Source organism: Pseudomonas sp., assembly GCF_050739775.1.
Taxonomy (GTDB): Bacteria; Pseudomonadota; Gammaproteobacteria; order Pseudomonadales; family Pseudomonadaceae; genus Aquipseudomonas.
In genome coordinates this window covers 57,672-172,052 of sequence record NZ_JBOICA010000002.1, presented here as the reverse complement: position 1 = coordinate 172,052, position 114,381 = coordinate 57,672, and the positions used below count along the sequence as shown (strand labels likewise).

Annotated in this window: 101 protein-coding genes, 2 tRNA genes, 5 pseudogenes and 1 riboswitch (2 of these 109 running past the window's edge); of the genes and pseudogenes, 49 read left to right on the top strand and 59 right to left on the bottom strand. The window is 61.3% G+C overall.

The window, feature by feature from the left end; translation table 11 throughout:
- The 5 genes and pseudogenes from ACRESH_RS02330 to ACRESH_RS02310 all read left to right on the top strand — a co-directional run.
- Positions 1–37, top strand: a pseudogene (locus tag ACRESH_RS02330) (cobalt-precorrin-5B (C(1))-methyltransferase) (its annotated part extends 1,046 nt beyond the left edge of the window); the annotation flags it as partial.
- 98 nt (positions 38–135) lie between these two features.
- A complete protein-coding gene (locus ACRESH_RS02325) occupies positions 136–852 on the top strand; it encodes a cobalt-precorrin-6A reductase (RefSeq protein ID WP_431740411.1) in 717 nt (238 codons plus the stop codon).
- 73 nt (positions 853–925) lie between these two features.
- Positions 926–1,157 (top strand): annotated as a pseudogene (gene vapB, locus ACRESH_RS02320) (type II toxin-antitoxin system VapB family antitoxin).
- Positions 1,158–1,436: 279 nt separating this feature from the next.
- On the top strand, positions 1,437–2,864 hold the full coding sequence (locus tag ACRESH_RS02315; protein WP_431740410.1) for a PAAR domain-containing protein: 1,428 nt from the start codon (positions 1,437–1,439) through the stop codon (positions 2,862–2,864).
- Positions 2,861–3,265, top strand: a complete 405-nt coding sequence (locus tag ACRESH_RS02310; protein ID WP_431740409.1) for a hypothetical protein — start codon at positions 2,861–2,863, stop codon at positions 3,263–3,265. Before ACRESH_RS02315 ends, ACRESH_RS02310 begins: the two co-directional genes overlap by 4 nt.
- 98 nt (positions 3,266–3,363) lie before the next feature.
- On the opposite strand, the gene ACRESH_RS02305 is transcribed toward ACRESH_RS02310, so the two are convergent.
- Both ACRESH_RS02305 and ACRESH_RS02300 read right to left on the bottom strand, forming a co-directional pair.
- Positions 3,364–3,651 carry a DUF3077 domain-containing protein gene (locus ACRESH_RS02305; protein ID WP_431740408.1) on the bottom strand — a complete coding sequence of 96 codons (288 nt, stop codon included), beginning with the start codon at positions 3,649–3,651 and terminating at the stop codon, positions 3,364–3,366.
- Positions 3,648–3,926: a hypothetical protein gene (locus tag ACRESH_RS02300; protein WP_431740407.1), complete on the bottom strand. Its 279-nt coding sequence runs from the start codon at positions 3,924–3,926 to the stop codon at positions 3,648–3,650. The genes ACRESH_RS02305 and ACRESH_RS02300 overlap by 4 nt, the downstream gene beginning before the upstream one ends.
- A 384-nt stretch (positions 3,927–4,310) precedes the next feature.
- On the opposite strand from ACRESH_RS02300, the gene ACRESH_RS02295 reads away from it, so the two are divergent.
- The 18 genes and pseudogenes from ACRESH_RS02295 to ACRESH_RS02210 all read left to right on the top strand — a co-directional run bounded on the left by ACRESH_RS02295 (position 4,311) and on the right by ACRESH_RS02210 (position 21,456).
- Complete coding sequence (locus ACRESH_RS02295) at positions 4,311–4,748, top strand: NfeD family protein (RefSeq protein ID WP_431740406.1); 438 nt, start codon at positions 4,311–4,313, stop codon at positions 4,746–4,748.
- Between the two features lie 23 nt (positions 4,749–4,771).
- Positions 4,772–5,629: an SPFH domain-containing protein gene (locus tag ACRESH_RS02290; protein WP_431740405.1), complete on the top strand. Its 858-nt coding sequence runs from the start codon at positions 4,772–4,774 to the stop codon at positions 5,627–5,629.
- 118 nt (positions 5,630–5,747) lie between these two features.
- Complete coding sequence (locus ACRESH_RS02285; RefSeq protein WP_431740404.1) at positions 5,748–6,134, top strand: DUF2946 domain-containing protein; 387 nt, start codon at positions 5,748–5,750, stop codon at positions 6,132–6,134.
- A gap of 47 nt (positions 6,135–6,181) precedes the next feature.
- Entirely contained in the window at positions 6,182–6,652 is a 471-nt protein-coding gene (locus ACRESH_RS02280; RefSeq protein WP_431740403.1) for a copper chaperone PCu(A)C, read from the top strand.
- Between the two features lie 19 nt (positions 6,653–6,671).
- Positions 6,672–7,088: a DUF2946 domain-containing protein gene (locus ACRESH_RS02275; RefSeq protein WP_431740402.1), complete on the top strand. Its 417-nt coding sequence runs from the start codon at positions 6,672–6,674 to the stop codon at positions 7,086–7,088.
- Between the two features lie 80 nt (positions 7,089–7,168).
- Positions 7,169–9,235, top strand: coding sequence for a TonB-dependent copper receptor (locus ACRESH_RS02270; RefSeq protein WP_431740401.1), 2,067 nt, complete (start codon positions 7,169–7,171; stop codon positions 9,233–9,235).
- A gap of 58 nt (positions 9,236–9,293) precedes the next feature.
- Positions 9,294–10,322 (top strand): annotated as a pseudogene (locus ACRESH_RS02265) (PepSY-associated TM helix domain-containing protein).
- Between the two features lie 24 nt (positions 10,323–10,346).
- Positions 10,347–11,135 carry an ABC transporter ATP-binding protein gene (locus ACRESH_RS02260; RefSeq protein WP_431740400.1) on the top strand — a complete coding sequence of 263 codons (789 nt, stop codon included), beginning with the start codon at positions 10,347–10,349 and terminating at the stop codon, positions 11,133–11,135.
- Positions 11,132–12,079: an ABC transporter substrate-binding protein gene (locus ACRESH_RS02255; protein WP_431740399.1), complete on the top strand. Its 948-nt coding sequence runs from the start codon at positions 11,132–11,134 to the stop codon at positions 12,077–12,079. Before ACRESH_RS02260 ends, ACRESH_RS02255 begins: the two co-directional genes overlap by 4 nt.
- Positions 12,076–13,086, top strand: coding sequence for a FecCD family ABC transporter permease (locus tag ACRESH_RS02250; protein ID WP_431740398.1), 1,011 nt, complete (start codon positions 12,076–12,078; stop codon positions 13,084–13,086). Before ACRESH_RS02255 ends, ACRESH_RS02250 begins: the two co-directional genes overlap by 4 nt.
- A 110-nt stretch (positions 13,087–13,196) precedes the next feature.
- Complete coding sequence (gene cycA / locus ACRESH_RS02245) at positions 13,197–14,612, top strand: D-serine/D-alanine/glycine transporter (protein ID WP_431740397.1); 1,416 nt, start codon at positions 13,197–13,199, stop codon at positions 14,610–14,612.
- 204 nt (positions 14,613–14,816) lie between these two features.
- Entirely contained in the window at positions 14,817–16,082 is a 1,266-nt protein-coding gene (urtA, locus tag ACRESH_RS02240) for an urea ABC transporter substrate-binding protein (RefSeq protein ID WP_431740396.1), read from the top strand.
- A gap of 110 nt (positions 16,083–16,192) precedes the next feature.
- Complete coding sequence (gene urtB / locus ACRESH_RS02235) at positions 16,193–17,692, top strand: urea ABC transporter permease subunit UrtB (protein ID WP_431740395.1); 1,500 nt, start codon at positions 16,193–16,195, stop codon at positions 17,690–17,692.
- The gene (gene urtC / locus ACRESH_RS02230; RefSeq protein ID WP_400172215.1) at positions 17,692–18,771 is read left to right on the top strand and encodes an urea ABC transporter permease subunit UrtC; all 1,080 of its coding nucleotides are present in this window, start codon (positions 17,692–17,694) and stop codon (positions 18,769–18,771) included. The genes urtB and urtC overlap by 1 nt, the downstream gene beginning before the upstream one ends.
- Positions 18,768–19,628 carry an urea ABC transporter ATP-binding protein UrtD gene (urtD, locus tag ACRESH_RS02225; protein WP_431740394.1) on the top strand — a complete coding sequence of 287 codons (861 nt, stop codon included), beginning with the start codon at positions 18,768–18,770 and terminating at the stop codon, positions 19,626–19,628. The genes urtC and urtD overlap by 4 nt, the downstream gene beginning before the upstream one ends.
- A 31-nt stretch (positions 19,629–19,659) precedes the next feature.
- Positions 19,660–20,358 (top strand): urea ABC transporter ATP-binding subunit UrtE, encoded by a 699-nt coding sequence (gene urtE / locus ACRESH_RS02220; protein ID WP_431740393.1) that lies wholly within the window; start codon positions 19,660–19,662, stop codon positions 20,356–20,358.
- A 36-nt stretch (positions 20,359–20,394) separates the two neighbouring features.
- Positions 20,395–20,928 carry an N-acetyltransferase family protein gene (locus tag ACRESH_RS02215; RefSeq protein WP_431740392.1) on the top strand — a complete coding sequence of 178 codons (534 nt, stop codon included), beginning with the start codon at positions 20,395–20,397 and terminating at the stop codon, positions 20,926–20,928.
- Between the two features lie 6 nt (positions 20,929–20,934).
- Positions 20,935–21,456 (top strand): N-acetyltransferase family protein, encoded by a 522-nt coding sequence (locus ACRESH_RS02210; protein ID WP_431740391.1) that lies wholly within the window; start codon positions 20,935–20,937, stop codon positions 21,454–21,456.
- A 31-nt stretch (positions 21,457–21,487) separates the two neighbouring features.
- On the opposite strand, the gene ACRESH_RS02205 is transcribed toward ACRESH_RS02210, so the two are convergent.
- Together ACRESH_RS02205 and cbpA are read right to left on the bottom strand one after the other, a co-directional pair.
- Positions 21,488–21,793 carry a chaperone modulator CbpM gene (locus tag ACRESH_RS02205; RefSeq protein ID WP_431740481.1) on the bottom strand — a complete coding sequence of 102 codons (306 nt, stop codon included), beginning with the start codon at positions 21,791–21,793 and terminating at the stop codon, positions 21,488–21,490.
- A complete protein-coding gene (gene cbpA, locus ACRESH_RS02200; RefSeq protein WP_431740390.1) occupies positions 21,793–22,740 on the bottom strand; it encodes a curved DNA-binding protein in 948 nt (315 codons plus the stop codon). Before cbpA ends, ACRESH_RS02205 begins: the two co-directional genes overlap by 1 nt.
- A 159-nt stretch (positions 22,741–22,899) precedes the next feature.
- Here cbpA and ACRESH_RS02195 point away from each other — a divergent pair, with 159 nt between their 5' ends.
- Positions 22,900–24,165, top strand: a complete 1,266-nt coding sequence (locus ACRESH_RS02195; RefSeq protein ID WP_431740389.1) for an Hsp70 family protein — start codon at positions 22,900–22,902, stop codon at positions 24,163–24,165.
- 102 nt (positions 24,166–24,267) lie between these two features.
- On the opposite strand, the gene ACRESH_RS02190 is transcribed toward ACRESH_RS02195, so the two are convergent.
- The 4 genes and pseudogenes from ACRESH_RS02190 to ACRESH_RS02175 form a co-directional block, all read right to left on the bottom strand.
- Complete coding sequence (locus tag ACRESH_RS02190; RefSeq protein ID WP_431740388.1) at positions 24,268–25,275, bottom strand: AI-2E family transporter; 1,008 nt, start codon at positions 25,273–25,275, stop codon at positions 24,268–24,270.
- 100 nt (positions 25,276–25,375) lie between these two features.
- On the bottom strand, positions 25,376–25,657 hold the full coding sequence (locus ACRESH_RS02185; RefSeq protein WP_431740387.1) for a PsiF family protein: 282 nt from the start codon (positions 25,655–25,657) through the stop codon (positions 25,376–25,378).
- A gap of 92 nt (positions 25,658–25,749) precedes the next feature.
- Positions 25,750–26,640: a lipase family alpha/beta hydrolase gene (locus tag ACRESH_RS02180; protein ID WP_431740386.1), complete on the bottom strand. Its 891-nt coding sequence runs from the start codon at positions 26,638–26,640 to the stop codon at positions 25,750–25,752.
- 107 nt (positions 26,641–26,747) lie between these two features.
- Positions 26,748–28,792, bottom strand: a pseudogene (locus ACRESH_RS02175) (AsmA family protein).
- Positions 28,793–29,119: 327 nt separating this feature from the next.
- Between ACRESH_RS02175 and ACRESH_RS02170 the strand changes: the two are divergent.
- From ACRESH_RS02170 to ACRESH_RS02160, 3 genes and pseudogenes are all read left to right on the top strand, one after another.
- A pseudogene (locus ACRESH_RS02170) lies at positions 29,120–29,431 on the top strand (hypothetical protein); the annotation flags it as partial.
- A 137-nt stretch (positions 29,432–29,568) separates the two neighbouring features.
- On the top strand, positions 29,569–30,198 hold the full coding sequence (locus ACRESH_RS02165; protein WP_431740385.1) for a TetR family transcriptional regulator: 630 nt from the start codon (positions 29,569–29,571) through the stop codon (positions 30,196–30,198).
- 57 nt (positions 30,199–30,255) lie between these two features.
- Positions 30,256–31,365, top strand: a complete 1,110-nt coding sequence (locus tag ACRESH_RS02160; RefSeq protein ID WP_431740384.1) for an AGE family epimerase/isomerase — start codon at positions 30,256–30,258, stop codon at positions 31,363–31,365.
- 33 nt (positions 31,366–31,398) lie between these two features.
- Here the strand turns inward: ACRESH_RS02160 and ACRESH_RS02155 are convergent, their stop codons facing one another.
- Positions 31,399–32,166: an SDR family oxidoreductase gene (locus ACRESH_RS02155; RefSeq protein ID WP_431740383.1), complete on the bottom strand. Its 768-nt coding sequence runs from the start codon at positions 32,164–32,166 to the stop codon at positions 31,399–31,401.
- Positions 32,167–32,205: 39 nt separating this feature from the next.
- Between ACRESH_RS02155 and ACRESH_RS02150 the strand changes: the two genes are divergently transcribed.
- Positions 32,206–32,475 carry a hypothetical protein gene (locus ACRESH_RS02150; RefSeq protein ID WP_431740382.1) on the top strand — a complete coding sequence of 90 codons (270 nt, stop codon included), beginning with the start codon at positions 32,206–32,208 and terminating at the stop codon, positions 32,473–32,475.
- Between the two features lie 365 nt (positions 32,476–32,840).
- Here the strand turns inward: ACRESH_RS02150 and ACRESH_RS02145 are convergent, their stop codons facing one another.
- From ACRESH_RS02145 to ACRESH_RS02125, 5 genes are all read right to left on the bottom strand, one after another.
- Positions 32,841–33,557 (bottom strand): ABC transporter ATP-binding protein, encoded by a 717-nt coding sequence (locus ACRESH_RS02145; RefSeq protein WP_431740381.1) that lies wholly within the window; start codon positions 33,555–33,557, stop codon positions 32,841–32,843.
- The gene (locus ACRESH_RS02140; protein WP_431740380.1) at positions 33,554–34,429 is read right to left on the bottom strand and encodes an ABC transporter ATP-binding protein; all 876 of its coding nucleotides are present in this window, start codon (positions 34,427–34,429) and stop codon (positions 33,554–33,556) included. The genes ACRESH_RS02145 and ACRESH_RS02140 overlap by 4 nt, the downstream gene beginning before the upstream one ends.
- A complete protein-coding gene (gene livM, locus ACRESH_RS02135) occupies positions 34,426–35,709 on the bottom strand; it encodes a high-affinity branched-chain amino acid ABC transporter permease LivM (RefSeq protein ID WP_431740379.1) in 1,284 nt (427 codons plus the stop codon). Before livM ends, ACRESH_RS02140 begins: the two co-directional genes overlap by 4 nt.
- Positions 35,710–35,711: 2 nt before the next feature.
- Positions 35,712–36,626, bottom strand: coding sequence for an ABC transporter permease subunit (locus tag ACRESH_RS02130; protein WP_043863513.1), 915 nt, complete (start codon positions 36,624–36,626; stop codon positions 35,712–35,714).
- Between the two features lie 159 nt (positions 36,627–36,785).
- Positions 36,786–37,922 carry an ABC transporter substrate-binding protein gene (locus ACRESH_RS02125; protein ID WP_431740378.1) on the bottom strand — a complete coding sequence of 379 codons (1,137 nt, stop codon included), beginning with the start codon at positions 37,920–37,922 and terminating at the stop codon, positions 36,786–36,788.
- Positions 37,923–38,391: 469 nt separating this feature from the next.
- Between ACRESH_RS02125 and pncB the strand changes: the two genes are divergently transcribed.
- Together pncB and nadE are read left to right on the top strand one after the other, a co-directional pair.
- Complete coding sequence (gene pncB, locus ACRESH_RS02120) at positions 38,392–39,594, top strand: nicotinate phosphoribosyltransferase (RefSeq protein ID WP_431740377.1); 1,203 nt, start codon at positions 38,392–38,394, stop codon at positions 39,592–39,594.
- 3 nt (positions 39,595–39,597) lie between these two features.
- On the top strand, positions 39,598–40,425 hold the full coding sequence (gene nadE / locus ACRESH_RS02115) for an ammonia-dependent NAD(+) synthetase (protein WP_431740376.1): 828 nt from the start codon (positions 39,598–39,600) through the stop codon (positions 40,423–40,425).
- Positions 40,426–40,500: 75 nt separating this feature from the next.
- Here the strand turns inward: nadE and azu are convergent, their stop codons facing one another.
- The gene (gene azu, locus ACRESH_RS02110) at positions 40,501–40,947 is read right to left on the bottom strand and encodes an azurin (protein ID WP_431740375.1); all 447 of its coding nucleotides are present in this window, start codon (positions 40,945–40,947) and stop codon (positions 40,501–40,503) included.
- A gap of 349 nt (positions 40,948–41,296) precedes the next feature.
- Between azu and ACRESH_RS02105 the strand changes: the two genes are divergently transcribed.
- Positions 41,297–41,884 carry a TIGR00730 family Rossman fold protein gene (locus tag ACRESH_RS02105; protein ID WP_431740374.1) on the top strand — a complete coding sequence of 196 codons (588 nt, stop codon included), beginning with the start codon at positions 41,297–41,299 and terminating at the stop codon, positions 41,882–41,884.
- Here ACRESH_RS02105 and ACRESH_RS02100 read toward each other — a convergent pair.
- The 11 genes from ACRESH_RS02100 to rnr all read right to left on the bottom strand — a co-directional run bounded on the left by ACRESH_RS02100 (position 41,881) and on the right by rnr (position 58,398).
- Positions 41,881–42,783 (bottom strand): transglutaminase family protein, encoded by a 903-nt coding sequence (locus tag ACRESH_RS02100; RefSeq protein WP_431740373.1) that lies wholly within the window; start codon positions 42,781–42,783, stop codon positions 41,881–41,883. The two genes, ACRESH_RS02105 and ACRESH_RS02100, sit on opposite strands and share 4 nt — an antisense overlap.
- Entirely contained in the window at positions 42,783–45,269 is a 2,487-nt protein-coding gene (locus ACRESH_RS02095) for a circularly permuted type 2 ATP-grasp protein (protein WP_431740372.1), read from the bottom strand. Before ACRESH_RS02095 ends, ACRESH_RS02100 begins: the two co-directional genes overlap by 1 nt.
- Positions 45,270–45,308: 39 nt before the next feature.
- Entirely contained in the window at positions 45,309–48,593 is a 3,285-nt protein-coding gene (locus ACRESH_RS02090) for a DUF2126 domain-containing protein (RefSeq protein WP_431740371.1), read from the bottom strand.
- Positions 48,594–48,815: 222 nt separating this feature from the next.
- Positions 48,816–51,119 carry a YgiQ family radical SAM protein gene (locus tag ACRESH_RS02085; protein WP_431740370.1) on the bottom strand — a complete coding sequence of 768 codons (2,304 nt, stop codon included), beginning with the start codon at positions 51,117–51,119 and terminating at the stop codon, positions 48,816–48,818.
- 100 nt (positions 51,120–51,219) lie between these two features.
- Positions 51,220–52,617, bottom strand: coding sequence for a replicative DNA helicase (gene dnaB / locus ACRESH_RS02080; protein WP_038615183.1), 1,398 nt, complete (start codon positions 52,615–52,617; stop codon positions 51,220–51,222).
- Positions 52,618–52,727: 110 nt separating this feature from the next.
- Positions 52,728–53,174, bottom strand: a complete 447-nt coding sequence (gene rplI / locus ACRESH_RS02075) for a 50S ribosomal protein L9 (RefSeq protein ID WP_028945689.1) — start codon at positions 53,172–53,174, stop codon at positions 52,728–52,730.
- 18 nt (positions 53,175–53,192) lie between these two features.
- The gene (locus tag ACRESH_RS02070; protein ID WP_431740369.1) at positions 53,193–54,092 is read right to left on the bottom strand and encodes a hypothetical protein; all 900 of its coding nucleotides are present in this window, start codon (positions 54,090–54,092) and stop codon (positions 53,193–53,195) included.
- A 36-nt stretch (positions 54,093–54,128) separates the two neighbouring features.
- Complete coding sequence (gene rpsR, locus ACRESH_RS02065; RefSeq protein WP_009403887.1) at positions 54,129–54,359, bottom strand: 30S ribosomal protein S18; 231 nt, start codon at positions 54,357–54,359, stop codon at positions 54,129–54,131.
- Between the two features lie 28 nt (positions 54,360–54,387).
- Positions 54,388–54,813, bottom strand: a complete 426-nt coding sequence (rpsF, locus tag ACRESH_RS02060) for a 30S ribosomal protein S6 (RefSeq protein ID WP_010221605.1) — start codon at positions 54,811–54,813, stop codon at positions 54,388–54,390.
- 247 nt (positions 54,814–55,060) lie between these two features.
- Complete coding sequence (rlmB, locus tag ACRESH_RS02055) at positions 55,061–55,810, bottom strand: 23S rRNA (guanosine(2251)-2'-O)-methyltransferase RlmB (protein WP_431740368.1); 750 nt, start codon at positions 55,808–55,810, stop codon at positions 55,061–55,063.
- The gene (gene rnr / locus ACRESH_RS02050) at positions 55,807–58,398 is read right to left on the bottom strand and encodes a ribonuclease R (protein ID WP_431740367.1); all 2,592 of its coding nucleotides are present in this window, start codon (positions 58,396–58,398) and stop codon (positions 55,807–55,809) included. The genes rlmB and rnr overlap by 4 nt, the downstream gene beginning before the upstream one ends.
- A gap of 267 nt (positions 58,399–58,665) precedes the next feature.
- Between rnr and ACRESH_RS02045 the strand changes: the two genes are divergently transcribed.
- The 4 genes from ACRESH_RS02045 to ACRESH_RS02030 all read left to right on the top strand — a co-directional run bounded on the left by ACRESH_RS02045 (position 58,666) and on the right by ACRESH_RS02030 (position 61,683).
- Positions 58,666–58,752: transfer RNA gene (locus ACRESH_RS02045), tRNA-Leu, on the top strand.
- A gap of 87 nt (positions 58,753–58,839) precedes the next feature.
- Positions 58,840–58,926 (top strand) — tRNA-Leu (locus ACRESH_RS02040).
- Between the two features lie 175 nt (positions 58,927–59,101).
- Positions 59,102–60,115 (top strand): extracellular solute-binding protein, encoded by a 1,014-nt coding sequence (locus ACRESH_RS02035; protein ID WP_431740366.1) that lies wholly within the window; start codon positions 59,102–59,104, stop codon positions 60,113–60,115.
- Positions 60,115–61,683, top strand: a complete 1,569-nt coding sequence (locus ACRESH_RS02030) for an ABC transporter permease (RefSeq protein ID WP_431740365.1) — start codon at positions 60,115–60,117, stop codon at positions 61,681–61,683. The genes ACRESH_RS02035 and ACRESH_RS02030 overlap by 1 nt, the downstream gene beginning before the upstream one ends.
- Position 61,684: 1 nt before the next feature.
- Here the strand turns inward: ACRESH_RS02030 and ACRESH_RS02025 are convergent, their stop codons facing one another.
- The 12 genes from ACRESH_RS02025 to ACRESH_RS01970 form a co-directional block, all read right to left on the bottom strand.
- Positions 61,685–63,619 (bottom strand): methyl-accepting chemotaxis protein, encoded by a 1,935-nt coding sequence (locus tag ACRESH_RS02025; protein WP_431740364.1) that lies wholly within the window; start codon positions 63,617–63,619, stop codon positions 61,685–61,687.
- 138 nt (positions 63,620–63,757) lie between these two features.
- Positions 63,758–65,050 (bottom strand): adenylosuccinate synthase, encoded by a 1,293-nt coding sequence (locus ACRESH_RS02020; protein ID WP_431740363.1) that lies wholly within the window; start codon positions 65,048–65,050, stop codon positions 63,758–63,760.
- Between the two features lie 54 nt (positions 65,051–65,104).
- On the bottom strand, positions 65,105–66,292 hold the full coding sequence (locus tag ACRESH_RS02015) for an ATP phosphoribosyltransferase regulatory subunit (RefSeq protein WP_431740362.1): 1,188 nt from the start codon (positions 66,290–66,292) through the stop codon (positions 65,105–65,107).
- Between the two features lie 275 nt (positions 66,293–66,567).
- Entirely contained in the window at positions 66,568–67,437 is an 870-nt protein-coding gene (hflC, locus tag ACRESH_RS02010) for a protease modulator HflC (RefSeq protein WP_431740361.1), read from the bottom strand.
- Entirely contained in the window at positions 67,437–68,597 is a 1,161-nt protein-coding gene (hflK, locus tag ACRESH_RS02005) for an FtsH protease activity modulator HflK (protein ID WP_431740360.1), read from the bottom strand. The genes hflC and hflK overlap by 1 nt, the downstream gene beginning before the upstream one ends.
- A 96-nt stretch (positions 68,598–68,693) precedes the next feature.
- Positions 68,694–69,995: a ribosome rescue GTPase HflX gene (gene hflX / locus ACRESH_RS02000; RefSeq protein ID WP_431740359.1), complete on the bottom strand. Its 1,302-nt coding sequence runs from the start codon at positions 69,993–69,995 to the stop codon at positions 68,694–68,696.
- Positions 69,996–70,007: 12 nt separating this feature from the next.
- Positions 70,008–70,268 carry an RNA chaperone Hfq gene (hfq, locus tag ACRESH_RS01995; protein ID WP_010221594.1) on the bottom strand — a complete coding sequence of 87 codons (261 nt, stop codon included), beginning with the start codon at positions 70,266–70,268 and terminating at the stop codon, positions 70,008–70,010.
- A gap of 96 nt (positions 70,269–70,364) precedes the next feature.
- Positions 70,365–71,336 carry a tRNA (adenosine(37)-N6)-dimethylallyltransferase MiaA gene (miaA, locus tag ACRESH_RS01990; RefSeq protein ID WP_431740480.1) on the bottom strand — a complete coding sequence of 324 codons (972 nt, stop codon included), beginning with the start codon at positions 71,334–71,336 and terminating at the stop codon, positions 70,365–70,367.
- A gap of 1 nt (position 71,337) precedes the next feature.
- A complete protein-coding gene (gene mutL, locus ACRESH_RS01985; protein WP_431740358.1) occupies positions 71,338–73,245 on the bottom strand; it encodes a DNA mismatch repair endonuclease MutL in 1,908 nt (635 codons plus the stop codon).
- Positions 73,242–74,666 (bottom strand): N-acetylmuramoyl-L-alanine amidase, encoded by a 1,425-nt coding sequence (locus ACRESH_RS01980; RefSeq protein WP_431740357.1) that lies wholly within the window; start codon positions 74,664–74,666, stop codon positions 73,242–73,244. Before ACRESH_RS01980 ends, mutL begins: the two co-directional genes overlap by 4 nt.
- 3 nt (positions 74,667–74,669) lie before the next feature.
- Positions 74,670–75,140 carry a tRNA (adenosine(37)-N6)-threonylcarbamoyltransferase complex ATPase subunit type 1 TsaE gene (tsaE, locus tag ACRESH_RS01975; protein ID WP_431740356.1) on the bottom strand — a complete coding sequence of 157 codons (471 nt, stop codon included), beginning with the start codon at positions 75,138–75,140 and terminating at the stop codon, positions 74,670–74,672.
- Positions 75,128–75,988 (bottom strand): NAD(P)H-hydrate dehydratase, encoded by an 861-nt coding sequence (locus ACRESH_RS01970; protein ID WP_431740355.1) that lies wholly within the window; start codon positions 75,986–75,988, stop codon positions 75,128–75,130. Before ACRESH_RS01970 ends, tsaE begins: the two co-directional genes overlap by 13 nt.
- 63 nt (positions 75,989–76,051) lie before the next feature.
- Here ACRESH_RS01970 and queG point away from each other — a divergent pair, with 63 nt between their 5' ends.
- On the top strand, positions 76,052–77,146 hold the full coding sequence (queG, locus tag ACRESH_RS01965) for a tRNA epoxyqueuosine(34) reductase QueG (RefSeq protein WP_431740354.1): 1,095 nt from the start codon (positions 76,052–76,054) through the stop codon (positions 77,144–77,146).
- Here the strand turns inward: queG and ACRESH_RS01960 are convergent.
- Together ACRESH_RS01960 and orn are read right to left on the bottom strand one after the other, a co-directional pair.
- Positions 77,128–77,739, bottom strand: coding sequence for a trimeric intracellular cation channel family protein (locus tag ACRESH_RS01960; RefSeq protein WP_038997454.1), 612 nt, complete (start codon positions 77,737–77,739; stop codon positions 77,128–77,130). The two genes, queG and ACRESH_RS01960, sit on opposite strands and share 19 nt — an antisense overlap.
- A gap of 100 nt (positions 77,740–77,839) precedes the next feature.
- Positions 77,840–78,382 carry an oligoribonuclease gene (gene orn, locus ACRESH_RS01955; protein ID WP_431740353.1) on the bottom strand — a complete coding sequence of 181 codons (543 nt, stop codon included), beginning with the start codon at positions 78,380–78,382 and terminating at the stop codon, positions 77,840–77,842.
- A 91-nt stretch (positions 78,383–78,473) separates the two neighbouring features.
- On the opposite strand from orn, the gene rsgA reads away from it, so the two are divergent.
- Together rsgA and ACRESH_RS01945 are read left to right on the top strand one after the other, a co-directional pair.
- Positions 78,474–79,505 (top strand): small ribosomal subunit biogenesis GTPase RsgA, encoded by a 1,032-nt coding sequence (gene rsgA / locus ACRESH_RS01950; protein WP_431740352.1) that lies wholly within the window; start codon positions 78,474–78,476, stop codon positions 79,503–79,505.
- Between the two features lie 260 nt (positions 79,506–79,765).
- Positions 79,766–80,248, top strand: coding sequence for a molecular chaperone Tir (locus ACRESH_RS01945; RefSeq protein WP_431740351.1), 483 nt, complete (start codon positions 79,766–79,768; stop codon positions 80,246–80,248).
- Between the two features lie 66 nt (positions 80,249–80,314).
- On the opposite strand, the gene motB is transcribed toward ACRESH_RS01945, so the two are convergent.
- Complete coding sequence (motB, locus tag ACRESH_RS01940; protein ID WP_431740350.1) at positions 80,315–81,328, bottom strand: flagellar motor protein MotB; 1,014 nt, start codon at positions 81,326–81,328, stop codon at positions 80,315–80,317.
- A 3-nt stretch (positions 81,329–81,331) separates the two neighbouring features.
- Positions 81,332–82,183, bottom strand: coding sequence for a flagellar motor stator protein MotA (motA, locus tag ACRESH_RS01935; protein WP_431740349.1), 852 nt, complete (start codon positions 82,181–82,183; stop codon positions 81,332–81,334).
- Positions 82,184–82,313: 130 nt separating this feature from the next.
- Between motA and ACRESH_RS01930 the strand changes: the two genes are divergently transcribed.
- The 3 genes from ACRESH_RS01930 to asd are packed head-to-tail and all read left to right on the top strand — an operon-like array spanning position 82,314 to position 85,578.
- Entirely contained in the window at positions 82,314–83,849 is a 1,536-nt protein-coding gene (locus tag ACRESH_RS01930; RefSeq protein WP_431740348.1) for an HDOD domain-containing protein, read from the top strand.
- 46 nt (positions 83,850–83,895) lie between these two features.
- Positions 83,896–84,705 carry a rhodanese-like domain-containing protein gene (locus tag ACRESH_RS01925; RefSeq protein WP_431740347.1) on the top strand — a complete coding sequence of 270 codons (810 nt, stop codon included), beginning with the start codon at positions 83,896–83,898 and terminating at the stop codon, positions 84,703–84,705.
- 9 nt (positions 84,706–84,714) lie between these two features.
- Positions 84,715–85,578, top strand: a complete 864-nt coding sequence (asd, locus tag ACRESH_RS01920) for an archaetidylserine decarboxylase (protein WP_431740346.1) — start codon at positions 84,715–84,717, stop codon at positions 85,576–85,578.
- 53 nt (positions 85,579–85,631) lie between these two features.
- Here the strand turns inward: asd and serB are convergent, their stop codons facing one another.
- Positions 85,632–86,846 (bottom strand): phosphoserine phosphatase SerB, encoded by a 1,215-nt coding sequence (serB, locus tag ACRESH_RS01915; RefSeq protein ID WP_431740345.1) that lies wholly within the window; start codon positions 86,844–86,846, stop codon positions 85,632–85,634.
- A gap of 135 nt (positions 86,847–86,981) precedes the next feature.
- On the opposite strand from serB, the gene ACRESH_RS01910 reads away from it, so the two are divergent.
- Entirely contained in the window at positions 86,982–88,472 is a 1,491-nt protein-coding gene (locus ACRESH_RS01910; protein WP_431740344.1) for a histidine kinase, read from the top strand.
- 63 nt (positions 88,473–88,535) lie between these two features.
- Here the strand turns inward: ACRESH_RS01910 and ACRESH_RS01905 are convergent, their stop codons facing one another.
- The 9 genes from ACRESH_RS01905 to ACRESH_RS01865 all read right to left on the bottom strand — a co-directional run bounded on the left by ACRESH_RS01905 (position 88,536) and on the right by ACRESH_RS01865 (position 97,800).
- Positions 88,536–89,243, bottom strand: a complete 708-nt coding sequence (locus ACRESH_RS01905) for a PqiC family protein (RefSeq protein ID WP_431740343.1) — start codon at positions 89,241–89,243, stop codon at positions 88,536–88,538.
- A 176-nt stretch (positions 89,244–89,419) separates the two neighbouring features.
- The gene (gene parC / locus ACRESH_RS01900; protein ID WP_431740342.1) at positions 89,420–91,678 is read right to left on the bottom strand and encodes a DNA topoisomerase IV subunit A; all 2,259 of its coding nucleotides are present in this window, start codon (positions 91,676–91,678) and stop codon (positions 89,420–89,422) included.
- 10 nt (positions 91,679–91,688) lie between these two features.
- A complete protein-coding gene (locus ACRESH_RS01895; RefSeq protein ID WP_431740341.1) occupies positions 91,689–92,207 on the bottom strand; it encodes a retropepsin-like aspartic protease family protein in 519 nt (172 codons plus the stop codon).
- Complete coding sequence (locus ACRESH_RS01890; protein WP_431740340.1) at positions 92,204–93,190, bottom strand: esterase-like activity of phytase family protein; 987 nt, start codon at positions 93,188–93,190, stop codon at positions 92,204–92,206. Before ACRESH_RS01890 ends, ACRESH_RS01895 begins: the two co-directional genes overlap by 4 nt.
- Positions 93,187–95,091 carry a DNA topoisomerase IV subunit B gene (gene parE, locus ACRESH_RS01885; RefSeq protein ID WP_431740339.1) on the bottom strand — a complete coding sequence of 635 codons (1,905 nt, stop codon included), beginning with the start codon at positions 95,089–95,091 and terminating at the stop codon, positions 93,187–93,189. Before parE ends, ACRESH_RS01890 begins: the two co-directional genes overlap by 4 nt.
- Before the next feature lie 36 nt (positions 95,092–95,127).
- Entirely contained in the window at positions 95,128–95,736 is a 609-nt protein-coding gene (locus ACRESH_RS01880; RefSeq protein WP_431740338.1) for a YqiA/YcfP family alpha/beta fold hydrolase, read from the bottom strand.
- A 103-nt stretch (positions 95,737–95,839) separates the two neighbouring features.
- Positions 95,840–96,655, bottom strand: a complete 816-nt coding sequence (cpdA, locus tag ACRESH_RS01875; RefSeq protein ID WP_431740337.1) for a 3',5'-cyclic-AMP phosphodiesterase — start codon at positions 96,653–96,655, stop codon at positions 95,840–95,842.
- 84 nt (positions 96,656–96,739) lie between these two features.
- On the bottom strand, positions 96,740–97,192 hold the full coding sequence (locus ACRESH_RS01870) for a DUF1249 domain-containing protein (RefSeq protein ID WP_431740336.1): 453 nt from the start codon (positions 97,190–97,192) through the stop codon (positions 96,740–96,742).
- Entirely contained in the window at positions 97,183–97,800 is a 618-nt protein-coding gene (locus tag ACRESH_RS01865; RefSeq protein ID WP_431740335.1) for an NUDIX domain-containing protein, read from the bottom strand. Before ACRESH_RS01865 ends, ACRESH_RS01870 begins: the two co-directional genes overlap by 10 nt.
- A 184-nt stretch (positions 97,801–97,984) precedes the next feature.
- Between ACRESH_RS01865 and ACRESH_RS01860 the strand changes: the two genes are divergently transcribed.
- Entirely contained in the window at positions 97,985–98,731 is a 747-nt protein-coding gene (locus ACRESH_RS01860; RefSeq protein ID WP_431740334.1) for an RsiV family protein, read from the top strand.
- On the opposite strand, the gene cytX is transcribed toward ACRESH_RS01860, so the two are convergent.
- Positions 98,700–99,992 (bottom strand): putative hydroxymethylpyrimidine transporter CytX, encoded by a 1,293-nt coding sequence (gene cytX, locus ACRESH_RS01855; RefSeq protein WP_431740333.1) that lies wholly within the window; start codon positions 99,990–99,992, stop codon positions 98,700–98,702. The genes ACRESH_RS01860 and cytX overlap by 32 nt on opposite strands.
- A 94-nt stretch (positions 99,993–100,086) precedes the next feature.
- A complete protein-coding gene (gene thiC / locus ACRESH_RS01850) occupies positions 100,087–101,976 on the bottom strand; it encodes a phosphomethylpyrimidine synthase ThiC (RefSeq protein ID WP_431740332.1) in 1,890 nt (629 codons plus the stop codon).
- A gap of 156 nt (positions 101,977–102,132) precedes the next feature.
- Positions 102,133–102,237, bottom strand: a riboswitch (TPP riboswitch).
- A gap of 142 nt (positions 102,238–102,379) precedes the next feature.
- Here thiC and ACRESH_RS01845 point away from each other — a divergent pair.
- Positions 102,380–103,813, top strand: coding sequence for a TolC family outer membrane protein (locus tag ACRESH_RS01845; protein WP_431740331.1), 1,434 nt, complete (start codon positions 102,380–102,382; stop codon positions 103,811–103,813).
- A gap of 56 nt (positions 103,814–103,869) precedes the next feature.
- Here ACRESH_RS01845 and waaA read toward each other — a convergent pair whose 3' ends face one another.
- Together waaA and ACRESH_RS01835 are read right to left on the bottom strand one after the other, a co-directional pair.
- Positions 103,870–105,138, bottom strand: coding sequence for a lipid IV(A) 3-deoxy-D-manno-octulosonic acid transferase (waaA, locus tag ACRESH_RS01840; protein ID WP_431740330.1), 1,269 nt, complete (start codon positions 105,136–105,138; stop codon positions 103,870–103,872).
- Positions 105,139–105,152: 14 nt separating this feature from the next.
- Positions 105,153–106,043, bottom strand: a complete 891-nt coding sequence (locus tag ACRESH_RS01835) for a LysR family transcriptional regulator (RefSeq protein WP_431740329.1) — start codon at positions 106,041–106,043, stop codon at positions 105,153–105,155.
- Positions 106,044–106,130: 87 nt separating this feature from the next.
- Between ACRESH_RS01835 and ACRESH_RS01830 the strand changes: the two genes are divergently transcribed.
- Genes ACRESH_RS01830 through ACRESH_RS01815 form a run of 4 tightly spaced genes read left to right on the top strand, consistent with a single transcriptional unit; the run spans position 106,131 to position 109,508 of the window.
- Positions 106,131–106,463 (top strand): DMT family transporter, encoded by a 333-nt coding sequence (locus ACRESH_RS01830; protein WP_431740328.1) that lies wholly within the window; start codon positions 106,131–106,133, stop codon positions 106,461–106,463.
- Positions 106,464–106,516: 53 nt separating this feature from the next.
- On the top strand, positions 106,517–107,692 hold the full coding sequence (locus tag ACRESH_RS01825) for an NAD(P)/FAD-dependent oxidoreductase (RefSeq protein ID WP_431740327.1): 1,176 nt from the start codon (positions 106,517–106,519) through the stop codon (positions 107,690–107,692).
- On the top strand, positions 107,689–108,498 hold the full coding sequence (locus ACRESH_RS01820; protein ID WP_431740326.1) for an aldo/keto reductase: 810 nt from the start codon (positions 107,689–107,691) through the stop codon (positions 108,496–108,498). Before ACRESH_RS01825 ends, ACRESH_RS01820 begins: the two co-directional genes overlap by 4 nt.
- Before the next feature lie 47 nt (positions 108,499–108,545).
- Positions 108,546–109,508: a metal ABC transporter ATPase gene (locus ACRESH_RS01815; protein WP_431740325.1), complete on the top strand. Its 963-nt coding sequence runs from the start codon at positions 108,546–108,548 to the stop codon at positions 109,506–109,508.
- A gap of 39 nt (positions 109,509–109,547) precedes the next feature.
- Here ACRESH_RS01815 and hldE read toward each other — a convergent pair whose 3' ends face one another.
- The 3 genes from hldE to ACRESH_RS01800 all read right to left on the bottom strand — a co-directional run bounded on the left by hldE (position 109,548) and on the right by ACRESH_RS01800 (position 114,106).
- A complete protein-coding gene (hldE, locus tag ACRESH_RS01810; RefSeq protein WP_431740324.1) occupies positions 109,548–110,969 on the bottom strand; it encodes a bifunctional D-glycero-beta-D-manno-heptose-7-phosphate kinase/D-glycero-beta-D-manno-heptose 1-phosphate adenylyltransferase HldE in 1,422 nt (473 codons plus the stop codon).
- A gap of 131 nt (positions 110,970–111,100) precedes the next feature.
- Complete coding sequence (gene msbA / locus ACRESH_RS01805; protein WP_431740323.1) at positions 111,101–112,915, bottom strand: lipid A export permease/ATP-binding protein MsbA; 1,815 nt, start codon at positions 112,913–112,915, stop codon at positions 111,101–111,103.
- 15 nt (positions 112,916–112,930) lie between these two features.
- Positions 112,931–114,106 (bottom strand): O-antigen ligase family protein, encoded by a 1,176-nt coding sequence (locus ACRESH_RS01800; protein ID WP_431740479.1) that lies wholly within the window; start codon positions 114,104–114,106, stop codon positions 112,931–112,933.
- A gap of 100 nt (positions 114,107–114,206) precedes the next feature.
- On the opposite strand from ACRESH_RS01800, the gene ACRESH_RS01795 reads away from it, so the two are divergent.
- Positions 114,207–114,381 carry the start of a toluene tolerance protein gene (locus tag ACRESH_RS01795; protein WP_431740322.1) on the top strand. The gene runs 428 nt beyond the window's last position, so the window shows 175 of its 603 coding nt (coding positions 1–175); it begins with the start codon at positions 114,207–114,209; its stop codon lies off the right edge, out of view.

Genomic DNA, 114,381 nt, shown 5'->3' with positions numbered 1-114,381 from the left:
TGCCATCGATCGGCAAGGTGGCATCGTCGGCCATGCCGATCACTCTGGTGGGAGCGAGCTTGCCTCGCGATACTATGTGACTGGAAACACGCAATCGCGGGGCAAGCCCGCTCCCACCGAGAGGTAAGCGACCGTATGAGACGTATCTTGCTGCTCGGCGGCGTCACCGAGGCATTGGCCATTGCCCGTACCCTGGGCCCTGCGCATGTCTACAGCCTGGCCGGGATTGGCCGGGTGCCCAGTGACTTGAGTTGCCAGGTGCGGGTTGGCGGTTTTGGTGGGGGCGAGGGCTTGGCCGCCTATCTGCTCACCGAAAACATCGACCTGTTGATCGACGCCACCCACCCCTATGCCGCACAGATCAGCGCCAACGCAGCCCGCGCCGCACGGCTCACCGGCATCCCCTGCTGGGCCCTGCGACGGCCGGCCTGGCAGGCGCAAGCCGCAGATGACTGGCGCGAAGTGGCTGACTGGGCTGAATTGATCGAAGCGCTGCGGCCGTTTCGGCGCCCGCTGTTCACCCTTGGTCGCGAGCCCTTGCAGCATCTCCACGAAATCCCGGCGCAGCAGTTCTGGACCTTGCGTGCTCTGGAAGCCTGTCCGGGCAATGAGCGTTGCGAAGTCATCGGTGCACGCGGGCCGTTTCACCTCGAAGACGAACGTGCGTTGTTCGAGCGTCGGCAGATAGATGTGTTGATCAGCAAGAACAGTGGCAGCGGTGCTACTGAACCCAAGCTCGAAGTTGCGCGGGAGCGTGGTCTGCCAGTGCTGGTTTTGAAGCGGCCTGAGTTGCCGGTGGTGGATAGGGAGTTCTTTGCTGTTGGTGAGATAGTCACAGCACTCAACCTGTAACGTTTATACCTTTGACATATATCTCGCTCGGCATAGCCTCAGACGTACATTTACGCTTCCAAGGAGGCCATGCATGGATCAAGGTTCAGTCTTCAAAAGCAACCGCGGCCAGCTCATCCGCTTGCCACAATCTGTCGCATTACCCAAGGACTGTCACGCGTGTGGATGTTGTCGCCATCGGTCGCACTCGAATCATTTCACCCGCGGGTGAAGAGTGGGGCAGCTGGTTCGAGGGTGAGTGCGTAAGCCCGGATTTCATGGCCTCGCCGGAGCAGTCATCTGATCAGGAGCCTGAAGGGTTCTGACTCTCAAATTCATGCTCGACAGCAACAGCAGTGAATTCAGCCGCGCCTAAACGCAATGAATCCGTATTCGGGTCCGCTCCTGCCCATCACGATTGGGGGGCAAGAAGACATCAGCAGACACAAGCCTGTCTTTTCTCAGGGGATTTTCTTGCATCAATCCGTCAGGACTGACAATTAATTCCGAGAGTGGCGTAGGACATTTCCGTATCGTTTTCTACTGAGTTTTGCCTGTAAATGCCGTGCTAGGTTCCGGGCTCCACTTGCTCAAGGAATCAGTGCATGGCCAAGCGTATGAACATGAATGGCCGTGGCGCCGGGTTGCATGGCGACCAGACCACCACCGGAGCCACCTGCCTCAGCAGTCAGGCCGCTCACACCCAGAACGGGGTCGGCCACCTGCGTCTGGGAGACGCCACCACGCCCTGTCCGCAGTGCGGTCGGGCTGGGGTTATTGCCGAAGGCTATCCGGCCTGGAAGGTTAACGGAGTACCGATTGCCGTTGATGGTGCGCAGATCAACTGCGGCTGTCCGCCCGGCAGAAACCGGCTGTTAGCGCCCTTGGGCGGCAGGGGGTCTCCGGGTACGCGCACCTCCGGCGGCTATTCCGAGCCAAGCCCTCAGGCCCGCAATGCGTCTTCGTCGACGACCACATCCAGCTTCGCTTCCTCGGCCCGCCCGATGCCGGCCACGTCCGCCGCGCCGGGAACACTGGAGCCTGGCTTTTATGTGGTGCCGCGCAGCATGTCCGGCCAGCAGGTGCTGGCCCAGTTAGGCAGTGACAGCCGCTACTTGTCGGCTCGGCTACACCGGCTCAATCCCACCTTTGCTCAGGGCTTCAAGGCGGGCGAGTTGTTCGTCATGGGCGATCTGAACAACGACACGGCCTGCACGCGAGAAGAGGCTCAATTGATGGCTGCTGCCGCTCAGGTCCGTGAGGCTTTGGCGCCACTCAACGAGGAAGAGGCCAATTTCATGGTCCGCTACCAAGGTGAGATTGCCGGGTTGCTCAGTGGTGCGAGCCTGTCGATGGGGGTTGGTAAAGATATGCTCGACCAGGGGTTACGGCAGGTCCAAGGCAGCTTGCGTGCGCTTGAGCAACTGCACCAACGCATGTTCAGCACTTATGGGCACCTGAATAGCCCGGAGTTCTTCGCCTCACGTCAGCAGTTGTACCGCCAGCTAGATGCTCAGTTGAAGAGCGCGTTTCTCAGCAAACAATTGAATCTGGGCGGCTACGACAGCTTGCGTCGTGATCTCGGAATCTCAACTAAAAGCCTGGTGCACCACTGGAGCCGCGCCGGTGCGCCGGGTGAGATTCCGGGTTATGCCACGCATCTGGACCAGGTGGCCAAGACAGCGAAATACCTTAAGTACGGGGGATATGTCGGGATTGCGCTAGGTGGCAGTGCTTCAGTGCTCAAGGTGCAGGAGGTATGTCGGGCTGGGGAAACTGAGGCGTGCAAGAGAATCCGCTTTACCGAAGCTGGGAGTTTTTCCGGGGGCTTGGCTGGCGGAGCGGCTGGCGCCTTCGCCGGAACCCATGCTGCTGTTTTCGCCTGTGGTGCTGTAGCAGCGGCCACAGCCCTAGTGGGGGGAGCTGTATGCGGAATTGTTCTAGTAGGCGGGGGATCAATTGCAGGTGGTGTCGGAGGGGGCAAGACAGGGGAGCTCATGGGAGAGGAACTTTACAACTGGACTGAGAAATGACACCTGACTTCTATCTTTCGTGGCATCCGGGATTACGCTTGACTTTCCTGTTCGCCCCTTTTGTTTTCAGTTTGTTAGGCGTAGCAATGAGCACCTATATGGCTTGGAGCCGTGACTTTGAACTCATGATTGCGAGTCTTCAAAACAGTCTTTGGGTTAAACAACAGGTCCCTTTTTTTGGAGTGACCCGGTTGACGTCACGCTGCTACCTGCTCGGTACAATCTGCGGAGCGTTGCTCTATCCCAAAACCAGTGTTCGGTTGGGGATGTTCGATGCAGATGACTTACGTAACTTCCCTCCCGCGTTGCGCAGGCGATTACTGGTGGCTACCTGGCTGATAATTATTGGCATGGCCTGGATGTTCATCGGCCTTGGCTTGATTAAATTATCGCAAAGCTAAAAATTCACAGCGACGAAAAAGGCGAGCCCATGGACTCGCCTTTTTTCCGCCTGCGCCGGTAGCAAATTCCGGCAGATGCGTGGAAGCCACACATCCAATCAAGGCATTAGGGTAGGCCTCTGTCGGCCAAGTTCAACGTCATCGATAAGCGCCTTGGCAAACCCACTCAAGTAGTAAGCTGCCCAGAGACAGTCGCCGTCTTCTTCCAGAACACCTGACAAAATCAGCTTGTGCGCGCACTTCAACACTATCGGGGCCTGCTCCAGCGCATAGTCGCAGGGGATGTCAGGAGCTACCGTAAAAAGGTCCATAGGTGGTTTTTTGCTGCTGATGAACCCAGCGACACCCGGTGTCTTGCCCGCCTTGGCTTGCTCATCCTCGCTCATGCTTTCGCCCCCTGACCGTTGCCGGACTCCAGTTGCATTAGCGCATGCTCGACCAAGGCCCTGGCACATTCCGCCGAATGCAGCACATTCACCAGCATGCCCTGGCCGGGTTCGAGGGCACGGCCCCGACAGTATTCGTCGGTGGTCTCGGAAATGCCGCGCAGCAGTTCGCTGGCATAGGCCAGAGAGTCGGTGGGGATCAAGTTGCTGTGGATGCTGAAGTACGGGGTGGTGATGATCTGGTGGGGAGGTGGATCGGGGACGAGCTTTTTCATGGCGTTATCCTCACATCATTCTCAGGAACCGCCACCTGATCCTTCTCACGGGAAAAGGGTGGCAGCCATACGCGGGGTGAGAAACCGAGGATGTGAGGACTCGGCCAGACCGAAGCCTGCCCGCGCACAGCTGCCATAACATGACTACCACTCACACATCATCGGGTTCTCACGCCCGGTCGCCAATGGACGACCTGAGGAAACTAGCCCTGATGAATCTCTCCTACAACAGAGAAAAGGCGGCAGCGTCCGTAGGATAGTTCCTAAAGGCAGGAAATCTGAAGTTTTCAATGCAGCCCCACTACTGTTTCAGAACTTTCTGAATAGCCCACCAGCCACCCCTGTCTTACACTGCCCTCTTCTCTCCTGGAAGAATTCGCCCATATGGAAATGCAATGGTGGATCTGGCTGGTGTTCGGATTCGGCCTGATTGTGCTCGAACTCGTTCTGCCGACCTTCTTCATTCTCTGGTTCGGCATCGGCGCTGTGCTGGTGTCGTTCATCGCCTACCTGGCACCAAGCCTGCAGCTCGACATGCAGGTCCTGCTCTGGGTGGCGCTCTCGTCCATCACCACGCTGCTGTGGTTCAAGGTGTTTCGCAAGAAGAAACCGGACACCCGCTGGACCGCCGACAACGTGATCGGTGAGGTCGGCCTGCTCACCGCGGCGGTCTCGGAGTTCCAGAAGGGCCGTGTGCGATTCCAGAAGCCTATCCTCGGCAACGAGGAATGGGTCTGCGTTGCCGATGCCGAAATCCCCTCGGGCGAGCGTGTACGCATCACTGCCATCGAAGGCAATACTGCCCGGGTTACCCGGGCTTGATCAGCAGAAGGAAAGCTTGACTCATGACCAGTCTCATCATCGCCGGTACCCTCGCCGCCTTCGTCATCATCACCCTGTTCAAGGGGGTGCGCATTGTGCCCCAGGGCGAGGAGTGGATCGTCGAGCGTCTGGGTCGCTACCACGCCACCCTCAAACCCGGCCTGAACATCGTCATTCCCTACATGGACGTGGTCGCCTATCGCCTACCGACCAAGGACATGATCCTCGACGTGCAGCAACAGGAAATCATCACCCGCGACAACGCGGTCATCGTCGCCAACGCGCTGTGTTTCGCCAAGGTCGTCGATCCGCAGAAGGCCGCCTATGGGGTGCAGGATTTCGCCTATGCCGTCACCAGTCTGACCATGACTTCGCTGCGCGCCATTGTCGGCGCCATGGACTTGGACGAAGCACTCTCCAGCCGCGAGCAGATCAAGGCCCGTCTGCGCGAAGCGATGTCGGAACAGACCGAGGACTGGGGCGTGACTGTACGCTCGGTCGAGATCCAGGACATCAAGCCATCGGAAAACATGCAGGCCGCCATGGAACGCCAGGCCGCTGCCGAGCGTGAGCGCAAAGCCGACGTCACCCGCGCCGAAGGTGCCAAGCAGGCCGCCATTCTCGAAGCCGAAGCACGCCTGCAATCGGCCAAGCTCGATGCAGAGGCACAAATCAACCTGGCCGAAGCCTCGGCCCGCTCGATCACCCTGGTCAGGGACGCCGTAGGCAACGAGATCACACCAGCGATGTACCTGCTGGGCGAGCGCTACATCGGTGCAATGGAAAACCTGGCCGGCAGCGGCAACGCCAAGGTCGTGGTGCTCCCGGCCGACCTGCAGGAAACCGTTCGTGGATTGATGGGCCGTAACAAGGCCGTTTGACCCTCAGTTCCAGTCAAAAACCGGGCCTCTGCGACACTTCATCGCATGCCCGGCTTTTTTACATATACTTCCAACTCTGGCTAAATAGCCACCACTCGAATCCTGACCGGATCTCTCCATGCCTTCACATCGGCTTGCCCATGCTTGGATCGCCTGCTTTGCAGTGCTGTTCAATCTGCTGGCCATGCCGTTGTCTGCTGCCGCGCCGAAAAGCCAGAGCGAACAGTTGCTCTGGGGGGCGTTCTGCTCCACTGGCGGCACCAAGCTGATCGCCATTTCCCTGAGCCCGCCTGATGGCGGCCAGCAGAACGATGATCACTCGACCATGCAGCATTGCTGGTGCTGTTCCGGGGCCGCGCCCCTGTTGGCACTGCCAGGGCATCCACCGCGGTTGCTGCTGCCTGCCCAGGACTTTGCTCCTCCCAAAGTACTGCTCACTGCCAACCAGCCGACCCCGCGCCAGCTGTGGCCGGCGCTGAACCCGCGCGCCTCCCCTCTGGCCTGATTTCACTACGCTCACTATTGCGAACCTGAATCGACTGGAGAATCACCATGTTCAAGAACGCCCTGCTGCTGGCTGCCCTGTTGCTGCCGGCGACCTTGGCCACTGCCCACGAATACACCAAGGGTGACCTGCATATCTCCCATCCGTGGTCGCAGGAGCTGCCGCCCAACGCGCCTAACGTCGCCGCCTACTTCGTTGTACACAACAACGGCACGAGCGCCGATACGCTGCTCAGTGTCGACAGCCCGATCAGCGGCGATGCCCAGTTGCACGAGCATATGCACAAGGACGGCCTGATGAAGATGCAGCAGGTGCAGAGCGTCGAAGTGCCCGCTGGCGGGGAGCTGAAATTTGCCCCTGGCGCCTACCACGTGATGCTGATGCAGCCCAAGGACCGCAGCCTGCTCACTGACGGCAAACACTTCCCGTTGACCCTGCATTTCAAGAATGCCGGCGATATCACCGTCGAAGTCGCGGTCCAGAAGCAAGCTCCCGAAGGCGAAACACACAGCCACTGACCGCTGAACGCTGCTCACCATGAGCATCGCCCGCAGCAGCCTCACCCGCCCCGCGCGCCCTGACTCCAGAAGGGTTCGCGGCAGCTGGCTGAGCCTGTTCGCCATGTTGATGATCTTTATCGGCCCACTGGTTTCCCAGTCGATGCCGATGGATCACCGTGCCATGTCGACAGACATAAGCATGGACAGCAGTGCTGATTGCCATGCTGAAAACCACCACGGCAACAGTTCTTCACTGCAGGTGATCTGGGAGAAGTGCGGCTACTGCAGCCTGTTCTTCCACTGCCCGGCACTACCCCAGGCCTTGAGCCTGCTCAATACCGGGGCAGCACCTGCCAGCGGCACCTTGATCGTCCAGCCCCGCCATGCCCATGCCCGGCAGACCGTTTTCCCCGGCGCCCGAACCCGCGCCCCACCGTCCTTCATCGTCGTCTGAAAACACCTTCCGCGCTCAAGGCTCCGGCACCTCGCCGCTGACTTTGCGCGCCCTCATGACTGATCGATGTTGGAATCACTATGTCCAGCTGTACTGCTGTCTTTCGTTTGTCCCTGCGCGGGACCCTCGCCGTGATCTGCGGCACCCTGCTCAGCCCCTTCGCTCTGGCCGTCAGCCAGCCCGTTGACGAACACGCTCACGACAATTCCGAGCTGAGCCCGACGGTCATCACCGCCGTCGCCCCCAGCTCACCCCTGACCATCGTCACCAACCCCAAAGACCCGCGCCAACCGGTGCCGGCCAGCGATGGCGCCGACTACCTGAAAACCATCCCCGGCTTTTCCGCGATCCGCGCGGGCGGCACCAATGGCGACCCGGTGCTGCGCGGCATGTTCGGCTCACGCCTGAACATCCTCACTAACGGCGGTGTGATGCTCGGCGCCTGCCCTAACCGAATGGACGCCCCCACCTCCTACATCTCGCCGGAAACCTACGACCGCCTGACCGTGATCAAGGGCCCACAAAGCGTGATCTGGGGCCCAGGCGCATCCGCCGGGACCATCCTCTTTGACCGTGACCCGGAGAAATTCGGCGAGCTCGGCAGCCGGGTCAACGCCAGCTTGCTGGCCGGTTCCAATGGGCGCTTCGATAAAGTCCTCGACACGGCTGCGGGCAACGCGCTTGGCTATGTGCGCTTTGTCGGCAACCAGTCGCACTCGGACGACTACGAGGACGGCAATGACGATACTGTGCCGTCGCGCTGGGACAAATGGAACGGCGATGTGGCCCTGGGCTGGACACCCGATGCCGACACTCTGGTGGAACTCACTGCCGGCAAGGGCGATGGCGAAGCCCGTTACGCCGGACGCGGCATGGACGGTTCGCAGTTCAAGCGCGAGAGCCTGGGCCTGCGCTTCGAGAAATCCAACATTGGCGAGGTCTGGGACAAACTCGAAGCCCAGGTCTACTACAACTACGCCGACCATGTGATGGACAACTACAGCCTGCGCACGCCCTCGGGCATGGGCATGATGGGGATGCCCATGGTCAGCAACGTCGACCGCCGCACGATGGGTGGCCGGCTCAAGGGCACCTGGCGCTGGAGCGAGCTGCAATTGATCGCCGGCGTCGACGCACAGACCAACGAGCACCGCCAACGAGGCGGCATGGGCATTGATGTTCACAAGGCGATGCCCTGGACCAAAGACGCCGACTTCCACAACTACGGCATGTTCGGCGAACTGACCTGGTATGCGGCCGAGCAGGACCGCGTGATCACCGGTGCGCGCCTGGACCGCGCCTCGGCCAAGGACTATCGGGGAACCAGCGCCACCAGTGGCGATACCCGCGCTGACACCCTGCCCAGCGGCTTTGTCCGCTACGAGCATGACCTGGTCGAAATCCCGGCCACCACCTACATTGGCCTCGGCCACGCCCAGCGCTTCCCGGATTACTGGGAGCTGTTTTCGCCCAAATCGGGGCCAGCCGGTTCGGTCAATGCTTTCGACAGCATCAAACCTGAGAAAACCACTCAGCTGGACTTCGGCATCCAGTACCAGAGCGAAGACCTGCAAGCCTGGGCGTCAGGCTACGTCGGGCAGATCCGCGACTACATCCTGTTCGACTACCGCACCAACATGATGGGCATGAGCCGCTCGCGGGCGCAGAACATCGACGCCCGGATCATGGGCGGCGAACTGGGAGCAGCTTACCTGTTGACCTCAAACTGGAAAGCCGACGCAACCCTGGCCTACGCTTGGGGCAAGAACAGCAGTGATGGCACAGCGCTGCCGCAGATGCCACCGTTGGAGAGCCGCCTGGGCCTGACCTACAGCCGTGACGATTGGAGCGCCGGGGCTTTGTGGCGGGTAGTGGCAGCCCAGAACCGCATCGCCGAGAACTACGGCAACGTGGTCGGCAAGGACTATGAAAAAAGCGCGGGCTTCGGGGTGTTCTCGCTCAATGGCAGCTACAAGGTCAGCCAGCACCTGAAGCTCAGTGCCGGGGTCGACAACCTGTTCGACAAGGCCTATGCCGAACACCTGAACCTGGCAGGCAATGCCGGCTTTGGCTATCCCGCAACCGATCCACAGGCCATCAATGAGCCGGGGCGCACGCTCTGGACCAAAGTCGACCTGAGTTTCTGATCCAACCCCTGGGCGCGATCGTTGATCGCGCCTTACCTGGACAACATGGGAGCACACCATGAGCAAACCGCCGATCACCTTCTACAACCTGGCCTGGCGTTGGCACTTCTATGCCGGGCTGTTCGTCGCCCCGATCATGATCCTGCTGGCGATCACCGGGATCATCTACCTGTTCAAGCCGCAGCTTGATCCCTTGCTCTACCGCGATTTGATGGTGGTCGAGGCCGGGCACCACACGCAAAGCGCCGACAGTTTGCTGCAGCAGATGCACCAGGCTTACCCCAAGGGCCAGGTCAGCCAGTACCTACCGGCCGTAGCGCCCAGTTCGTGGTGACGGATGCAAGCGGGGGAACTGAATGTATTCATTAACCCTTACAACGGCAAGCTGCTGGGTGAGCAGGACGCAAAAAACAACCTGCAAGCGGTCGCCCGTGCCCCCTGCTATGGCGCGATCTGCATGCCGTTACCGGCTTTTGGGGTTCGGCACTGCTGCTGTTGATGCTGCTCAGCGGGATGACCTGGACCGGCTTCTGGGGCAAGCACTACGCCGATGTGTGGAACAGCTTCCCGGCAGCGATGTGGAACGACGTGCCCACGTCCGATCAGCAGGCCCGTGAATTAAACAGCGCAACCCGTCAGACCGTGCCCTGGGCCGTGGAAAACACGCCCATGCCGCAATCCGGCGCCCACGCCGAACATGCCGGGCACACTATGGGGGCAAGTGCACCGGCAAGGTCCTGGTGGATGTGCGCTGGCAGGATTACAACAACGTTGCTCGCGCAACTGAGCTTGGGGTGATGCTGCATGAGGGCAAGATGTTCGGCCCGCTCAATCAGATCATCATTTTGTTGGTGTGCCTGATGATTCTGCTTGGCTCGGTCAGCGGCCTGGTGATGTGGTGGAAGCGTCGTTCCGAGGGCGGTCTTGGCGTACCGCCACTGCGTCATGATCTGCCACGCTGGAAGACTGCGACTGTGATCATGCTGATGCTCGGCGCTGCTTTCCGCTGGTGGGCGGCTCGATGTTGCTGGTGTGGCTGGTGGATCGCTATGCACAACCGCTGGCCCGGACAAATCCGCTAACATAGGCACCCGCTTTCGACAGGACTGTCATGAGTACCCTGAGTATCAGCGACCTGCACTGGTCGCCCCTGGGCCACGGCCATTGTCATCACCAGTTCCAGCTGCGCGAGGTCGATCTGCAGGTCAAGACGGGGGAATTCGTCGGTCTGATCGGCCCCAACGGCAGTGGCAAGACCAGCCTGCTGCGCTGCGCTTATCGCTTCAATAAGCCCGAGCGTGGACGGGTGCGCCTGGATGAACACGACCTGTGGCGGCAATCGCCACGCTGGTGTGCCCAGCGTATCGCCGTGGTTCTGCAGGAGTTTCCCGATGCCTTCGGCTTGAACGTCGAGGAAGTTGTTGCCATGGGCCGTACCCCGCACAAAGGCCTGTTCGACGGCGACAACGACGAAGACCGCCGGTTGGTCAAAACGGCACTGCACGCAGTCGGCCTGGAGGGTTTCGACGACCACAGTTTTGCCAGTCTGTCGGGCGGTGAAAAGCAGCGGGTGATCCTCGCCCGGGGCCTGGTTCAGCAACCGCAGCTGTTGATTCTCGATGAGCCGACCAACCATCTCGATCCGCGCTATCAGCTGGAGCTTTTGCAGCAGGTCCGCCGTCTGGGCATCGGTACCCTGGCCAGTATTCATGACCTGAACCTGGCCGCGGCCTTCTGTGATCGCCTGTATGTCCTGGACCATGGGCGTATCGTCGCCAGCGGCAGCCCAAGCGAAGTGCTCACCAGCGAACTGTTACACGAGGTCTTTGGTGTACGGGCGCTGATCGACCGCCACCCCCTCGCCGACCACCCACGCCTTACCTGGATAACCCAGCGATGATTCGATCCACCCTGCTTCTGCTGTTGGGCCTGCTCGCCAGCACCAGCGTCTGCGCCCAGGCGACCCAGTACCCTTTGACCGTACAGAGCTGCAACCGCCAGGTGACCTTCAACAAGGCCCCCGAACATGCCCTGAGCCATGACATCAACATGACCCAGATGATGCTTGCTCTCGGCCTGCGTCAGCGCATGGTCGGCTACAGCGGCGTCAGCGGCTGGAAAGCCGTCACCCCTGAACTGCGCAAGGAACTTGAAGGCCTGCCGGAGCTGGCCAGCAAGTACCCCTCGGTGGAAACCCTGCTCAACGCCAACGTCGACTTCTTCTTCGCCGGCTGGGACTACGGCATGCGCGTCGGTGGCGACCTGACCCCGCAGACCCTGGCGCCTCTGGACATCCCGGTCTACGAACTGACTGAGTCCTGCGCCTTCGTCATGACGCGCCCGGCAGCCAGCCTCGACGACACTTACAACGACTTGCGTAACCTGGGCAGGATCTTCGATGTGCAGGCGCGCGCCGAACAGTTGATCAGCCAGATGCAACAGCGGATCAACGTCGTCCAGCAGCATCTGCCCGCGCAGCGCCCACGGGTGTTCCTGTATGACAGCGGTGAAGACCGGGCCATGACCTCCGGCCGCCTGGGCATGCCCCAGGCGCTGATCGACGCCGCCGGTGGCCGCAACGTACTGGACGATATCGACGCCAGCTGGACCCGGGTGAACTGGGAGAGTGTGGTCGAGCGCAACCCCGAGGTGATTGTCATCGTCGACTACGGCGAAGTCAGCGCCGCCCAGAAGCAGGCCTTTCTCGAACAGCACCCGGCCTTGCAGTCCGTATCGGCGATCCGTAACAAGCGCTTCGTGGTCATCCCCTACGTGGCCGCCACACCGAGCCTGGAAAACGTCGAAGCCATCGAAGCCATCGCCGCGGGCCTGCACGGCGCATGAGTCGCTATCGTCTGCTGCTGCTCGGCCTGATCGGCCTGCTGCTGGTGTCCTGCGTCGTGTCCCTGGGCTTTGGCGCTGCGCCGGTACCGGTCGAGGTGGTATGGCGTGTGCTGCTGTTCAAGGTCTTCGGCATTGCGCCGGAAACACCGGCCTGGAGCACCGGCCAGGAACATATCGTCTGGCTCATCCGCGTACCGCGCATGCTCCTGGCAGCACTGGTTGGCGGCGGCCTGGCAATGATCGGTGCGGTGTTGCAGGCGGTGACGCGCAACCCCTTGGCTGACCCGCACTTGCTCGGCGTAACCTCCGGCGCCACGCTCGGCGCGGTGCTGGTGGTGCTGCACATCGGTGAAGTGCTCGGCCTGCTGACCTTACCGCTGGCGGCCTTTGTCGGCGCCCTGTGCAGCATGCTGCTGGTGCTGGCAATTGCCAGCCGCCATGGCCGCCTGGACAGTGATCGCCTGCTGCTGTGTGGCGTGGCGGTGGCCTTTGTGATGATGGCAATCGCCAATCTGTTGCTGTTTCTCGGCGACCATCGCGCCAGCTCTGCAGTGATGTTCTGGATGCTCGGAGGCCTGGGCCTGGCACGCTGGGAGCTGCTGCCGATCCCGGCCATCAGTGTGCTGCTGGGCTTGACCCTGTTGCTGGGCATGGCCCGCGCGCTCAATGCCCTGATGGCCGGCGAACAGACGGCAGTGACCCTCGGCTTGAATGCCCGCTCGGTGCGCCTGGTGGCCTTCCTGATCTGCTCGCTGCTGACTGGGGTGCTGGTGGCGATCAGTGGCTCAATCGGCTTTGTCGGCCTGATGGTGCCGCACATTGCCCGGCGCCTGGTCGGCGCCGAACACACCCGCCTGCTACCGGTGTGCCTGTTGCTCGGCAGCCTGTTCCTGATCTGGGTCGATGTTGCCGCGCGCACGCTTATCTCGCCGGAAGACCTGCCCATCGGTATCGCCACGGCAGCCATCGGCGGCCTGTTTTTTATCGGCCTGATGCGCAAGCGTTGATCACCGTCAACCACGCTTTGGTCTTGAGACGTATTGTCGCGGTTGCGCCAGGAAGGCGCGTGTTAGCCTAACGCGCACAAGAGAACTGCACTGAACGGAATGCCTAGCCTATGACCGCGAACCTGTCCCCGCAACACCCCACGCCTGACCAACACGAACACCTCGAACGCAGCCTGTCCAACCGCCATATCCAGTTGATCGCCATCGGTGGTGCCATCGGTACCGGGCTGTTCATGGGTTCGGGCAAGACCATCAGCCTGGCCGGCCCGTCGATCATCTTCGTCTACATGATCATCGGCTTCATGCTGTTCTTCGTCATGCGTGCCATGGGCGAGCTGCTGCTGTCGAACCTGGAATACAAGTCGTTCATCGATTTCTCCGCCGACCTGCTCGGCCCCTGGGCCGGCTATTTCACTGGCTGGACCTACTGGTTCTGCTGGATCATCACCGGTATCGCCGACGTCATTGCCATCTCTGCCTACTCGCAATTCTGGTTTCCCGACCTGCCGCAATGGGCGCCAGCATTGGCCTGCGTCGGCCTGCTGCTGTCGCTGAACCTGATCACGGTGAAGATGTTCGGCGAGATCGAGTTCTGGTTCGCCATGATCAAGATCGTTGCCATCCTCGCTCTGGTCGGCACCGGCCTGTACATGGTGCTGGTAGGCTTCGAGTCACCGACCGGGCGTACCGCCAACCTGGCCAACCTGTGGAACGATGACGGCATGTTCCCCCATGGCCTGATGGGCTTCTTCGCCGGTTTCCAGATTGCCGTGTTTGCCTTCGTCGGTATCGAGTTGGTGGGTACGACTGCCGCCGAAGCCAAGAACCCCGAACGCACTCTGCCACGCGCGATCAATTCGATTCCGGTGCGGATCATCGTGTTCTACGTGCTGGCGCTGATCACCATCATGGTGGTAACTCCGTGGCGCGACGTGGTGCCGGGCAAGAGCCCGTTCGTCGAGCTGTTTGTGCTGGCCGGACTGCCAGCGGCGGCAAGCATCATCAACTTCGTGGTCCTGACCTCGGCGGCCTCCTCGGCCAACAGCGGCGTGTTCTCCACCAGCCGCATGCTGTTCGGCCTGGCCCAGCAAGGCGATGCACCGCGCAGCTTCGAGCACCTGTCCAACCGCAAGGTGCCGGCCAACGGCCTGTACTTCTCCTGCACCTGCCTGTTGCTGGGGGCGGCGCTGATGTACGTGATTCCCGACCTGATCGAAGCCTTCACCCTGGTGACCACGGTGTCGGCGATCCTGTTCATGTTCGTCTGGACCCTGATCCTGCTGTCGTACCTGAGCTACCGCAAAAACCGCACGGCCCTGCACCAGGCCTCGAAGTACAAGATGCCGGGTGGGCGCTTGATGTGCTACGCCTGTCTGCTCTTCTTCGCCTGCATCCTGGTACTGCTGAGCCTGGAAAGCGACACCCGTCAGGCATTGATCGTCACGCCGCTGTGGTTCCTGCTGCTGACCGTGACCTATCAGCTCGTGCGGCGCAATCGCCAGCAGCTGGCGATGCAGCAGAACTGATTCTCTGCCGGGTGCGCACCAGCGCGGCGCAACCGGCTGCACCGCCTCCCCCGTTCAGCCCCAGGCCGGTGCAAGCATTCGACTCCTCGCTCCTCAGCGCCCGTGCCAGAGCCCTTGGCGGTTCCGGCACAGCCCTTGCTAAAGCTCTCTCCCGAAGTCGCCATCTGCCTTACCCGCACATTCGAACTCAACGGAGAGAGCACTATGAAGCGTCGCAGTCTGATTAAGGCCTTCACCCTCAGCGCGTCCATCGCGGCGATGGGCCTTAGCTGGAGCATCCAGGCCGCCGAGACCATCAAGGTCGGCATCCTGCATTCGCTGTCCGGGACCATGGCGATTTCCGAGACCTCGCTCAAGGACATGGCCTTGATGACCATCGAGCAGATCAACGCCAAGGGTGGCGTCAACGGCAAGCTGCTGGAGCCAGTAGTGGTCGACCCGGCGTCGAACTGGCCGCTGTTCGCCGAGAAGGGCAGGCAGTTGCTGACCCAGGACAAGGTCGCAGTGGTCTTCGGATGCTGGACCTCGGTATCACGTAAATCGGTGCTGCCGGTGTTCGAGGAGCTCAATGGCCTGCTGTTTTACCCGGTGCAATATGAAGGCGAGGAAATGTCGCCGAACGTTTTCTACACTGGCGCCGCACCGAACCAGCAGGCGATCCCGGCAGTGGAGTACCTGATGAGCGAAGACGGCGGCGCGGCCAAGCGCTACTTCCTGCTCGGCACCGACTACGTCTACCCACGCACGACCAACAAGATCCTGCGCACTTTCCTGCACAGCAAGGGCGTGGCGGACAAGGACATCGAAGAGGTCTACACCCCGTTTGGCCACAGCGATTATCAAACCATCGTCGCCAACATCAAGAAATTCTCCGCTGGCGGCAAGACTGCGGTGATCTCCACGGTCAATGGCGACTCCAACGTGCCGTTCTATAAGGAACTGGCCAATCAGGGCCTGAAAGCTACCGACGTGCCGGTGGTGACCTTCTCCGTGGGTGAAGAAGAGCTGCGCGGGATCGATACCAAACCGTTGGTGGGGCACCTGGCGGCGTGGAACTACTTCGAATCGGTGCAGAACCCGGTCAACAGCCAGTTCGTCGCCGACTGGAAAGCCTACGCCAAGGCCAGGAACCTGCCGGGTGCCGACAAGGCCGTGACCAACGACCCGATGGAAGCCACCTACGTCGGTATCCACATGTGGGCCCAGGCGGTGGAGAAGGCCAAGTCCACTGACGTCGACAAGGTCCGCGAAGCCCTCGCCGGGCAGACCTTCAAGGCGCCGTCGGGCTTTACCCTGACCATGGACAAGACCAACCACCACCTGCACAAGCCGGTGATGATCGGCGAAATCCAGGACGATGGGCAGTTCAATGTGGTCTGGGAGACCGAGCAGCCGTTGCGGGCACAGCCGTGGAGCCCGTTCATTCCTGGTAATGACAAGCGGCCGGATTATGCGGTGAAAGGCAACTGAGAACCGGGGCCGCTGTGCGGCCCATCGCCGGCAAGGCCAGCTCCTACAAAACCTGTAGGAGCCGGCCTTGCTGGCGATGAGGCCAACGACAACACCACAAGGAAACCCTCATGCCCAAGGCTCTCCTGCGCCTTTTCCTCGGCCTCCTGCTATTGCTGCCCCTGGCTGCCCAGGCCAGCGACGCCGACTACTTCATCGCTGCCAAGGTCAACGAACAGGCCCGCCTGCTTCAGCACTGGGCGGCGCAACCGGACCCGGCCCGTCTTGAACTGCTGACCTCGCTGCAGCAAGGCCGCCTCAGCCCCACCGACAGCCGCAAGCTGCGCCTGAACAATCGCCTGCGCGGGCTTGTGGATAACGCCCTGGCCAGCCATCAACTGCTCAGCGACGACGCAAGGATGCGCCTGGCCGCTGCCCAGCAGCTGCAAAAAAGTGCCCAGCCGTCGCAAGTTGCCTTCCTTGACCGGCGCTTCGCCAGCGAAACCGATGCCGCTGTGCACGCGGCTCTCGGCCTGGCCCTGGCCAATCTGCAACTGGCTGCCACTGACCCGGCCATACGCCTGGCTGCCGTACGCTTGCTCGGCGAAACCGGCGATCCCATGGCCCGCACGCGTCTTGAGTCGTTGCTCGAACCGGGCGTGGAAAGCGACGCCAATGTGCGCACCGCCGCCGAAACCAGCCTGGCCCAGGTCAAGCGCAAGCTGTTGTTTGGTGAACTGCTCGGCCAGGCGTTCAGTGGCTTGTCACTGGGCTCGATCCTGTTATTGGCTGCCCTGGGACTGGCGATCACCTTCGGCCTGCTCGGGGTGATCAACATGGCCCACGGTGAGATGTTGATGCTCGGGGCCTACGCCACCTATGTCGTACAGATCCTGATCCAGCGTTACGCGCCGGGCGCCATCGAGTTCTATCCATTGATTGCCCTGCCGGTGGCCTTCGCCGTCAGCGCCGGGGTCGGTATGCTCTTGGAGCGCACGGTGATCCGTCACTTGTACGGCCGCCCACTGGAAACCCTGCTGGCCACCTGGGGCATCAGCCTGATCCTGATTCAGGCCATCCGTCTGCTGTTTGGCGCACAGAACGTCGAAGTGGCCAACCCGGGCTGGCTCTCCGGCGGCGTCCAGGTGCTGCCCAACCTGGTCCTGCCCTACAGCCGCCTGGTGATCATCGGCTTCGCCCTGTTCGTGATGGTGCTGACCTGGTTGCTGCTCAACCGTACGCGCCTGGGCCTGAACGTGCGTGCGGTCACCCAGAACCGTAACATGGCCGCCTGCAGCGGGGTGCCCACCGGGCGCGTGGACATGCTCGCCTTTGGCCTGGGATCGGGCATCGCCGGGCTCGGCGGCGTGGCCCTGAGCCAGATCGACAACGTCGGCCCGGACCTGGGCCAGAGTTACATCATCGATTCCTTCCTGGTGGTGGTGCTGGGCGGCGTCGGTCAACTGGCAGGCAGCCTCTGGGCAGCCTTTGGCCTGGGCATTGCCAACAAACTGCTGGAGCCGCAGATCGGTGCGGTGCTCGGCAAGATCCTCATCCTTGCGCTGATCATTCTGTTCATCCAGAAACGCCCGCAAGGCCTCTTCGCCCTCAAGGGACGGGTAATCGACTGATGAACCAGCCTCTGCTTGTTACCGCCAGCCAGAAGGCTGGCCCACGCTGGACCCTGGCCACCGCCGCTGTTGTCCTGCTGGTACTCCTGGCCCTGCCCTTGCTGTCATTACTGCCCGACGGCCACGGCCTGCAGGTCTCGGCCTACACCCTGACCCTGGTCGGCAAGATCCTCTGCTACGCCATTGTCGCCCTGGCGCTGGATCTGGTCTGGGGCTATGCCGGTTTGCTGTCGTTGGGCCACGGGCTGTTCTTCGCCCTCGGCGGCTACGCCATGGGCATGTACCTGATGCGCGAAGCGGCGGGTGACGGTCTGCCAGCGTTCATGACCTTCCTGTCCTGGACCGAGCTGCCGTGGTACTGGGCCGGCACCCAGCATTTTGCCTGGGCCCTGTGCCTGGTGGTGCTGGCGCCCGGATTGCTGGCCCTGGTGTTCGGCTTTTTCGCCTTCCGCTCGCGGATCAAGGGCGTGTACTTCTCGATCATGACCCAGGCCCTGACCTTTGCCGGCATGCTGCTGTTCTTTCGCAACGAGACCGGCTTTGGTGGCAACAACGGCTTCACCAACTTTCGCAGCATCCTTGGCTTTCCGATCACCGCGCAAAGTACGCGCGCGGTGCTGTTCCTGCTGACCGTTGCGCTGCTAGTGGTCAGCTTGTACCTGGGGTGGCGGCTGGCCCGGAGCAAGTTCGGCCGGGTCCTGACCGCGCTGCGCGACGCCGAGAACCGGCTGATGTTCTGTGGCTACGACCCGCGTGGTTTCAAGCTGTTTGTCTGGGTGCTCAGCGCCGTGCTCTGTGGTCTGGCTGGCGCGCTGTACGTACCGCAAGTGGGCATCATCAACCCCAGTGAAATGTCGCCGACCAACTCCATCGAAGCCGCCGTGTGGGTAGCCCTCGGTGGGCGCGGCACCCTCATCGGCCCGTTGCTCGGCGCAGGTCTGGTCAATGGCATGAAGAGCTGGTTCACCGTGGCGTTCCCCGAGTACTGGCTGTTCTGCCTGGGCGCGTTGTTCATTGTGGTCACCTTGTACCTGCCCAAAGGCGTGGTCGGGCTGTTGAAGAAAAAGGGGGAACAATGAGAGCCATACCTCTGCCACCGGTGCATCCGGAATTCATGCTCGAACCGATCCTCGACGCTGGCAGCAGTCGCGACGCCATCGGCCTTGGCCAACTGCGTGGCGAAGGCCTGGATGTACGTCACGGCACGGTGCTGACCCTGGAGGACATCAGCGTCAGCTTCGACGGTTTCAAAGCGCTTAATGCCCTGAACCTGTACATCGGCGTTGGCGAACTGCGCTGCATCATCGGCCCCAACGGCGCAGGCAAAACCACCCTGATGGATGTGATCACCGGCAAGACCCGGCCCACCACCGGCAAGGCCTGGTTTGGCGACACCCTGGACCTGACCCGCATGAGCGAAGTACAGATCGCCCAGGCCGGGATCGGCCGCAAGTTCCAGAAACCCACGGTATTCGAGGCCTTGAGTGTGTTCGAGAACCTCGAACTGGCGCAGAAAGCCGACAAGTCGGTGCTGGCCAGCCTGGTCGCGCGCTTGAGTGGCGAACAAAAGGACCGGATCGATGAAGTCCTGCACACCATTCGCCTGACCACCTCTGCCCAGCGTCCGGCGGGTTTGCTGTCGCACGGCCAGAAGCAGTTCCTGGAGATCGGCATGCTGTTGATGCAAGAACCGCAATTGTTGCTGCTCGATGAGCCGGTGGCGGGCATGACCGACGCCGAAACCGAGTTCACCGCTGAACTGTTCAAGGGCCTGGCCGGCAAGCATTCACTGATGGTGGTCGAGCACGACATGGGCTTTGTCGGCAGCATTGCCGACCATGTCACGGTGCTGCACCAGGGTAGCGTTCTTGCCGAGGGCTCGCTGGAGCAGGTGCAGGCTGATGATCGGGTGATCGAGGTTTACCTAGGGCGATAAGACCGGTACAGACAATCGACGGATATCAGACATGCTGAAAATCGACTCACTGCACCAATACTACGGCGGCAGCCACATCCTGCGTGGCCTGTCCTTCGAGGCCAAGGTCGGCGAAGTGACCTGCCTGCTCGGCCGCAACGGCGTCGGCAAGACCACTTTGCTGCGCTGCCTGATGGGCCTGTTACCCACCCGTGAAGGCAGCGTGCACTGGGAAGGCCAGGCAATCACTGCGCTCAAGCCACATCAACGGGTGCACGCCGGTATCGCCTACGTGCCCCAGGGCCGGGAGATCTTCCCGCGCCTGAGCGTCGAAGAGAACCTGCTGATGGGCCTGTCGCGCTTCAGCGCCAGCCAGGCCAAAAGCGTCCCGCCGTTCATCTACGAGCTCTTCCCGGTACTGCTGCAGATGAAACACCGCCGTGGCGGCGACCTCTCCGGTGGCCAGCAACAGCAATTGGCAATCGGTCGCGCCCTGGCCAGCCAGCCACGCCTGTTGATTCTCGACGAACCAACTGAAGGCATCCAGCCCTCGGTAATCAAGGAAATCGGCGCGGTCATCAGCACACTGGCCGCCCGTGGTGACATGGCCATCCTCCTGGTGGAGCAGTTCTACGACTTTGCCGCCGAGCTTGCCGATCAGTACCTGGTGATGTCCCGGGGCGAAATTGTCCAGGCCGGACGAGGTGAAAACATGGAAGCCGAAGGTGTGCGCGGCCTGGTAACCATTTAACCTGAACAACACTTCGTAGACGTTCGAGAAGCTGTCATGACTTACCTGATTCGTGATGCCGTATCTGCCGATCTGCCGGGCATTCGCGACATCTATAACGACGCTGTGCTCAACACCACGGCGATCTGGAATGAACAACCCGTTGACCTAGCCAATCGCCAGGCCTGGTTCGACGCGCGCCAGGCCCAGCACTATCCGATTCTGGTGGCCGTCGACGCCGCCGCAGGTGACGACGTGCTCGGCTATGCTTCTTTCGGTGACTGGCGGCCCTTCGAGGGCTTTCGCCATACCGTCGAACACTCGGTGTATATCCGCACCGACCAACGCGGTAACGGCCTGGGCCCGAAACTGATGCAGGCGTTGATCGAGCGCGCCCACATTTGTGGCAAGCACGTCATGGTCGCCGCTATCGAAAGCGGTAATGCGGCTTCCATCCGTTTGCACGAGCGTCTGGGCTTTACGCTCAATGGGCAGATGCCCCAGGTGGGCGTGAAGTTCGGTCGCTGGCTAGACCTGACTTTCATGCAGTTGATCCTCAACCCTGGCGCACCCCCACGCTCAATGGAGTGAAGCTTTATGAATGCTGCGCAACTCAATCGTGTGACCGCTGAAGGCTTTGCCTACTACCGCGACGGCCTGGTGGCATTGTTGCTTGATGCCGTAGCACACGGTGCCTCGCTGGACTTTCTGGCAGATATCGATACACAGCAGGCCAACAGCTACTTCGATGAAGTGAAGCAGCGCCTGGTCAATGGCGAACTGCTGCTATGGGTGGTCGGCAAGGACAAGGAGGTACTGGGCAGCGTGCAGTTGGGGCTTTGCCAGAAGCTCAATGGGCTGAATCGGGCCGAAGTGCAGAAATTGCTGGTGCACAGCGGGGCACGACGCCGAGGATTGGGCCAGCAGCTGATGCAGACGCTGGAAGCGACGGCGCGGCAGAAACAACGCGGTATGTTGTATCTGGATGTCGAGGCTGGGTCGGGGGCGGAGGCGTTCTATCAGTCGCTGGGGTACACCAAGGCTGGCGAGATTCCTGATTACGCCTGCGGGCCGGATGGCACATATCGGCCCACAGCCCTGTATTACAAACAGCTTTAGGTTCTCATCGCGGGCTTGCCCCGCGATGCTTTCAGCCCTGCAGAAATCTGCCCAAGCGCTGCTTGAGCATGCTGTTCTCACTGCGCAGCTGCTGAACCTCCTCCAGCAACTCCAGGGCCAGCGCCACGCCCTCCCACTCCAGCTCAAGCTCGCGCTGCAACTTGGCCGCGCGTTTGGCCAATAGCGCAGCCTGATCGTCAAACAGCCACTCTTCCGGCGTGCGTCCGGAGGGTTCGACAATGCCATGTTCGACGATCTCGATCACGTAGGCCGCCGGTAGATCGGCTTCCCGACAGAGGGTCTGCATGTCCAGTTGAACGACCAGGGTGCTCATAATCAGCTACTCCATTGAGTCCTCGGATTGAACGCCGCCTTCTGCGCCAGCTTGCTCCACAACTCGCGGGTCACGTCGTCGCTGTGGCTTGGCATCACCACCTTCAGCTGCGCGTAGAGATCACCGCGCTGGCCCTGCTTGTTGGCCAGGCCCATGCCCTTGACCCGCAGGCGCTGGCCGCTCTGGCTGTCGGCACGAATGGTCAGGTTGATCTTGCCGGTCAGGGTCGGCACCGCCACCTTGGTACCCAGCGCGGCTTCCCAGGGCGCCAGGGGCACCGTGATGATCAGGTCATGACCTTCGACATCGAACAGCGGATGCGGTGCCATGCGGATGGTCAGGAACAGGTCGCCATTGGCGCCACCGCCGATACCCGACGCGCCCTGGCCCTTGAGGCGGATCTTCTCGCCATCGCTAACCCCGGCCGGGATCTTCACGTTCAGGGTCTTGGTGGTGAAGCCGGTACGCTGGCCGCTGCCGTTATGTTGCGGAACCTGGAAGCTGATCTGCTTCGACTCGCCGGACAGGGTTTCCTCAAGGAAAATCGCCAGTTCCATTTCCACGTCTTGCCCTCGCCGACCGCTGCTGCGTTGCTGGCCGCGGCCAAAAGGATTGCCGTTGCCACCACGCGCACCGAAGATCGAGCTGAAGAAGTCGGAAAAGTCGCCGCCTTCGAAACCTCCGGAGCTACGGCTTTCCCAGCCTGGCGGCCCCTGGAAGGGCCGGCCGTGCTGGCCGTACTTGCGCAGTTCGTCGTATTCAGCGCGTTTTTCCGGGCTGCCCAAGGCCTCGTAGGCCTCGTTGGCCTCCTTGAATTTTTCCTCGGCGTCACGCTCTTTGCTGACGTCGGGGTGATACTTGCGCGCGAGCTTGCGGTAGGCGGTCTTGATCGCCTTGTCGTCCGCTGTGGGCTCTACGCCAAGTATCTTGTAGTAGTCTTTGAAGTCCATCTAAGGAATCACCATCAGTTGTTCAATGCTTCTGCAGATTGGGGTCAAGCATAGCCTTTCAAGGCACCCTTGGGTTTGCTGTAAAGCAGATAATCGGTCTTGATTCTGCTGACCACTGGCATAAACTGCGCGGCCGTTTTTCCCCCGGAAGTACAACCCATGAGTGACGCATCCCCGGCCCGTGCCTGCGGCATCGACTTTGGCACCTCCAACTCCACCGTCGGCTGGCATCGCCCAGGCGTGGAGTCGTTGATCGCCCTGGAAGACGGCAAGATCACCCTGCCGTCGGTGGTGTTCTTCAACATCGAGGAGCGCCGCCCGGTATACGGCCGGTTGGCCCTGCACGAATACCTCGAAGGTTACGAAGGCCGGCTGATGCGCTCGCTCAAGAGCCTGCTGGGTTCCAAACTGATCAAGCACGACACCAGCGTGCTGGGCACCGCCCTGCCGTTCAAGGACCTGCTGGGCATGTTCATCGGCGAGCTGAAGAAACGCGCCGAGGCCAACGCTGGCAGAGCGTTCGATGAGGTGGTGCTGGGCCGCCCGGTGTACTTTGTCGACGACGACCAAGCCGCCGACCAGGAAGCCGAAGACACTTTGGCCGAAGTGGCCAGGAAGATCGGTTTCAAGGAAGTCTCCTTCCAGTACGAGCCCATTGCCGCCGCCTTCGACTACGAGTCGAACATCCAGGGCGAAGAACTGGTGCTGATCGTCGACATCGGCGGCGGTACATCGGACTTCTCCCTGGTGCGCCTGGCCCCTGAACGGCACATGCTCGATGATCGCCACGACGACATCCTCGCCACCGGCGGCGTGCACATCGGCGGTACCGACTTCGACAAACAGCTGAGCCTGCAGGGCGTGATGCCACTGTTCGGCTATGGCAGCCGGATGAAAAGCGGCGCCTTCATGCCGACCGGCCATCACATGAACCTGGCCACCTGGCACACAATCAACTCGGTGTACTCGCAAAAGTCCCAGTTAGCCCTGGGCAGCATGCGCTACGACATCGAAGACACCGACGGCATCGACCGCCTGTTCAAACTGATCGAACAACGTGCCGGTCACTGGCTGGCCATGGAAGTGGAAGAAAGCAAGATCGAACTGACCCACAACGACCGCCGCCTGGTCGACCTCAAGCGGGTCGAATCGGGGCTCAGCGTCGAGCTGAGCCGGGCGCTGTTCGAAGCATCGATCGACAGCCTGCTCGAGCGCGTGAGCGGTAGTGTCAGCGAGCTGCTGAGCAAGGCCGGCGTCGGCGTGGCCCAGGTTGATACGGTGTTCTTCACCGGTGGTTCGAGCGGCATCCCGGCCCTGCGCCAGAGCGTGGCGGCGATGTTGCCCAATGCGCGGCATGTTGAAGGCAATATCTTCGGCAGTATTGGTAGCGGTTTGGCGATCGAAGCGCGCAAGCGGTACGGTTGAGGGTATCGGGGCCGCTATGCGGCCCTTTCGCCGGCAACGCCGGCTCCTACAATCAATGCCACCGCCTACCCCTGTAGGAGCCGGCATTGCCGGCGAAAAACTTCACACCAGCTCAGCCTGCCGAAGCTCGCTCTTCAGGTAGGCGTAATAGATCGGCCCCGCCACCACGCCCGGCAATCCAAACGCCGCCTCGAACACCAGCATCGCCAGCAGCAGTTCCCAGGACTTGGCGCTGATCTGCCCGCCGACAATCCGCGCGTTGAGGAAGTACTCGACCTTGTGGATAACAATCAGATAACCCAGCGCCGCCATGGCCACCCAGATCGACAGCGACAAACCGACGATGGTGATCAGGGTGTTGGATATCAGGTTGCCGATCACCGGCAGTAGACCAAGCAGGAAGGTCAGTACGATCAGGGTCTTGGTCAGCGGCAGGTGCACGTCGAACAACGGCAACACCACGGCCAGGAAGATCCCGGTGAAAAAGGTGTTGAGCAGGGAAATCTTGATCTGCGCGAAGACGATGTTGCGAAACGCCTGGACCAGCAGCGCCAGGCGATTGAACAGGGCCGCCGCCAAGGGCTTGCGTCGGGAAATATCGGGAATTTGCTGCAGGGCGACGATGGCGCCGAGGATCATGCCGATCAGCAGGGTGACGAACATGTGCGCCGCGCCCTTGCCCACCAGTTGCAACTCGCCCAGATGGGTCTTCAGCCACTCACCGATGGCAACTTTGAACTCTGCCGCGCTGGCTGGCAGGTAGGCATCGACAAAGGGCGGCAACTGCCCGCGGGCCTGATCCACCAGGAGCATGAACTTGTCCAGCGAAGCGCCGGGGTTCTCCGCTTCGTGCAACAGGAAACTGATCGCACCGGCAAACAGCAGGGTCAAGGTGCTGACCACCAGGGTGCCCAGCAAGGCCACCGCCAACCAGCGCGCACGCTCCCCGGCAATCAGATGCTGCAGCTTGGGCGTGAGCATATTGACCAGTTCGAACACCAGCAAACCGGCCAGCAGGCTCGGCAACAGCTTGAGCGGCAACACCAGCAACAGACCGGCGAACACGATGATCCAACTGGCCAGCTTGATCTGGCTAGGAGTAAAGGTCATACAACCTCAAGGGCAACTGCAGGAAAAGGCGCAGTCTGCCAGCCTTCGCCGGGCAGGCATAGTAGCGCGACCGCAGATGACCCCGGTCAGGTTCGGCAGGTCACTTTTTCTTCAGGCAGTCACTCATGAACGCTTTGCGCTCATCGCCCTTGAGGGCCTTGACGGTGGCGTCGGCGTTGCAGGTTTTCATTTTTTCCTGCTGGGTCTCAGGCTTGGCTTTGAGGCAGGTGCTCATGAAGGCCTTGCGCTCGTCGCCCTTGAGGGCCTTGACGGTGGCGTCGGCGTTGCAGGTTTTCATTTTTTCCTGCTGCGCGGTGGCAGCAAAGCCTTGTGAACACATCAACAGGCCCAACAGCAGTAGCGGTACACGCACCATCGTCATGGCGTTCTCTCCTTGTCGCCGCGCCCATCGCGCAGCCTCGCCGAGAGTGTAGACAAAAACTCTTACAGTCCCCCAACCCAGGCTTGGCGCTGCTACAGCCCCGCAGCCTTGAGCCGAGCCGCATGCTCGGTGAACAGGCGCACCGGATCAGCGCCCTTGCCCACCGCGCCGAGTGACTGATTGACAATGTCCAGGTGGTCGAGCGGATAGTCATCGCCGATCACCTGACCCAGGTGCGAGCTGTAGCGCCCGACCATGCCATCGCAGTGCCCGGCTTCATGGACGAAGGTTCGGGCAAACAGGCGACAGAAGCGGTTGCTGCCATCCAGGCGGTTCAGGCCCGTGTCGGTCAGCCCCGGCTGCAAAGTGCCGGACCAGGAGTAGTAACGCACACCGTTGACCTCGGCAGGCCCCTCACCGCCCCAGGTGCTGGGCAGGCCCTGTGGATAAACCTGATTGAACAAAGCGACGCCAGCGCGGGTCAGCGAATGGTGCGAGGCGTTCACGTCGATGGGCAGCTTTGGCCCGCGCCAGCCGGTTTCCAGCCAGCCCATCAACACCCCCAGACCATGCAGCAATGCCTTGAGCAAACGCCCGCGGGCGGAATCGGCGGGGTAATGCTCAAGCAGGTAGTCAGCCAGCTCCGAACCGTGATTAGGCCCGGCAATGGACGTCACCGAGGCCACCCATTCCGGCCGCTTGGCCGCCGCATAGCGCGCCGTCAGCGCCCCCTGGCTGTGGCCGAGCAGGTTGACCTTGTCGGCGCCTGTGCGTTGGCGGATGTCTTCGATGATCTGCAGCAACTGCTCGCCACGCACCTCAGTGGCGTTGAGCGGCGACACCTGGATGGCAAAGACCTTGGCTCCGCCCCGGCGCAGGGCCGAGACAATGCCGAACCAATAGGGGTAAAGCAGCAGGCGGACGAAGCCGAGCATACCTGGCACCAACACCAGTGGATAACGTGTGGCAAGCTCTTGAGCCAAGGCTGCATTCCCCATTCCGTGGACAGTCGGCCCACCCTACAGGCACTTCGATAGCAATCGCAATCGAACGCCCGGTGCTCGCCGCGGCGCCTGCACCCGCGATGCTTTTAACCGGCCTTCATCGCCCGCGGCGCCTTCCCGGCCTTCATCTGCTCCAGCAACGGCGTGCACTGATTCGGCACATCGCCCCCAGGCGCAACCAACGCCAGCAGTCCCGCAGCGGGGCCGATCACCACCCCCAGCGCAACCATCCCCGAACCACGCAAGGCCAGCGGCACCGCCTGCACGCCGGCGCTGGGTTTGGCAAAAGGACCACGCACGTATAACGGCGAACGCAGCGAGAACAGACGCAAGCCCTTGGACTCGGGGTTGATCTTCAAATCCAGCTGCTCACTGGCGAAGTTGGCCGTGCCATTGATGTGGATGATCGCGTTCTCGGTGTCGAAAACAAACAGGCGGGTCGTCGCCAAGCCATCCTTGATAGCGAAATCGGCAGCAGCGCAGTTGATCTTCACTTCCTTGTCACCGAACAGCTGGCCCACCACATAATTGCCCACGTTCAGCCCGGCGACTTCCATCAAGCCACGACTGATGGCGCCATCGTTGATCAGCATCTTCAGCTCGCCATTGGCGGTGGCCAGCAAGGCTGCCAGCGAGTTGCCCCGGCCGCTGAGGTCGGCGTCGCCATTGATTTGACCAAAACTGGTTTTCATCGGTTCGAAGGTCGGGAACAGCTGCTTGAGCTTGAAACCCCGTGCGCTGAGCTGGGCCCGGCCTTGCAACGGCAGCGTGCGTCCATCCAGGCGCACCTGGGCATCAAGCTTGCCGCCCGCCACGCCAAAACGCAGCGGCGCCAGGCGCAGCACACCATCGTCGAGGACGAAATGGCTGGAAAGGTCGGTGAACGGCAACGCCTGGCTGTGCACGATACGCTTGCCGCTGAAGGTCACGTCGGCGTCCATGGTCCGCCAGCGCTCGGTGCGAAATGCCTCGACCGGCAGCACCTTGCCTGCCGGTTGTTTGCTGGCGCCACCCCGGGCTTTCTGTTCGGCATTGGAATCGGCACCGATCAACGGTGCGAGGTCTTTGAACAACAGCTGATTGGAAACCAGGTTGCCGCTGAGTTTAGGCCGCGGCTGGCTGGAGACGAAGGTCAAGTCGCCATGGATATCACTGTCGCCGATCTTGCCGTTGAAGCCCTGGTAGCGAAACACTGCGCCACCGGGCTCATGCAGCTTGGCCTGCAGGTGGCCGTCGGTGGAATACGCCGGCGAATCCGGCAAGGTCACACCAGTAAGTGGATACAGGTTGCCCAGGCTCGCGCCCGACAGGCGCAGGTCGAGGGCGCCCAGGTTGCGCGGGTCGCTCAGGGTGCCGGCCAGGGCGATGCGGGTGTCGGCGATCTGTATGTCAGCCTGCAGTGGAAACGGCTGGTTCGCATCCTGCAGCGCCAGCAGGCCGCCGATCTTGCCGTTGCCGGAAAGCGCCTGGCCCTTGTAGCGCCCCTTGACCTGGAGGCCGAAGGCATAGTCCTGGGCCGCACCGGCTTTCTGCGCCGAGGCCTTGCCGACGATATCGCTGAACGGTATCGGCTTGCCCAGCAGGTCGATCACTACATCGAGACGGGTTTCCAGGGTCTGGTCATCAAGACTGACCTGGCCCTTGTCGAAACCGATGGCGCCGATATCCAGCACCCATTTGGAAGGTTCGGCCTGCTCATCCTTGGGAGCGAAATCGAAGCTCCAGTTGGCCCGGCCATCGGCCAGGCGCTTGAGGCTGGCAGTGGGCTGGTCCAGGTCGATGCGCGGGATGACGATCTGCTGGAACAGCAGCGGCAGCGAAACTCGACGCGCTTGAGACCTACCATCTGCGGCTCCTTGAGCCAGTCCGGGTTGCCCAGGGTCAGGTCTTCGGCGATGAAATGCGGCCAGGGCATCCAAGCCCTCCAGCCCCCCTGCTCCGGCTCGCGCTGCCAAGCCACCGCGAGATTGCCATTGATTGCGAAGGGACGCTGCAGCGCTTCGGAAACCTTGGCATTGAGGGTCGGCTTGACCCGGTTCCAATCGAACGTCGCGATGACGATTGCCAGTAATATCACGGCCAGCAGCAGGCTGGCGAGGGTCCAGCTGAGGATTCTGACGGGACGCGTCATTGCTTGGTTCTCCTGACGCCTATAAGGCAGAAATGGGCGTTTTGATGGCACTTAGTTATCGGACTGATGAAAACCCGAGGGGTTTAATTGACGATGATATTTCTGCAGTTATTTCCCGGTTTCCCATCATTACGCGCAGGGATCGACCACCCTGCCTGCGCCCGACCGCGGCCTTTGCACCCCCTGTAAGCATTGGCCTAGAGCCTTCGCGGCAAAACATCAATTCCATCGATTGTCACCATTATCTTTATGAACTTTTATCTGGCGCCCCCAAGCGTAGCATTGGCCCTGTACCCACTTTCCAGCCCCGCCAAGGAGCACCGAACCATGAAACGCCAATTGCTGCTGAGCCTGTCCCTGTCCATCCTGGCCGCCAATGCCTTCGCCATTCCGGCCAGCGAACAAAGCCTTACCGCCGAGTCCCGCTCCAGTTCCACGGTAATTTCACAACCGCTGAACACCCTGGCCGAAGGCGGCTCTGACCGTCTGCTGGAACGCAACCGTGTAGCCGAAGGCGGCTCGGATCGTCTGCTGGAACGCAACCGCATCGCCGAAGGTGGCGCTGATCGTCTGAAAGAGCGCTATCAGGTCGCCGAAGGTGGTTCTGATCGCCTGATCGAAAAAAATCAACGTGCGAGCTGATGCCTATGCCAGACAACAAGAGATACCAACGCTGTAGCAGTTCCCCTCCCAGCCCGGTCAGTCGACCGGGCTTTGTTTTTCCAGGCGCAGGCTATTAGAGTGCAGGGCTGTTTCACTGCCAGCCGATACTCGCCATGCTGCCGCGCGCCGAACAAAAGCAACAGACCCGCCAAGCCCTGCTGGATGCCGCCCGCCACTTGATGGAAAGTGGTCGAGGCTTCGGCAGCATCAGCCTGCGCGAAGTAAGCAAAAGCGCCGGTATCGTGCCAACGGGTTTCTATCGCCACTTTTCCGATATGGACCAGCTCGGCCTGGCCCTGGTCAATGAAGTCGGCGAAACCTTTCGTCAGACCATTCGCCTGGTCCGCCATAATGAATTCGAACTCGGCGGCATTACCGATGCCTCGGTGCGTATCTTCCTCGACGTGGTCGCGGCCAATCGAGCGCAGTTCCTGTTCCTCGCGCGCGAGCAATATGGTGGCTCGCAGCCGGTACGTCAGGCGATCGCGACCCTGCGCCAGGGCATCAGCTCGGACCTCGCCACCGACCTTGAGCGCATGCCGCGCTGGCAGCACCTGGATAACGCCGCCCTCTCAGTGATAGCCGACCTGGTGGTGAAAACCGTGTTCGCCACCCTGCCGGAACTGATCGACGAGCCCGCTGACGACGTCGGGCAAACACTGAGCGCCCAGGACAAGATCACCCAGCAATTGCGCTTCATCTTCGTCGGCGCCAAGCATTGGCAGGGGCTCAGCACCCTGTAGCAGCGCCGTTTCCTGCTACCATGCGCGCAAACGCACCGATCGCGACGATTCTTTTCCATGCCCGACCTTCGTACCGCCCAGCCTGAACTGCCTGCCCTGCTTGAACAGGTGCAGACGCACTTTACCCAGCGCATCGTGCCGCTCTGGCAAGGTCCGGGCTGGAATGCAGAGATGGCCCTGCCTTTCGAAGCGCTTGATGCGCAGCAGCAGCCTCTGCCCGTGCAACGCTACCGGGCCATGGCCTGTGCCCGTCAGCTGTATCTGTTCAGCAGCCGTATCGAGCAACCTGGCGCCCGTGAACGCGCATCGGCGCTGTTCCGCTCGCTGCAACGGCACTTCCACGATGCCGAGCACGGTGGCTGGTTCTACAGTATCGATGCCCAGGGCAAACCGTTGGATCGGCGCAAGGATCTCTACACCCACGCCTTCATCATCTTTGCCTGCGCCCACTACTGGGGGCAGGTTCGCGAGCAGTTGGTCGAGTCCACCCTCAATGCGGCACTGAGCGTGGTCGCCGAACGTTTCGGCCGGGATGACGGGCTGTATGAAGCCAGCCTGGATGAAGACTGGTCGGACTTGGGCAGCGGCCCTTTACAGAACCCACTGATGCACCTGGCCGAAGCGTTCCTTGCGACGCTGGCAGTACGTGACGATGAACACGTGCAAAGCGCCCTGTTGGCGCTGGCCAATGCCATGCAACAACACTTCATCGATCCCGGCCACGGGGTGATGCTGGAAAAACCGCGCGGTGCTGTGGATAACTGGTTCGAACCGGGCCACCAGTTCGAATGGTTCTACCTGCTTGAGTCTTCAGCGCTGCTGCGCGGCAGCGAGTTGCACGCGTCCCTCGACCGCGCGTTCGCCTATGCCGAGCAATGCGGGGTGAAAGGCACTGCAGCATTGGCCATGCTCAGCCCCGACGGCCAGGTCCGCGATGCTACCCAGCGCATCTGGGCTCAGGCCGAGTACTTGCGCGCCCTGGCCTTGCGCCCCGGCAGTGCCGACAAGGTCTGCACCCAACTACAGGCGCTGCAACGGGATTTCCTGCATGCCGATGGCTGGTACGAGTGCCGTGACGCCAGTGGCGCGGTCAGCCGCAGCGATATGCCGTCGACCACGCCCTATCATCTGGCGACCTGCCTGGAAGGTCTGCAGCGCCAGATCTGACGTCAATCGCCGGCAAGCGCGGCGATGAGGGCCTCAGGCCTTACCGGAACGATCGATCGAAAACCCGGCCCACGCCTGGCTCACCGGCATCAGCTCAATGCTGTTGATGTTGATATGCGCCGGCTGGTTCATGATCCAGAAGATGGTCTCGGCAATATCCTGCGGCTGGATCGCTTCGGCGCCAGCATAAGTAGCGTCGTAACGCGCCTGGTCACCGCCGAAGCGCACCAGGGAAAACTCGCTTTCGCACAATCCCGGCTCGATGTTGCTGACACGCACACCGGTGCCTTGCAGGTCACAGCGCAGGCTCAAGGAGAACTGCCCGACAAAGGCCTTGGTGCCGCCATACACATGGCTGCCCGGATACGGATAGTTACCCGCCACGGACCCCACGTTGAGGATGGTCGCGCCGCGACCATAGGCGATCAGCCGTGGCAACAACAGGCGGGTGCTGTACATCAAACCCTTGATGTTGGTGTCGACCATGGTGTCCCAATCATCCAGGTCGCACTTGGGTGCCGGGTCGGCGCCCAGGGCCAGACCCGCGTTGTTGATCAGCCCACGCAACGTGGCGAACGACGGCGGCAGGTTGGCAATCGCCGCTTCCATGGCCTTGCGGTCACGCACGTCGAGCACCAGGCCGTGCACTTCGGTCTGTTTCGACAACTCTGCGCATAGCGCGTCCAGACGCTCCTGACGGCGACCGGTCAGCACCAGCGACCAGCCAGCCTCGGCGAATCGACGAGCACAGGCTTCGCCGAAGCCAGAGGTCGCGCCAGTGATGAATACGGTGGAAGTCATCGGGTACTCCTTGCAAGGTCGAGATCACGGATCAGCAGAATGCCCGCCGACAACCTTGCCAGCAAGCGCACATGCACTGTACAAAAAACAAGCAAACACGCCAACGCCTTGATCCATAAGGGCTGGAACAAGCTTTGCTCACCTTATCCACAGGCTCTTGCACAAAGTCTGGGGGCAACTCCCGGCCCCTCGGATCGGGCCTGGCGCTCGGATTGGCAAGTATTTTCCTTGACCACAAGCCTGCTGTTTGAGCTCAAGCCTCTCTGGCTTACGGTTGAAGTATTTCCAATGATGGCCCAAGGCCTATGAAGACGGTGCTTGCAGCGTTCTTTCCAATGCTTGCCCACAGACTTATCCACAGACTTAAACCTGGATTTCAAGGCCGGTTGCGCTGGCTACAAAAGACTTGACAAGAGCCTGTAAAAATCTTTCCTGAACACTTGATCAAAAAACAACCATACAACTGAAAGCCTTGTAATCAAAGGCTTTCAGCAAGATGCCACCAAGTTACCCACAGCCGCGTCCACACCAATGGTGGACAACTCAAAAGCTCAGAAAAACATCTGCTTGCAGCGACTTTATGTCGCGCCAGAAAGGAAGTGCTCGCAAGGTTTTCCACAAAGCTCTGGACAAAAAAACGCCCTGCAATGCAGGGCGTTTTTTGCCAGCTCGAATCAGTGCCCGCCAAGATAGGCGTTACGCACCTCCTCGTTGACCAACAGCTCCTGCCCGGTGCCAGTCAGACGGATCTGTCCGTTGACCATCACGTAGGCACGGTCCGAGAGCTTGAGCGCGTGGTTGGCGTTCTGCTCCACCAGAAAGATCGTCATGCCGGTCTTGGCCAGTTCACGCAGGGTAGCGAAGATCTGCTTGACCACAATCGGCGCCAACCCCAGGGATGGCTCGTCGAGCAGCAACAGTTTGGGCCGGCTCATCAGCGCCCGGGCGATGGCGAGCATTTGCTGCTCACCACCCGACATGGTCATGGCGCGCTGATTGCGCCGCTCCTTGAGCCGCGGGAACAGGTCGAACATGCGCTGCATGTCCTCACCGGCAAATTTGTCGCCAATGGGGATGGTGCCCATCATCAGGTTTTCTTCCACTGACATGTCGGGGAATACCCGACGCCCTTCCGGCGACTGAGCAATACCGTTGGAGGCGATGTAGTGGGAGGACTTGTGGGTGATGTCAGTGCCGCGATAGACAATCTGCCCGCTCGCCGCCCGCGGCTGACCGAAGATCGACATCAGCAGGGTCGACTTGCCGGCCCCGTTGGAGCCGATCAGGCTCACCGTCTCACCTTCATTGATGTGCATCGAGACTTTCTTCAGGGCCTGGATCGGCCCGTAGAACACATCCAGGTCCTTGAGTTCGAGAATGGGTGCAGTCATACCAGCTCCTCTTCGTCGGCACCCAGGTAGGCGGCGATCACCGTCGGGTTGTTGCGAATATCCTGTGGCGCGCCTTCGGCAATCACATTGCCGTGGTCCAGGACCACGATGTGGTCGGAGATGCTCATGACCATGCCCATGTCGTGCTCGATCAGCACCACGGTGATGTCGTGCTCGTCACGCAGCACGCGGATCATCTTGCTCAGGGCTTCGGTTTCCTGCGGGTTGAGGCCTGCCGCCGGCTCATCCAGGCAGATGATCTGTGGCCGGGTGCACATGGCCCGGGCAATCTCCAGGCGGCGTTGCTGGCCGTAGGACAACTCACCAGCCAGACGGTTGGCACAGTCGACCAGGTCGACCACTTCCAGCCAGTAGAAGGCATGATCCAGGGCATCGCTCTCTGCCTTGCGGTACGCCTTGGTGTTCAGCACGCCCGACAGCAGATTGCGGTTGACCCACATGTGCTGGGCCACCAGCAGGTTCTCCACCACCGACATTTCCCGGAACAGGCGGATGTTCTGGAAGGTCCGCGCCAGGCCCGCGCGGTTGACCAGGTGGGTACCGCCGAACATCTTGTAGTGCAAGCGGCTGATGAAGCGCTTAGGCGAGACAAAATCGCCCAGCCGAAAGCGTTCGCCAAGCAGCTGGATCACATTGGTGCGGGTACCGCGCATGTTCAGTTCGATCTTGCCGCCACTGGCCTTGTAGAAGCCGGTCAGGCAGTTGAATACGGTGGTCTTGCCCGCGCCGTTAGGGCCGATCAGGGCGAAGATGGAGTTGCGCTTGACCTTGAGGCTGACATCGCTGAGCGCCTTGATCCCGCCAAACTGCATCATCAGGTTATCGACCGAGAGAATCACGTCATCGCTCATGGCGCTACTCCTTTACGCGGAACGACACCGGTACGGCTGATGCGAATCAGCCCGCGCGGTCGCCAGATCATCATCAACACCATGAGCACGCCGAACAGCAGTACCCGGTACTCAGAGAAGCTGCGCAGTAGCTCCGGGGCCACGGTCAGGACGAACGCGGCGATCACCACACCGACGGTCGACCCCATGCCGCCGAGCACCACGATGGCCAGGATCAGCGCCGACTCGAAGAAGGTGAACGAGGACGGGTTGACGAAGCCCTGGTAGCTGGCAAAGAACACCCCGGCAAGGCCGGCGGTGGAAGCGCCGATGGTGAAGGCCGAGAGTTTTACCAGGACGTGGTTCAGGCCCATGGAACGGCAGGCGATTTCGTCTTCACGCAGCGCTTCCCAAGCGCGGCCGACCGGCATACGGGTCAAGCGGTGCTTGATGTACAGCACCGCCAGCACCACGAGGAACAATACAATGTAGATGAACAGGAATTTCAGGTTGGGGTTGTAGTCGATGCCGAAAAACTCGTGGAACGGTACCCCACCATCCTTGGCCCGGCGCCCGAACTCCAGGCCCATGAAGGTCGGCGAAGGCACCGGCATGCCGTTCGGGCCGCCGGTGAACGACAGCCAGTTGTTGAGTATCAGCCGAATGATTTCACCGAAGCCCAGGGTCACGATGGCCAGGTAGTCGCCGTGCATCCGTAGTACCGGGAAGCCCAATATGCACCCGGCCAACGCCGCGGCGATGGCCGCCAGTGGCAGTACGGTCCAGAAGCCCAGGCCCAGGTACTGGTAGCCCAGCGCCAGGCCATAGGCACCGATGGCATAGAAGGCCACGTAGCCAAGGTCAAGCAGGCCGGCCAGCCCCACCACGATGTTCAGGCCGAGCCCCAGCAGCACATAGATCAGGCCGAGGATAACCACGGTCAGCAGGTACTTGTTGGCAAAGAACGGGAAGACAATGGCAATCACGATCAGCGCCGGAATGATCCAGCGCAGCCGCGACTTGTAGTCCGGTGCCAGCACATGCACACCAGAGCCGCTGCCCTCGAAACCTTGCAGAATCGACTGGCCCTTGGGGGTCTGCAGGAACAGGCTGAGGAGGAAACGCCCGGCCATCACCCCGGCCACCAGCCAGGCCACGCGGGTAGGTTCCATATTGAAGCTGTAGCCGTCGAGCACCACGCCGACGATGGGACCAAAAACGATCAGGGAAATCAGCCCGGCGAGAATCGCGTCAATCAGGCTGCGCTTGATATCAAATGCAGTGGTATTGGCAGCAGACATACTTACACCTTCGCCACGAGTGGGCGACCCAACAGGCCTTGAGGACGGAAGATCAGAATCAGTACCAGCAGGGAGAAACTGAACACGTCTTTGTAGTCGGAGTTGATCAACCCGGAGAACAGCGACTCGGAGATACCGAGGATGATCCCGCCGAGCATGGCGCCCGGCAACGAGCCGATGCCGCCCAGTACCGCTGCGGTGAAGGCCTTGATGCCGATGATGAAGCCGGCATAGAAGTCGAAGGTGCCGTAGTTCATGGTGATCAGTACGCCCGCCAGGGCGGCCATTACCGCACCGATAACGAACACGTAAGAGATCACCCGGTCAGTGTTGATGCCGAGGATCGAAGCCATCTTGCGATCCTGTTGGGTCGCACGGCACATGCGTCCCAGCTTGGTGAACTTGATGATGTAGGTCAGCGCGGCCATGCCGACGAAAGCGGCAACCAGGATAAAGATCTTGGTATAGGTCAGTTGGACGAAACCGGTGCCCACTTCCAGGCGCCAGGCGCCTTCGAGCAGGGTCGGTACGCCTTGCTGGCGCGCACCCTGGCTGATCTGCGCGTAGTTCTGCAGGATCAGCGAAATGCCGATGGCACTGATCAAAGGGGCCAGGCGGGTGGAGTTACGCAAGGGTTTGTAGGCGATGCGTTCGATGGTCCAGCCATAAACGCCCGTCACCACGACGGTGAAGATCAGCGTCCCGAGCATCAGCAGCGGGAAGGATTCGATACCGAAGTACGCCAGCAATGCCAGACTGATCGCCGCCAGGTAAGCGGAGATCATATACACCTCGCCGTGCGCGAAGTTGATCATGCCGATAATGCCATAGACCATTGTGTAGCCGATGGCGATCAGACCATAGACAGACCCCAGGGTCAGCCCATTGATCAGTTGCTGCAGAAAAATACCATCCATAACGCAATCTCACGTATTTGAGATTGCACAGCGCCGACTACGGTGAGCCCCGGATGAAGCGGCCCTCGCAGCGCAGGGTTGTGCAGATCTACGAGAAAAGACAGGTACGGCGCAAAACCGGGTAGCGACCCGGGCACAGGCCCGGGCCGGCTACCGTTGTTAGTTTTGTTTTTCCAGTTGGTGATACTTGCCGTCCTTGTCCCACTGGTAGACCACGTAGTCAGAGACTTTCAGGTCGCCCTTGCTGTCCCAGGTCTTCTCACCCATCACGGTTTTCACCGGATTGGCCTTGAGCCACTTGGCGGCGTCCTCGCCTTTGTTCGACTTGGCGCCGTTGAAGCCTGCGGCCAGGGCCTGAAGCGATGCATAGGCGTACAGGGTGTAGCCCTCAGGTTCATAGCCGGTCTTGCGGAAGGCATCCACTACCGCCTTGCTGTCAGGCAGCAGGCGTGGGTCGGCGCCGAAGGTCATGTACACGCCATCGACGTACTGTGCGCCACCGGCGGTGGTGACCAGCTCGTCCGTGACGATGCCGTCATCGGACATGAACTTGACGTCTTTGAGGCCCTGCTCACGCATCTGCCGAACCAGCGGACCCGCTTCCGGGTGCAAACCACCGAAGTAAACGACATCAGCGTCAGCGGCGCGGATCTTGGTGACCACAGCGCTGAAGTCCTTCTCGCCACGAGTCAGGCCCTCATACAGCACCGGGGTCACGCCGCGCTTGACCAGTTGCGCTTTGGTCGCATCCGCCAGGCCCTGACCGTAGGTGTCCTTGTCGTGCAGGACCACGACTTTCTTGCCCTTGAGCACGTCGACGATGTAATCGCCGGCGACGATGCCCTGCTGGTCGTCACGCCCGCACATGCGGAACATGGCGCTCAGGCCGCGCTCGGTAACCTTTGGGTTGGTCGAGCCCGGGGTGATGGAGATCACCCCGGCTTCGTCATAGACCTCGGAAGCGGGGATGGTATTGGACGAGCAGAAGTGCCCGACCACACCGGCGACTTTGTCCTGGTCGACCAGACGGTTGGCTACGGCTACGGCCTGCTTCGGTTCACAGGCATCGTCACCTGCTACCAGAACAATCTTTTCGCCGTTGACACCGCCCGCGGCGTTGATGGCATCCGCCGCCGCCTGTGCACCTTTCATGTACTGCTCGCCAAACGCTGCGCTGGGACCGGTCATCGGGCCCGCTACACCGATCTTGATGTCGGCCTGAACATACGAAGAAACACCCAGCGCCGTAGCTACGGCAAGGGCCAGAAAGCCTTTCTTGTAAAACGTCTGCGACATGAGGTGGTGCTCCTTGGAGTTTTTTTGGTTGGCACTACAACTTTCAGCAATTGCTCTGAGCAAGGGCCGTGCCATTGGATTTTTATTCTGGAAAAACGCGTGAAGAAGTTACCGGGGCCTGGGCCGCGTCCTTTTTTTACTGGCTGTGCAACCGTCTGCCTCAAGCCAAGCGCCACCGCATCAGGAGAAAAAGAGCAACCACCCAGTGCCATCATTGCAACCCCGACAAGTGTTTACGTGCAACCAGCCTGTAACAGGATGCGTAACCGAACTGCACATCCTTGGTGCGCGACTGCTACAGCGGGCACCATTACAAGCTAGCCGCTGAACCGGAAAAGCGCTGCTACCTGTAGGCTGCTACCGATGTACCCGAGACATGCCTGCCCACCTGCGGAAAAAGGCTGGCACAATGGCAAGGTCTGTGCGTCGTTGCTGGCTGTTGATGGCGTGCGCCCCTACGGAGCCCCTTATGAGCGAGAGCGCCTTCACTGATCGCATCGTGCAGAACCTGCTTGACACTGACTTCTACAAGTTGAGCATGATGCAGGCGGTGCTGCACAACTACCCCAACATCGACGTTGAATGGGAGTTTCGCTGCCGCAATGGCGAAGACCTGCGCCCCTATCTGGCGCAGATACGTGAACAGATCGACAAGCTGTGCGAACTGAGCCTGGCCAATGGCCAACTGGGTTTTCTCGAACAGATCAGCTTCATAAAGCCGGATTTCCTGCGTTTTCTCGGCCTGTTTCGCTTCAATTTGCGCTACCTGCAATTGGGCATCGAAAACGATCAGCTGTACCTGCGTCTACGCGGCCCGTGGCTGCACGTGATCCTCTTCGAAGTGCCGCTGCTGGCAATCATCAGCGAAGTACGCAATCGCCAGCGTTACCCCCAGGTCAAGCTCAGCGAAGCCCGCGACCAGCTCTACCGCAAGTTCGACTGGCTCAAGGCCCATGCCAGCAGCGATGAGCTGGCCGAGTTGCAGGTAGCCGACTTCGGTACCCGCCGACGCTTCTCCTACAAGGTCCAGGAAGAAGTAGTGCGAGTACTCAAGGAGGATTTCCCGGCGCGCTTCGTCGGCAGCAGCAACGTGCACCTGGCACGAAAACTGGATATCAAGCCCTTGGGCACCATGGCCCACGAGTGGATCATGGCCCATCAGCAACTGGGCCCAAGGCTGATCGACAGCCAGATCGCCGCCCTCGACTGCTGGGTCCGCGAGTACCGCGGCCTGCTCGGCATCGCCCTGACCGACTGCATCACCATGGATGCGTTCCTCGGCGATTTCGACCTGTTCTTCGCCAAGCTGTTCGACGGCCTGCGCCATGACTCGGGCGACCCGGTGCGCTGGGCGGAAAAGGCCATCGCCCACTACCGCAAGCTGGGCATTGACCCGATGACCAAGACCCTGGTGTTCTCCGACGGCCTGAACCTGACCAAGTCACTGGAGATCTTCCGGGCCCTGCGCGGTCGGATCAACGTCAGCTTCGGCATTGGCACCAACCTGACCTGTGACATTCCCGGGGTGGCGCCGATGAACATCGTGCTTAAAATGACCGACTGCAACGGCCAGCCTGTCGCCAAGATTTCCGACGAGGCCGCCAAGACCCAATGCCGCGACGACAACTTCGTCGCCTATCTGCGCCACGTGTTCAAAGTGCCCAAGGAGTAATTCATGCAAGCCGTCCAGCGAGAGATTGCGCAAGCGCTCAAGGTCCAGCCGCCCTTCGCCGACCGCGCCGCGCTCGATGCCGAAGTGATCCGGCGCGTGGCGTTCATCAAGCAGTGCCTGAGCAACGCCCGGTTGAAAACCCTGGTGCTGGGCATCAGTGGTGGCGTCGATTCGCTGACCGCTGCCCTGCTGGCACAACGGGCGATCAATGAGCTGCGCAGCGAAACCGGTGACCCGGCTTATTGCTTCATCGCCGTGCGCTTGCCCTACCACGTCCAACAGGATGAGCACGACGCCCAGGCCTGCCTGGACGTGATCAGGCCGGACGAGCTGCACACGGTGAACATTGCTCCGGCTGTGCAGGCGCTGGCCAAAGAGGTGCAAGCACTGGAGAACGGCCAGCCGGCAATGGTCGACTTCGTGGTGGGCAACATCAAGGCGCGCATGCGCATGGTCGCGCAATACACCATCGCCGGTGCCCGCCAGGGCCTGGTGATCGGCACCGACCACGCCGCTGAGGCGGTGATGGGCTTCTTTACCAAATTCGGCGATGGCTCCTGCGACCTGGCGCCCTTGAGCGGGCTGGTGAAAAATCAGGTACGGGCAATCGCGCGCAGCTTTGGCGCCCCGGAGTCACTGGTGGAGAAAGTGCCGACGGCGGACCTGGAAGACATGGCACCGGGCAAGCCGGACGAAGCGTCACATGGCGTGACCTACGCGCAGATTGATGCTTTCCTGCACGGCGAGCCGGTCAGCGAGGAAGCGTTCGAGATTATCAAAGGCACTTACGAGAAGACCCAGCACAAGCGCGAGATGCCGTTCGCGCCCTGAAAAGCATCGCGGGCAAGCCCGCTCCCACAGGCTGTGTGTGGGGGCGCGCTTGCCCCGCGATTTACAGACGACACATTACTTCAGGGTAATGGTGCCTTTCATCATCGAGATGTGTCCTGGGAACGAGCAGAAGAAGCCGTACTTCTCGTCAGCCTTGAGCTTGGAAACATCAAAGGTCACTGAGTCGCTTTCCTTGGCACCGATCACTTTGGTGTGAGCGATAACGCGGGCATCGCCTTCTTTCAGATAGCTCTTGTCGATGCCTGCGCTCAGGCCGTCGGTAGCGATCGGCTGCATGTCAGCTTCCTTGCTGATCACCAGGTTGTGGCCCATGACGTTCTTCGGCAAGGAGCCTGAGTGAGTCAGTTCAACGGTGAAGGTCTTGCAGCTCTTGTCGATTTCGATGGCCTTGGTGTTGAAGGACATCTGGTCGGTGGAGTCGACCGTGACCTTGCACTCAGCGGCAAATACTTGAGTGCTGGCGAGGGTCAGCAAGGATACGGCTACAACTTTGGCAAACATCGTGAATCTCCTTGGCAGGGTTTTGATCAGTTTGCAGACTGCCTGAATCCCTTCAGCCCTTCCCTGATATGGATCAAGGGGCTGGCCAAGGGCCAGGCAGTAGAATTGTTCTATCGATTGTATACATGCAATCAAAGTGCACATCATGCGCCATTACTGGACGATGAGACAACCTCTCATTCAGGAGCAAAAATCATGTCCCTTGGTAGCTTGATGAACAGCCTGCTGGCCGCCTATGCCTGCGGTGCCACCGGCGTCACCTGCGAATTCTCCCGTCCGTAATGAATCCAGCCTTGGAAGCGGCAGGCATGCGCCTTACTCTGTGTGCGCTTGTAACCGGAGAGAAGCAATGCCAGTACGTTCCGTTTGTGTGTTCTGTGGCGCCAGCACCGGCGTCAACCCGGCCTACCGGGAAGCGGCCATCGCCCTCGGCCAGACCATCGCCCAGCGCGGCCTGACCCTGGTGTATGGCGGCGGTGCAGTTGGCTTGATGGGCGTCGTTGCCGACGCGGCCATGGCCGCTGGTGGTGAAGTGATCGGGATCATTCCCCAAGCGCTGAAAGATGCCGAAGTCGGCCACAGCGGTCTGACCCGCCTGGAAATCGTCGATGGCATGCACGCGCGCAAAGCGCGCATGGCCGAACTGAGCGACGCTTTCGTTGCCCTGCCCGGCGGCTTGGGTACCCTGGAAGAATTGTTCGAAGTCTGGACCTGGGGCCAACTGGGCTACCACGCCAAACCGCTAGGCCTGCTCGACGTCAATGGTTTCTACAGCAAGCTGGGCAGCTTCCTCGACCACGTAGTGGAAGAAGGCTTCGTACGCCCACAGCACCGCGCCATGCTGCAATTGGCCGATGCACCGGCCGAGCTGCTGGATGCCATGGACAGTTTCCAGGCACCGGTAGCCCCCAAGTGGGTCGACAAAAAGCCTGACTAATACGGCCCGTCCTCCAGCGGCGTGACCGTGACCTGCACCTGCGGGTCATGAGTGCCGCCGCCAAGGATCACCCCGCGCAACGGCGACACATCGGAAAAATCCCGGCCCCAGGCCAGGGTGATGTGCTCCAGTGCCGGAAGCAGGTTGTTGGTGGGATCGAAATCGACCCAGCCCTGAGTCGGACAGAACACCGAGACCCAGGCATGCGAGGCGTCAGCCCCCACCAGTCGAGGTTGTCCAGGCGGCGGGCGGGTCAGCAGATAGCCACTGACGTAACGCGCCGCCAGTCCGCGGGAGCGCAGGCAGGCGAGCATCAGGTGGGCGAAGTCCTGACAGACGCCGCGACGGCGCTCAAGCACCTCCACCAACGGCGTGGCGACCTGGGTCGCCTCGGCATCGAAGGTGAACTCGGCGAAGATCTTTTCCATTAACGCCTGGGCGCCTGCCAGCATCGGCTGCCCTGGCGCAAAGCACGACGCGCTGAATGCCACGAAGCGCTGCTTGAGGCGCACATAGGGCGATTCGAAACGGTAGTGACAGGCTTCCAGATGCTCGCCCGACAGGGGCTGACTGGCATAGGTCAGGGCATCACGTACCTGCTCCCAGGCGGGTGAGGCGCTGAACTGCGGTTCGCCGCGGGGCAATACCTCGATCTGCACGCGCGCCACTACCCGCAACTGCTCATGCTGGCGCTCGAAGGCCAGGCGGGTGAGCGGATTACCGAACACATCCCATTCATCACGCCGCTGCGTCGGTGCCGGACTGACCTGTAAATCCTGCGCCGTACACCGTTGCCAGGCACAGGGTCGCGGCCACAGATGCGCCAGTTGCTGGGCCAGGGATACCGGGCTGTCGTAACGATAATGGGTGTCATGGATGACCTGGTAGTGAGCGCTCATCAGACCGATACCGTTTGCTGAGTGACATCGTCGACATGCGCGAAATGCCGCAGCGCCAGACGCTCGGACATCTCACCGCTGGCCACGGCGATAGCGCGCAACAGATCGGCCAGGCCGGTCAGCACCGCATGTACGCTGGCACTGCCGAATAGCGAGTCCTCCAGGCTGCGCAAATCAAAATACTTGAGTTGCTCGGCCAACAACGCCAGGCCAGGATCTGCGCCGCTGGCGAATTCATCACACAAGCGCCGATAGGCACGTACCAGCAGATTGAGCTGGAACAGCACCGCATGAGGATTTTGTTCATCGAGCAGCAACAAATCGAGCACCGGAATCAACTGTGCCACCGCCAGGTAGCGCGAACGGTAAGTGATGCTACTGTTGCCCAGCTCCAGCAGCCACTCAAGCCCGGCCTGATCGAACACCGCAGGTCCGCGAAGGAAGGCCGCCATGCTGCTGCACAGTGATTGCAGACGCTCGATTCGCCGGCCGATCATCAAAAAGCGCCAGCCCTCGTCGCGGGTCATGTCGTCCAGGGCAAAGCCGGACAACGCCGCCATGGACATCACCAGGCGATTGAGAAAGTCCACCTGCTCACCAAAGTCCGCAGCGTCATCATCCAGGCTCTGGGCTTCGTGCTGTAACTCCACCAGTGCCTGCCAGTTCTCCCGCGAGAGCTTGCCGCGCACTTGCGAAGCCGCCCACTGCAAGCGCTGCAAGTTGGCTTTGAGGCTGAAAGCCCAGTCGCTATCGACCAGGGCGGTACGTAAGCGCTCGGGCAACGTGCCCTCTTCCGGCAGCAACGAGAGCTCATCGGCCAAGGTCACAGCCGCCTGCAGGGCCAAGGGGTCATCGCCATCCAGATAACGGGTGAGGATGATCCGCAGCAAACGGGCGCTGGCATCGCAGCGTTCGCAATAGCGCCCGAACCAGAACAGGTTCTCCACCACCCGCGATGGCAGGTAAGGGTCCTGGCGGATCAGGCCTGCTACCCCTAGCGTGCGCTGGGCGCGCCACTGCTCGCCGATGGGCGCTGTCTCGCCCAGCACCCAGGTGTCCTTGCTGGCGCCTCCTCGCTGCATCGACACCACTTCGGCGTCGGCCAGCGCGGCAACCCGGGTCAGACCGCCGGGCAGCACCCGGTAACCCTCAGGCGATGCCACCGCATATACCCGCATGCCGATGGCCCGCGACTGCAACTGCCCCTGCTCCTGCTGCCATACCGGCGCCTGGGACAATTGCGCCAACGCCTGGGCGACATAGGCATAGGGACGCGCCTGAATCCGTTCGGCCAGCGCCTGGCGCTGAGCGCTGGTCAGATCGCGGCCGAACACTGGAGTGAAGCTCTGCGAAGGAAACGCCGGCTTGACCAGCAACTGCGGCAACTGCTCCAGCGCCCTCGCCATCACCGCTGGCTCGCCGCACCACCAGGTGGCAATTGATGGCAGACTGAGGTCTTCGCCGAACAGGCGCTGGTTGATGGCCGGCAGAAAACCCAGCAGCCCGGGCGACTCCAGTACACCGCTGCCCAGAGCATTGGCCACCAGCACGCGGCCCTGGCGCACCGCGTCAAGCAACCCGGGCACGCCCAGGGCCGAATCGGTGCGCAGTTCCAGCGGGTCGCAGAAGTCATCATCCAGGCGGCGCATGATCGCGTGGACCCGGCGCAGGCCGCTGAGGGTCTTGAGGTACACCGTGGCATCGCGCACGGTCAGGTCACTGCCCTCCACCAGGGGATAACCCAGCTGACGCGCCAGGTACAGGTGTTCGAAATAGCTCTCGTTGAAACGTCCCGGCGTCAGCAGGACCACCAGCGGCGCCTCTTTCTCACTGGGTGCCAGACGCACCAGGGTCTGCTGCAAGGTCCGGAAGAAACCCGCCAGATGCTGCACCTGCAGGTCCCGGTACAACTCGGGCAAAGCCCGGGAAACGATGGTGCGGTTCTCCAGGGCATAGCCGGCACCGGAAGGCGCCTGAGTACGGTCGGCGGTCACCCACCAGCGACCGTCCGGCGCCCGTGCCAGGTCCACCGCATACATATGCAGGAACGTCCCTTGGGGCGGGCGGATGCCCTGGCAGGGCCAGAGGAAATTGTTATGCCCATAGACCAGCTCGGCGGGCAGCAAACCTTCACTGATCAGCTGTTGCGGCCCGTAGATATCCGCCAGCAGCGCATTGAGCAGGCGTGCTCGCTGGGCGACGCCGGTAGCCAGCTGTTGCCACTCGGCTGCGGGCAACAGTTGTGGTAGCAGGTCGAGTTCCCAGGGGCGGTCGGCGCCCTTGGGGTCGGCATAGACGTTGTAGGTGACGCCGTTTTCCTGCAACTGCCGGGTCAGAGAGGCCTGGCGTTGGGCCAACTGCGCCGGACCGCTGCGCTGCAGGTAGTCACACAGCGGCTGCCAATGGCCGCGAACCTTGCCTTGGGCTTCGAGCATTTCGTGATAAGTCCCCGGCTGCAGCGGGTAGACATCTAACAAGTCAGGCATGGCAATGCTCGAAGGCGGCAAGTCGTTTCAGAGTAGCGCTCAGTGGCGGCGCAGATCCAGGGTAAAGGGGAACTCCGGATCAACCTGTACGGCTGGCACCGGCAAGCTGCCCGGGCTGTGCCCAAGGCGGAAGAACCGTGCCTGGCGCCGGCTCTGGGCTTCATTGGCATTGACCGGCTGGGTTTCATAATTGCGCCCGCCCGGGTGCGCCACGTGATACTGGCAACCGCCCAGCGAGCGCCCCATCCAGGTATCGAGCAGATCGAAGACCAGCGGCGTGTGTACCGGGATGGTCGGCTGCAGGCAGTTGGCCGGTTGCCAGGCGCGATAACGCACGGCGGCGACGAATTCACCGACTCGCCCGGTGGCCTGCAACGGCACGGCAACGCCGTTACAGGTCAGCCGATAGCGCTCGCCACTCATACCACTGACCTTGACCTGCAGGCGTTCCAGAGACGAATCCACATAGCGTACGTTGCCACCACCACTGCCCTCCTCGCCCAGCACATGCCAGGGCTCCAGGGCCTGGCGCAGCTCAAGCGCGATGCCATTGACCGCGTAATCGCCGACCTTGGGAAAACGGAACTCCATATGCGCGGCGAACCATTCGGCACGTAGTGGGTAACCGGCGGCATTGAGCTCGACCAGCACATCGGCAAAGTCCTGCTCGATGAAATGCGCCAGCATGAAACGATCGTGAAGCTCAGTGCCCCAACGGGTTAACCGAACCGGCGCATAGGGCTCGCGCCAGAAGCGCGCCACCAGTGCCCGCAGCAACAGCTGCTGAACCAGGCTCATGCGCGCATGCGGCGGCATCTCGAACGCCCGCAGCTCCAGCAGGCCCAGACGTCCGGCAGGACCATCGGGCGAATACAACTTGTCGATGCAGAATTCGGCGCGATGGGTGTTGCCGGTCACGTCGATCAGCAGGTTGCGCAGTAAGCGGTCCACCAGCCACGGTGCGCACGGTTCACCGGGCTCGGGCATCTGGGCGAAGGCGATTTCCAGTTCGTGCAAGGCGTCATTGCGCGCTTCATCGACCCGTGGCGCCTGGGAAGTCGGCCCGATAAACAGGCCGGAAAACAGGTAGGACAATGATGGATGGTTGTGCCAATAGCTGATCAGGCTACGCAACAAGTCCGGTCGACGCAGAAAAGGTGAGTCCGCCGGGGTGGCGCCGCCGAGCACAAAGTGATTGCCGCCACCGGTCCCGGTGTGGCGCCCGTCGATCATGAATTTCTCGCTGACCAGTCGCGTCTGGCGGGCCTGTTCATAGAGAAACTTGGTGCGTTCGACCAACTCGTCCCAACTGGTCGACGGCTGCACATTGACCTCGATCACCCCTGGATCCGGGGTCACCTTGAAGTTAAGCAGCCGCGAGTCGGCGGGCGGTTCGTAGCCTTCGAGGATTACCGGGCAATTGAGTTCGGTTGCGCTAGCCTCGATCACAGCCACCAGCTCAAGGTAGTCCTCCAGCCGCGACAGCGGTGGCATGAACAGGTACAAGCGCCCCTCCCGCGCTTCGGCACACAAGGCTGTACGGGTCAGCCAGTCGGCGGAGGCATCGACCTTCGGTGCCGGCCGCTCCTGCTCATCCACAACATGAGAGGCGCTCGCAACTGCCAGTGCATCGCGATCAGGCAAGTCCCCTTGAAGCTGGTTGGGGTCCGCCGGATGTACATAGGGGTACTCCGCGGCGCTGACCCAGGGTTGTGCCGCCAGGGGCAAACGGTAACCCAGTGGCGAGTCACCCGGCACCAGCCGGCAATGTTGCTCGCGCAGGTACCAGCGGCCACTCTGCCAGCGTTGCTCATCGGCGCTTCGCGCCAGCGGCAGTACTTGGCCGATGACCTTGTCCAGGCCCTGGCCGAACACCTTGCGCAGGCGCGCACGCTCCATCTCGTCCTCTAGCCGCGCATCGTCGGCGCGGACATTGGACGGCAGACCGCCTTCACGCCACAAGTAATACAAAGCATCTTCGTAGGCGGGAAACACATAGCGTGTGGGCAGTTTCAGACGCTCGGCAATGCTGGCCAGGAAGCGCCCGGCCAACTGGCTGTCGGCGCCATAGTCTTCCTGCTCTTGGGCAATCAGCGCCGGATTGCTCCACACCGGTTCGCCGTCACGGCGCCAGAAGCAGTTCAGTGACCAGCGTGGCAGTTGCTCGCCCGGATACCACTTGCCCTGGCCAAAGTGCACCAGCCCTTTGGGTGCATAGTGCTTGTACAGGCGCAGGAACAACTCGTTGGCCAGGCGGCGCTTGTTCGGTCCCAGGGCCGCCGTGTTCCTCTCGGCGCCATCGGGGTCCTCAAGGGCCACAAATGTCGGCTCTCCACCCATGGTCAGGCGCACATCCGCGGCCTTCAGATCGGTATCGACCTGACGCCCGAGGGCGACGATTGCCAGCCATTGCTCATCACTGTAGGGCAGCGTCACCCGGGGTGACTCCCACAGCCGTTCCACACCCATCTCATGGGCGAAGGTACAGTCGCAGGGTTCGACCAGGCCGCTGATCGGCGCCGCCGAGGTCGGATCGGGGCTACAGGCCAATGGGATATGCCCTTCACCGGCAAACAGCCCGGAAGTAGCATCCAGGCCGATCCAGCCCGCGCCGGGCAGGTACACCTCACACCAGGCGTGCAGGTCGGTGAAATCCTCTTCGGTGCCGCAGGGCCCATCGAGGGCTTTGACGTCGGCGGTTAGTTGAATCAGGTATCCGGAGACGAAGCGTGCGGCCAGCCCCAGGTGGCGCAATAGCTGCACCAGTAACCAGGCCGAGTCGCGGCAGGAACCGGAGCCAAGTTCCAGGGTCTGTTCCGGCGTCTGTACACCGGGTTCGAGGCGGATCAGGTAGCTGATGTCCTGGCTCACGCGCTGGTTCAGGGCGACCAGAAAATCGACGCTGGGTTGTGGGCTGCGATCGATGCTCTGCAAGTAAGCGGCGAAGGCTGGCGTCAGCGGTAGTTGCTCCAGGTAGGGCATCAGCTCGTGGCGCTCGTCCTTGGCATAGCTGAAGGGAATTGCTTCGGCATAAGGCTCAAGAAAGAAATCGAACGGGTTGAACACCGCCATCTCGGCAACCAGGTCCACCTCTACCCGCAGCGTGTCGGTCTTCTCCGGAAACACCAGGCGTGCCAGGTAGTTGCCTTGGGGATCTTGCTGCCAATTGATGAAATGCCCGTCCGGCTGCACTTTCAACGCATAGGAGAGAATCCGTGTGCGGCTGTGAGGCGCCGGACGCAGGCGGACGATCTGTGGACCCAGCTCGACAGCACGGTCGTAGCGGTAATCGGTAACGTGGTGCAAGGCGACATGGATCGACACGGCGGGCCTCCTGCGAGCCTGGGCGGTAGTGGAACCGCGCAAGACTTGTGCCATGGGCCCAGGCCTGCGATTCCCTGCATGCAGCACCTACAGTCGCACCAAAAGCGCACCGTAGCGAGGCTGCCGTGTGCAAGCCTTGCACAGATTTGAGGCTTTGCCAGGAAAGACTGATGGTAGGCAGCCATAGAAACAAAAACGCCAACCCGAAGGCTGGCGTTCTGTTTAGCGCGGCAGAACCGGCTGGCGGGTGGGTTTCTTCTTGCCCTTGCCGCCCTTGGCGGCCTCTTTGCGATCCTTGGCCGCCTGCTGGTTGCGGGCAAACGCAGCGGCCTTGGCCTGTTCGCGCTTGTCCCACGGGTTGGACCCGTCACTGCCACGTGGCGGCAAGCCCGTATGCTGGGTCAGGATCTTCTGTTCCTTGGCCACCTTGTGGCTGCCCGCCGGGGTGGAGTTCTTGCGGCGAGCACTCTGGTAGCTGTCGGTGGCGGGTTGGTGCAGCGGAATCAGCTGGTGTTTGCCTGGGCCGATCAGGTCGGCACGCCCCATGCGCTCCAGCGCTTCACGCAGCATCGGCCAGCCCTTCGGATCGTGGTAGCGCAGGAAGGCCTTGTGCAGACGGCGCTGCTGTTCACTCTTGACGATGGTTACCGGGTCGCTCTTGTAAGTGACCTTGCGCAGCGGGTTCTTGCCCGAGTGGTACATGGCCGTAGCCGACGCCATCGGCGACGGATAGAACGCCTGCACCTGGTCGGCACGGAAACCGTTACCCTTGAGCCACAGGGCCAGGTTCATCATGTCTTCATCAGTGGTGCCCGGGTGCGCGGCGATGAAGTACGGGATCAGGTACTGTTCCTTACCCGCCTCTTTGGAGTACTTCTCGAACATGCGCTTGAAACGGTCATAGCTACCGATGCCCGGCTTCATCATCTGATTCAGCGGGCCTTCCTCGGTGTGCTCCGGGGCAATCTTCAGGTAGCCACCAACGTGGTGAGTCACCAGTTCCTTGACGTACTCCGGCGACTCCACCGCCAGGTCGTAACGCAGACCGGAAGCGATGAGAATCTTCTTCACCCCCGGCAGCTCACGGGCACTGCGGTACAGCTTGATCAGCGCCGAGTGGTCAGTGTTCAGGTTCGGGCAAATGCCCGGGAACACGCACGATGGCTTGCGGCACGCCGATTCGATCTCGGGGCTCTTGCAGGCGATGCGGTACATGTTCGCGGTCGGGCCACCCAGGTCGGAAATGACACCGGTGAAACCCGGAACCTTATCGCGGATCTCTTCGATTTCGCGAATGATCGACTCGTGGGAGCGGTTCTGGATGATCCGTCCTTCGTGCTCGGTGATCGAGCAGAAAGTGCAGCCGCCGAAGCAGCCGCGCATGATGTTCACCGAGAAACGGATCATGTCGTAGGCCGGGATCTTCTCCTTGCCATACGCCGGGTGCGGGATGCGCGCATAGGGCATGCCGAACACGTAGTCCATTTCTTCGGTGGTCATCGGAATGGGTGGCGGGTTGAACCACACGTCCACTTCACCGTGCTTTTGCACCAGGGCGCGAGCGTTACCCGGGTTGGTCTCCAGGTGCAGCACGCGGTTGGCGTGGGCATAGAGCACGGCGTCAGCGCGAACCTTCTCGAACGATGGCAGGCGAATCACCGTCTTGTCGCGGGTCATGCGCGGGCTGGCGAGGATCTGCACGACCTTGGCTTCGTTCGGGTCCTCGACCGGGCCCTTCTCCTGCTCGATGGCGCAAGCCTGGGTGTCCTGGGTGTTGACGTACGGGTTGATGATCTTGTCGATCTTGCCCGGACGGTCGATACGCGTGGAGTCGACTTCGTACCAGCCTTGCGGCGTGTCGCGACGAATGAAGGCAGTTCCGCGGATGTCGGTAATGTCTTCGATCTTCTGGCCAAAGGACAGGCGCTGGGCCACTTCGACGATGGCCCGCTCGGCGTTGCCGTACAGGAGGATATCGGCGCAGGCGTCGATCAGGATCGAATGACGAACCTTGTCCTGCCAGTAGTCGTAGTGAGCGATACGACGCAGGGAGGCCTCGATGCCGCCAAGGACGATCGGCACATGCTTGTAGGCCTCTTTGCAGCGCTGGCTGTAGACCAGGCTGGCGCGGTCCGGACGCTTGCCGGCCAGGCCGCCCGGAGTGTAGGCGTCGTCGGAGCGGATCTTCTTGTCGGCGGTATAGCGGTTGATCATCGAGTCCATGTTGCCGGCCGCGACGCCGAAGAACAGGTTCGGCTCGCCGAGCTTCATGAAGTCGTCTTTGGACTGCCAGTTCGGCTGGGCGATGATGCCCACGCGAAAGCCCTGGGCTTCCAGCAGACGGCCGATGATCGCCATGCCGAACGACGGATGGTCGACGTAGGCATCACCGGTCACGATGATGATGTCGCAGGAGTCCCAGCCAAGCTGATCCATCTCCGCCCTGCTCATCGGCAGGAAAGGCGCCGGTCCGAAGCATTCGGCCCAGTACTTGGGATAGTCGAAAAGTGGTTTGGCTGCTTGCATGTCAGTGACCGGTGGCTAATCGATGAAAATCGCGGGCGCGGAATATAGCACAAAAATTGACCAATTCCGACGCTAAAGGTCGGAATAAGGCGAATAGGCCTTATTCGTCGTCGTCGAAGTTGTAACTACCCGGCGCCAGGTTTTCAAAGCGCGTGTACTTACCGATGAAGGCCAGGCGAATAAAACCAATCGGGCCGTTCCGCTGCTTGCCGATGATGATCTCGGCGATGCCCTTGTGCTCGGTCTCCGGGTGATACACCTCGTCGCGGTAAACGAACATGATCACGTCGGCGTCCTGCTCGATTGCACCCGATTCACGCAAGTCGGAGTTCACTGGACGCTTGTTCGGCCGCTGCTCGAGGGAGCGGTTGAGCTGCGACAGGGCCACCACCGGGCAGTTGAACTCCTTGGCCAGGGCCTTGAGCGAGCGGGAGATCTCGGAAATCTCGTTGGTGCGGTTGTCGCCACTGGAGCCAGGGATCTGCATCAGTTGCAGGTAGTCGATCATGATCAGACCGACTTCCCCGTGCTCACGTACCAGGCGACGGGTACGCGCGCGCATTTCCGACGGGCTGATGCCGGCGGTATCGTCAATGAACAGCTTGCGGTCGTTGAGCAGGTTGACCGCCGAGGTCAGGCGTGGCCAGTCGTCGTCTTCGAGTTGGCCGGAACGCACCTTGGTCTGGTCGATACGACCCAGGGACGAAAGCATACGCATGATCAGCGATTCACCTGGCATCTCCAGGGAGTAGACCAGTACGGCCTTGTCGCTGCGCAACACGGCGTTCTCCACCAGGTTCATGGCGAAGGTGGTCTTACCCATGGACGGACGGCCAGCGACGATGATCAGGTCGGCCGGTTGCAGGCCGCTGGTCTTCTCGTCGAGATCGGTGTAGCCGGTGGACAGGCCGGTGATCGCGCTGTCGGTGTTGAATAGCGTGTCGATGCGGTCGATCGCCTTGGTCAGCAAGTCATTGACGCCAACCGGGCCGCCGGTCTTCGGCCGTGCTTCGGCGATCTGAAAGATCTGCCGCTCGGCTTCATCGAGGATCTCGGCGGCGTTACGCCCCTGGGGGTTGAAGGCGCTGTCAGCGATTTCGTTGCTGATGCTGATCAGCTGACGCAGCGTCGCCCGCTCGCGGATGATTGCCGCATAGGCCTTGATGTTGGCCACCGACGGGGTGTTCTTGGCCAGTTCGCCCAGGTAGCCCAGACCGCCGATTTGCGAGCTCAGACCTTCCTTGTCCAGTTGCTCGTGCAGGGTCACCACGTCAAACGGGGCGTTCTGGTCGGCGAGCTTGTGGATGGCACGGAAGATCAGACGGTGGTCATGCCGGTAGAAGTCGCCGTCGGAGACTTGATCGAGCACTCGCTCCCAGGCGTTGTTATCCAGCATCAAGCCACCGAGCACGGCCTGTTCGGCCTCGATGGAATGCGGCGGCACCTTCAGGGCTGAGGTTTGCAGATCATATTGCTCGGGGGCGGTTATCTCGTTCATGGCCACGCAGGAATCAGGGAGATGAAAAAGACAAAGGGCACGACCTGCAAAGCAGGATCGTGCCCGATGTTAACCGGCCGGCACCCAGGGTGCCAGCCGATTGGTCCAGCTTAGGCTGCGACAACAACCACGCGAACGGTGGCTTCAACGTCGCTGTGCAGGTGCACGGCAACGTCGTATTCGCCGACGTTACGGATGGTGCCGTTCGGCAGACGAACTTCAGCTTTGGCCACTTCAACGCCGGAGGCGGTCAGAGCGTCAGCGATGTCGTGGGTGCCGATCGAACCGAACAGCTTGCCTTCGTCACCGGCGGTGGCAGTGATGGTCACTTCCAGCTCGGCCAGTTGGGCAGCGCGGGTTTCAGCCGAAGCTTTTTTCTCTGCAGCCAGTTTTTCCAGCTCAGCACGACGCTCTTCGAACGCAGCCAGGTTGGCAGCGGTAGCAGCGGTGGCCTTGCCGAACGGCAGCAGGTAGTTACGGCCGTAACCAGCCTTAACATTTACCTTATCGCCCAGGTTGCCCAGGTTGGCGATTTTTTCCAGAAGGATCAGTTGCATGTGAAAATCCTCTTACTTTTAACCTTCACCGTTCGCGGAATCGTTATCGGCACCTTTTGGGGGTACCTTGCGACCGCGAAAATCAATCAGGCTGTCAACAATGGCCAAAACCACGAGCAACGGATAAGTCAGCTGCATGAACAGCAGCAGTGTCACGTACATCCCGACCAGCCAGAACTTGCCCAGTCGTCCTTGCGCCACCAACCCATGCATCAGGGCAAGCCCTGCAAACATCAGCGGTACGCTGCACAGTGGCGTCAACATCGCCAGTTCAGGACCGAAATTCGGTCCCACCAGCATGAGCACCAACAGCACCAGCGCCGGCACCAGGGGGAGCCTGACCGCTTGAAACTCGCGACCGAAACCTCCCGGGTTATACAACACTGCCTGCCAATAACGACCCAACATCAGGGCCAGCACACTGACGGCTTGCAACAATGCCGCTATGAGGCCGTTGAGCACCGGTGCGATCAGGCTGCCCAGGCGGGCCCGCTCCTCTACCGACAACTGCTGGTAGAGACCATCGAGCATCTGCGGCAGGGCTTTTTCAAGCGCTCCAGCCAGAGCTTCGATCGGTTCGCGGAACACCGAACCCAGAATCACGCCATACACCAGGCCCATGGCGATGCTGAACAACAGCACCCGGTTCCAGGACTGTCCGGCGCGCAACAGCGCAGCCAGTCCCAGCGTCCCCAGCAACACCATCAAGGTGCGCGGCTCGCCGAAGAACCACCAGGCCAACGCCGGCAATAATGCCCAGGCGAGGATCCCGGAGGCGTCCTTGAAACCGCGCCGCAGGAACACCAGGCTCCCGGCGGCGGCACTCAACCAGAACAACAGCGGCAACGCCGCACAACCCACCACCACCAGGGTGGCTTGCACGCGACCACGCATGATGAAATCAGCTAAGGCGCGCATGCATTCTATCCTTTGCTACTTGTCGACGACCCGGTCTCAGCGGCCGTGGCTGTCGGTGTAGGGCAGCAGGGCCAGGAAGCGGGCGCGCTTGATAGCGGTAGCCAGCTGACGCTGATAACGAGCTTTGGTACCGGTGATACGGCTTGGAACAATTTTGCCGGTTTCGGATACGTAAGCTTTCAGGGTGTTGAGATCTTTGTAATCGATCTCTTTCACGTCTTCAGCAGTGAAGCGGCAGAATTTACGACGACGGAAGAAACGTGCCATGTAATAGGCTCCTCAAAAGGTCCGTGGATTACTCGTCAGCGTTATCGCTGTTGTCGCTGTCATTGCTGTCGTCGCCATCGGCGCTGTCAGCATGCTCAGGACGGTCGCGACGCTCACGGCGCTCACTGCGGTTTTCTTCAGCCTTGAGCATCTCGGACTGGCCAGTGACGGCTTCGTCGCGACGGATGACCAGGTTACGGATCACGGCATCGTTGTAGCGGAAGTTGTCTTCCAGCTCGGCCAGGGCCTTGCCGGTGCACTCAACGTTCAGCATCACGTAGTGAGCCTTGTGAACATTGTTGATTGCGTAGGCCAGTTGACGACGGCCCCAGTCTTCCAGACGGTGGATCTTGCCGCCGTCTTCTTCGATCAGCTTGGTGTAACGCTCAACCATGCCGCCGACTTGCTCGCTCTGGTCAGGGTGGACCAGAAAGATGATTTCGTAATGACGCATGAATGCTCCTTACGGGTTGTAGTCTGCCACCAGAGTGGTCAGACAAGGAGTGAATGACACTGTATGTCTTGCCTTGGGTGAAGGCGCGTGAACGCCCGCCAACATGGCAAGGGGCGCAATTGTAGAGAAGCGCCGATGCACAAGCAAGGTAATTGGTGAAGAATTGAACAGCTGCAAGCCTCAAGCGGCAAGAGCCGTACGCGCCTTGAAAGAACGCCACTTCTTGCAGCTTGAAGCTTCAAGCTAATTACTGCTTTTGGGTATTACGCTGACGAACGGCCTCGAACAGACAAACGCCGGTCGCCACCGACACGTTCAGGCTGCTGACGCTACCGGCCATCGGCAGCTTGACCAGGAAATCACAGTGTTCACGGGTCAGGCGACGCATGCCCTTGCCTTCGGCTCCCATGATCAGGATGGTCGGCCCGGTCAGGTCCTGCTGATACAGCTCCTGCTCGGCCTCACCCGCGGTACCGACAATCCACAGGCCACGCTGCTGCAGCTTCTCCAGGGTGCGTGCCAGGTTGGTCACCGCCACCAACGGGATCACTTCGGCAGCGCCGCAGGCAACCTTGCGCACCGCTGGGGTCAGGGTTGCCGACTTGTCCTTGGGCACGATCACCGCCAGGGCACCGGCGGCATCGGCGGTGCGCAGGCAGGCGCCGAGGTTGTGCGGGTCGGTGACACCGTCGAGCACCAGGATCAGCGGCGCGCCTTCGCTGCGATCGAGCAGCTCTTCGAGCATCGCCTCGCCCCACACCTGGCTCGGACTGACCTCCGCCACAACTCCCTGGTGCACGCCTTCAACCCAAGCGTCCATCTCGCGACGCTCGGCCTGGCCAACCGCCACACGGTTTTGCGCGGCCAGATCCAGCAGCGGCTGGAGCCGTGGCTCACTGCGCCCTTCGGACAACCAGACCTGCTTGACCCGCTTGGGGTGGTGACGCAACAGGGCTTCTACGGCGTGGACACCGTAGATTTTTTCCAACTGACTCATGACTTGACCTTGGGTTTACGTGATCCAGAGCCAGCTTTTGGCGGCCCCTTGCGATGCTTGCTCGGTTTCTCCGACGATTTGCCGGCCTTGGCGGTCGACTTGCCGCTGGAGTGCTTGGCATCGGACATCAGCGCCTTCTTCATTTCCCGGCTTTTGCGCACTTCGGCGTTCTTCGCCGCTGCGTGCGAAGGGAAATAAGCTTCGGCGGTTTCGCTTTTCTTGCTCCGGCGTGCAGGCTCGGCCTTGGGCGCCTCGGCCTTGTCGAGGACCGGAACCGGCTTGCCATCTTGTGGACGCACGCCTTCGGAACGCTGCTTGCGGCCAATCGGCGCCTTCAGGGTGCTCTCAGCCATCTCGAAGTCGATCTTGCGCTGCTCCAGATCGACGCGCATGACCCGCACTTCGATCGTGTCACCCAGGCGGAAGCTGCGACCGGTGCGCTCACCGGCCAGGCGGTGGTGCACAGGATCGAAGTGGTAGTAATCGCCCGGCAAGGCGCTGACATGCACCATACCTTCGACGTAGATATCGGTCAGTTCGACGAACAGGCCAAAGCCGGTCACCGCGGTGATGACACCCGGGAAGCTTTCGCCGACGCGATCTTTCATGTACTCGCACTTGAGCCAGTTGACCACATCGCGAGTAGCCTCGTCGGCACGCCGCTCGCTCATCGAGCATTGCTCGCCGAGCTGCTCCAGGGTCGGCTCGTCGTACGGATAGATTCGCGCTTTCGGAATGCTCATCGCACCGGCGCGCTTGACGTGCGGGGTTTCCTGACGCGAACGGATCACGCTGCGGATAGCCCGGTGGGTCAACAGGTCCGGATAGCGCCGGATCGGCGAAGTGAAGTGCGTGTAGGCCTCGTAATTCAAGCCAAAGTGGCCGTTATTGTCGGCGCTGTACACCGCCTGGCTCAGAGAGCGCAGCATCACGGTCTGAATCAGATGGAAGTCCGGACGACCAGCGATGCCCGCCAGCAGCGCCTGATAATCCTTCGGCGACGGACCATCCTTGCCCTTGTGCAGCGACAGACCCAGTTCACCCAGGAACGCGCGCAGTTTTTCCAGGCGCTCCGGTGGCGGACCGTCGTGAACACGGTACAAGGCAGGAATCTCGTGCTTCTTGAGGAATTCGGCGGTGGCCACGTTGGCCGCCAGCATGCACTCCTCGATCAGCTTGTGGGCGTCGTTGCGCACGGTCGGCCGAATTTCGGCAATCTTGCGCTCGGAGCCGAAGATGATCCGGGTTTCCTGGGTTTCGAAGTCGATCGCGCCACGGGTTTGACGGGCCGCCAACAGCACCTTGTACAGCGCATAGAGCTGCTTGAGGTCCGGCACCACTTCGCTGTACTGCTCCCGCAAAGCTTTGCCTTCACGGGTACGTGCGTGCTCGAGCATGCTGCTGACCTTGTTGTAGGTCAGGCGCGCGTGGGAGTGGATCACTGCTTCGTAGAACTGGTAATCGACCATCTGCCCGGACTTGTTGATGGTCATTTCACAGACCATCGCCAGCCGGTCGACGTGCGGGTTCAGCGAACACAGGCCGTTGGAGAGTTCTTCAGGCAGCATCGGCACGACGCGCTCGGGGAAGTACACCGAGTTGCCGCGCACCTGGGCTTCGGCATCCAGGGCAGAGCCCAGACGCACGTAGCTGGAAACGTCGGCGATCGCCACGTACAGGCGCCAGCCACCGGAGAACAGCCGCAGTTTGCCCAGGCTCTCGCAGTAGACTGCATCGTCGAAGTCGCGGGCGTCTTCGCCGTCGATGGTGACGAACGGCAGATGGCGCAGGTCGACGCGATGCTCTTTGTCCTTCTCTTCGACTTCCGGCTTGAGCTTGCGCGCTTCCTTGATCACGGCTTCTGGCCAGACGTGGGGAATGTCGTAGCTGCGCAAGGCAACGTCGATTTCCATGCCCGGCGCCATGTAGTTGCCGATCACTTCGGTGATATCGCCCTGGGGCTGGAAGCGCGGCGTCGGCCAGTGGGTGATCTTCACTTCGACGAACTGACCAACCTTCGCGCCGCCGTTACGACCCGGAGTGATCAGCACTTCCTGCTGAACCTTGGGGTTGTCCGGGGTGACGAAGCCGATACCGCCTTCTTCGAAATAGCGGCCTACGATGCTTTCGTGGGCACGGGAGATCACTTCGACCACCACGCCTTCGCGGCGGCCTCGGCGGTCAAGGCCGGAGACCCGGGCCAGGGCACGGTCGCCATCGAACACCAGGCGCATCTGTGCCGGGCTCAAAAACAGGTCGTCGCTGCCGTCATCCGGGATCAGGAAGCCGAAGCCATCGCGGTGGCCGGTAATGCGCCCAAGGATCAGATCCAGCTTGTCTACCGGGGCATAAGTGCCACGCCGGGTATAGATCAGCTGACCGTCACGCTCCATCGCCCGCAGGCGGCGGCGCAGGGCTTCGATCTGGTCTTCGGTGGTCAGGCCGAACTCTTCGACCAACTGCTCACGGGCAGCCGGCGAGCCGCGCTCGTCCAAGCGCTGCAGGATCAGCTCACGGCTAGGAATAGGGTTTTCGTATTTTTCCGCTTCACGAGCGGCCTCGGGATCGAGGGTCTGCCAATCGGCCATTAGGAGGGGTTCACCTTGTCTATATAAGGGTTAGTTTGGCATAGGCGTATTGAAACCGGAAATTTCAGGCTTGGACAGCCCTCTCAGAGCCCCTTGGATACTGCCAAAACCATCATAAGGAACAACGACTTGAAATTTTTAAGATTTTTTCTGAACGGGGCTTTACAGCCCTCAGAGGCATCCGTATAGTGCGCACCACAACGACGGACGCCGTCGTTATAGTTGAGATGCAACCTCATGTGAAGCATCATGTGACCTCAGCGAAATGCCCAGATGGTGAAATTGGTAGACACGCCAGCTTCAGGTGCTGGTGACCTTACGGTCGTGGAAGTTCGAGTCTTCTTCTGGGCACCAATTTCAAATCTTAGAATTGCTTAACGCTTCTGAGGTTTACTGCAACACGCTACACTGTTTTCGTTACAAGCTACACCGCTTCATTTTGCCCAGATGGTGAAATTGGTAGACACGCCAGCTTCAGGTGCTGGTGACCTTACGGTCGTGGAAGTTCGAGTCTTCTTCTGGGCACCAATTCAGATCAAACCCGCGAAAGCGGGTTTTTTCGTTTCTGCCCCTGCGCTTTTCTCGCCTGACACTGGAAACAACCGATAGCCTGCTCATGAATTTCCTTTCACAAGGGCACTTGAGAAACGATATCGCTTATCATTGTTTCCAGATATGTAGCCGCAAGCGAGGAAGTACCCGCATGACGTTCCGCAATGCCCCCCTATTGCGCGGCCTGGCCGTTTGTCTTTTTGCCATGGCGCTCGGTACACCCGCGGCGATGGCCGCCGATCCTGTATCGCTGACCCTGTACAACGGCCAGCACAAGGAAATCGGTGACGCCATTGCCAAGGCCTATGAGGCCAAGACCGGTATTCACATCAATATCCGCAAAGGCAGCAGCAACCAGCTGGCCAGCCAGATCATCGAAGAAGGCGATCGCTCGCCAGCCGATGTCATCTATACCGAAGAGTCACCACCCCTGAACAATCTGGGCGAGCTGGGCCTGCTGGCCAAGATCGACGACTCGACCCTGGAGGTGTTGCCCAAGGAATTCGTCGCTGCCAACGGCACCTGGATGGGCGTGACCGCACGCACCCGGGTGGTGGCATTCAACCCCAAAGTGATCGAGGAGAAAGACCTGCCACCTTCGGTCATGGATTTCGCCAATCCCGAATGGGAAGGCAAGGTCGGCTTCGTACCCACCAGCGGCGCCTTCCAGGAACAGGCCGTGGCCATCCTCAAGCTGCACGGGCGCGACGCCGCCGAAGAATGGCTGACCGGCCTCAAAGCCTTCGGCAAGACCTATACCAACAACATGGTTGCCCTCAAGGCCGTGGAAAACGGTGAAGTAGCGGCGGTGCTGGTAAACAACTACTACTGGTACGCCCTGAAAAAAGAACGTGGCCAACTGGATTCGAAACTCTATTACCTGGCCGATGGCGATGTCGGTGGTTTGATGACCATTTCCGGTGCCGCTGCCGTGAAGGCCAGCAAACACCCCAAGGAAGCCCAGGCGCTGCTGGCCTGGATGGCCAGCGAAGAAGGCCAGCGCGTGATCACCCAGACCACCGCCGAATACCCGCTGCACAAAGGCATGGTTTCGGACCAGGGCTTGAAGCCGTTCGAAGACCTGCGTCCACCGACAATAACCCCGGCCGACCTGGGTAACGCGGAAGAAGCCCTGGAACTCGAACGCGAAGTTGGCCTGCTCTGATGAGTGCAGCTGTGCCCGCGGCAGCACTGACCAGCCGCTATATACCCCGGCGCAAGCGACCTTCGATCTGGGTCGTGTTTCCGGTCCTGCTGCTGGTCGGCCTGAGCCTGCTGCCCCTGCTCTATGTCGCCCTGAAAGCCTGGGAAGCCGGCTGGCAGGAAGCCTTGCACCTGCTCTGGCGCCCCTTTGTCTGGGGTCTGATGCGCAATACGCTGATGCTGATGGCTGGCGTCACCCTGGCCTGCATGACCCTTGGCGTGTCACTGGCCTGGTTGCTGGAGCGCAGCGACCTTCCAGGGCGGCGTCTATGGGGCGTGATCCTGTGCCTGCCCTTCGCCGTTCCGGCCTTCGTCAGTGGTTTTACCTGGGTATCCCTGAGCCCGCGCTTCGAAGGCCTGGGCGGGGCGATTCTGGTAATGAGCCTGTCCAAGTACCCACTGGTATTCCTGCCGGTAGCGGCGACCCTGCGCAACCTCGACACCTCCCTAGAAGAGTCGGCGCGCACCTTGGGGCAAAATCGCTGGGGGGTATTCTTCAAAATCACCCTGCCACTGCTCTGGCCATCGATTCTCGGCGGCAGCCTGCTGATCGCCCTGCACATGCTGGTGGAATTTGGCGCCCTGTCAATCCTCGGCCTGCAGACCTTTACTACGGCGATCTATCAGCAGTTCGAACTGGAATTCAGCAACGCCAACGCGGCAATGCTCTCAGCAGTATTGCTGTTCATGTGCCTGCTGATGCTCTGGTTTGAACTGCGCATACGCGGCAAGGCTCGGCATGTGCGCATCGGCCAAGGTGTGGCGCGACGCGGCGCGCCGATCCGCCTGCACACCTGGATGCCCGCGGGGCAACTGTACTGCCTGATCCTGGCACTGCTGGGCAGCGGCATTCCGCTGGGCATGCTCGGCTACTGGTTGAGCGTCGGCTCGTCTGCGGCCTTCCCGGTTGCCGAGATCAGCCGTGCGCTGCTCTCGTCGCTGTCTCTGTCACTGGGTGGCGCCGGCCTGAGCCTGCTGCTGGCGCTGCCGGTCAGCTTCCTGGTGGTGCGCTACAAAGGCCGCCTGGCGATCTGGGCCGAGCGCCTGCCTTACTTGCTGCACGCCTTGCCTGGCCTGGTGATCGCCCTGACCCTGGTGTATTTCGCCCTGCACTACGTGCCAGCGCTGTACCAGACCACCGGGCTGTTGCTGCTGGCCTATGCCCTGTTGTTTTTGCCGCTGGCCCAGGCACCGGTACGTACCGCCCTGAACAAGGCGGCACCGCAACTTGAAGAAGCCGCTCGGACCCTGGGCGCGACCCAGTTCAGTGCATTCTGCCGGGTGACCCTGCCGATCATCTTCCCGGCCCTGGCCGCAGCGTTCGCCCTGGTGTTTCTTGATGCCATGAAGGAGCTCACCGCAACCCTGCTGCTCAGCCCGACCGGCATGACCACCCTGGCCACTGAAGTCTGGGCGCACACCGCCAACGTCGAGTTCGCGGCGGCGGCGCCTTATGCGGCACTGTTGATTCTGGTGTCTGGCTTGCCGGTGTACCTGCTGACTACGCGGATGTATCTGAATCGCGCCTGAATCAGGCCCGGAACTGCCCCAGGCTGGCCTTGAGCTGCGCGGCCAGGTCATCAAGCACCTTGCTGCTGGCGGTGGTCTGCATGACCACCTCGGCTGCCCGCTCGGCCTGGGCATGAATGGTCTGCACCCGCCCGCGCACTGCCTGAGCTCCTTGAGCCTGTTGCTCAGCCGCGCGGGTGGCCAGGCCAATAGCAGCATGCACTTGCTCAACCGAGGCCTGCACCGACTGCTGCAAGCGCGCATTGTCACGCAGCACCAGCAAACCTTCGCTGGCCTGCCGCCCCGCCTGACTGATCGCCGCGACTGCCTCTTTCGCCCCTTGCTGTAGAGCGCCGATATGCGCCTGGATGTCGCCGGTTGAACTCTGGGTTTTGCTTGCCAAGGCCCGCACTTCATCCGCGACCACCGCAAAGCCGCGCCCGGTTTCTCCAGCCCGCGCTGCTTCGATCGCGGCATTGAGCGCCAGCAGGTTGGTCTGCTCGGCGATACCGTGAATCACCGTCAGCACTACTTCGATCTGCTCGCTCTGCTGGGCCAGGCGTTCGATGACCTTCGAGCCGGTCTCGACCTGCCCCGCCAGGTCCTCGATCAGCTTGGCTAGCTGGGTTGAAGTACGGCTGTTGTCGTCGGTAGCCTGGCGAATATCCACCACCTGCTGCAAGGCCGACTGCATGGCCTGGCTCTCAGCCTGGGCTTCATCAGCCATGCTCGACAGGTCACGCAGGCTGGCCGCCACTTCATCACGCTGCAGTGCGGCAGCGGCATCAGCACCGGCATTGCGCTGGGCCATGGTGCCAATCTCGACGCCGGTGCGCTGAGCCACTTCGCCGGCCTCGCGTACAATCGGCTGCAGCTTGTCGACAAACTGGTTCACGGCCGCCGCCATGTCGCCGATCTCGTCTCGACTGTCGATGGTTACGCGCTTGGTCAGGTCACCCTCACCCGCGGCCAGGTCATTGAGCGCAGCAATCAACAGACGCAGCTTGTTGACCACCCGTCGCCCCAGCACCACGGCCACCACCAGAAGGACACCAAGACCGACCAGAGCCAAGCCCACGCCGATATTCCAACGCAGAGTTGCCGCCGCTTCCTGGACGCTCTGCGAGGTATTGGCTTGCATGTCGGCGGCACTGGCCTGGGCGGCCTCCAGGCGCGCGCGCAAGGCCTTGCTGCTGTCGGCTGCCGCACCCACCAGGCTTTCTCCAACCAACTGATCACCGCTGGCGATCAGCGCCGAGAAACGCTTGTCGAGGGCAACCAGCTCAGCATCCACTGCCGCCGTGGAAACGCCCATCAGCACTTTGCCGATCTCCACGCCATTGGGGTTGATCGAAGCCTCGACGAAATATACCGACGGATCGTTACGCGCGGCATCCAGAACCTTGTCCAGCGCCCGCTCTCCCTGCCCCTTTTCCAGCAAAGCCTGATTGATCGGGTTCTGGCGGTTCAGGTAACGGGTCAGGTGCTGGCCTTGAGCATCGTCGTAAACCACGAACAGCACGTTGGGATTGCGCTGGGCGCGGCGGGAGAACTCGGACAAGGTTGGCACATCGTTGTCCCACATGGCCCTCGGGGCGACCGAGGCCAGCAGTTCAGCCATGTCATTGGCCGAGTCCTTGAGGTTCTTCTCCAAGGTCGCCCGCAACTGGGCCTGCTCGCCTTGCAGGCGACTCGAGAGACCGGCAGTCAGACGCTGGCGGGTGCTCGCAGAAAGGCTGTCGAGCCCGGCGCTGACTTCCTGCCCCGCCTGTTCGAGTTCAGCAGACAACTTCTGGCTGTCGGCACCCAATTGTTTGCCCAGATCAGCCTCAAGCGTGGTGACCGTGCTCCGGGTCAGCGCGACCGCGACCAGCACTTGCACCAGAAGAGCGATACCAAGGGCAACAAAGACAGGCCGCAACAGGCGGCTTCGTAACAGTGAGAGAACGGCAGACACGTAAGAACCCTCTACTACTGGGGCCATTAAAGTGATGGCAACCCCGAAGCGATTCTTACAGCAAAGGTTGTGCCGAACAGCAGACAGAAACGACAAAGGCCCCTAAAAAGGGGCCTTTGCTTTTACATCAATCGCGGATCAGGCGAACGGGTGACGCAGGACGATAGTCTCGTTGCGGTCCGGGCCAGTGGAGATGATGTCGATCGGCGCACCGACCAGCTCTTCCACACGCTTGATGTAAGCACGGGCGTTAGCCGGCAGCGCTTCCAGGGTTTTGGCGCCCAGGGTCGACTCGTTCCAGCCCGGCATTTCTTCGTACACCGGCTCCAGGCCGATGTAGCTGTCGGCGTCGGTAGGCGCGTCGATAACAGCACCGTTCTCGTTCTTGTAGCCAACGCAGATACGGATGGTTTCCAGGCCGTCGAGCACGTCCAGCTTGGTCAGGCACAGGCCCGAGATGCTATTGACGTCGATGGCGCGACGCAGGATCACGGCATCGAACCAGCCGCAACGGCGGGCACGACCGGTGGTAGCACCGAACTCGTGGCCGCGCTTGGCCAGGAAGGCACCGACGTCATCGAACAGTTCGGTCGGGAACGGGCCCGAACCAACGCGGGTGGTGTAAGCCTTGGTGATACCCAGGATGTAGTCCAGGTACATAGGGCCAACGCCCGAACCGGTAGCGATGCCACCAGCGGTGGTGTTGGAGCTGGTGACGAACGGGTAGGTACCGTGGTCGATGTCCAGCAGCGAACCCTGGGCACCTTCGAACATGATGTCTTTGCCGGCGCGACGCAGGTTGTGCAGTTCAGCGGTGACGTCGAGCATCATCGGCTTGAGCAGCTCGGCGTACTCCATGCACTCGTCCAAGGTCTTCTGGAAGTCGATGGCCGGCTCTTTGTAGTAATTGACCAGCACGAAGTTGTGGTAGTCCAGCAACTCGCCGAGCTTGACAGCGAAACGCTCGCGGTGGAACAGGTCACCGATGCGCAGGCCGCGACGGGCAACCTTGTCTTCGTAGGCTGGGCCGATACCACGACCGGTGGTGCCGATCTTCTGCTCGCCACGGGCTTTTTCACGGGCCTGGTCCAGGGCCACGTGGTAGGACAGGATCAGCGGGCAGGACGGGCTGATACGCAGGCGCTCGCGCACCGGCACACCCTTCTCTTCCAGCTTGTTGATCTCACGCAGCAGGGCGTCCGGTGCAACCACCACGCCGTTGCCGATCAGGCATTGCACGCCTTCGCGCAGCACGCCAGACGGGATCAGGTGCAGCACGGTCTTCTCACCGTCGATCACCAGGGTGTGACCTGCGTTGTGGCCACCTTGGTAGCGCACTACGGCGGCAGCATGTTCGGTCAGCAGATCAACGATCTTGCCTTTGCCCTCATCACCCCACTGGGTGCCCAGGACTACGACATTCTTACCCATAACACTTGTCCTCATTCGCGCAAACTTGGCGCCGGCTCGTACCGGCGGGGAATCTCAAATGGCCAGCGGCAGTACCTGCCAAAGCCCGTTTTGCTGAATCAATTGCCGATCGCAATCCGCCTCGACGGCGGCAGTCAATGGCTGCCCAGGCAATGCCTGAACCACCCGCTGACCTTCACTGCGCAATTGGCAGACCAACTGCCAGAGTGCTGCATCGCTGCTGTCGGGCATCCAGACCCCGCCAGACGGCAACACAACCTCGGCCCGCCCCAGTGTGACCAGGGTCTTCAAATCCGTGGAGAAACCCGTGGCCGGGCGTGCCCGGCCAAAATCCGCTCCGATATCGTCGTAACGACCGCCCTGGGCGATCGACTGACCAACACCCGGGACGAAGGCAGCAAACACCACGCCAGTGTGGTAGTGGTAGCCACGCAATTCGCCCAGGTCAAAATACAGTGGCAGCTCGGGATAACGAGCAGCCAGGCGCTCGGCGATGGCCAGCAGATCATCCAGGGCGGCCAGCACCGCTGCCGGCGCGCGCCCCAGACGCACACGCGCCTCGGCCAGCACTTCACGACCACCGCACAGCTCGGTGAGCGAACGCAGCATGCCGGCGAGGTCCGCAGGCAGATTGGCGGTCAGTTCGATCACTTCGTCGATGGCCTTGCGCTGCAGGGCATCGAATAGCTGTTGCTCGACCGCACCGGACAAGCCGGCCGCACGGGCCAGGCCGCGATAGATACCGACATGACCGAGGTCCATGTGCACATCCGGCACGTCGGCCAATTGCAGCATGGCCAGCATCAGACTGATCACTTCAACGTCGCTGACCGGGCTGGCGTCGCCGTACAGCTCGGCACCGAGCTGGATCGGGCTGCGCGAACTCGACAGCGCCCGCGGCAAGGCATGCAGCACGCTACCGGCATAGCACAGGCGGCTCGGCCCTTCCCGACGCAGGGTGTGCGCATCGATACGCGCAACCTGCGGGGTAATGTCGGCACGAAAGCCCATCTGCCGACCCGACTGCGGATCGATGACCTTGAAAGTCCGCAGATCCAGGTCCTGGCCGGCACCGGTGAGCAGCGATTCCAGGTACTCGATATGCGGGGTCACGACAAACTCGTAACCCCAGCTCTGGAACAGATCCAACACCTGACGACGCGCGATCTCGATACGCGCCGCCTCAGGTGGCAGTACTTCTTCGATGCCATCTGGCAGCAGCCAGCGGTCTACCGTTGCCATTACGCCATTTCCCCTTTGGTCCGGGCGGCCCGCCCGCGGGCTAGCCTTGAGTGAAGCAGGTATCGCCAAACAATGACGCGCAGCACTGATTCCAGCGCTACCGCCGTGCCGATACCCTCAAATACCTTGGGCTGCGCTGTAGACCGCAGACGGCTTGCAGCCGTTCGATCTTGCAGACGCAAAAAAGCCGGGAATTTCCCGGCTGCCGCATCATACACCCGTTTTCTCGCAGGATCACCCCGCCAAGCGTTTTAGCCGCCCGGCGGGGTGCAACCTTACGGCTTGGTCTTGTCCATGAAGCGGAAGAACTCGCTGCTCGGATCGAGCACCAGTACGTCGCTCTTGTTGGCAAAGCTCTCGCGGTAAGCCTTGAGACTACGGTAGAAAGCGTAGAAGTCCTGGTCCTGACCATAGGCCTTGGCGTAGATCGCCGCCGCCTGGGCATCACCATCACCGCGGGTCTCTTCCGATTCCCGGTAAGCTTCAGCCAGCAGGACCCGGCGCTGACGGTCGGCGTCGGCACGAATACCTTCGGCCAACTCGTTACCCTTGGCGCGGTGCTCGCGGGCTTCACGCTCACGCTCGGTGCTCATACGCTCGAACACGCTGCGGTTTACTTCCTTGGGCAGGTCGATGGTCTTGACGCGAACGTCGACCACTTCGATACCCAGCTCCTTGCTGGCCATGCGGTTCAGCGAAGCAGTGATGTCAGCCATCAGCGCGTCACGCTCACCGGAGACCACATCGTGCAGGGTGCGCTTACCGAACTGGTCACGCAGGCCGCTTTCCAGACGGCGCGACAGACGCTCGTCGGCAATCTGCTTGAGGCCCGAGGTTGCCGTGTAGAAACGCTCGGCATCCTTGACCCGCCATTTGGCATAGGCATCGACCATCACCGCTTTCTTTTCCAGGGTCAGGAAGCGCTGGGTCGGGGCGTCCAGCGTCATCAGGCGAGCGTCGAACTTGCGCACCTGGTTGACGTAAGGAACCTTCACATGCAGGCCAGGCTGGACATCGGCCTGAACCACACGACCAAATTGCAGCAGTACCGCACGTTCGGTCTGGGCCACGATGTAGAAGCTGTTCCAGGCCACGATCGCCAGCACCACGCCAACGATCAGGGCGATCAGCGATTTATTGCTCATCAGCGGCTCTCCCTAGAACGCAACTGTGTTTGCTGCTGTTGCAGCTCCGCCGCCGCGCGATTGGCCGCGTCGTTGGCCGAAGCCGGGACGCTGGCGGGAACACTGCTGGCACGGCTGCCTTCAACCATCTTGTCCAGCGGCAGGTACAGCAGGTTGTTCTGGCCATCCTTGCCGGAAACCAGGACCTTGCTGGTGTTGCTGTAGACTTCCTGCATGGTGTCCAGGTACAGGCGCTGACGGGTAACTTCCGGCGCCTTGCGGTACTCGGCGACCAGCTTGGTGAAGCGATCAGCCTCACCCTTGGCACGCGAGACGACTTCGTCGCGGTAACCGTTGGCGTCCTCGATGATGCGCTGGGCCTGACCACGGGCTTCTGGCACCACGCCATTGGCGTAGGACTCGGCCTGGTTGCGGGCCCGCTGCTCGTCTTCACGGGCACGGATCACGTCGTCGAAGGCTTCCTGCACTTCACGCGGGGCTGCCGCGCTCTGTACGTTGACCTGGGTAACGGTGATGCCGGTACGGTAGGTATCGAGGAAACGCTGCAGGCGCTCCTTGATTTCCACGGCCATCTGTTCACGACCTTCAGTCAGCACCTTGTCCATGGCGGTGGAGCCCACCACATGGCGCAGGGCGCTGTCGGTCGCGTGCTGCAGGCTGACTTCAGGCTGATCGACGTTCAGCACGAAATCCTGCAGGTTGGTGATCTTGTACTGCACGGTCAGCGGCACTTCGACGATGTTCTCGTCTTCGGTGAGCATCTGCCCCTGCTTGGTATAGGCACGCTCGCGCGTGACGTTTTCCATGTACTTGCGATCGATCGGCGGGAAGTAGATGTTCAGGCCCGGCCCTACGGTTTCGTAGTATTTGCCGAAGCGCAGCACTACCGCCTGCTCCTGTTCGTCGACCACATACACGGCGCTGTACAGCCAGATAGCTGCCAGCACGGCCAGGCCAACGCCGAGCAGGCCGAAGCCACCGCCCTTGCCGATGCCACCGTCACCACCGCGTTTCTTGCCACTGCCGAACATGCCGTTCAGGCTGTCCTGCAGCTTGCGGAAGGCCTCGTCGAGATCCGGCGGTCCTTTCTTGTCGCCACCACGGCGCCCACCCCAAGGATCCTGATTATTCGAGTTGCCACCCGGCTCATTCCAAGCCATAGCGCTCTCCATCTGATAAAGCAAAGACGCACCCACGGCGCGCCGTCCAATGCTACAGAATGCCTGTCACGGCTGCCCGACCGCGTCGCCAGGCTTTTATTGCAAAGTGTGTTGCTCGATGAATTCCGCCGGCTTCAAACCTTCGCGACTGACCAGGCGATTAAACTCGACCCGAGACACCCGCACGGCCAAAAGACTGCTGCCTTCATCGTCGTGCTCTTCGCCCTGCACTGCGCCCAATGCAAAGAACTGCGCGCGCAATCGCGCAAAACGCTGTTCAAGACGCAAGGTTCCGATAAACAGGTCATCCCCCAGCAACTCGGCGATTGCCTGCCCCACCAGCTCCAGGCCACGCCCATCACGCGCCGAGACCCAGACCCGCTGCGGTTTGCCGTCGGCATCGCGCTGAATCTGCGGCTCGACACCCTCAAGCAGGTCGAGTTTGTTATAGACCTCGAGGATCGGCAAGCCTTCTGCACCAATCTCCCCCAGTACCGCCATGACCTGCTCGATCTGTTCCATGCGATCAGGCTCATGCGCGTCGATCACATGCAGCAGCAGATCAGAGTTGCTCGACTCTTCGAGCGTAGCCCGAAAAGCTTCGACCAGCTTGTGTGGCAGGTGGCGAATGAAACCCACGGTGTCGGCCAGCACGATCGGCCCGACATCGTCGAGCTCAAGCCGGCGCAGGGTCGGGTCGAGGGTCGCAAACAGCTGATCGGCCGCATAGACCTCGGATTGGGTCAGGGCATTGAACAGGGTCGATTTGCCGGCGTTGGTATAGCCAACCAGGGACACTGACGGGATATCTGCCCGCTTACGCCCCCGGCGAGCCTGTTCGCGCTGGCTGCGGACCTTCTCCAGCCGCGCCTTGATCTGGCGCAGACGCACCCGCAACAGGCGGCGGTCGGTTTCCAGCTGGGTTTCACCCGGACCGCGCAGACCGATACCGCCTTTCTGGCGCTCAAGGTGCGTCCAGCCGCGTACCAGCCGCGTGCTCATGTACTCAAGCTGGGCCAGTTCGACCTGCAGCTTGCCTTCATGGGTACGCGCCCGCTGGGCGAAGATATCGAGAATCAGACCGGTGCGGTCAAGCACGCGACACTCGAAGACGCGTTCGAGGTTGCGTTCCTGACTGGGGGTGAGGGTGTAATTGAAAATCACCAAATCTACCTGTTCGGCGTTGACCAGGTCGCGCAACTCCTCGACCTTGCCGCTGCCAATCAGGTATTTGGCGGTGGGCTGATGTCGCGCCACATTGGCGAACGCGACAATATCGGCCCCAGCCGACAGTGCCAGCTCCCGAAACTCCTGCGGATCTTCGCGCGCCTCAGGGTTCTGACCTTCCAAGTGAACGAGGACCGCCCGTTCACCACCACCGTGGCGCTCAAAGAACAAAGCAGACTCCTATCAGGCGTTACCTGGCTCAGCGTCGCCTTGCTCGGATTCGGTTGCGCTTGGCAGACGGATCGGACGCACAGGGACAACTGTCGAGATTGCGTGTTTGTAAACCATCTGGCTGACAGTGTTTTTCAGCAGGATCACGAACTGGTCGAAGGATTCGATCGTGCCTTGCAGCTTGATGCCGTTAACCAGATAGATCGAAACCCCAACTTTTTCTTTTCTCAAAGTATTCAAGTAAGGGTCTTGTAGCGAATGCCCTTTTGACATATGCCGCACTCCTGTAAGGATCAATAGTAAAAAAATCAAAGAAAAACTGATGGCTCAAGCCACCCCACCCCAAGGATAGACGGCAATTGCAAGGACTCAGCCCAATATGGAGACCGTTCCCAGGTATTTCAAGGTGCGAGACAGATTGTCGCAAGCCAGGCTGTCCAACCAATGCAGGTCAGCCCAACTACGCAACCAGGTGAATTGCCGTTTCGCCAATTGGCGAGTGGCAATAATGCCGCGCTCCTGCATCTCAACTGATGTTAACTTGCCATCAAGATGATCCCAGACCTGGCGATAACCAACCGCCCGTATAGACGGCAGTCCCGCATGCAAGTCACTTCTGGCTCGCAGCAATCGGACCTCGTCAACGAAGCCCTGTTCCAGCATTTGCCCAAATCGTAGCGCAATCCGCTCGTGCAGTACGTGACGATCGGCAGGCGCAATGGCCAGGCTGGCGACAGTATAGGGCAAATGACCCGCTGCCGAAGGGCCTGCGGCGCTACTTTGCGCGGATTGACGCTGACGATGCGCTGTCATCGTCATGCCACTGACCCGATAAACCTCGAGCGCGCGGATCAGGCGCTGGGGGTCATTGGGATGAATCCTCGCCGCCGATTCCGGGTCGACCGCTGCCAACTGCTGGTGCAGACCCAGCAATCCAAGGCGTGCGGCCTCTTCTTCCAGTTCGGCGCGCACCCGCGGGTCAGCGGCCGGCATATCCGCCAGACCTTCGAGTAAAGCCTTGTAATACAGCATGGTGCCGCCAACCAGCAGCGGAATCTTGCCGCGCGCGGTGATATCGGCCATGGCCTCCAGCGCGTCGCGACGAAAATCGGCAGCCGAATAGCTTTGGGCTGGATCGAGGATATCGATCAGACGGTGTGGATGGGCAGCCAGCACTTCTTTCGAGGGTTTGGCGGTGCCGATATCCATGCCCCGATAGACCAACGCCGAATCGACGCTGATCAGCTCGCAGGGCAGCACCTTGGTCAGTTCGATGGCCAGATCGGTCTTGCCCGCCGCGGTCGGGCCCATCAGGAATATCGCGGGAGGTTTGCCACTCATTTTATCGACCGCGCAGGAACAGTTTGTCCAGATCGTCCAGGCCCAGTTGGGTCCAGGTCGGTCGGCCATGGTTGCACTGACCACTGCGCTCGGTGTTTTCCATGTCGCGCAGCAAGCCGTTCATTTCTGCCACGGCCAGGCGCCGGTTGGCGCGAATGGCGCCGTGGCAAGCCATGGTGCCAAGCAGTTCGTTCAGGTGCGCCTGAATACGGTCGCTGGTGCCGTACTCCATCAAGTCGGCCAGCACATCCTGGACCAGACGATTGGCCTCGGCCTGCTTGAGCAGTGCCGGAATCTGACGGATCGCCAGGCTTTCCGGACCCAGACGCTGCAGTTCGAAGCCCAGGCGCTGAAACCATTCGGCATGCTCTTCTGCGCAATCGGCCTCGCGCTGGCTCAGGGCCAGGGACTCGGGTACCAGCAGTGGCTGACCGCTAAGGCCTTCGCTGGCCATGGCCACCTTGAGGCGCTCATACATGATGCGCTCATGGGCCGCGTGCATGTCTACCAGCACCAGCCCCACGGCATTCTCGGCAAGAATATAGATACCTTTGAGCTGCGCCAGGGCATAGCCCAGCGGTGGGATATCACCTTGGCGGTCGGGCAGCGTGGCAGGCGCCGCCTCGTTCAGCGGCGCAAAGAATTCACGGTAGACACCCTGCGCCTCGGCAGCTGGTACAGCCTGCGCTGGGCGTGGAGTGTATTGATACTGGTAAGCGCCAGCAGCGCCGTCACCGTTACCAGCAGCCATGGCACGCACACCCGGCTCGGCCACAGGCTGTTCAAGCAGATTTGCCGCCAGACGCATTTCGCCCTGGGGACCGAATTCGCCAGCCTGGATACCGCTGGGACGGATGATTTCGCTGGTCGCAGCGGGCGCGGCCAATTGGTCTTCCGGGCGCACATCGGCCAGAGCCCGGTGCAAGGTGCCATAAAGAAAGTCATGGACCATGCGCCCATCGCGAAAGCGCACTTCATGCTTGGTCGGGTGCACGTTGACGTCGACGCCAGTGGGGTCGACCTCGAAGAACAGCACGAAGGTCGGGTGCCGGCCATTGAACAGTACATCGCGATAGGCCTGACGCACCGCGTGGGCAACCAGCTTGTCACGCACCGCACGGCCATTGACGAAGAAATACTGCAAATCGGCCTGGCTACGCGAGAAGGTCGGCAACCCTACCCAGCCCCACAGGTGCAAGCCGTTGCGTTCGACTTCGATCGGCAACGCCTGTTCGAGGAAGCCTGGGCCACAGATCGCCGCCACACGCCGGGCGCGCGCCGTGTCGTCCAAGGCTTCGTGCAGGCTGAGAATGCTCTTGCCGTTGTGACGCAGGTGAAAGCCTACATCGAAACGCGCCAGCGCCAGGCGCCGAATCACTTCCTGCAGGTGATCGAACTCGGTTTTCTCGGTTTTGAGGAACTTGCGCCGGGCTGGCGTATTGAAGAACAGGTCCCGTACTTCCACCGAGGTGCCTACCGGGTGCGCCGCTGGCTGCACCCGCGGGGCCATGTCACGGCCTTCGGTTTCCACTTGCCAGGCCTGCTCGGCGTCGCGGGTACGCGAGGTCAGGGTCAGACGCGCGACCGAACTGATCGACGCCAGGGCTTCACCACGAAAACCCAGGCTCATGACCCGCTCCAAGTCCTCCAGGTCGCGAATCTTGCTGGTGGCGTGGCGGGCCAGGGCCAAGGGCAAGTCATCGGCGGCGATACCGCCGCCATCGTCACGCACCCTCAACAGTTTGACGCCACCCTGCTCGATTTCCACGTCGATTCGCCGGGCACCGGAGTCCAGGCTGTTCTCCAGCAACTCCTTGATCACCGACGCCGGGCGCTCAACCACCTCACCGGCGGCAATCTGGTTCGCCAGCCGCGGGCTGAGCAGCTCGATCCGCGCGCTACCGGTCATGGCTGCGACGCCAGGGCAGTAGTGGGAATATTCAGGCTCTGACCGACCTTCAGCTCATCAGTCTTGAGGTTGTTGGCACTGCGCAGGCTGGCCACGCTGACCTGATAACGAACCGCGATCATCGCCAGCGTCTCGCCTGGGCGCACGCTGTGGTCACGCGGCCCCTGAGCAATCTTGCCGCTGTCGCGAAGGAAGGCAATGTAGGTGCCTGGCGGCGGATTCTGCTGGAAGAACTGGCGCACGCCGCTATGAATCGAGCGTGCCAGGGATTGCTGGTGGCTCGCGGTAGCCAGCTTGGCTGCCTCGTTGGCGTTGGAGATGAAGCCGGTTTCCACCAGGATCGAGGGGATGTCTGGTGACTTGAGCACCATGAAGCCCGCCTGTTCGACCCGGCGCTTGTGCAGCGGCGTGACCCGCCCCATATTGCCCAGGACCTTCTGCCCGACGTTCAGGCTTGAACTGAGCGACGCGGTCATCGACAGATCGAGCAGCACCCCGGCGAGCATGCGGTCCTTGTCATCGAGGCTGACGTTTCCTGCACCGCCGATCAGGTCCGAACGGTTTTCACTGTCCGCCAGCCAGCGCGCGGTTTCCGAGGTGGCGCCACGATCGGACAGGGCAAACACCGAGGCACCGAAGGCCGCCTTGGACGGCGCGGCGTCGGCGTGGATCGAGATGAACAGGTCAGCCCCCTTCTTACGGGCAATCTCGGTACGCTTGCGCAGCGGAATGAAGTAGTCGCCGGTACGCGTCAGTTCGGCGCGAAAACCCTTCTCGCTGTTGATCTGGCGCTGCAGCTCTTTGGCAATCGACAACACGATGTCTTTTTCATATTGACCCTTGGAGCCCAAAGCACCCGGGTCTTCGCCGCCGTGACCGGCATCAATGGCGATGACGATGTCACGCTTGCCATTGGGCACCGGCGTCAGCTTGATCGCCGGCTGCGCAGGCGTCACCGGAACGGCCGGAGTGGTGGCAACCGGAGGCGTTGGCGGTGGTGCGACGGCGTCGGCAGCCTGGTCGTAAAGGTCGACCACCAAACGATTGCCGTACTGGGCGTTGGGCGCCAGGGTGAAGCTCTTGGGCGTGACCGACTTGCTCAGGTCGACCACCACACGCAGATCGGTAGGCGTACGCTGAGCCGAACGCACGCTGGTAATCGGGGTATTGGAGGTCGACACCGTCAACGGGGCGGCCAAGGTCGCGCCATTGATGTCGATGACCAGGCGATCCGGGGCGGTCAGAGTAAACACACTGTGCTGTACAGGGCCCGAAAGGTCGAACACCAGTCGTGTGTTATCCGGCGCTCGCCACAGTCGCACACTTTTGACTTGCGTGACGGCCAGAGCCTCAACAGTTACCGCCGTAAGCAGCAATCCTACGACCGCAACCAGTGCGCGAATGCGCATACCTATCCCCATTTTCTATTTGAATTCCAAGGCCAGAGCGGCACACCAGGCTTCGCCACGTGCCCCCTGCGGCGACAGGTTGAGCGAACGACCGCTCGCCTGGGGGCTTATGGTAATGGTCAGGTCGGGCTTTGGCAAAACACCCGCCCCTTTTTGCGGCCACTCGAACAGGCACAAGGCATCATCTTCGAAGTAATCGCGGATACCGAGGAACTCCAGCTCTTCGGGATCGACCAGTCGATAGAGGTCGAAATGAAAGGCGCGGATGTCGCCGATTTCGTAGGGCTCAACCACAGTAAAGGTAGGGCTTTTAACTGCCCCTTTGTGCCCGAGGCCACGGATGATGCCCCGCGACAGGGTGGTTTTACCCATCCCCAGGTCGCCCTCCAGAAAAATCACGCCGTGACCTTTGGTCACTTCGGCGATACGTGTACCGAAGCGGACCATGGCCTCTTCGTCGGCCAAAAACAGGGTTACTCCTGACACGCTGAATGCTCCTCCAATAAATGACGAATAGCCGGGACCAGATCACTGGCCGCCAGCCCACGGCCCTGCACGCCCAAGCGTTCACCCGCGCAGGCATGCAGCCAGACGCCCAGACAGGCGGCGTTCCAGCTCGACATCCCCTGGGCCAACAGGGCGCCCAGAACGCCACTGAGCACATCCCCCAGGCCAGCACCGGCCATGGCTGGATGCCCACGGCGGCACACCGCCAGCTGCCCGGTGGGGTCCGCCACCAGTGTGCCGGTGCCCTTGAGCACACAGATGACAGCGTATTTGCGCGCCAGTTTGCGTGCCGCCCCGGCTCGATCCGCCTGCACGGCCTCGGTGGATATCCCCAGCAGGTGTGCCGCCTCGCCCGGATGCGGGGTAATGATCGAGCCGGCTGCCAGCGGCAACGGCGCCCTCGCCAGCAGGTTCAAGGCATCAGCGTCCCACACCTGCGCCACCCGAGCGTTGGCAACCGCCGACAGCAAGCTGCGCCCCCAGGCCGCCTGGCCGAGGCCAGGACCCACCACCAGCACCGATGCACGCTCGATGGGTGTCATCAACTGGTTGGCCGAATGCACGCCCAGGCACATCACCTCCGGCAGCCGCGCCAAGGCTGCTGGTACCTGCTCACTGCGCGTAGCCAGCGAAACCAGCCCGGCACCACAGCGCAACGCGGCTTCGGCACTGAGCATAACGGCCCCGCCTGTGCCACGATCGCCACCCACCACCAAGACATGACCAAAATCACCTTTCTGGGCCGCAAGCGAGCGTGGCGCGAGGGGCGCCAGGGTGACGCTGGTAAGGATCTGAGGCTGGTTTGCAGGGTGTTTGGTCTGAGGCATGGGTCAAAGGCTCCGATGTCTGGCAGAATTATACGCACCTGAGTCTGCATTGCCTTATTTCCCATGCCTGCTGATACCCCCGATCTTCCCGCACTGGCCCAATCGATCAAGGATTGGGGCAAAGAGCTCGGCTTTGCCCACGTCGGCATCGCCGGGGTGGATCTGGCCGAGCACGAACAGCACCTGGAACGCTGGCTGGAAGCGGGCTATCACGGCGAAATGGATTACATGGGGGCGCATGGCAGCAAACGCTCGCACCCCGAGCAACTGGTCCCTGGCACCCTGCGAGTGGTGTCCCTGCGCATGGACTACCTGCCTGGCGACACGCGCATGGCCCAGCAACTGGCTCAACCGGAAAAAGCCTACATCTCCCGCTATGCCCTGGGTCGCGACTACCACAAGCTGATTCGCAAGCGCGTGCAGCACTTGGCCGAACGCATCCAGAAGGAAATCGGCCCCTTCGGTTTTCGCGCCTTTGTTGACAGCGCCCCCGTGCTGGAGAAAGCCATCGCCGAGCAGGCCGGCCTGGGCTGGATTGGCAAAAACACCCTGCTGCTCAACCGCAAGGCTGGCAGCTACTTCTTTCTTGCCGAGCTTTTCGTCGACCTGCCGCTGCCGGTCGATCCGCCGCAGGCCAGCGAACACTGCGGTCGTTGCACTGCCTGCCTGGACATCTGCCCCACCCAGGCCTTTGTCGGCCCTTATGTACTGGACGCCAGGCGCTGCATCTCGTACCTGACCATCGAGCTGAAAAGCGCCATCCCCGAAGAGTTGCGTGCGCTGATTGGCAACCGGGTATTCGGCTGCGATGACTGCCAGATTGTCTGTCCGTGGAACCGATTCGCCCGCCCGACTGGCGAGAGCGACTTCAAACCCCGGCATAATCTCGACAGCGCGGGGTTGGCGGAGCTGTTCATGTGGGACGAGCAAACCTTTCTCGACAGCACCGAAGGTTCGCCGCTGCGCCGCGCGGGCTATGAGCGCTGGTTGCGCAATCTGGCGGTGGGGCTGGGGAATGCGTCGTCGACCATCCCGGTGCTGGAGGCGCTCAAGGCGCGGCAGGACTACCCCTCGGAGCTGGTGCGCGAGCATGTGGAATGGGCACTGAGGCAGCATGAGATGAAAACAGCTGCAAAACTTCAGTGCTCATCGTTGTAATGAAACTTCGGCATTTCCCAGTGGAAACGAATTGCCAACAAGCGCAGCAGAAAGCCCCCAAACAAGGTCAGCAGGATCGCCTGCTCGCCTGGCACGTTGAAGTAGACACAGCCCAGATAGAACCAGGCCGCAGCGAAAGACACGCTGGCATACAGTTCGCGACGGAAGATCAGCGGAATATCGTTACAGAAGATATCCCGGAGAATGCCGCCAAAGACCCCGGTGATCACCCCACTGATGGATGCCACCAGCATGCCCTGGCCCATTTCCAACGCGGTCATGCAACCGATCAGGGTAAAGGCGACCAGGCCCAACGCATCGAGCACCAGGAACAATGAACGCAGGTGGCGCATCAAGGGTGCGATGAAGATCGTCATCAGGGCGGCAAAGCTGGTCAGCACCAGGTATTCCGGATGTTTGACCCAAGTCAGCGGGTAATGCCCCAGCAACACATCGCGCACCGAACCGCCACCCAGGGCGGTAATGCAGGCGATCAACACCACGCCGAACCAGTCCATGCCGCGTCGCCCGGCAGACAGCGCGCCAGTCATGGCTTCAGCGGTGATTGCAATGAGGTAGAGCATCAACAACATGGCGCAGATCCGTGCAAAGGGGCGCGCAGTCTAACCAGTTGCCTCAGGCACCAAAAGGGGGCGCCGCACGGATTGTCTGTACAACCGTGCGGCCGCGCGATCAGAACTTGATGAAGTGCTCGCGATAGTGACGGAGTTCATTGATCGACTCGCGAATATCGTCCAACGCCAGGTGAGTGCCACCCTTCTTGAAACTGTCGCGCACCTCAGGCGCCCAGCGTGCCGCCAGCTCTTTGAGCGTCGAGACATCAAGGTTGCGGTAGTGGAAGTAGTTTTCCAGGTCGCGCATGTGACGATAGAGGAAACGGCGATCCTGGCAGATGCTGTTGCCACAGATCGGCGACTTGCCTTTCGGTACCCACTGCTCCAGGAAGGCAATGGTCTGCACCTCGGCCTCGGCCATGCTGACCTTGCTATCCTTGACCCGTTGGGTCAGGCCGGAGGCGCCATGGGTGCGGGTGTTCCACTCGTCCATGCGCGCCAGCACCTCGTCACTGTGGTGAATAGCGATCACCGGCCCTTCGGCCAAGGTGTTGAGGTCGCTGTCGGTAACGATGGTGGCCATTTCAATAATGACGTCGCTATCCGGATCCAGACCGGTCATTTCCAGGTCGATCCAGATCAGGTTCTGTGGGTTCTGCATGATTCTGCTCCTCGGTAGGTGCGCAGTTTAGCCTAGTGGAGCGTGCTAAACTCTTCGCCGTTTAATAATGCATGCCGAACACGGAACCTTCATGGCCAAACGCCAGCTCAATCGCCGCCAGAACTGGCGGATCGAAAAAATCCAGGGTGAACGCGCTGCCCGCGCCGCCAAACGCGAACAACAGACCCTGAAGGAGCTCGAAGGCGGTGACCTGGGGCCCGAACAGCTCGGCCTGGTGATCGCCCACTTTGGCGTGCAGGTCGAAGTCGAAGCCCAGGACGGCGATGACGCCGGCCAGGTGTTTCGTTGCCACTTGCGCGCCAACCTGCCGGCACTGGTAACTGGCGACCGGGTGGTCTGGCGTTCCGGCAACCAGGGAATCGGCGTAATTGTCGCGCAAATGCCGCGCAACACCGAGTTGTGCCGTCCCGACAGCCGTGGCCAGCTCAAGCCGGTAGCGGCCAACGTCGACCTGATCGTGATCGTCTTCGCCCCGGCGCCGGAACCCCATGCCAACCTGATCGACCGCTACCTGGTAGCCGCCGAACACGCTGGCATTCGCCCTTTGCTGCTGCTGAACAAGGCCGACCTGATCAACGAGCAGAACGCCCCGGCGCTCAACGCGCTGCTGGCGGTGTACCGGCAACTGGGCTATCCGCTGCTGGAAGTCTCGGCTCATCATGGCGATGGCATGCAGCAGTTGCAGGCGCGCCTGGATGGTCATATCAGCGTCTTCGTCGGTCAGTCCGGGGTCGGCAAGTCTTCCCTGGTCAACAGCCTGCTGCCCGAGGTGCAAACCCGGGTTGGCGACCTGTCCGAATGGTCCGGCCAAGGCACGCACACCACCACGACCGCGCGCCTGTACCACTTCCCAGGTGGCGGCGAATTGATCGACTCCCCGGGTATTCGCGAGTTCGGCCTGGGCCACGTCAGCCGCGCCGATGTCGAAGCCGGCTTCATCGAGTTCAACGACTTGCTCGGCACCTGTCGCTTTCGTGACTGCAAGCATGATCGCGAGCCCGGTTGCGCCCTGCTCAAGGCCCTGGAAGACGGTCGTGTCCAGCAGCAGCGAATGAACAGCTATCGTTCAATCATTGCCAGCTTGCCGCAAGACAGCTACTGAAATACTACGCGAGGCTCGCAACGAGCCTCGCCACGCGGCCTTGTAAGATAGGTCTGCAGGAAAAATTACCAAACAAAGCAGGATCCGTCTTTATCGCTAGTGGTTCCTTGCCACCATAAAAGCTTTCATTGATTGTCGCCTTTCAGGTTCGCCATAACGATGCGAATCATCTCCATGCTCTGAGTATGAAAGGAATCAACAATGACAGTCCGGTCCTTACGTATCAATTGCACTGCCTGCGCACCAGGAGGGCTCGCCTGATGCCTGTCGTTATCAGCTATCGCCACCAGGAACGCCTTGATGCCTACATCATCAACGAGCGCCTGAAACTTGAAGGTATTGCCACCCATCTGGACCTGTTCGACGGCGGCGCCGGGCAGACCGCCGACGATATCTGCGGCCTGGTCTGTAGCAACATCAGTAGCTGCACTCACCTGATCACCGTCCTCTCCCAGGAAAACGCCGACCCCTGGTGGGTGCCCTTCCAACTGGGCGCCATGACACTCAGCAACCGCCGTATAGCAATGTTCCAATGCGCAGACAGCGCATTGCCCGACTATCTGGACAAGTGGCCGATCATGAGCTCGCGCAAACATATAGACCTGTTCGTACTTGCCTACCACGACGAACAGATGTTCAAACGCTCAATCGCCAATGAAGGTGCTGGCGCCGATGCCACCAACCGCCTCAATGCCGGTTTATTCCACGCAGACCTGAAGGCCAAGATCCGCCGCGGGTTCTGACCCGCCCCAGAAAGCACAACGCCCGTGAGCATCGCTGCACACGGGCGTTGTGATCAGAGCGCAGGATTACTCCTTGCTCTCATCCATCTTCAATACACCGTCCTCGAAGATGTTCAGCTTCTGACGCAGTTCGCGGGGCTGCATCGGTTCGGCCTCGGGCGCCGGGGCAGGTACTACCGGAGCCGGGGCGCTGGCGCCAGGCGAAGCACCCTCGGGCGCTGCTGGCTGCGGCTGCTCGCCTTCGATGGTACGCTGGGCCTTCTTGGTCAGGACAATGATGTCGATGCGCCGGTTGACCGGATTCAGCGGGTTCGCCCGGTCGAACAGCGACGACGAGGCATAACCGACCACCCGTGCAACCTGAGCATCCGGGTAACCACCGGCAACCAGTGCGCGGCGCGCCGCGTTGGCACGGTTGGCCGACAGTTCCCAGTTGCCAAAATCACCCGTGCCTGCGTACGGCTTGGCATCGGTATGGCCACTGATACTGATCTTGTTCGGCACCGCCTTGATGGTGTCGGCCATGGCCAGCAGGATATCTTCGAAGTACGGCTGCAGGTGGGCGCTACCCAGGTCAAACATTGGCCGGTTCTCGGCATCCATGATCTGGATACGCAGGCCATCCTGAGTAATTTCAAAGAGGATCTGATCCTTGAATTTCTGCAGCTGCGGATTTTCTTCGACCTTGTTCTGCAACTCCTGCAAGAGCAGTTCGAGACGCTCGCGCTCGACCTGCTCGGCCAAGCTTTCAACCTTGTCCTGGTCCAGCTGGAGACTGGTGTCCGGCGTCGGTTCGGACTTTACTTCCGGATTGATGGTCTTTTCCGGCGCGAGCTGTGGCGAACCACCCAGGTCGATAATGTAGGGCGTGCCGCTTTCGGAGAAACCGATCGGGTCCTTGAAATAGCCGGCAATGGCGAGCTTCTGTTCCGGCGTGGCCGTGGACAGCAGCCAAAGCACCAGAAAGAACGCCATCATCGCCGTGGCGAAGTCGGCGAAGGCAATCTTCCAGGCGCCACCGTGGTGGCCGTCGCCATAGCGCTTGACGCGCTTGACGATAATGGGCTGGTTGTTCTCCATGACTCAGCGACCGCGAACCGCTTGTTCCAGCTCGGCGAAACTCGGACGATGGGCTGGGAACAGCACCTTGCGCCCGAACTCCACTGCCAGCGATGGCGGCATACCGGAGGCCGAGGCCACCAGCGAAGCCTTGATGGCTTCGTAGATGTTGAGTTCTTCCTTGGCGTCCTGTCGCAGGGCGGTGGCCAGCGGGCCGAAGAAGCCATAGGCCGCGAGAATACCGAAGAAAGTACCAACCAGTGCCGCACCTACGTGCAGGCCGATGGATTTCTGGTCGCCATCGCCCAGCGAGGCCATGGTCACCACGATCCCCAGTACCGCCGCGACGATACCGAAGCCTGGCATGCCGTCAGCAATACCGTTCACGGCATGGGACGGGTGCTCGAGCTCTTCCTTCATGCTCAGCAGCTCCATGTCGAACAGGCCTTCGAGCTCATGCGGGGCCATGTTGCCGGTGGACATGATGCGCAGGTAGTCGCAGATGAACGCGGTCATGCGCTCATCCCCCAGCACGGCAGGGTACTTGGCAAAAATCGGACTGGAAGCGGCATCTTCGATATCGGCTTCGATCGCCATCATGCCCTCACGCCGGCTCTTGTTGAGGATCTCGTAGACCAGCCCGAGCACCTCGATATAGAAGGTGTGGGTAAAGCGCGTACCAAACATCTTCAGCGACTTTTTGATTACATGCATGGTCATGTAACCGGGGTTCGCCTGCAGGAACGCACCAAAGGCCGCGCCACCGATGATCAGGACCTCGAAGGGCTGAATCAGTGCTGCAATTTTGCCGTGGGACAGAACATACCCGCCGAGCACACTCGCGAATACGACGATGATGCCGATAATTTTAGCCATAGATAGAAAGCACTTACTGTCGTGGTCAGGGTCGTGAGCGGAAGTTAATAAAACTCTTCTTCTACTTATCGGCAGATCTGCGCCAGACTATAGTCAGTCCAGGCGAAAAGCCAGTTCGGCTCCTTCCAGCATGCTTATTGAAACCATCGTGCCAGATCAAACACCAAAAACACTCGATGCCTGGGTCAAACTGCTCGATAGCGTTCGACTGCCAGTTCCCCTGGCCAGTTACGAGCAGGTGAAAGACGCCATTGCCGATAGCCGCCGCTCGCTGCGCGACATCGCCGAACTGATGCAGGACAGTCCGGCCCTGGTGCTTAGCGTGATGCGCGAGGCCAACCATCACACCCATACCAGCATCGGCGCACCTGCCGAAAGCCTGGAAATTGCCCTCAACCGCCTGGGGCTGGCGCGCACGGCAGCGTTGCTGGAGCGTCTGCCGGCGCTCCCCGAGGGCGAGATTGCGCTAACCTTGCGGCAATTGCAGCTGGTCAGCCAACACGCCAGCCAGCAGGCCAACGGCCTGTTCGCCAGCCGTCTGGCGCGACTCTGGCAGGAAATTCACTGGGGCAGCCTGCTGTTCTTGTCGCCGTTGTGGCCTCTAGCCCTGACCTTTCCCAAGTTGTTCGAAGACTGGGAGCTGCGGGTGGTACACAAGGGCGAGCCGGCACCACAGGTGGAAAAGGAATTGTTCGGGGTACGAGTGCTTAGCCTGTGCAAGGCACTGGCCGAGCACTGGCGCCTACCGAATTGGGTCACCCGCGGCTATCACCTGTTGCAGGATGAACGCTGCTTGCTGGCCAGGGCCCTGCACATCGCCCGTGACCAGAACAGCCTGCACCAGCAACAGCGACTGGACGACTGCCCGAACCTGCGCCGCTGGTTCAATCAACCAGCCAATACCGTACTGCTGGCCAACGGCCTGGCCCTGGCGGCACACGTCGGCTGGACCAACCCTCATGTACGGCGCTGGCAACTGCTCACCAGCCTGTACCTGCAAGCGTCACTGGATGATGTGCAACAGCTGGTGCACCAACAAGCGGCTATCAGCGCCCGTCATCATGCCGGCCATGGCCTGTTTCACCCGGCCGTAGCGCTGCTCTGGCCCTGGCATCAACGGCGCCTGCACCAGGGCCAGATCGCACCGCCACCACCCTCGGCCCAGGCCCTGGGCACCTGGCGCAAGCTGTGCGCCGGGCTGCTGGTCGAGCCCAGTCCGTTCAGCAATGCCATCCACCTGACCTCCCTGGCCCGAGATGCCCTGGTCGCCTGTGGCATGCAGCGGGTGATGCTGCTGATGACCGACAAGCCCCTGAGTCAGCTGCGGGTTCATCAGATTGCCGGGCTACCGGCAGAAGCTGCCAGCCTGGTATTGCCTATCGAGCAAAGCAAATTGCTTCAGCGCCTGTTGAGCACATCAGCGCAACTGCGCCTGACACCAGAAAATCATGCGCAATTCTCAGCACTGCTCCCCGCCCACCTGCGCATGCTGTTTCGCAGCGAACACCTGCTGTTGCGCTCACTGTCGAGCAATGGTCGTGTGGTGATGCTGCTGGTCGCCGACCAGAGTGGAAAGCCGCTGGCCGACATCAGCGTGCAGGCCTTTGGCAAAACCGCACAATGTATCGAACGTGCCTTGACCGCCTTCAGCAACCGCAGCGCCTGACCCATGCGCTACAATCGCCCCCTCTGTTCTGCTCTGGAGACTCTGGATGACTGACTTTTCTGGCTTGCCCCTGGTAATCGAGCCGGCCGACCTGCAAGCCCGGCTGGGTGTACCAGAGTTGATCCTGGTAGATCTGACCAGCGTCAACCGCTATGACAGCGGGCACATTCCGGGGGCTCACTTTGTCGATCCCAAGCGTACCCAGCTGGGCCAACCACCGGCGCCTGGCCTGCTGCCGGCCAAAGCCGATCTGGAAAAGCTGTTTGCCGAGCTTGGTCACAACGCCAATGCAGTCTACGTGGTCTATGACGACGAAGGCGGCGGCTGGGCCGGGCGTTTCATCTGGTTGCTGGATGTGATCGGCCACTCCCGCTACCACTACCTCAACGGCGGCGCCCAAGCGTGGCCAGCGAGCACCCTCAGCACTGAAGTACCGGCCAAAGCCAGCGGCACGGTCAGCCTGACCCTGCACGAAGAGCCCACGGCAACCCGTGAATATCTGCAAAGTCGCATCGGCGCCGCCGACCTGGCGATCTGGGATGCACGTAGCCCCGCCGAATACCGCGGCGAGAAAGTCCTGGCCGCCAAGGGCGGGCACATTCCCGGCGCGGTCAATTTCGAGTGGACTGCCGGCATGGACATGAACGATGCCCTGCGCATCCGCAAGGACATGCCCGAGATCCTCGAAAAGCTGGGCATCAGCAAAGACAAGGAAGTGGTTACCCACTGCCAGACTCATCACCGCTCCGGCTTTACCTACCTGGTGGCCAAGCATCTGGGCTACCCTCGGGTCAAAGCCTATGCCGGATCCTGGGGCGAATGGGGCAACCACCCCGACACCCCTGTAGAAGTTTAAGGAAACCTAATGAAATCCCGCTTGTTCATCATCAGTCAGTACCTGCTGCCTCACCACCTGCTGTCGCGCCTGGCCGGCTGTATCGCCGAATGCCGCGTGCGCTGGTTCAAGAATGCCTTCACCAGCTGGTTCGCCAAGCGTTACCAGGTCGATATGTCCCAGGCACTGGTCGAAGACGTCAGCGCTTACGAACACTTCAACGCCTTCTTCACCCGCGCCTTGAAACCCGGTGCACGTCCGCTCGACGAAACCCCGGGCGCGATCCTCTGCCCGGCCGACGGTGCTGTCAGCCAACTTGGCCCGATCGAACACGGGCGTATCTTCCAGGCCAAGGGACACAGTTTCAGCGCGCTTGAGCTGCTGGGTGGTGATCCGGCCAATGCGGCCCCGTTCATGGGCGGCGAGTTTGCCACCATCTACCTGTCGCCCAAGGACTACCACCGTGTACACATGCCGCTGGCCGGTACTCTGCGCGAAATGATCTATGTGCCGGGCCGGCTGTTCTCGGTCAACCAGACCACCGCCGAAAACGTACCGGAGCTGTTTGCCCGCAACGAGCGCGTGGTCTGCCTGTTCGATACCGAGCGCGGGCCGATGGCCGTGGTGCTGGTCGGTGCCATGATCGTGGCTTCGATCGAAACCGTCTGGTCTGGGCTGGTGACGCCACCAAAGCGTGAGCTCAAGACGTTCCGCTACGACGAAACCGGCCGCGCGCCGATCCACCTGGAAAAAGGTGCGGAACTGGGCCGTTTCAAGCTGGGTTCGACCGCCGTCGTGCTGTTCGGACCAGAACAGGTCAAATGGGCCGAGGAACTCGGTGCCGGCTCAGCCGTAAGCATGGGCCAGCGTTTGGCACTGCCTACCCAGGCCTGAACATGAAAAAGCCCGCAGCGATGCGGGCTTTTTTGTATGGGCTGAGCGTTTTTTTAGCCGCGGCCGTCGCGATCGCGAAAGCCCAGCAGGTACAGCACACCATCCAGGCCCAGGGTCGAAATCGCCTGTTTGGCCGACTGCTTGACCAGCGGTTTGGCACGGAATGCCACGCCCAAGCCGGCAATAGCCAGCATCGGCAGGTCGTTTGCGCCGTCACCTACCGCGATGGTCTGCTCCATCTGCAAACCTTCCTTGCGCGCCAGCTCACCAAGCAGGTCCGCCTTGCGCTGGGCATCAACGATCGGTTCAACCGCAACACCGGTGACTTTGCCGTCAACCACTTCCAATTCGTTGGCAAACACATAGTCGATGCCCAGCTTGGCCTGCAGCTGCTTGGCAAAATAGGTGAAACCGCCAGACAAGATCGCGGTTTTGTAGCCCAGGCGCTTGAGCTCGGCAAACAGGGTTTCGGCGCCTTCGGTCAGGCGCAACGAGGCACCGATCTCATCGAGCACGCCAACGTCCAGGCCCTTGAGCAAGGCCAGGCGCTCTTTGAAGCTGGCGCGGAAGTCCAATTCGCCACGCATGGCTCGTTCGGTGATTTCCGACACCTGCTCACCCACGCCAGCGGCCTTGGCCAACTCGTCGATCACCTCAGCCTCGATCAGCGTCGAGTCCATATCGAACACCGCCAGGCGGCGGTTGCGACGGAACAGTGAGTCCTGCTGGAAGGCGATATCAACGTTGAGTTCCTGGGCCACGCTGAGGAACTCGGCACGCAGGGCCTGCGGATCGGCCGGTTCGCCACGCACTGAAAACTCGATGCAGCCCTTGCCCTGTTCGACCGGTGTATCCAGTGCCACGCGACCGGAGAGGCGATCGATATGATCGATGTTCAGCCCGTATTTGGCCGTGATCGAACTCACCCGCTGCAGTTGTTCAGCTGTGACCTTGCGGGTCAGCAACGTCACGATATGACGAGCTTTACCCTGGCCCTCAACCCAGCTCTGGTAATCGGCTTCAGAAACCGGAGTGAAACGGACCTGTTGATCGAGTTCGTTGCCCGCAAACTGAATATTCTTTAGCACCGATGAAGCCTTCTCGGTATCTGGGATTTCCACCAGGATGCCAAAGGACAGGGTGTCATGAATCACCGCCTGACCGATGTCAAGGATGTTCACACCGCCCTGGGCCAGAACGCCGGTGATGGCCGCGGTAAGACCCGGACGGTCTTCCCCAGTGATGTTAATCAGAACGATTTCGCGCAAAACGGGCTCCGACTCGTTGAAAAAAAGCCCATTCTACCGATTTTCGCTGACCATCGGGCGCAGCGGATGCTTTGCCGGTCCTTGAGCGCTCGCTATACTGCGCAGCAACTTCTCCGACATAAAGAGCCGCGCTCTGTGAACCGGCCCACGCCCGTTAAAACTGACAACTTCTTCCTGCTGATTTTTCATGCTCTGCGCCAACGCCGTGTGCCGCTTGCGCTACGTATCGCCTGCCATAACGTGCTGCTGGTAGCACTGGCCCTGGTGATCTATGCCTGCGTGATGGGTTTGCAGTTCAAGCAGGCCATGCATGAACAGGCCGATGCCCTGGGGCAGAGCCTGACCACGCAGACCGCTACCTCGGCTACCGAGCTGCTGGTGTCCAACGACATCCTCAGTCTCAATGTGCTGCTGGGCAACCTGGTAAAGAACCCGCTGGTTGCCCATGCGGCCATCTACAGCGTCGACAACCGGATCCTTGCCGAAGCCGGCCAACGCCCGAAGAACGGCTTGCTGGGTGAGGCCGAAGGCCTGTACCAGACCAAGATCACCTTCCAGGACGTGACCGCCGGGCAACTGCGTATCAGCCTGGACATGAGCCAGTTCCAGCAGCCGCTGACCATCAGCCTGCAGAGCATGGGCATTCTCGCCGGCATCCTGCTGGCCCTGGCCCTGGCCATGAGCTTGCGCCTGGGGCGTTTCATTTCCACGCCCCTGCTGCAACTGCGGGTCTGGCTGCGCGACATCAACGAATTCACCCCGGCCACTGAACGTCAGGATGAGATTGGTGACCTGGCTCGCCAGTTGCACACGCGCTTCGCCCCACCGCCACGGGAAGTCGAGCCTGAACCCGAAGAGCTGGACGAGGACGAATCCGAGTTCGAAGTTCGTAATCTTCGCGACCCGAGTTTTGACCAAGCACCTGCTGTGACCAAGGTCAGCAAACCTGTCACTGCCGACGACGAAAGCGATGACGCTTTTGCCGACCTGATCGACGCCGAAGAGCACAGCACCCCGCGCCCTGCCTTGCCGCCAGTCAATCGCGAGCCCCAGGCCAGTGCTGTACTGGCCGTGCAACTGGGCTCGCAGGAACAACTTCGCCGCCTGCCCCGCACCCGGCTGACCGAGCTGCTGGAGCGCTATCGCGATTGCCTCGACCAGGCCGCATCTCTGTATGAAAGCGAAGTACACACCCTCAACGACGGTAGCACCCTGATGTTGTTCCATAGCCATGACAGTGGCGAGGATTACCTCACCAATGCCATTTGCTGTGGTGAGCTGTTGCGCGCACTGGGACACGCCCTGCAGATCGAGGTGGCCGACAGCGGCATCACTTTGCAACTGCAACTGGGCTTGGCCTTGGGTGAAGACCTGCACGGCCTGAGCCAGATCGACCTACTGCTTACCGAAAAGGCCCAGGACGCCCTGGCCCTGTCGCAACACAGCCGCAACCTGCTGCTGGTTGAGCGCAAGATCAACGACGATACCCTGATCCGCCAGCGCGCTCGTATCCGTCCGATTGCCAGCCCCGAGGGTGCCTGTTGTGTCGAACGTCTGATGGAGCCCTACCCGTCAATGCTGGAGCGCCAGCTGGCGCGGATGCACGAGCGCCGGGTCAAGAGCTGAAGCGACCCGCTCCAACCGGCACAAAAAAGCCCGGAGATTCCGGGCTTTTTTGTGGGGCACTGCTTAGAAGCGGAACACTTCCATATCGGTGCGAATCGGCGTCGCCAGTGGGATCTTCGATTTCTCCGGCTCCTTGCGCACTTGTACTGGCGCAGCCTTCTTCGGCGCCTCTTCAACAATCGGAGGCTGGTTGGCCAGAGGCTTGAGGGCAACACTCAACTGCTCAGCAAGCTTTTGCAGCAACTGGCCCTGGGCCTGAACCTGGGCCGCCGCGCTACCCTGGTGTTGCTGTTCCAGGTGCACGATGCGGTTGTCACGGACTTGGCCACGACGGTCTAGCAGCCGCCACTGGGCGTCCAGGATCGCTGGCTGGTTGGTACCGGAGTCCAGGCGGGTGATAGACAGCAGGACCTGCACATCCGGCGTGAAACCGGTAGTGGCCGGCGCCAGTACCACGCGCTGGCTATCCAGGCGCCAAGCCAGCTGACGGACCAGCAACTGATCGATATCTGCCGACAGGCTGCCAGCCCAGCGACCATCAGTCGCTGCGGTCAGGCTGCCATCGGACTGGCGCTGCAGCAAGGTCTCGCGCTGCAGGTAGTCGGCGACCGACACCGGGCCGAGCACGACAGCCATGCCCGCACTTTGCTTGGGTTGGCCAGGTTCACCACTGTCAAGCTGATACAGGGATACCGGCTGGTGCATGCTGCAGCCGGCCAGACCGAGTACGCCACTCATCAGTAGAACAAACGGAAGGCGCAGAAGTTTCATCATCCCATCCAGGCGGTCGCCACAAGGCAAACCGCAGTGATACTCATATAAATTCACACGGGCACACAGCTACGCTGGCACCGCAAGAGCCCTATCATCCGCGAAATAACGGCACGACTCCAGTGTTTCAGCCTCGAACAGACGTGAAATAACCTATTCGAAGCCTCTGTCCCGGCTTATCCGGGATTTTCCACCAACAACGCATCAACCCGCTGGAAGCCACGTGGCAGCTTGTTACCTCGACGGCCACGCTCCCCTTTGTAATGCTCCAGATCATCGGCCTTCAGTGACAGCGTACGCTTACCGGCCTGCAATACAAGGGTCGCACCATCGGCAATCACCGCCAGATCCGTGATGAACTCCTCACGACTGGCAACCCGGTCTCCGGGGATTCCGATGATTTTGTTACCCTTGCCTTTGCCCAGCTGTGGCAGGTCGCTGATCCTGAAGATCAGCAGGCGACCTTCGGTCGTCACCGCTGCCAGCCAGTTCTGCTCGCGGTCGGCCACCGCACGTGGAGCAATGACCTTGGCGCCATTGGGAAGGCTGAGCAAAGCCTTACCGGCCTTGTTCTTGGCCTGCAAGTCTTCACCCTTGACCACAAAGCCGTAGCCGGCGTCGGAGGCGATTACGTACAGCGCATCATCTTCAGGCAACAGCACACACTCGAAGCCCGCACCCGGTGGCGGCGTCAGCCGCCCGGTCAGCGGCTCGCCCTGGCCTCGGGCCGAAGGCAAGGTATGAGCGGCAACCGAGTAACTACGTCCGGTGGAGTCGATGAACACGGCAAACTGATTGGAGCGTCCGGCAGCGGCGGTCTTGAAACCGTCACCGGCCTTGTATGACAGGCCCGTGGCATCGATGTCATGGCCCTTGGCGCAACGCACCCAGCCCTTTTCCGAGAGTACCACCGTCACCGGCTCGGTCGGCATCAACTCGTTTTCCGACAGGGCCTTGGCTTCAGCACGCTCGATGATTGGCGAACGGCGGTCGTCACCGTAGGCTTCAGCATCTTTGATCAGCTCGGTACGCACCAGCTTGCGCAACTTGCTTTCGCTACCAAGCAGAGCGGTCAATTTGGCCTGTTCCTTGGCTAGCTCGTCCTGTTCATTACGGATCTTCATCTCTTCCAGCCGCGCCAGCTGGCGCAGACGGGTTTCGAGGATGTACTCGGCCTGGGTTTCGGTGAGGTCGAAGCGGGCGATCAGCGCAGCTTTTGGCTGCTCCTCGGTGCGGATGATGTGGATCACTTCATCCAGGTTGAGGAAAGCCACCAGCAAACCTTCGAGCAGGTGCAGGCGGCGCTCGACCTTGTCCAGGCGGAATTTCAGGCGGCGGCGCACGGTCTGCACGCGAAACTCAAGCCACTCGACCAGCAGCGCGCGCAAATTCTTCAGTTGCGGACGGCCATCCAGGCCAATGATGTTGACGTTGACCCGGTAGCTGGACTCAAGATCGGTGGTGGCAAACAGGTGCTGCATCAGCTCGTCGAGGTCAACCCGGTTGGAGCGGGCGATGATCACGATCCGGCACGGGTTTTCGTGGTCCGACTCATCGCGCAGGTCGGCCACCATCGGCAGCTTCTTGGCCTGCATCTGGGCCGCGATCTGCTCCAGCACTTTGGCCCCGGAAACCTGATGCGGCAGGGCGGTGACGACGATATCGCCATCTTCAATGCGGTAGACCGCACGCATGCGCACCGAGCCGCGGCCGCTTTCGTAGATTTTCAGCAGCTCTGAACGCGGCGTGATGATCTCGGCTTCAGTCGGATAATCCGGCCCCTGGATATGCTCGCAAAGCTGCTCGATTGTCGCCTTGGGCTCATCCAGCAGACGCACGCAGGCGCTGGCAACTTCGCGCAGGTTGTGCGGTGGCACGTCAGTGGCCATGCCCACAGCGATACCCGTGGTGCCGTTGAGGAGGATGTTCGGCAAACGTGCCGGCAGCACCGCTGGCTCATCCAGGGTGCCGTCGAAGTTCGGCACCCAGTCGGCAGTGCCCTGGCCCAGCTCGCTGAGCAGCACTTCGGAATAACGCGACAGGCGCGCCTCGGTGTAACGCATGGCGGCGAACGACTTCGGATCGTCCGGCGCCCCCCAGTTGCCCTGGCCATCGACCAGGGTATAGCGGTAGCTGAATGGCTGGGCCATCAGCACCATGGCTTCATAGCAGGCCGAGTCGCCGTGGGGGTGGAACTTGCCGAGCACGTCACCAACGGTACGCGCCGATTTCTTGTGCTTGGAGTCGGCATCCAGGCCCAGTTCGCTCATGGCATAGACGATGCGTCGTTGCACCGGTTTCAGGCCGTCGCCGATATGCGGCAAGGCCCGGTCCATGATCACGTACATGGAGTAGTTGAGGTAGGCCTGTTCGGTGAAGTCAGCCAGTGACCGGCGCTCTACGCCATCGAGGCTGAGATCAAGGGAGTCGCTCATGCGGACCTCATCATTTCAGGTTCTGGCGCAGCAGCAAGGTGCCGCTACGCTGGGTAAATTCGAGTTGTTTCAGGGCACTCATGCCCAGTAATACCTGCTCGCCATCCAGCCCTGGCACCACCAGGGCGCGCACATCGCGCAGCAGGATGTCGCCCAGTTGCAGCGTGTCCAACCGGGTGCGATAGCCTTGGGTACGGCCGTTGGCGGTACTCAGCATCACCGGGGCGCCGCGCTCGAGATCGAGCTTTGCACCCAGCCCTTCGGGAATTGCCACGTCGGTGGCGCCGGTATCGAGGAGAAAATGTACCGCCTGACCATTGATCTGGCCATCGGCGACGAAGTGGCCCTGGCCGTTGCCTGCCAGTTGCACCTCGATGAAACCTTCGCCGTGCTGGGAGCGGACCTGGGCATTGGGGTTGGCCTGACGCTGCTCCCAATCACCGAAAAAGCGCGTAGCCAGGAACAGCCCGGCCGCCCAGGCCAAGACCAGCAGCACCCTGCCGGCACGCTTGCCTGGTGGTTGGCTCACGGCTTGGCACTCCAGCCGCCGGTTGGCGCAGCAAAACGCCAGACAATTGGCCGCGACTCGCCATCTTTGCGAGTCGCACCGTTGTTGTCCAAGCCGATCCAGGCACCTTCGGCATCAATCACCAGCGCTTCGGCCAGGCCAAACGACTGGGCGTACAGGCGCGGCTCGGTCAATCCGCCTTCAGCGTACGACCAGCAGCGCTCGACCTTGGCTGTCGCCGCATCGCGGCGACAGATACGGTGGGCGTTGCGTTCCAGGGTGAACAGCTTGTCGTTGAACAGCGCAAGGTCGGCAAAATCCCGCGGCAGCGCTCGCGCACCCGGCATCTGCGGCGGCTGCATTTCGACGCCGCCCTCACTGAGCAATACGCAACCACCGCCGCAATTCCATACCGTCTGCTGGCGATTGATCAGCAGCAGGCCCCGGCGCTCGCGTTCGGCCGCCAGCCAGATGCGATCACCGGCCGGACTCACCGCCAGGCCTTCGAACAAGGCATTGAAATGCAGGAGCATGCCACTGGCCCGCGCCTGACGAACCATGCTCGGGTCGATCTTCAGCCAATTGGGTTCCCCCACGACCGGCACCTTCAACACGCCAGCATGAGCTTCGCTGACCAGGTAGCGATTGCCTGCGGCATCACAACTGATACCTTCGAAATCCAGATCGCCGCCGCGAACCTGGCCGACAGCCCAGGTACGCGAACGAATGCCCCAGGGCAAACCGCTTTCCGGTACCGGCGGCACCGCCATGGGTACTGATTCGGCCTGCCATACCGGCGCCTTGGTATCCAGCCGGTACACCAGGTCGTCATCCCGGTCGGACACCGTCCACAGCTCGCCCTTGCACAGGGCCAAGCCCGACAGGTTGCCACCGCGCATGCCCTCGACCGGGTACTCGGCGACAAACGTCAGCTCCGGCCAGGGCGCGGCCTGCGATGACAGGGCAAAAACGCCAAATACTGCTGCCAGCAGCGAACGAATCAAGCCAGTACCTCGGCCAGGTTGCCTTTGGACTCCAGCCAGTTCTTGCGGTCACCGGCGCGTTTCTTGGCCAGGAGCATATCCATGATTTCGCGCGTGCCGTCCAGGTCATCCAGGGTCAGCTGGACCAGGCGGCGGGTGTTTGGGTCCATGGTGGTTTCGCGCAGCTGAGGCGGGTTCATCTCACCCAGGCCCTTGAAGCGCGTGACCTGCGGTTTTCCGCGTTTCTTCTCGGCGACCAGGCGATCGAGAATGCCATCGCGCTCGGCTTCATCCAGGGCATAGTAGATCTCCTTGCCCAAATCGATACGGTAGAGCGGCGGCATGGCCACATAGACATGACCGGCTTCGACCAACGGACGGAAATGCTGGACGAACAGCGCGCAGAGCAAGGTGGCAATGTGCAGGCCGTCGGAGTCGGCGTCAGCGAGGATGCAGATCTTGCCGTAGCGCAGCTGGCTCATATCAGCCGCGCCGGGATCGACGCCAATGGCCACGGCGATGTTGTGCACTTCCTGGCTGGCCAGAACTTCACCACCATCGACCTCCCAGGTGTTGAGGATCTTGCCGCGCAGCGGCAGGATCGCCTGGAACTCCTTGTCGCGCGCCTGCTTGGCCGAGCCACCCGCCGAGTCACCCTCGACCAGGAACAGCTCGGCGCGCATCGGGTCCTGGCCGGCGCAGTCAGCCAGTTTGCCCGGCAATGCCGGCCCCTGGGTGACGCGCTTGCGCTCGACCTTCTTGCTGGCCTTGAGGCGGCGTCCGGCATTGTTGATAGCCAGTTCAGCCAGTTGCATGCCCAGTTCAGGATGCGCGTTGAGCCACAGGCTGAAGGCGTCCTTGACTACTCCGGAGACGAACGCAGCGGCCTCACGGGATGACAGGCGTTCCTTGGTCTGTCCGGAGAATTGTGGCTCCTGCATTTTCATCGAAAGAACGAAGCTGATGCGCTCCCAGACGTCTTCGGGCGCCAGCTTTACCCCTCGTGGCAACAGATTGCGGAACTCGCAGAACTCGCGCATGGCATCGAGCAGGCCCTGGCGCAGGCCGTTGACGTGAGTGCCGCCCTGGGCTGTAGGAATCAGGTTGACGTAGCTTTCCTGGACACTGTCGCCGCCTTCAGGCAGCCACAACAGCGCCCAATCGGCAGCTTCCTTGTTACCGGCCAGGCTGCCGCAGAACGGCTCGTCGGGCAGGCGCAGGTAGTCACTGACCGAATCGACCAGATAGGAACGCAGGCCGTCTTCGTAATGCCATTCGACCTTCTCGCCGCTGGCCTTGTCTTCGAAGCTGACCAGCAGCCCCGGGCACAGTACCGCCTTGGCCTTGAGCACGTGCTTGAGGCGGCTGATGGAGAACTTCGGCGAATCGAAATACTTCGGGTCCGGCGCGAAGTACACACTGGTGCCGGTGTTGCGCTTGCCGACCGTACCGACCACTTCCAGCTCGCTGGCCTTGTAGCCATCGGCGAAGGTCATCTGGTACTCGGTGCCATCACGCTTGACCTTGACCCGCACCTGGCTGGACAAGGCGTTGACCACGGAAATACCGACTCCGTGCAAACCACCGGAGAACTGGTAGTTCTTGTTGGAGAACTTGCCGCCAGCGTGCAGCTTGGTGAGGATCAGTTCGACCCCGGATACACCCTCTTCCGGGTGGATATCCACCGGCATGCCACGACCGTCATCGGACACTTCCAGCGAATGGTCGGCGTGAAGGATCACTTGTACCGACTTGGCGTGCCCGGCCAGGGCTTCGTCGACGCTGTTGTCGATGACTTCCTGGGCCAGGTGGTTCGGCCGGCTGGTGTCGGTGTACATGCCCGGGCGTTTGCGCACCGGGTCAAGGCCCGAGAGGACTTCGATGGCGTCTGCGTTATAGGCACTAGCGCTGGGAATGGCCATGGGTACTCGTCGTCAGTCGTGGGTGAAAATAAGTCATCAAAATACAGAAAAATCGAGCGTTTGGTACTGCTGTGGGGCAATACCGGCAAAGCTCAACAAGGCCGGCAGGCGCTCAGCGAAACCCTGAAAGCTGTGATCGCCGCCGGCCTGGATACGCAGGGCACAGGCCCGGTAGAACTGCTCGGCCTCCCGGTAATCCAGGGTCTCGTCGGCGGTTTGCAGCCAGACTTGATAGCGCCCGGCATCCGTGGGCGGCGCAACCTCAAGCTCGGCCAGGGCCTGCACGTGATCCAGGGTCAGTTCCCAGGACTCACCGGTGTAGTGGTTCTGCTGGATGCCCAGGAAACCGTCGAAACGACGGTGCGGGTTGACCGCCGGGTTGATCAGCAATGCCTTGAGCCCATGGCGTTCGGCCAGGTGGGTGGCATAGTAGCCGCCGAGCGAGCTGCCGACCAGTAATGGCGACTCGAGCTCGGCAATGGCGGCTTCGAGCTGGGCCATGGCCTGACGCGGGTGATGATGCAGTGCTGGCACCCGCAGGCGCTCGCCCAGGCCGATCTGCTGCATCACTGCGAGCAGTTGGCACGCTTTCTTTGACGAGGGCGCACTGTTGAACCCGTGAATATAGAGAATCGAACCCGGCATGCCGCCCCCAGTGCACTTGAATCGCCTGACGATACCAGGCAAGAAAGCGCGCATTTTAGCCTGTTCGACGGCAAATGGAGCAGTTTCACCCATTCAGCAACACTTAATAGCCGTCACCTTCGTAGTCGACCGTGAACGCGAAGCCGGTCACCCGCGAAACCCCTGTCTCGATCGAGCCATCGCCATGCAAGCGCAGCCAGCGATAGCCTGGGGCCTGCTCGCCGACCTTGAAGTCCTCGCTGCCCGGCTCGAACTGAATACAGGTCGAGGGTGAGGCGAGCAAACGCACGCCGTCGCGCAACTGGTCCCACTCTTGGTGAACATGCCCCCAGAGCAATGCCCGCACCTGTGGATACCCCTTCAGCAGAGCAAACAGTGCATCGCCATTACGCAACCCGATCGGCGCCATCCAGGCGCAGCCGATGGGCACCGGCTGGTGGTGGAAACAGATCAGATGATGACGCTCGGGTGCTTCTTTCAAGGACTGTTCGAGCAATACCAACTGACTATCATCAAGCACGCCTGGGACCGCCCCCGGCACCGCCGAATTGAGCATCAGGATGCGCCAGTTACCGATATCCACCAGCGGCTTAAGCAGGTCACTGCCCCGCGTCACACGCTCCATCGGCAAAGGTTCGTCATGGTTGCCGGCAAGCCAGCGGGCAGGCGCACCAAGGCTTGCCGTCAGGTTGCGAAAACACTCGTAGGAGGCCTCCGTGCCATCCTGGGTCAGGTCACCGGTGGCCAGCAGAAGGTCGATTCGCGGCTGTTCTTCGCGCACCAGATCAATCACCCGCTGCAGGCTGTCACGGGTATTCATGCCCAGCAGCGTGCCTTTCGCGTCGGCAAACAGGTGGCTGTCGGTCAGTTGCACCAGATACACCGGCACATCGCCAAGAGGAATGGATTGTTGCGGCAAGGGCCGACTCCTTGAACGGATTCAGCACGATTATGGCGGCAAGCTGCGTTTGAGCAAATACGCGAAAACGACCGGCGTCACATTTCAGCGAACTGCAGCCAACTCATGGCCACAAGCCAGGCAATGACTGAGCCATTCACCCAGAAACAGGTTGAGCTGGGCTTTCTCGTCAGGCTGGTGCATCGCCGCATTCGGGTAGGGGTAGATGCTGCGAAAACGCCGGGCGTGCTCGGCGCTGACCACTTCGGCCATGCGTGCATCGTGGTACACCTGCACTTCCAGCTGCGGCACCGGCAGCCAAGGCAGGCTGTGTTCCTGGCGCACGCGCAGGGTAGTGGTGTAGGGACAGGCAAGCACCACATCCAGGACCAGCACGCCGAGCATCTGGTCACCCTGGGTCATGCCGATCCGGCGCGAACTCATGGCACTGCGCATGTCCGGCAACAGGCGCATCAGACGCGCATAGTTGGCCTCGCAGGCAGCCTGCAACCCGACCAGATCGACCCGGTAGCGTTCGCGCAACAGATTCACGACCATAGCCCCCTGACTTCATCCCGGTTCAAGGCCAGCCACTGCAAGGCAATAATGCTTGCCGCATTGGCGATCAGCCCATCGCGCACGGCCCGCAAGGCATCTTCGAATGCCCAGACCTTGACGCGAATATCTTCACCTTCTTCCTCCAGGCCGTGCAGGCCACCCGCCCCAAGACTGCTGCACTGACCGAGATACAAGTGTACGAACTCATCGCTACCGCCAGGTGACGGGAAATATCGGGTCATCGGCCACAGCGCATTGAACACAAGCCCAGCTTCCTCCTGCGCCTCGCGGTGTGCAACTTCTTCCGGCGCTTCATCTTTATCGATCAGACCGGCGACCAGTTCGATCAACCATGGATTGGCGACCTTGCCCATGGCGCCAACGCGAAACTGCTCGATCAGCACCACTTCATCACGCACAGCATCGTATGGCAGCACACAGACGGCATCATGACGCACGAACAGCTCGCGGCTGATCTCGCGCCCCATGCCACCGGCGAACAGTTCGTGGCGCAAGCGAACCCGGTCGAGCTGGTAGAAGCCCTTGAAGCAATTCACCCGCTCGACGATCTCGACGTCCTTGGGCACAGCGTTCAGCATGTCTGACATGGAAATCCTCATAACCTCGTGTAGCGCATCGCGCCATCCTAACCTGCGCACCGCTGCGTTTCACCCCTTTAAAGTTGCAGTCCGGGCTGCGAGGATAGACAGCCTGCTGATTTTCAGCTTAGTGGCGAACTGAAGGCCTTGCCGACGGTCGAAGCCCGATCACCTTTGCCTTACAAGGATCATCATGACGCTTGTGAAACTGACTACCGTGGCCATGCTGGCCTTGGCCCTAGGCGCCTGTCAAAGTCTGTTCCAGCCCAACATGCGCACGCCACTGGAGGTCAAACGCGACCGCTGGGAGCATATCAAGCCCGGTTGCAACACTGCCGATTGCCCGCTGGTCAACATCGACACCATTCACTTCCCGGCCAACGCAAAACTGGACGCGATCGTCGAGAAACGTCTGCTGCAAATGACCGGGGATAACGAGCACAGCGCCCTGCCCAGCTCGCTCAAAGCCTACGAAGACCAGTTCATGGCCACAGCCGAAACCCGCAACAGCAGCTACCTGCAAGCCAAGGTACGCGAGCAACATGACGGGCTGGTGATCATCGAGCTGTCCAGTTACCTGGACACCGGCGGCGCCCATGGCATGCCCGGGCGTGGCTTCATCAACTACTCGCGTCAGCAGGACAAGGTCCTGACCCTGCAGGACATGCTGGTACCGGGCCAGGAGGCGACTTTCTGGAAGACCGCCGAGGAAGCCCACAAGGCCTGGCTGATCAGCACCGGCATGGACAAGGACGCCGAGTTCGTCAAGACCTGGCCGTTCCGCCAGACCCCGCACATCGCCCTGACCTACGGCGCGCTAGTGCTCAAGTACGAAGTGTATGCCATCGCCCCGTATTCCATGGGCCACATCGAACTGAAGATCCCCTACCCGCGCCTGAACGGTGTGATCAAGCCGGAGTTGTTTCCCGGCCGCGGCTGACCGACGGCGCTGCCGCCCAGTACACGCACCCTGCCAGTAGCAAAGCGGGCAGGGTCGAGCCGACATCGGCAGCGTAGTGTGCCAACAGATGATAGGTGGCTACACCACACGCCCAGGCCACCAGGGCGCGCCAATGCAGGCTGTGAATTGGACTGGCGTCGCTGCGACGGCGACGTACGACGAAGTGATCAACCAGCACCACGCCAAACAGCGGGGCGAACACCGAGCCGATCAGCAACAGAAAGTTCTGGTACTGCGCCAGCGGCGCGAAACAGGCGATCAAGGTGCACAACACGCCGATTGCCAACGCCAGATGCTCGACTTTCAAGCGAACCAGCAGGCCAGTGGAAACAGCCGCCGAATGGATATCGGCAAAGGCTTTTTCCGACTCATCGAGCAGAATCAGCAGCAGTGGAATGCCAATGCCCGCACCGGCCAGTGCCAACAACAAGGTATTGACCTCGCCCGCCGGGGCAAAGGCCAGGGTATAGGCCACACCCAGGCTCATCATCCAGACGTTGCCCACCAGATAGCCCAATGCGGTGCCTATGAAAACCCGACTGCCATGTCGGCTGAAGCGTGAATAGTCTGCAATCAGCGGCAGCCACGACAACGGCATGGCGATGGCAATGTCGATACCCACCGCCAACGACATCGAGCCATCACCGGCACGCGCCCAAAGGGCAGCGAGATCGGCCTTGGCAAACAGATTCCAGGTCAGCCACAGGCAGGCACCCAGCAACAGCCAGATGCCCCATTTGCGCAGGATCTTGCGCACGAAGGTCAAAGGCCCGCTGACCGCCAGCAGGGTCGCCAGGGCGCCGAAGCACAGGGTCCACAACAAAGGGTTGGTCAGCGCGCAGCCTTCGCCGAAAGCGCGGGCGCCGAGCAGGCTGGCGGCATCACGCATGACGATGATTTCGAACGAGCCCCAGCCAATCAGCTGCAGCAGGTTGAGCAGCGCCGGCAGCCGGGCACCCTCGCGGCCGAGACTGCGACGCAGGGCCGCCATGGACGAAAGGCCGGTATCGCTGCCGATGACGCCGACTGCCGCCAGCAGCAATACACCCACGGTGGTGCCGAGGATGATTGCCAGCACGGCGTTGGCCAGGCCCAGACCGGGGCCGAGCAAGGCCCCGGTTTGCAGGACCATCAAGCCGATACCTAATGAAAACCATAGGGAACAGAGGTCGCGGCCACTGAGGACACGTTGCTGGGTGGTGACCGGATGATCAGGGGAAAACTGGCTGGGTGCGCTCACAAGGGTGATCTCGACAGAGAGGTTTTTGTTCTTGAGGGCCCTATCGCGGTCAAGCCCGCTCCCACTGTGGGAGCGGGTTTGACCCGCGATGCGGTTACACCTTCTTGTACAACTGGCTGCCTTCCTGGCGGAACCGCTCGGCCTGCTCACGCATGCCGTCCGCGACCGCCACATCCACCGCGTCGATGCGCTGGTTGGCGGCGTACTCACGCACTTCCTGGGTAATTTTCATCGAGCAGAACTTCGGCCCGCACATCGAGCAGAAGTGCGCGACCTTGGCCGAATCCTTGGGCAGGGTCTCGTCATGGAAGGCACGCGCGGTGTCCGGGTCCAGGCCAAGGTTGAACTGGTCTTCCCAGCGGAACTCGAACCGCGCCTTGGACAAGGCATTGTCACGGATCTGCGCGCCCGGATGGCCCTTGGCAAGGTCAGCCGCATGGGCCGCGATCTTGTAGGTGATGATCCCGGTCTTGACGTCATCCTTGTTTGGCAGACCCAGGTGTTCCTTGGGCGTCACGTAGCAGAGCATGGCGCAACCGAACCAGCCGATCATTGCCGCACCGATACCGGAAGTGATGTGGTCGTAACCTGGGGCGATGTCGGTGGTCAGCGGGCCAAGGGTGTAGAATGGCGCCTCGTCGCAGCACTCAAGCTGCTTGTCCATATTCTCCTTGATCAACTGCATCGGCACGTGGCCCGGGCCTTCGATCATGCACTGCACATCGTGCTTCCAGGCAATCTTGGTCAACTCGCCAAGGGTCTCCAGTTCGCCGAATTGCGCTTCGTCGTTGGCATCGGCAATCGAGCCCGGACGCAGGCCATCGCCCAGCGAGAAGCTGACGTCGTAGGCCTTCATGATTTCGCAGATTTCGTCGAAATGGGTGTAGAGGAAGTTCTCCTGGTGATGCGCCAGGCACCACTTGGCCATGATCGAACCACCACGGCTGACGATACCGGTAACCCGCTTGGCGGTCAGCGGCACATAGCGCAACAGCACACCGGCGTGAATAGTGAAGTAATCCACGCCCTGCTCAGCCTGCTCGATCAGGGTGTCGCGGAACAGCTCCCAGGTCAGGTCTTCGGCGACGCCATTGACCTTTTCCAGGGCCTGGTAGATCGGCACGGTGCCGATTGGCACCGGCGAGTTGCGGATGATCCACTCACGGGTTTCATGGATGTGTTTGCCGGTGGACAGGTCCATGACCGTGTCCGAACCCCAGCGAATACCCCAGGTCAGCTTGGCCACTTCTTCTTCGATGGAAGAGCCCAGGGCGCTGTTACCGATGTTGCCGTTGATCTTCACCAGGAAGTTGCGGCCGATGATCATCGGCTCCAGCTCGACGTGGTTGATGTTGGCCGGGATGATTGCACGACCGCGGGCGATCTCCTCACGGACGAACTCGGCGGTGATTTCCTTGGGGATGCTGGCGCCGAAGCTGTGGCCTGGATGTTGCTGGTCGAGCAGACCAGCAGCCCGGGCTTCCTGCAGCTTCATGTTCTCGCGGATGGCGACGTATTCCATCTCGGCGGTGATGATGCCTTGGCGCGCGTAGTGCATCTGGCTGACGTTGGCACCGGCCTTGGCCCGGCGCGGATTGCGCACATGGGCAAAACGCAGTTTGGTCAGTTCGGCATCCGCCAGGCGCTGCTGACCGAAGTCCGACGACAGCCCGGGCAGACGCTCGGTGTCACCGCGAGCGTCGATCCAGGCCGAACGCACATCGCCCAGGCCTTTACGCACGTCAATAACGATAGAGGGATCGGTGTAGGGGCCGGAAGTATCGTAGACCAGCACCGGGGCGTTGGCTTCGCCGCCGAAGTCGGTCGGGGTATCGTCCAGGCTGATTTCACGCATAGGCACGCGGATGTCCGGGCGCGAGCCTTCGACATATATTTTGCGCGAGCGGGTGAACGGCTGTACGGACTGTTGATCGACCTGGGCCGACTCACTCAGATTGGTAATGTGTTTTTCTTGTTTACTCATCACAGGCTCTCCAGACGGCTTCCTAGCAGTGGAATGTCGGGGAGAACCTGAAAGGCACGGACGCACCAGGAGCGGTGCTGTGCCAGATGTACGGTGATGCCTGCAGCACTGGGGCTGGCTCGACATTCCCGGACCTGACACAAGAGTCTCGCCGGGAAAGCGAGAAATCTTGTTCCCTACGCAGGCGCTAACCTGATCAGGTTCAACGGGATCCGGATTATCCGATCTCAGCCTCAACGCAAGGCACCCCGACAAGAACGCGCCCAGTCTAGACTGGACTCACCTGCAAAGCCAACAGTACAGACACGGTCACGATAAATGGCGTAATTGGCAGATTGTTGCAAAGTGCCTGCGCATCTACACTCACCGGTTCAGAAACACTCAATTGTTCAAGGATTGCCCTATGCTGCGCAAACTTTCACTGGCCCTCGCCGTGTCTTGTGCTACCAACGGAATGGCCTGGGCAGCAGACGTGCCCTTGTCAGCGAAAACCGATCTGGTCAGCGTCTACCAGGAAGCCGTGAACAACAATGCCGATCTTGCCGCGGCCCGTGCCGACTACGGCGCGCGCAAGGAGGTGGTGCCCCAGGCCCGTGCTGGCTTGCTGCCGAACCTCTCGGCCGGTGCCGAGATGATGAACAGCCGCACCAAGATTGACAGCCCTTCGATAACCTCCAACCGCAGCGGCAACGCCTGGCAGGCCACCCTGGCCCAGCCAGTGTTTCGTGCCGATCGCTGGTTCCAGTTACAGGCCGCCGAAGCGGTCAATGAGCAAGCAGCCCTGGAGCTGTCGGCAACAGAACAGAACCTGATTCTGCAATCCGCTGAAAACTACTTCGCGGTGCTACGCGCCCAGGACACCCTGGCCTCGACCAAAGCCGAGGAAGCCGCCTTCAAGCGCCAGCTCGACCAGTCCAACGAGCGTTTTGACGTGGGTCTGTCAGACAAGACCGACGTGCTGCAGTCCCAGGCCAGCTACGACACCGCACGCGCCAACCGGATTGTCGCCCAGCGTCAGGTCGACGATGCCTTCGAAGCGCTGATCACCCTGACCAACCGCGACTACAACTCGGTCCAGGGCATCGTCCATACTTTGCCGGTGCAGGTACCAGTACCCAATGACGCCAAGGCCTGGGTCGAAACCGCCGGCAAGCAGAACCTCAACCTGCTGGCGACCAACTACGCCGTCAGCGCCGCAGAAGAAACCCTGCGCCAGCGCAAGGCCGGACATGCACCGACGGTGGATGCGGTCGCGCGCTACCAGAAAGGCGACAACGACAGCCTGGGCTTCACCAACCCCAACCTCACCGGGCAGAACTACAGCGGTGACGTCGAGCAGACCACTCTTGGCCTGCAACTGAACATCCCGATCTACAGCGGCGGCCTGACCAGCTCACAGGTACGCGAGGCCTATCAGCGCCTGAGCCAGAGCGAACAGCAGCGTGAAAGCCTGCGTCGCCAGGTGGTGGAAAACACCCGCAACCTGCACCGCGCGGTCAACACCGACGTGGAGCAGGTGCAGGCACGCAAACAGTCGATCATCTCCAACCAGAGCGCCCTGGAAGCCACCGAGATCGGTTACCAGGTTGGTACCCGCAACATCGTCGACGTGCTCGACGCCCAGCGCCAGTTGTACACCTCGGTGCGTGACTACAACAACACCCGCTACGACTACATCCTCGACAACCTGCGCCTGAAGCAGGCAGCGGGCACCCTCAGCCCACAAGACCTGACCGACCTGGGCAGCTACCTGAAACCGGACTACAACCCGGACAAGGACTTCCTGCCGCCAGACCTGGCCGCTGCGGCCCAGGCCAACTTCAACGCCCGGCCTTGAAACCCATCGCGGGCAAGCCCGCTCCACCTATGGGAGCGGGCTTGCCCGCGATAGCCTCAGAGCAGTCGCCCCAAACCGTCCAACAAACGCTGCAGCGCCCCCTGGTTGGCCTTCATCACTGCCCGCCCCGCTTCACCCATGCGCCGCGCATCCTGCGGCAACTCGATCAGCCGCCGAATCTCCGCCGCCAGCCCCTGAACATCATCCACCTCCTGCAAAGCGCCGGCGTCACGCAGCATCGCCGCGATTTCCAGGAAGTTGAACAGGTGCGGACCGCTAATCACCGGCAAGGACAAGGCCGCCGGCTCCAGCAGGTTGTGACCACCATTGGGCACCAGGCTGCCACCGACAAAGGCGATATCCGCCAAGCCATAAAGAAACAGCAACTCGCCCATGGTGTCGCCGAGCAACACAGCCGTCTCCGAGCCCACCGGTTCGGCGCTGGAGCGGCGAATGCTCGGGAACTGCGCCGAGCACAACTCGAACACGGCATTGAAGCGTTCCGGATGCCGCGGCACCAGGATCAGCAAGGCATCGGCATGGTGCTCAAGCAGTTGGCGGTGCGCGGCAAGAATCACCTGATCCTCACCCTCATGGGTGCTGGCGGCGATCCACACCGGCCGCTGACTGGCCTGCCACTGCTCACGCAAGGCCCGGGCACGCGGCAACAGCTGTTCATCGATACGCAGGTCGAACTTGATCGAACCGGTGACTTCAACACATTCCGTCCTCGCCCCTAGCTGGCGAAAGCGCTCGGCCTCGGCCTCGGTCTGCACCGCGATCAGGCTCATCTCGGCCAGCATCGGCCGGGTCAGCCCGGCAAAGCGTGCGTAGCCACGCGCCGAACGCTCGGACAAGCGGGCATTGGCCAGCGCTACCGCAATACCGCGCTTGGCGCATTGGTGAAGATGGTTGGGCCACAGCTCGGTTTCCATGATCACCGCCAGTTTCGGCTGGACATGATCGAGAAAACGCCCAGCCGCCCACGGCAGGTCATAGGGCAGGTAGCAATGCTGAATGCGCGGCTCATCGGCGAACATCGCCCGCACTCGCTCGGAGCCGGTCGGGGTCATGCAGGTAATCGTGATCGGCAACTGCGGATAAGCCTGCAACAGGGCACGGATCATTGGTGCTGCGGCGATGCTTTCGCCCACCGAAACCGCGTGCACCCAGATACCGCCCTTGCGCATGGCGGGCAGGTTCATGGCGAAGCGTTCGCCGATACGCTGGGCGTAGGCTGGCGCCTTGCGCGAACGCAGGAACAGGCGCAGCGCAATCAGCGGCAGGCCCAGGTGAAACAGCAAGGTATAGAGTGTTCTGTTCATGGCGCCGAAGTGTACTAGCCAATGGCGCGCAAGTGCACTGCGAAGCGTTCTGCCAACCACTGCGCCGCAGGCCCCAGGGGTTCATCGCGACGCCAGACCAGTTCCACCACTAGCGCTGGCGGTGTCCACTCGCTGCTCAGTTCGACCATCTGCGCATGGTAAGTCGGGTACTGCACCACATGCCGGGGCAACCAGGCCCACCCCAGCCCACGCATCAACAGCTCGGCCATGGCGTAGAAACTGTCGGCGCGCCAGATCTGCGGACTGATTGGCTCGCCGCCGGGATAGCCGCTTTCCTGCGGGGCAATCAGCAACTGCCGATGACGCGCCAGTTGCTGTCGATTGACCTGCCCCAGGTGCGCCAGGGGATGATTGACGGCACAGACAGTGACCATCTCCACCCGCCCCAACGCGCGCCGCTCCAACGCGGGCGGCATGCGCTCATGGTGAAACAGCAAACCCAGGTCAGCGCGGCGTTCGACCAACTTGCGCGCAACATCGCCCTGGGCGCCGCTGACCAGTTGCACTTCAAGCATGGGGAACTGCTGGGCCAGTTCGTCGAGGCTGTCGATGACCGGTTGATAAGGCATGGCTTCGTCCTGAGCGACCCGCAGCTGCGCCTCCTGGCCACGCATCAGCGCCAGCGCGCGACCGTCCAGGCGTTCGCACTGGCGCAACAACTCGCGAGCATCTTCAAGCAGGGCCGCCCCGGCCTCGGTCAATCGCGGCTGGCGGCCACTGCTACGCTCGAACAGGGTCACGCCCAGATCAGCCTCAAGCAGCGCAATTGCATTGCTCACCGCCGACTGCGCCTTGCGCTGGGCACGGGCCACCGCCGAAAACGAACGTTGCTCGGCCACGCGAACAAACAGCCGCAGTTGCTCCAGATTCCACTGTTCTGCCATGCAACCTATCTCCATGAAAGATAGGTAATGACTTTACCCCATCCAGGCTTGCTCTAAAATGCCCAGCCAGAACAGAGGAACACCGATATGAACGCCTACACCTACCTGGCTATCGCCATCTGCGCCGAAGTCATCGCCACCGCCTCGATGAAGGCCGTCAAGGGCCTGAGCACACCCCTGCCCTTGCTGCTGATGATCTGTGGCTATGCTGTGGCGTTCTGGATGCTGACCCTGGTGGTGCGCAGCATTCCGGTGGGCATCGCCTACGCCATCTGGTCGGGTCTGGGCATTGTCTTGATCAGCATCGCCGCGCTGGTGATTTACGGACAGAAGCTGGACATCCCGGCGATGCTTGGCATGACCTTGATCGTCGGTGGCGTGGTGGTCATCCAGGTCTTCTCGAAAACCGCCGGGCATTGATCCTGCTCACAGGCTGTATACTGGGCACCTGTCCAAGCTTGTGAGGTGCATGCATGCCATCCGTTATTTCCACCGACGTGCTGATCGTCGGCGCTGGGGTCGCAGGCCTCTGGCTCAATGCTCGCCTGCGCCGCCTGGGCTATTCGACGGTCGTGGTGGAACGCGCCAGCCTCGGTGGCGAGCAGACCCTCAAGTCTCAGGGGATCATTCATGGCGGTGCCAAGTATGCCCTGCATGGCGCACTGACCGGCGCCTCCGAAGCCATTGCCGACATGCCGCGGCGCTGGAGCGAGGCCCTGGCAGGCAACGGCGAACTGGATCTCTCAGGCGTGCGTCTGTTGTCCGACGCCCACTACCTGTGGTCACCCGGCACGCTCGCCGGCAATCTGACCAGTTTCTTCGCCAGCAAAGCAGTACGTGGCCGCGTCGACCAGGTCAAAGGCGATCAACTGCCACCCGCCCTGCAGGATCGCGCCTTCAAGGGTAAGGTCTATCGCCTGGCCGAACTGGTCATCGATGTACCCAGCCTGTTGGCCCGCCTCGCGGACCTGGCCGGCGACAGCCTGCTGGCTGGCGGGCAGATCGAACCGCTGCATGAAGATGGCGAACTGGCCGGCCTGCGAGTCGATGGGCGTGAGATCCGCTCCCAGCGAGTGGTTCTCAGCGCTGGTGCCGGCAACGCCGGGCTACTGGAAGCCCTCGGCCTGAGTCAGCCAGCCATGCAACGCCGGCCACTGCACATGGTCATGGCCAAGGGTGCCAGCCTCAAACCTCTGTACGCTCACTGCCTGGGCGGCGGACCTAAACCGCGCATCACCGTCACCAGCCACCCGGCCGCCGATGGCCAATGGGTCTGGTATTTGGGCGGCGACCTGGCCGAGGCCGACGGCGTTGCTCGCGAGCCTGAAGCACAAATTGCCGTAGCGAAGCAGGAAGTCAGCAACTTGTTGCCATGGATCGACCTGAGCCAGGTACGTTGGGCAACCGTGCGCATCGACCGCGCCGAACCTGCGCAATCAGGCTTGGTGCGCCCGGACAACGCATTCCTCGCCGAACAGCAGCGCCTGCTGGTCGGCTGGCCGACCAAACTGGCTCTGGCTCCGGACTTCAGTGATCGGGTCCTGGCCAACCTTGAGCGCGACGGTATCAAACCGGGTGCTCAGGCAGCCCTTCCCGAACTGCCACGGCCACCGATGGCCCTGCCGGTCTGGGAGCAACTGCTGCCATGACTCTGCCGACTCTCCACGATCTGCACCGCCCCTTGGGCAGCACCGGCCTGCACGTCTCGCCACTGGGTCTGGGCACAGTCAAGCTGGGGCGCGATCAAGGGGTCAAGTACCCCAACGGCTTCTCCATCCCGGATGACAATCAGGCCCGCCTATTGTTGGCCAAGGCTCGTGAGTTGGGCATCAACCTGATCGACACCGCGCCCGCCTATGGCCGCAGCGAAGAGCGCCTTGGCCCGCTGCTGCGCGGCCAGCGTGAACAGTGGGTGATCGTCAGCAAGGTGGGTGAAGAGTTCGACAACGGCCAGTCGCACTTCGACTTCAGCGCCGCGCATACCCGCTTTTCCATCGAACGCAGCCTCCAGCGCCTGGAAACCGACCGCATCGACCTGGTGTTGGTGCATTCCGACGGCAACGACCTGCACATCCTCGAGCACGAGGAGGTCTATCAGACCCTCGAAGCCTTGAAGCAGGAAGGCAAGATCCGCGGTTTCGGCCTGTCCGGCAAGACTATGGCGGGCGGCTTGAAGGCACTGGAGCGCGGCGATTGTGCCATGGTCACCTACAATCTGAACGAACAGGCTGAACGGCCGGTGATCGACTATGCCGCCGAACATGGCAAGGCAATCCTGGTGAAGAAAGCCCTGGCCAGCGGCCATGTCTGCCTGAACCCGGGTATCGATCCGGTGCGCGCCAGCTTCGAGTTGCTGTTTAGCCACCCTGGAGTGAGCAGTGCCATCGTCGGCACCATCAATCCGCTGCACCTGGCCCATAACGTAGCGACGGTTGCTAACGTACTTCGTCACTGACACCTACGCCGCCGCCGCGGCCGACCCCAACGCAAGAAGGAGCCGACATGCCGCGAACGCTGATCCGCAAGAACCCGAGCAACTTCAAGACCCTGCCCCTGCATGTCGAAGCCAGCCCCGAAGGGTTGTGCTACCGGAGCATCGGCATGCCGCTGAACTTCGCCCAGACCCAGCAGCGGCGCAAGCAGATTCACCTGGCCGACAGCCAGCGCTTTGCCGTTGAGCTGGCCAATCTGGGCGTGTCGGTGCGCCTGACACTGCAGTGGCAGAACCGCGATTACTGGGTGCTGGTTCGTCAGCACCGTCAAGACCGTGGGGATGTGGTACTGAAACTGATCTCCGGCTATGTGCCCGCCCAGGAGCTGAACCTGCCGTTGCACACCGCGATCCAGGAAGTCGCTGAAGAGTGCCTGCTGGAAACACCGGAAGGCTGGCTCGGTGGCCGTTTCAATGACACCTGGCTACCAGCGCCCTATGCCGATGCCCTGCATTACCGTGAAGCCCTGCCTTTCGTCCTGGCGCCGCAATCCGGCGCGGCAAGGCCGGTGCGTTGCGCCAACCTGCAACTACTGGAGCGACCTCGGGCCTACGTGCACCTGCCGACAGCCTCGTTGCAGCTGATCTACGACCTGCGCCTGCAGGTCCCGCGCGAAGCCAAGTCCTTGAGTCTGTTTCATGTCGATGAACGGCTTGAAGGTGATCAACTGGTGGCCCGCCTCAATCGCGCCCGCCCCGACTTGTACCTGATGCCACTGGAGGATGGGCACCCACGCGCCGAGCTGTACACGCTGAAAAAGGACCGCTTGTTGCCCGCGAGCACGCGCGGCCTTTACCTGGCCGAGAGCTTTGCCCGGCAAGAGGGCTGGCTGGTCAGGGATGAGCGCATTCGTTGGAAGGATTGGGTTCGCCAGCAGGGGTTGGCGGTACCGAAACCGGATACAGGGTTGCAGCGGCTAACGGGCAAGGCACGGGAGCTGTTACAGATGGCGCGCGGGGGCTTGCGTAAATAGTCATCGCGGGGCGGGGCGACTTGCCCCGCGATGCTTGTATCAGTTCTTGCGAATCTTCTCGACGATGGCCGTGGTCGAGCTGTTCTCAACCAGACCCAGCACTTTCACAGTGCCGCCATACGCCTTGACGATATCGGCACCGACCACCTGGTCGATACCATAGTCTCCGCCCTTGACCAGCACGTCTGGCTTGACCTGGCCAAGCAGGTTTTCCGGCGTGCCTTCAGGGAAGCTGATGACCCAGTCCACCGCACCCAGGCCAGCGAGCACCGCCATGCGCCGGTCGACGCTGTTGATCGGCCGTCCCGGACCTTTCAGGCGGCTGACCGACGCATCGTCGTTGACCGCGACGATCAGACGATCACCCTGGGCCCGAGCCTGCTCCAGGTAGGTCACGTGACCCGCATGGAGGATATCGAAGCAGCCGTTGGTAAAGACAATCTTCTCATTGTGAGCACGGGCATCGTCGATGGCCAGCAACAGTTGGTCGAGGCTCAGCACGCCACGCTCCGAACCTTCCTCGCGTTGGATGGCGCGGCGCAGTTCCGGCGCACTGATAGCAGCGGTACCGAGTTTGCCGACCACGATACCGGCGGCCAGATTGGCCAGGCCCACGGCATGAGGCAGTTCTTCACCGGCTGCGATGGCTGCGGCCAGGGTCGAGATCACGGTATCACCAGCACCGGTGACATCGAAGACTTCACGGGCACGGGCTGGCAAGTGCAGAGCCGGATGACCGGGGCGCAGCAAAGTCATGCCATGCTCACCGCGAGTCACCAGCAAGGCACCCAGCTCCAACTCGCTCATCAGTTGACCGCCTTTGGCCACCAGCTCCGCCTCATCGGCGCAGCGACCGACAATGGTTTCAAACTCGCTGAGGTTCGGGGTGATCAGGCTGGCGCCGCGGTAGATCGAAAAATCCTTGCCCTTGGGGTCGGCCAGGACCGGGATCCCTTTGGCCCGTGCGGCCTGGATCAGGCTCTGATGGTTCTTCAGCGCGCCTTTGCCGTAATCCGACAGCACCAATACCTTGACCCCGTCGAGCAGGGTGTCGACTTCAGCACCCAGTGAAAGCGGATCGGTGGCGAAGGGTTCTTCGAAATCGATACGCAGCAGTTGCTGATGGCGGCTCATGACCCGCAGCTTGACGATGGTCGGCTGGTGCGCAATGCGCTGGAAAATCGAGCGCACACCGGCTGCCTGCAGGCTGTTGGCCAGACTGTCGGCGGCCTCGTCCTGGCCGGTAACCCCAACCAGAGATGCCGGAGCCCCCAGGGCGGCGATGTTCAAGGCAACGTTGGCCGCACCACCGGGACGGTCCTCGATCTGCTCGACCTTGACCACCGGCACCGGTGCTTCAGGCGAAATCCGCGAGGTACCGCCATGCCAGTAACGGTCGAGCATAACATCGCCCACCACCAGTACCGGGGCTTGATCGAAACGCGGCATGGACAACTTCATGGGCAACCCATATATACAAAATTAACAGGGGCAGGATATTAGCACAGGCAAGACGAAGGCTTGATGACCGCCTTACCGACAAGCTATTGCAGGCAAGCAGCCGGAGCCCAGGACAGGCTCCGGTGACAGGCTCAGGTAATATCGGCCTTGGCCGGCTCGTCCAGGCCCATGGCATGCAGCCTGGCGTAATAGCCGTTGGCGGCCAGCAACTCGGTATGCGTCCCGCGTTCGACCAGCTTGCCCTGGTCCATGACCAGGATCATGTCAGCCTTTTCGATGGTCGACAGACGGTGAGCGATGACCAGCGTGGTACGGCCCTCCATGACATGATCGAGCGCGGCCTGGATATGCCGCTCGGACTCGGTGTCCAGGGCCGAGGTGGCCTCATCGAGGATCAGCAACGGTGCATTCTTGAGCAAGGCCCGGGCAATCGCCAGGCGCTGGCGCTGCCCACCAGAGAGCAGCACACCATTCTCGCCGACCTGTGTGTCGAAGCCTTTGGGCAGCTGGTCGACAAATTCCTTGGCATAGGCATCAGCGGCAGCCGCCTCGATATCGGCACGCGGCGCGCCAGCCAGGTCGCCATAGGCGATGTTATTGGCCACGGTGTCGTTGAACAGGGTGACATGCTGAGTCACCTGGGAAACATGACGGCGCAAGTTGCGCAACCGATAGTCCTCGATCTCCACGCCATCGAGGAGGATCTGCCCCTGGTCATGGTGATAGAACCGCGGAATCAGCGAGGCCAGGGTCGACTTGCCACTGCCCGAACGTCCCACCAGCGCGATCATCTGCCCCGGCTCAGCGGTGAAGGTAATGTCAGACAACACCTGGCGCTCGGTACCTGGATAGGTGAAGTTCAGGTTGCGCACCTCAAGGCGTCCTTCCACCCGGTCCAGCTCCACGGTACCGTTATCGACTTCTGGTTTTTCATCCAGTTGCTCGAAAATGCTCTCGGCACCGGCCAGCCCTTTCTGGATCGTCGAACTGACTTCCGACAACTGTCGGATCGGCTTGGGCAGCAGGCCTGCGGCGGTGATGTAGGCAACCAGATCGCCGGCTGTAGCGTCGCCACGCAGGAACAGCACCAGGAACATCAACGCGGCCATGGCGGAGTAGATCACCAGTTGCAGCATTGGGGTGTACACAGCACCGGTCTTGGTCATGCGCAGTTGCTTGTCGGTGTTGCTTTGGCTGGCATTGGCGAAACGCTGCTGCTCGTAGCTTTCACCGCCGAAGCTGCGCACCACGCGATAGCCCTGAATGGTTTCCGAAGCCACATGAGTGACATCGCCCATTGCCACCTGGATCTTCTTGCTCTGTTTGCGAAACTTCTTGCTCGCGGTACTGACCATCACGGCGATGATCGGCAGGATTGCCAGCATGACCAGGGTCAGCTTCCAGTTCATCCACAGCAGGTAGGCGAACAGGAACACTACGGTAAGGCCTTCACGAATCACCACCTTGATAGCATCGGTGGCGGCACCGGTGACCATGGTCACGTTAAAGGTGATACGCGAGATCAGGTGGCCAGAATTGTGATTGTCGAAGTAACGGTTGGGCAGCACCAGCAACTTGTTGAACAGCTCGACCCGCAGGTCATGGACCAACCCTAGCGAGACCTTGGCCAGAAAGTAGTTGCCCAGGAATGAGCCCAGACCTTGCCAGGCGGCGATCAGCACGATCAGCAAAGGCACCGCCTGCAGTAGCTGCAGGTCTTGCAGGTAAGGGACATTGGGGAACAACACCGCCTGGGGATTGCTCAGACCGTCGACAAAGTACTTGAGAATCCCGGCCAGCATTGGCTGGGTTGAAGCGAAGATGATGAAACCGAGGATACTCAGCATGAAAATGCCGATATACGGTTTCACATAGCTCAGAAGCCGGAAGTAGATTTTCAGGCTGGAGCTGCTCTGCTGCTCCGCCTTGAGCGGTGTTTCGGCCATCGTCGAGCTCGCTGTTCAGTTTGAACCGGAAATTTTATCACAGCCCGGCCGACGGGCATGCACCCAGACCAGTGCCATTGCCAGCCCCACCGGCAACCAACTGATAAACCATTCGGCCCGCGGCGTATCCGTCAGGCTCGCGGCATCGAACTGCATGGCCAGGGTGGAAAACAGCCATAAGCCTATCAGGCCTTTGCCAAAGTCCGTCGAGCGGGCACGCCAGATTTCACGCAATACACACAACCAGACCCCTAACCAGAGCAGCATACCGGGGATACCCAGCTCGATGGCGATATGGGTGAACATGTTGTGGGTGTGATCGAATTGCTGACCCACTGCCAAGACCCGGTAGAACGCCCCCAAGCCAAGCCCCGTCCAAGGATGCAGGGCAATCATCTGCAGACTGACTTCGAAAATTTCGGGCCTATAGGAGGAGCCACGGGACATTATCAGCGAGTACATCGTGACAAAACCCAGTATCGCGGCGACGACTGTAGCCCCCGCGATGACACAACTTCTGCGATCGCGGCACCACAAGGGCATGGCCACCAACGAAATCAGCACCGCCAACGCTGCACCCCGGCTCTGGCACAGCACCAGAAATGCCCCCAGACACAACAGTGACAACGCCCAAAGCACCTGAAACCAGCGCTGTTGTGGCGGCCAGTGCAACATCCAGACGATGGCCGCACCCATGACATAAGCGCCCAGAATTGGGTGGGAGATCTCGCCAATACCAGAAAGCCTGGCTACCCACGGATGCCCTTGCACACCATAGAACTGGACAATGGAAACCAAGGCCGCAACACCAAGCCCGATACCTCCCCATTGCAGTAACTGGATCAGACGCGAGAGGCTCGCACTAGCGAGTAGAGGGAAAAACAGCAGAAAGAACGCAACATACAAAAGTCGCTTGAACTCACGACCAGCATCCTCGGCACTGGCCCATGACAGACTCACTGCCGACCAGAGCAGTAGCAAGAACACTGACAAACACAGGGCCCGCTGGGCACGCCAAAGATCTACCAGGGCACCACGTGCAGACCACAGCAATACCAGAGTCGGCAACCAGAGAAATAGCACCAGGCCTTGCTGATACAGCTTGTTACTCGGTGCCAGAGCAATCGCCACCAGAAACCATAAAAGCCCAGTCGCCAGCCAGGTCTGTGCCCAGCGCCTTGCGTACATCATGCGTATCCCCTTCAATTCAACCACACCGGCATGGTGCATCTTTATACTTTTCGGCATTATGGCCAGTCCTTTTGCCTGCCAGTTGACAAGGCCCTTTTTCATGCAGAGTTCCCGGCTCCCCCAGGTCGACTTCAACCAGCTCATCCTTGGCGCCAAGGTATTGGAGGCTGACAGCTATGGCGCCAAAGTTTACCTGCTAAGTGATGGCAACATCCTCAAGCTCTTCAGACGCAAGCGGTTAATTTCATCTGCCTTGCTGCGACCTTACTCCCAGC

Excerpts from the sequence above, each read along its gene's own strand:
- ACRESH_RS02325 (WP_431740411.1), top strand. The coding sequence starts at position 136 with ATGAGACGTATCTTGCTGCTCGGCGGCGTCACCGAGGCATTGGCCATT.
- ACRESH_RS02315 (WP_431740410.1), top strand. The coding sequence starts at position 1,437 with ATGGCCAAGCGTATGAACATGAATGGCCGTGGCGCCGGGTTGCATGGC.
- ACRESH_RS02310 (WP_431740409.1), top strand. The coding sequence starts at position 2,861 with ATGACACCTGACTTCTATCTTTCGTGGCATCCGGGATTACGCTTGACT.
- ACRESH_RS02305 (WP_431740408.1), bottom strand. The coding sequence starts at position 3,651 with ATGAGCGAGGATGAGCAAGCCAAGGCGGGCAAGACACCGGGTGTCGCT.
- ACRESH_RS02300 (WP_431740407.1), bottom strand. The coding sequence starts at position 3,926 with ATGAAAAAGCTCGTCCCCGATCCACCTCCCCACCAGATCATCACCACC.
- ACRESH_RS02295 (WP_431740406.1), top strand. The coding sequence starts at position 4,311 with ATGGAAATGCAATGGTGGATCTGGCTGGTGTTCGGATTCGGCCTGATT.
- ACRESH_RS02290 (WP_431740405.1), top strand. The coding sequence starts at position 4,772 with ATGACCAGTCTCATCATCGCCGGTACCCTCGCCGCCTTCGTCATCATC.
- ACRESH_RS02285 (WP_431740404.1), top strand. The coding sequence starts at position 5,748 with ATGCCTTCACATCGGCTTGCCCATGCTTGGATCGCCTGCTTTGCAGTG.
- ACRESH_RS02280 (WP_431740403.1), top strand. The coding sequence starts at position 6,182 with ATGTTCAAGAACGCCCTGCTGCTGGCTGCCCTGTTGCTGCCGGCGACC.
- ACRESH_RS02275 (WP_431740402.1), top strand. The coding sequence starts at position 6,672 with ATGAGCATCGCCCGCAGCAGCCTCACCCGCCCCGCGCGCCCTGACTCC.
- ACRESH_RS02270 (WP_431740401.1), top strand. The coding sequence starts at position 7,169 with ATGTCCAGCTGTACTGCTGTCTTTCGTTTGTCCCTGCGCGGGACCCTC.
- ACRESH_RS02260 (WP_431740400.1), top strand. The coding sequence starts at position 10,347 with ATGAGTACCCTGAGTATCAGCGACCTGCACTGGTCGCCCCTGGGCCAC.
- ACRESH_RS02255 (WP_431740399.1), top strand. The coding sequence starts at position 11,132 with ATGATTCGATCCACCCTGCTTCTGCTGTTGGGCCTGCTCGCCAGCACC.
- ACRESH_RS02250 (WP_431740398.1), top strand. The coding sequence starts at position 12,076 with ATGAGTCGCTATCGTCTGCTGCTGCTCGGCCTGATCGGCCTGCTGCTG.
- cycA (WP_431740397.1), top strand. The coding sequence starts at position 13,197 with ATGACCGCGAACCTGTCCCCGCAACACCCCACGCCTGACCAACACGAA.
- urtA (WP_431740396.1), top strand. The coding sequence starts at position 14,817 with ATGAAGCGTCGCAGTCTGATTAAGGCCTTCACCCTCAGCGCGTCCATC.
- urtB (WP_431740395.1), top strand. The coding sequence starts at position 16,193 with ATGCCCAAGGCTCTCCTGCGCCTTTTCCTCGGCCTCCTGCTATTGCTG.
- urtC (WP_400172215.1), top strand. The coding sequence starts at position 17,692 with ATGAACCAGCCTCTGCTTGTTACCGCCAGCCAGAAGGCTGGCCCACGC.
- urtD (WP_431740394.1), top strand. The coding sequence starts at position 18,768 with ATGAGAGCCATACCTCTGCCACCGGTGCATCCGGAATTCATGCTCGAA.
- urtE (WP_431740393.1), top strand. The coding sequence starts at position 19,660 with ATGCTGAAAATCGACTCACTGCACCAATACTACGGCGGCAGCCACATC.
- ACRESH_RS02215 (WP_431740392.1), top strand. The coding sequence starts at position 20,395 with ATGACTTACCTGATTCGTGATGCCGTATCTGCCGATCTGCCGGGCATT.
- ACRESH_RS02210 (WP_431740391.1), top strand. The coding sequence starts at position 20,935 with ATGAATGCTGCGCAACTCAATCGTGTGACCGCTGAAGGCTTTGCCTAC.
- cbpA (WP_431740390.1), bottom strand. The coding sequence starts at position 22,740 with ATGGACTTCAAAGACTACTACAAGATACTTGGCGTAGAGCCCACAGCG.
- ACRESH_RS02195 (WP_431740389.1), top strand. The coding sequence starts at position 22,900 with ATGAGTGACGCATCCCCGGCCCGTGCCTGCGGCATCGACTTTGGCACC.
- ACRESH_RS02190 (WP_431740388.1), bottom strand. The coding sequence starts at position 25,275 with ATGACCTTTACTCCTAGCCAGATCAAGCTGGCCAGTTGGATCATCGTG.
- ACRESH_RS02185 (WP_431740387.1), bottom strand. The coding sequence starts at position 25,657 with ATGACGATGGTGCGTGTACCGCTACTGCTGTTGGGCCTGTTGATGTGT.
- ACRESH_RS02165 (WP_431740385.1), top strand. The coding sequence starts at position 29,569 with ATGCTGCCGCGCGCCGAACAAAAGCAACAGACCCGCCAAGCCCTGCTG.
- ACRESH_RS02160 (WP_431740384.1), top strand. The coding sequence starts at position 30,256 with ATGCCCGACCTTCGTACCGCCCAGCCTGAACTGCCTGCCCTGCTTGAA.
- ACRESH_RS02155 (WP_431740383.1), bottom strand. The coding sequence starts at position 32,166 with ATGACTTCCACCGTATTCATCACTGGCGCGACCTCTGGCTTCGGCGAA.
- ACRESH_RS02150 (WP_431740382.1), top strand. The coding sequence starts at position 32,206 with ATGCCCGCCGACAACCTTGCCAGCAAGCGCACATGCACTGTACAAAAA.
- ACRESH_RS02145 (WP_431740381.1), bottom strand. The coding sequence starts at position 33,557 with ATGACTGCACCCATTCTCGAACTCAAGGACCTGGATGTGTTCTACGGG.
- ACRESH_RS02140 (WP_431740380.1), bottom strand. The coding sequence starts at position 34,429 with ATGAGCGATGACGTGATTCTCTCGGTCGATAACCTGATGATGCAGTTT.
- livM (WP_431740379.1), bottom strand. The coding sequence starts at position 35,709 with ATGTCTGCTGCCAATACCACTGCATTTGATATCAAGCGCAGCCTGATT.
- ACRESH_RS02130 (WP_043863513.1), bottom strand. The coding sequence starts at position 36,626 with ATGGATGGTATTTTTCTGCAGCAACTGATCAATGGGCTGACCCTGGGG.
- ACRESH_RS02125 (WP_431740378.1), bottom strand. The coding sequence starts at position 37,922 with ATGTCGCAGACGTTTTACAAGAAAGGCTTTCTGGCCCTTGCCGTAGCT.
- pncB (WP_431740377.1), top strand. The coding sequence starts at position 38,392 with ATGAGCGAGAGCGCCTTCACTGATCGCATCGTGCAGAACCTGCTTGAC.
- nadE (WP_431740376.1), top strand. The coding sequence starts at position 39,598 with ATGCAAGCCGTCCAGCGAGAGATTGCGCAAGCGCTCAAGGTCCAGCCG.
- azu (WP_431740375.1), bottom strand. The coding sequence starts at position 40,947 with ATGTTTGCCAAAGTTGTAGCCGTATCCTTGCTGACCCTCGCCAGCACT.
- ACRESH_RS02105 (WP_431740374.1), top strand. The coding sequence starts at position 41,297 with ATGCCAGTACGTTCCGTTTGTGTGTTCTGTGGCGCCAGCACCGGCGTC.
- ACRESH_RS02100 (WP_431740373.1), bottom strand. The coding sequence starts at position 42,783 with ATGAGCGCTCACTACCAGGTCATCCATGACACCCATTATCGTTACGAC.
- ACRESH_RS02095 (WP_431740372.1), bottom strand. The coding sequence starts at position 45,269 with ATGCCTGACTTGTTAGATGTCTACCCGCTGCAGCCGGGGACTTATCAC.
- ACRESH_RS02085 (WP_431740370.1), bottom strand. The coding sequence starts at position 51,119 with ATGCAAGCAGCCAAACCACTTTTCGACTATCCCAAGTACTGGGCCGAA.
- dnaB (WP_038615183.1), bottom strand. The coding sequence starts at position 52,617 with ATGAACGAGATAACCGCCCCCGAGCAATATGATCTGCAAACCTCAGCC.
- rplI (WP_028945689.1), bottom strand. The coding sequence starts at position 53,174 with ATGCAACTGATCCTTCTGGAAAAAATCGCCAACCTGGGCAACCTGGGC.
- ACRESH_RS02070 (WP_431740369.1), bottom strand. The coding sequence starts at position 54,092 with ATGCGCGCCTTAGCTGATTTCATCATGCGTGGTCGCGTGCAAGCCACC.
- rpsR (WP_009403887.1), bottom strand. The coding sequence starts at position 54,359 with ATGGCACGTTTCTTCCGTCGTCGTAAATTCTGCCGCTTCACTGCTGAA.
- rpsF (WP_010221605.1), bottom strand. The coding sequence starts at position 54,813 with ATGCGTCATTACGAAATCATCTTTCTGGTCCACCCTGACCAGAGCGAG.
- rlmB (WP_431740368.1), bottom strand. The coding sequence starts at position 55,810 with ATGAGTCAGTTGGAAAAAATCTACGGTGTCCACGCCGTAGAAGCCCTG.
- rnr (WP_431740367.1), bottom strand. The coding sequence starts at position 58,398 with ATGGCCGATTGGCAGACCCTCGATCCCGAGGCCGCTCGTGAAGCGGAA.
- ACRESH_RS02035 (WP_431740366.1), top strand. The coding sequence starts at position 59,102 with ATGACGTTCCGCAATGCCCCCCTATTGCGCGGCCTGGCCGTTTGTCTT.
- ACRESH_RS02030 (WP_431740365.1), top strand. The coding sequence starts at position 60,115 with ATGAGTGCAGCTGTGCCCGCGGCAGCACTGACCAGCCGCTATATACCC.
- ACRESH_RS02020 (WP_431740363.1), bottom strand. The coding sequence starts at position 65,050 with ATGGGTAAGAATGTCGTAGTCCTGGGCACCCAGTGGGGTGATGAGGGC.
- ACRESH_RS02015 (WP_431740362.1), bottom strand. The coding sequence starts at position 66,292 with ATGGCAACGGTAGACCGCTGGCTGCTGCCAGATGGCATCGAAGAAGTA.
- hflC (WP_431740361.1), bottom strand. The coding sequence starts at position 67,437 with ATGAGCAATAAATCGCTGATCGCCCTGATCGTTGGCGTGGTGCTGGCG.
- hflK (WP_431740360.1), bottom strand. The coding sequence starts at position 68,597 with ATGGCTTGGAATGAGCCGGGTGGCAACTCGAATAATCAGGATCCTTGG.
- hfq (WP_010221594.1), bottom strand. The coding sequence starts at position 70,268 with ATGTCAAAAGGGCATTCGCTACAAGACCCTTACTTGAATACTTTGAGA.
- miaA (WP_431740480.1), bottom strand. The coding sequence starts at position 71,336 with ATGAGTGGCAAACCTCCCGCGATATTCCTGATGGGCCCGACCGCGGCG.
- mutL (WP_431740358.1), bottom strand. The coding sequence starts at position 73,245 with ATGACCGGTAGCGCGCGGATCGAGCTGCTCAGCCCGCGGCTGGCGAAC.
- ACRESH_RS01980 (WP_431740357.1), bottom strand. The coding sequence starts at position 74,666 with ATGGGGATAGGTATGCGCATTCGCGCACTGGTTGCGGTCGTAGGATTG.
- ACRESH_RS01970 (WP_431740355.1), bottom strand. The coding sequence starts at position 75,988 with ATGCCTCAGACCAAACACCCTGCAAACCAGCCTCAGATCCTTACCAGC.
- queG (WP_431740354.1), top strand. The coding sequence starts at position 76,052 with ATGCCTGCTGATACCCCCGATCTTCCCGCACTGGCCCAATCGATCAAG.
- ACRESH_RS01960 (WP_038997454.1), bottom strand. The coding sequence starts at position 77,739 with ATGTTGTTGATGCTCTACCTCATTGCAATCACCGCTGAAGCCATGACT.
- orn (WP_431740353.1), bottom strand. The coding sequence starts at position 78,382 with ATGCAGAACCCACAGAACCTGATCTGGATCGACCTGGAAATGACCGGT.
- rsgA (WP_431740352.1), top strand. The coding sequence starts at position 78,474 with ATGGCCAAACGCCAGCTCAATCGCCGCCAGAACTGGCGGATCGAAAAA.
- ACRESH_RS01945 (WP_431740351.1), top strand. The coding sequence starts at position 79,766 with ATGCCTGTCGTTATCAGCTATCGCCACCAGGAACGCCTTGATGCCTAC.
- motB (WP_431740350.1), bottom strand. The coding sequence starts at position 81,328 with ATGGAGAACAACCAGCCCATTATCGTCAAGCGCGTCAAGCGCTATGGC.
- motA (WP_431740349.1), bottom strand. The coding sequence starts at position 82,183 with ATGGCTAAAATTATCGGCATCATCGTCGTATTCGCGAGTGTGCTCGGC.
- ACRESH_RS01930 (WP_431740348.1), top strand. The coding sequence starts at position 82,314 with ATGCTTATTGAAACCATCGTGCCAGATCAAACACCAAAAACACTCGAT.
- ACRESH_RS01925 (WP_431740347.1), top strand. The coding sequence starts at position 83,896 with ATGACTGACTTTTCTGGCTTGCCCCTGGTAATCGAGCCGGCCGACCTG.
- asd (WP_431740346.1), top strand. The coding sequence starts at position 84,715 with ATGAAATCCCGCTTGTTCATCATCAGTCAGTACCTGCTGCCTCACCAC.
- ACRESH_RS01905 (WP_431740343.1), bottom strand. The coding sequence starts at position 89,243 with ATGAAACTTCTGCGCCTTCCGTTTGTTCTACTGATGAGTGGCGTACTC.
- parC (WP_431740342.1), bottom strand. The coding sequence starts at position 91,678 with ATGAGCGACTCCCTTGATCTCAGCCTCGATGGCGTAGAGCGCCGGTCA.
- parE (WP_431740339.1), bottom strand. The coding sequence starts at position 95,091 with ATGGCCATTCCCAGCGCTAGTGCCTATAACGCAGACGCCATCGAAGTC.
- ACRESH_RS01880 (WP_431740338.1), bottom strand. The coding sequence starts at position 95,736 with ATGCCGGGTTCGATTCTCTATATTCACGGGTTCAACAGTGCGCCCTCG.
- ACRESH_RS01870 (WP_431740336.1), bottom strand. The coding sequence starts at position 97,192 with ATGGTCGTGAATCTGTTGCGCGAACGCTACCGGGTCGATCTGGTCGGG.
- ACRESH_RS01865 (WP_431740335.1), bottom strand. The coding sequence starts at position 97,800 with ATGTCAGACATGCTGAACGCTGTGCCCAAGGACGTCGAGATCGTCGAG.
- ACRESH_RS01860 (WP_431740334.1), top strand. The coding sequence starts at position 97,985 with ATGACGCTTGTGAAACTGACTACCGTGGCCATGCTGGCCTTGGCCCTA.
- thiC (WP_431740332.1), bottom strand. The coding sequence starts at position 101,976 with ATGAGTAAACAAGAAAAACACATTACCAATCTGAGTGAGTCGGCCCAG.
- ACRESH_RS01845 (WP_431740331.1), top strand. The coding sequence starts at position 102,380 with ATGCTGCGCAAACTTTCACTGGCCCTCGCCGTGTCTTGTGCTACCAAC.
- waaA (WP_431740330.1), bottom strand. The coding sequence starts at position 105,138 with ATGAACAGAACACTCTATACCTTGCTGTTTCACCTGGGCCTGCCGCTG.
- ACRESH_RS01835 (WP_431740329.1), bottom strand. The coding sequence starts at position 106,043 with ATGGCAGAACAGTGGAATCTGGAGCAACTGCGGCTGTTTGTTCGCGTG.
- ACRESH_RS01830 (WP_431740328.1), top strand. The coding sequence starts at position 106,131 with ATGAACGCCTACACCTACCTGGCTATCGCCATCTGCGCCGAAGTCATC.
- ACRESH_RS01825 (WP_431740327.1), top strand. The coding sequence starts at position 106,517 with ATGCCATCCGTTATTTCCACCGACGTGCTGATCGTCGGCGCTGGGGTC.
- ACRESH_RS01820 (WP_431740326.1), top strand. The coding sequence starts at position 107,689 with ATGACTCTGCCGACTCTCCACGATCTGCACCGCCCCTTGGGCAGCACC.
- ACRESH_RS01815 (WP_431740325.1), top strand. The coding sequence starts at position 108,546 with ATGCCGCGAACGCTGATCCGCAAGAACCCGAGCAACTTCAAGACCCTG.
- hldE (WP_431740324.1), bottom strand. The coding sequence starts at position 110,969 with ATGAAGTTGTCCATGCCGCGTTTCGATCAAGCCCCGGTACTGGTGGTG.
- msbA (WP_431740323.1), bottom strand. The coding sequence starts at position 112,915 with ATGGCCGAAACACCGCTCAAGGCGGAGCAGCAGAGCAGCTCCAGCCTG.
- ACRESH_RS01800 (WP_431740479.1), bottom strand. The coding sequence starts at position 114,106 with ATGATGTACGCAAGGCGCTGGGCACAGACCTGGCTGGCGACTGGGCTT.